The sequence below is a fragment of the Nocardioides alkalitolerans DSM 16699 genome (assembly GCF_000426525.1).
Lineage (GTDB): Bacteria > Actinomycetota > Actinomycetes > Propionibacteriales > Nocardioidaceae > Nocardioides > Nocardioides alkalitolerans.
Window position 1 is genome coordinate 113562 of sequence record NZ_AUFN01000013.1, and the last position, 115343, is coordinate 228904.

The 115343-nt window shown below is 73.7% G+C and carries 106 protein-coding genes and 1 riboswitch (2 of these 107 cut by a window edge); of the genes, 35 read left to right on the forward strand and 71 right to left on the reverse strand.

The window, feature by feature from the left end; translation table 11 throughout:
- The 4 genes from K329_RS0112485 to K329_RS0112500 all read right to left on the reverse strand — a co-directional run.
- Nucleotides 1–744 carry the 5' portion of an NAD(P)/FAD-dependent oxidoreductase gene (locus tag K329_RS0112485; RefSeq protein WP_028473301.1) on the reverse strand. It extends 297 nt beyond the left edge of the window, so the window shows 744 of its 1041 coding nt (coding positions 1–744); it begins with the start codon at nucleotides 742–744; the stop codon falls past the left edge of the window.
- Nucleotides 741–1262 carry an isoprenylcysteine carboxyl methyltransferase family protein gene (locus tag K329_RS0112490; RefSeq protein ID WP_028473302.1) on the reverse strand — a complete coding sequence of 174 codons (522 nt, stop codon included), beginning with the start codon at nucleotides 1260–1262 and terminating at the stop codon, nucleotides 741–743. The genes K329_RS0112485 and K329_RS0112490 overlap by 4 nt, the downstream gene beginning before the upstream one ends.
- Nucleotides 1259–2353 (reverse strand): type III polyketide synthase, encoded by a 1095-nt coding sequence (locus K329_RS0112495; protein ID WP_028473303.1) that lies wholly within the window; start codon nucleotides 2351–2353, stop codon nucleotides 1259–1261. Before K329_RS0112495 ends, K329_RS0112490 begins: the two co-directional genes overlap by 4 nt.
- A gap of 80 nt (nucleotides 2354–2433) precedes the next feature.
- Nucleotides 2434–3273 carry a UbiA family prenyltransferase gene (locus tag K329_RS0112500; protein ID WP_028473304.1) on the reverse strand — a complete coding sequence of 280 codons (840 nt, stop codon included), beginning with the start codon at nucleotides 3271–3273 and terminating at the stop codon, nucleotides 2434–2436.
- A gap of 182 nt (nucleotides 3274–3455) precedes the next feature.
- Between K329_RS0112500 and idi the strand changes: the two genes are divergently transcribed.
- Genes idi through K329_RS0112515 form a run of 3 tightly spaced genes read left to right on the forward strand, consistent with a single transcriptional unit; the run spans nucleotide 3456 to nucleotide 5309 of the window.
- Nucleotides 3456–4001, forward strand: a complete 546-nt coding sequence (gene idi / locus K329_RS0112505) for an isopentenyl-diphosphate Delta-isomerase (protein ID WP_028473305.1) — start codon at nucleotides 3456–3458, stop codon at nucleotides 3999–4001.
- Between the two features lie 46 nt (nucleotides 4002–4047).
- On the forward strand, nucleotides 4048–4227 hold the full coding sequence (locus tag K329_RS0112510) for a hypothetical protein (protein WP_028473306.1): 180 nt from the start codon (nucleotides 4048–4050) through the stop codon (nucleotides 4225–4227).
- Nucleotides 4224–5309, forward strand: coding sequence for an SDR family oxidoreductase (locus tag K329_RS0112515; protein WP_028473307.1), 1086 nt, complete (start codon nucleotides 4224–4226; stop codon nucleotides 5307–5309). Before K329_RS0112510 ends, K329_RS0112515 begins: the two co-directional genes overlap by 4 nt.
- 7 nt (nucleotides 5310–5316) lie before the next feature.
- Here the strand turns inward: K329_RS0112515 and K329_RS0112520 are convergent, their stop codons facing one another.
- The 4 genes from K329_RS0112520 to K329_RS26560 form a co-directional block, all read right to left on the reverse strand.
- Nucleotides 5317–5910: a cysteine hydrolase family protein gene (locus K329_RS0112520; RefSeq protein WP_028473308.1), complete on the reverse strand. Its 594-nt coding sequence runs from the start codon at nucleotides 5908–5910 to the stop codon at nucleotides 5317–5319.
- Nucleotides 5911–5982: 72 nt separating this feature from the next.
- Nucleotides 5983–6486, reverse strand: a complete 504-nt coding sequence (locus K329_RS0112525; RefSeq protein WP_028473309.1) for a 2'-5' RNA ligase family protein — start codon at nucleotides 6484–6486, stop codon at nucleotides 5983–5985.
- Between the two features lie 9 nt (nucleotides 6487–6495).
- Nucleotides 6496–6741, reverse strand: coding sequence for a CDGSH iron-sulfur domain-containing protein (locus tag K329_RS0112530; protein WP_052336827.1), 246 nt, complete (start codon nucleotides 6739–6741; stop codon nucleotides 6496–6498).
- The gene (locus tag K329_RS26560; RefSeq protein WP_052336828.1) at nucleotides 6738–7745 is read right to left on the reverse strand and encodes an iron-containing redox enzyme family protein; all 1008 of its coding nucleotides are present in this window, start codon (nucleotides 7743–7745) and stop codon (nucleotides 6738–6740) included. The genes K329_RS0112530 and K329_RS26560 overlap by 4 nt, the downstream gene beginning before the upstream one ends.
- An 89-nt stretch (nucleotides 7746–7834) precedes the next feature.
- Between K329_RS26560 and K329_RS26565 the strand changes: the two genes are divergently transcribed.
- Entirely contained in the window at nucleotides 7835–8527 is a 693-nt protein-coding gene (locus K329_RS26565) for a methyltransferase (RefSeq protein ID WP_052336829.1), read from the forward strand.
- Here K329_RS26565 and K329_RS26570 read toward each other — a convergent pair whose 3' ends face one another.
- Nucleotides 8528–8800 (reverse strand): hypothetical protein, encoded by a 273-nt coding sequence (locus K329_RS26570; RefSeq protein WP_043643362.1) that lies wholly within the window; start codon nucleotides 8798–8800, stop codon nucleotides 8528–8530. It lies immediately after the preceding gene.
- A gap of 175 nt (nucleotides 8801–8975) precedes the next feature.
- Here K329_RS26570 and K329_RS0112550 point away from each other — a divergent pair, with 175 nt between their 5' ends.
- Both K329_RS0112550 and K329_RS0112555 read left to right on the forward strand, forming a co-directional pair.
- Entirely contained in the window at nucleotides 8976–11252 is a 2277-nt protein-coding gene (locus K329_RS0112550; protein WP_028473311.1) for a catalase, read from the forward strand.
- Between the two features lie 6 nt (nucleotides 11253–11258).
- Nucleotides 11259–12776: an FAD-dependent oxidoreductase gene (locus K329_RS0112555; RefSeq protein ID WP_028473312.1), complete on the forward strand. Its 1518-nt coding sequence runs from the start codon at nucleotides 11259–11261 to the stop codon at nucleotides 12774–12776.
- A gap of 31 nt (nucleotides 12777–12807) precedes the next feature.
- On the opposite strand, the gene K329_RS29600 is transcribed toward K329_RS0112555, so the two are convergent.
- The 6 genes from K329_RS29600 to K329_RS0112585 form a co-directional block, all read right to left on the reverse strand.
- Nucleotides 12808–13536, reverse strand: a complete 729-nt coding sequence (locus tag K329_RS29600) for a GAF domain-containing protein (protein WP_028473313.1) — start codon at nucleotides 13534–13536, stop codon at nucleotides 12808–12810.
- Between the two features lie 40 nt (nucleotides 13537–13576).
- Complete coding sequence (locus K329_RS0112565; RefSeq protein ID WP_028473314.1) at nucleotides 13577–14407, reverse strand: glycosyltransferase family 2 protein; 831 nt, start codon at nucleotides 14405–14407, stop codon at nucleotides 13577–13579.
- Nucleotides 14404–15417, reverse strand: a complete 1014-nt coding sequence (locus K329_RS26580) for a glycosyltransferase (protein WP_043643366.1) — start codon at nucleotides 15415–15417, stop codon at nucleotides 14404–14406. Before K329_RS26580 ends, K329_RS0112565 begins: the two co-directional genes overlap by 4 nt.
- Entirely contained in the window at nucleotides 15414–16487 is a 1074-nt protein-coding gene (locus K329_RS0112575; RefSeq protein WP_028473315.1) for a glycosyltransferase, read from the reverse strand. The genes K329_RS26580 and K329_RS0112575 overlap by 4 nt, the downstream gene beginning before the upstream one ends.
- Before the next feature lie 118 nt (nucleotides 16488–16605).
- Nucleotides 16606–17427: a sigma-70 family RNA polymerase sigma factor gene (locus K329_RS26585; protein WP_052336830.1), complete on the reverse strand. Its 822-nt coding sequence runs from the start codon at nucleotides 17425–17427 to the stop codon at nucleotides 16606–16608.
- 292 nt (nucleotides 17428–17719) lie between these two features.
- Complete coding sequence (locus tag K329_RS0112585; RefSeq protein WP_028473316.1) at nucleotides 17720–18040, reverse strand: hypothetical protein; 321 nt, start codon at nucleotides 18038–18040, stop codon at nucleotides 17720–17722.
- Nucleotides 18041–18170: 130 nt separating this feature from the next.
- Between K329_RS0112585 and K329_RS0112590 the strand changes: the two genes are divergently transcribed.
- From K329_RS0112590 to K329_RS31930, 4 genes are all read left to right on the forward strand, one after another.
- Nucleotides 18171–19352, forward strand: coding sequence for an alcohol dehydrogenase catalytic domain-containing protein (locus K329_RS0112590; RefSeq protein WP_028473317.1), 1182 nt, complete (start codon nucleotides 18171–18173; stop codon nucleotides 19350–19352).
- A 28-nt stretch (nucleotides 19353–19380) separates the two neighbouring features.
- Complete coding sequence (locus K329_RS0112595; RefSeq protein ID WP_028473318.1) at nucleotides 19381–19995, forward strand: alpha/beta hydrolase; 615 nt, start codon at nucleotides 19381–19383, stop codon at nucleotides 19993–19995.
- Nucleotides 19996–20036: 41 nt separating this feature from the next.
- The gene (locus tag K329_RS26590; protein WP_043643380.1) at nucleotides 20037–21497 is read left to right on the forward strand and encodes a cryptochrome/photolyase family protein; all 1461 of its coding nucleotides are present in this window, start codon (nucleotides 20037–20039) and stop codon (nucleotides 21495–21497) included.
- Nucleotides 21498–21586: 89 nt separating this feature from the next.
- Nucleotides 21587–23233: a sigma-54-dependent Fis family transcriptional regulator gene (locus tag K329_RS31930; RefSeq protein ID WP_052336866.1), complete on the forward strand. Its 1647-nt coding sequence runs from the start codon at nucleotides 21587–21589 to the stop codon at nucleotides 23231–23233.
- 91 nt (nucleotides 23234–23324) lie between these two features.
- Here the strand turns inward: K329_RS31930 and K329_RS0112610 are convergent, their stop codons facing one another.
- Both K329_RS0112610 and K329_RS0112615 read right to left on the reverse strand, forming a co-directional pair.
- Nucleotides 23325–24095: an alpha/beta hydrolase family protein gene (locus K329_RS0112610; protein ID WP_028473320.1), complete on the reverse strand. Its 771-nt coding sequence runs from the start codon at nucleotides 24093–24095 to the stop codon at nucleotides 23325–23327.
- A gap of 106 nt (nucleotides 24096–24201) precedes the next feature.
- Entirely contained in the window at nucleotides 24202–25488 is a 1287-nt protein-coding gene (locus tag K329_RS0112615; protein ID WP_043643384.1) for an HNH endonuclease signature motif containing protein, read from the reverse strand.
- Between the two features lie 312 nt (nucleotides 25489–25800).
- On the opposite strand from K329_RS0112615, the gene K329_RS0112620 reads away from it, so the two are divergent.
- A complete protein-coding gene (locus tag K329_RS0112620; RefSeq protein ID WP_028473322.1) occupies nucleotides 25801–27387 on the forward strand; it encodes a class I SAM-dependent methyltransferase in 1587 nt (528 codons plus the stop codon).
- A gap of 20 nt (nucleotides 27388–27407) precedes the next feature.
- Here K329_RS0112620 and K329_RS0112625 read toward each other — a convergent pair whose 3' ends face one another.
- The 9 genes from K329_RS0112625 to K329_RS26615 form a co-directional block, all read right to left on the reverse strand.
- A complete protein-coding gene (locus K329_RS0112625; RefSeq protein ID WP_028473323.1) occupies nucleotides 27408–27719 on the reverse strand; it encodes a hypothetical protein in 312 nt (103 codons plus the stop codon).
- Nucleotides 27720–27777: 58 nt separating this feature from the next.
- Nucleotides 27778–27906 (reverse strand): hypothetical protein, encoded by a 129-nt coding sequence (locus K329_RS31935; protein ID WP_281169814.1) that lies wholly within the window; start codon nucleotides 27904–27906, stop codon nucleotides 27778–27780.
- Between the two features lie 192 nt (nucleotides 27907–28098).
- Entirely contained in the window at nucleotides 28099–28566 is a 468-nt protein-coding gene (locus tag K329_RS26595; RefSeq protein ID WP_084541258.1) for a GtrA family protein, read from the reverse strand.
- Nucleotides 28563–29204: a class F sortase gene (locus K329_RS26600; protein WP_043643387.1), complete on the reverse strand. Its 642-nt coding sequence runs from the start codon at nucleotides 29202–29204 to the stop codon at nucleotides 28563–28565. Before K329_RS26600 ends, K329_RS26595 begins: the two co-directional genes overlap by 4 nt.
- A complete protein-coding gene (locus tag K329_RS26605; RefSeq protein ID WP_052336831.1) occupies nucleotides 29201–30349 on the reverse strand; it encodes a family 8 glycosyl hydrolase in 1149 nt (382 codons plus the stop codon). The genes K329_RS26600 and K329_RS26605 overlap by 4 nt, the downstream gene beginning before the upstream one ends.
- Nucleotides 30349–31290, reverse strand: a complete 942-nt coding sequence (locus tag K329_RS0112650) for a DUF4397 domain-containing protein (protein ID WP_028473324.1) — start codon at nucleotides 31288–31290, stop codon at nucleotides 30349–30351. Before K329_RS0112650 ends, K329_RS26605 begins: the two co-directional genes overlap by 1 nt.
- Nucleotides 31291–31379: 89 nt before the next feature.
- On the reverse strand, nucleotides 31380–33407 hold the full coding sequence (locus tag K329_RS26610; RefSeq protein WP_052336832.1) for a glycosyltransferase family 39 protein: 2028 nt from the start codon (nucleotides 33405–33407) through the stop codon (nucleotides 31380–31382).
- Nucleotides 33404–34987 (reverse strand): glycosyltransferase, encoded by a 1584-nt coding sequence (locus tag K329_RS0112660; RefSeq protein WP_211225845.1) that lies wholly within the window; start codon nucleotides 34985–34987, stop codon nucleotides 33404–33406. The genes K329_RS26610 and K329_RS0112660 overlap by 4 nt, the downstream gene beginning before the upstream one ends.
- 178 nt (nucleotides 34988–35165) lie before the next feature.
- Nucleotides 35166–36041 carry a polyprenol monophosphomannose synthase gene (locus tag K329_RS26615; RefSeq protein WP_084541259.1) on the reverse strand — a complete coding sequence of 292 codons (876 nt, stop codon included), beginning with the start codon at nucleotides 36039–36041 and terminating at the stop codon, nucleotides 35166–35168.
- Nucleotides 36042–36282: 241 nt separating this feature from the next.
- Between K329_RS26615 and K329_RS0112670 the strand changes: the two genes are divergently transcribed.
- Nucleotides 36283–37497: an LLM class flavin-dependent oxidoreductase gene (locus tag K329_RS0112670; RefSeq protein WP_028473326.1), complete on the forward strand. Its 1215-nt coding sequence runs from the start codon at nucleotides 36283–36285 to the stop codon at nucleotides 37495–37497.
- 58 nt (nucleotides 37498–37555) lie between these two features.
- Here the strand turns inward: K329_RS0112670 and K329_RS0112675 are convergent, their stop codons facing one another.
- On the reverse strand, nucleotides 37556–39868 hold the full coding sequence (locus K329_RS0112675; protein WP_028473327.1) for a molybdopterin-dependent oxidoreductase: 2313 nt from the start codon (nucleotides 39866–39868) through the stop codon (nucleotides 37556–37558).
- A 240-nt stretch (nucleotides 39869–40108) separates the two neighbouring features.
- Here K329_RS0112675 and K329_RS0112680 point away from each other — a divergent pair, with 240 nt between their 5' ends.
- Genes K329_RS0112680 through yaaA form a run of 5 tightly spaced genes read left to right on the forward strand, consistent with a single transcriptional unit; the run spans nucleotide 40109 to nucleotide 46109 of the window.
- Nucleotides 40109–41785, forward strand: coding sequence for an ABC transporter substrate-binding protein (locus K329_RS0112680; protein WP_052336833.1), 1677 nt, complete (start codon nucleotides 40109–40111; stop codon nucleotides 41783–41785).
- A 4-nt stretch (nucleotides 41786–41789) separates the two neighbouring features.
- Entirely contained in the window at nucleotides 41790–42800 is a 1011-nt protein-coding gene (locus K329_RS0112685; RefSeq protein WP_028473329.1) for an ABC transporter permease, read from the forward strand.
- Nucleotides 42797–43681, forward strand: a complete 885-nt coding sequence (locus tag K329_RS0112690) for an ABC transporter permease (RefSeq protein WP_028473330.1) — start codon at nucleotides 42797–42799, stop codon at nucleotides 43679–43681. The genes K329_RS0112685 and K329_RS0112690 overlap by 4 nt, the downstream gene beginning before the upstream one ends.
- Nucleotides 43660–45321 carry a dipeptide ABC transporter ATP-binding protein gene (locus tag K329_RS26620; protein WP_043643391.1) on the forward strand — a complete coding sequence of 554 codons (1662 nt, stop codon included), beginning with the start codon at nucleotides 43660–43662 and terminating at the stop codon, nucleotides 45319–45321. Before K329_RS0112690 ends, K329_RS26620 begins: the two co-directional genes overlap by 22 nt.
- Before the next feature lie 11 nt (nucleotides 45322–45332).
- Nucleotides 45333–46109: a peroxide stress protein YaaA gene (gene yaaA, locus K329_RS0112700; protein WP_028473331.1), complete on the forward strand. Its 777-nt coding sequence runs from the start codon at nucleotides 45333–45335 to the stop codon at nucleotides 46107–46109.
- A gap of 23 nt (nucleotides 46110–46132) precedes the next feature.
- Here yaaA and K329_RS0112705 read toward each other — a convergent pair whose 3' ends face one another.
- A complete protein-coding gene (locus K329_RS0112705; protein WP_028473332.1) occupies nucleotides 46133–46720 on the reverse strand; it encodes a DUF1349 domain-containing protein in 588 nt (195 codons plus the stop codon).
- Nucleotides 46721–46823: 103 nt separating this feature from the next.
- Here K329_RS0112705 and K329_RS0112710 point away from each other — a divergent pair, with 103 nt between their 5' ends.
- Nucleotides 46824–48755 (forward strand): FG-GAP repeat domain-containing protein, encoded by a 1932-nt coding sequence (locus tag K329_RS0112710; RefSeq protein WP_028473333.1) that lies wholly within the window; start codon nucleotides 46824–46826, stop codon nucleotides 48753–48755.
- A gap of 27 nt (nucleotides 48756–48782) precedes the next feature.
- On the opposite strand, the gene K329_RS0112715 is transcribed toward K329_RS0112710, so the two are convergent.
- From K329_RS0112715 to K329_RS0112800, 18 genes are all read right to left on the reverse strand, one after another.
- Complete coding sequence (locus K329_RS0112715; protein WP_028473334.1) at nucleotides 48783–50024, reverse strand: bifunctional RNase H/acid phosphatase; 1242 nt, start codon at nucleotides 50022–50024, stop codon at nucleotides 48783–48785.
- Complete coding sequence (locus K329_RS30910; RefSeq protein ID WP_245596546.1) at nucleotides 50021–50767, reverse strand: zinc ribbon domain-containing protein; 747 nt, start codon at nucleotides 50765–50767, stop codon at nucleotides 50021–50023. Before K329_RS30910 ends, K329_RS0112715 begins: the two co-directional genes overlap by 4 nt.
- Nucleotides 50764–51894: a Nif3-like dinuclear metal center hexameric protein gene (locus K329_RS0112725; protein ID WP_028473336.1), complete on the reverse strand. Its 1131-nt coding sequence runs from the start codon at nucleotides 51892–51894 to the stop codon at nucleotides 50764–50766. The genes K329_RS30910 and K329_RS0112725 overlap by 4 nt, the downstream gene beginning before the upstream one ends.
- A gap of 26 nt (nucleotides 51895–51920) precedes the next feature.
- A complete protein-coding gene (locus tag K329_RS0112730) occupies nucleotides 51921–53453 on the reverse strand; it encodes an AMP-binding protein (RefSeq protein WP_028473337.1) in 1533 nt (510 codons plus the stop codon).
- Nucleotides 53454–53538: 85 nt separating this feature from the next.
- Nucleotides 53539–54216 carry a response regulator transcription factor gene (locus K329_RS0112735; RefSeq protein WP_028473338.1) on the reverse strand — a complete coding sequence of 226 codons (678 nt, stop codon included), beginning with the start codon at nucleotides 54214–54216 and terminating at the stop codon, nucleotides 53539–53541.
- A 61-nt stretch (nucleotides 54217–54277) separates the two neighbouring features.
- The gene (locus K329_RS0112740) at nucleotides 54278–55759 is read right to left on the reverse strand and encodes a sensor histidine kinase (RefSeq protein ID WP_028473339.1); all 1482 of its coding nucleotides are present in this window, start codon (nucleotides 55757–55759) and stop codon (nucleotides 54278–54280) included.
- Between the two features lie 59 nt (nucleotides 55760–55818).
- Nucleotides 55819–56178, reverse strand: coding sequence for a hypothetical protein (locus K329_RS26625; protein WP_043643394.1), 360 nt, complete (start codon nucleotides 56176–56178; stop codon nucleotides 55819–55821).
- 89 nt (nucleotides 56179–56267) lie between these two features.
- Nucleotides 56268–57551 (reverse strand): thymidine phosphorylase, encoded by a 1284-nt coding sequence (locus tag K329_RS0112750; RefSeq protein WP_028473340.1) that lies wholly within the window; start codon nucleotides 57549–57551, stop codon nucleotides 56268–56270.
- A 20-nt stretch (nucleotides 57552–57571) separates the two neighbouring features.
- The gene (locus K329_RS0112755; protein ID WP_028473341.1) at nucleotides 57572–58816 is read right to left on the reverse strand and encodes a cytochrome P450; all 1245 of its coding nucleotides are present in this window, start codon (nucleotides 58814–58816) and stop codon (nucleotides 57572–57574) included.
- Complete coding sequence (locus tag K329_RS0112760; protein WP_028473342.1) at nucleotides 58788–59198, reverse strand: cytidine deaminase; 411 nt, start codon at nucleotides 59196–59198, stop codon at nucleotides 58788–58790. Before K329_RS0112760 ends, K329_RS0112755 begins: the two co-directional genes overlap by 29 nt.
- Nucleotides 59195–60463 (reverse strand): ABC transporter permease, encoded by a 1269-nt coding sequence (locus K329_RS0112765; RefSeq protein WP_028473343.1) that lies wholly within the window; start codon nucleotides 60461–60463, stop codon nucleotides 59195–59197. Before K329_RS0112765 ends, K329_RS0112760 begins: the two co-directional genes overlap by 4 nt.
- On the reverse strand, nucleotides 60460–61572 hold the full coding sequence (locus tag K329_RS0112770) for an ABC transporter permease (RefSeq protein WP_028473344.1): 1113 nt from the start codon (nucleotides 61570–61572) through the stop codon (nucleotides 60460–60462). Before K329_RS0112770 ends, K329_RS0112765 begins: the two co-directional genes overlap by 4 nt.
- Nucleotides 61569–63134 (reverse strand): ABC transporter ATP-binding protein, encoded by a 1566-nt coding sequence (locus K329_RS26630; RefSeq protein ID WP_245596547.1) that lies wholly within the window; start codon nucleotides 63132–63134, stop codon nucleotides 61569–61571. Before K329_RS26630 ends, K329_RS0112770 begins: the two co-directional genes overlap by 4 nt.
- A 102-nt stretch (nucleotides 63135–63236) precedes the next feature.
- A complete protein-coding gene (locus tag K329_RS0112780; RefSeq protein ID WP_028473345.1) occupies nucleotides 63237–64301 on the reverse strand; it encodes a BMP family lipoprotein in 1065 nt (354 codons plus the stop codon).
- Between the two features lie 239 nt (nucleotides 64302–64540).
- Complete coding sequence (locus tag K329_RS26635; RefSeq protein WP_043643397.1) at nucleotides 64541–65728, reverse strand: amidohydrolase; 1188 nt, start codon at nucleotides 65726–65728, stop codon at nucleotides 64541–64543.
- 68 nt (nucleotides 65729–65796) lie between these two features.
- Entirely contained in the window at nucleotides 65797–66777 is a 981-nt protein-coding gene (gene meaB / locus K329_RS0112790) for a methylmalonyl Co-A mutase-associated GTPase MeaB (RefSeq protein ID WP_028473346.1), read from the reverse strand.
- Nucleotides 66778–66838: 61 nt separating this feature from the next.
- Nucleotides 66839–69004: a methylmalonyl-CoA mutase gene (scpA, locus tag K329_RS0112795; RefSeq protein ID WP_028473347.1), complete on the reverse strand. Its 2166-nt coding sequence runs from the start codon at nucleotides 69002–69004 to the stop codon at nucleotides 66839–66841.
- The gene (locus K329_RS0112800; RefSeq protein ID WP_052336834.1) at nucleotides 69001–70887 is read right to left on the reverse strand and encodes a methylmalonyl-CoA mutase family protein; all 1887 of its coding nucleotides are present in this window, start codon (nucleotides 70885–70887) and stop codon (nucleotides 69001–69003) included. Before K329_RS0112800 ends, scpA begins: the two co-directional genes overlap by 4 nt.
- 226 nt (nucleotides 70888–71113) lie before the next feature.
- Between K329_RS0112800 and K329_RS0112805 the strand changes: the two genes are divergently transcribed.
- The 6 genes from K329_RS0112805 to K329_RS0112830 all read left to right on the forward strand — a co-directional run bounded on the left by K329_RS0112805 (nucleotide 71114) and on the right by K329_RS0112830 (nucleotide 77648).
- Nucleotides 71114–72340 carry an acetyl-CoA C-acetyltransferase gene (locus K329_RS0112805; RefSeq protein ID WP_028473349.1) on the forward strand — a complete coding sequence of 409 codons (1227 nt, stop codon included), beginning with the start codon at nucleotides 71114–71116 and terminating at the stop codon, nucleotides 72338–72340.
- 88 nt (nucleotides 72341–72428) lie between these two features.
- Nucleotides 72429–73517, forward strand: a complete 1089-nt coding sequence (locus K329_RS26640; protein WP_043643400.1) for a glycosyltransferase — start codon at nucleotides 72429–72431, stop codon at nucleotides 73515–73517.
- A gap of 150 nt (nucleotides 73518–73667) precedes the next feature.
- Nucleotides 73668–74378 (forward strand): succinate dehydrogenase cytochrome b subunit, encoded by a 711-nt coding sequence (locus K329_RS0112815; RefSeq protein WP_028473350.1) that lies wholly within the window; start codon nucleotides 73668–73670, stop codon nucleotides 74376–74378.
- Nucleotides 74379–74397: 19 nt separating this feature from the next.
- Entirely contained in the window at nucleotides 74398–76416 is a 2019-nt protein-coding gene (locus K329_RS0112820; RefSeq protein ID WP_028473351.1) for a fumarate reductase/succinate dehydrogenase flavoprotein subunit, read from the forward strand.
- Nucleotides 76413–77156 carry a succinate dehydrogenase/fumarate reductase iron-sulfur subunit gene (locus tag K329_RS0112825; protein ID WP_028473352.1) on the forward strand — a complete coding sequence of 248 codons (744 nt, stop codon included), beginning with the start codon at nucleotides 76413–76415 and terminating at the stop codon, nucleotides 77154–77156. The genes K329_RS0112820 and K329_RS0112825 overlap by 4 nt, the downstream gene beginning before the upstream one ends.
- 288 nt (nucleotides 77157–77444) lie before the next feature.
- Nucleotides 77445–77648, forward strand: coding sequence for a cold-shock protein (locus tag K329_RS0112830; protein ID WP_028473353.1), 204 nt, complete (start codon nucleotides 77445–77447; stop codon nucleotides 77646–77648).
- Between the two features lie 99 nt (nucleotides 77649–77747).
- Here the strand turns inward: K329_RS0112830 and K329_RS0112835 are convergent, their stop codons facing one another.
- The 8 genes from K329_RS0112835 to K329_RS30915 all read right to left on the reverse strand — a co-directional run bounded on the left by K329_RS0112835 (nucleotide 77748) and on the right by K329_RS30915 (nucleotide 85652).
- Nucleotides 77748–77990, reverse strand: coding sequence for an SCO4848 family membrane protein (locus tag K329_RS0112835; RefSeq protein ID WP_028473354.1), 243 nt, complete (start codon nucleotides 77988–77990; stop codon nucleotides 77748–77750).
- Nucleotides 77991–78000: 10 nt separating this feature from the next.
- On the reverse strand, nucleotides 78001–79053 hold the full coding sequence (locus K329_RS0112840; RefSeq protein ID WP_028473355.1) for a YihY/virulence factor BrkB family protein: 1053 nt from the start codon (nucleotides 79051–79053) through the stop codon (nucleotides 78001–78003).
- A 1-nt stretch (nucleotide 79054) separates the two neighbouring features.
- Complete coding sequence (locus tag K329_RS0112845) at nucleotides 79055–79576, reverse strand: 2'-5' RNA ligase family protein (protein ID WP_028473356.1); 522 nt, start codon at nucleotides 79574–79576, stop codon at nucleotides 79055–79057.
- 10 nt (nucleotides 79577–79586) lie between these two features.
- Nucleotides 79587–80654, reverse strand: coding sequence for a tryptophan--tRNA ligase (trpS, locus tag K329_RS0112850; protein ID WP_084541262.1), 1068 nt, complete (start codon nucleotides 80652–80654; stop codon nucleotides 79587–79589).
- A 13-nt stretch (nucleotides 80655–80667) separates the two neighbouring features.
- A complete protein-coding gene (locus K329_RS0112855) occupies nucleotides 80668–81960 on the reverse strand; it encodes an MFS transporter (protein ID WP_157571714.1) in 1293 nt (430 codons plus the stop codon).
- A 92-nt stretch (nucleotides 81961–82052) separates the two neighbouring features.
- Complete coding sequence (locus K329_RS0112860) at nucleotides 82053–82472, reverse strand: hypothetical protein (protein ID WP_028473359.1); 420 nt, start codon at nucleotides 82470–82472, stop codon at nucleotides 82053–82055.
- A 119-nt stretch (nucleotides 82473–82591) separates the two neighbouring features.
- Complete coding sequence (locus K329_RS0112865; protein ID WP_028473360.1) at nucleotides 82592–84814, reverse strand: NADP-dependent isocitrate dehydrogenase; 2223 nt, start codon at nucleotides 84812–84814, stop codon at nucleotides 82592–82594.
- A gap of 133 nt (nucleotides 84815–84947) precedes the next feature.
- Entirely contained in the window at nucleotides 84948–85652 is a 705-nt protein-coding gene (locus K329_RS30915; RefSeq protein ID WP_028473361.1) for a hypothetical protein, read from the reverse strand.
- A 175-nt stretch (nucleotides 85653–85827) separates the two neighbouring features.
- On the opposite strand from K329_RS30915, the gene K329_RS0112875 reads away from it, so the two are divergent.
- A complete protein-coding gene (locus tag K329_RS0112875; protein ID WP_028473362.1) occupies nucleotides 85828–86814 on the forward strand; it encodes a malate dehydrogenase in 987 nt (328 codons plus the stop codon).
- Between the two features lie 37 nt (nucleotides 86815–86851).
- Here K329_RS0112875 and K329_RS31270 read toward each other — a convergent pair whose 3' ends face one another.
- From K329_RS31270 to K329_RS0112900, 5 genes are all read right to left on the reverse strand, one after another.
- Nucleotides 86852–87184, reverse strand: coding sequence for a DUF3017 domain-containing protein (locus K329_RS31270; protein WP_169721593.1), 333 nt, complete (start codon nucleotides 87182–87184; stop codon nucleotides 86852–86854).
- 5 nt (nucleotides 87185–87189) lie between these two features.
- Nucleotides 87190–88038, reverse strand: coding sequence for a bifunctional methylenetetrahydrofolate dehydrogenase/methenyltetrahydrofolate cyclohydrolase (locus K329_RS0112885; RefSeq protein ID WP_028473363.1), 849 nt, complete (start codon nucleotides 88036–88038; stop codon nucleotides 87190–87192).
- A gap of 26 nt (nucleotides 88039–88064) precedes the next feature.
- On the reverse strand, nucleotides 88065–89651 hold the full coding sequence (purH, locus tag K329_RS0112890; RefSeq protein WP_028473364.1) for a bifunctional phosphoribosylaminoimidazolecarboxamide formyltransferase/IMP cyclohydrolase: 1587 nt from the start codon (nucleotides 89649–89651) through the stop codon (nucleotides 88065–88067).
- Between the two features lie 34 nt (nucleotides 89652–89685).
- Nucleotides 89686–89764: riboswitch (ZMP/ZTP riboswitch) on the reverse strand.
- Nucleotides 89765–89766: 2 nt separating this feature from the next.
- Nucleotides 89767–90399 (reverse strand): phosphoribosylglycinamide formyltransferase, encoded by a 633-nt coding sequence (gene purN / locus K329_RS0112895; RefSeq protein WP_028473365.1) that lies wholly within the window; start codon nucleotides 90397–90399, stop codon nucleotides 89767–89769.
- Between the two features lie 39 nt (nucleotides 90400–90438).
- Complete coding sequence (locus K329_RS0112900; RefSeq protein ID WP_028473366.1) at nucleotides 90439–91671, reverse strand: cell division protein PerM; 1233 nt, start codon at nucleotides 91669–91671, stop codon at nucleotides 90439–90441.
- A 100-nt stretch (nucleotides 91672–91771) separates the two neighbouring features.
- On the opposite strand from K329_RS0112900, the gene K329_RS29605 reads away from it, so the two are divergent.
- On the forward strand, nucleotides 91772–93637 hold the full coding sequence (locus K329_RS29605; protein ID WP_157571716.1) for a SigE family RNA polymerase sigma factor: 1866 nt from the start codon (nucleotides 91772–91774) through the stop codon (nucleotides 93635–93637).
- Nucleotides 93638–93742: 105 nt separating this feature from the next.
- Here the strand turns inward: K329_RS29605 and sucD are convergent, their stop codons facing one another.
- Nucleotides 93743–94639 carry a succinate--CoA ligase subunit alpha gene (gene sucD, locus K329_RS0112910; protein ID WP_028473368.1) on the reverse strand — a complete coding sequence of 299 codons (897 nt, stop codon included), beginning with the start codon at nucleotides 94637–94639 and terminating at the stop codon, nucleotides 93743–93745.
- Nucleotides 94640–94658: 19 nt separating this feature from the next.
- Nucleotides 94659–95819 carry an ADP-forming succinate--CoA ligase subunit beta gene (gene sucC / locus K329_RS0112915; protein WP_028473369.1) on the reverse strand — a complete coding sequence of 387 codons (1161 nt, stop codon included), beginning with the start codon at nucleotides 95817–95819 and terminating at the stop codon, nucleotides 94659–94661.
- Between the two features lie 324 nt (nucleotides 95820–96143).
- Here sucC and K329_RS29610 point away from each other — a divergent pair, with 324 nt between their 5' ends.
- Complete coding sequence (locus K329_RS29610; RefSeq protein WP_052336836.1) at nucleotides 96144–97304, forward strand: M23 family metallopeptidase; 1161 nt, start codon at nucleotides 96144–96146, stop codon at nucleotides 97302–97304.
- 70 nt (nucleotides 97305–97374) lie between these two features.
- On the opposite strand, the gene pcrA is transcribed toward K329_RS29610, so the two are convergent.
- Genes pcrA through K329_RS26665 form a run of 3 tightly spaced genes read right to left on the reverse strand, consistent with a single transcriptional unit; the run spans nucleotide 97375 to nucleotide 101486 of the window.
- Entirely contained in the window at nucleotides 97375–99882 is a 2508-nt protein-coding gene (pcrA, locus tag K329_RS0112925; RefSeq protein ID WP_084541264.1) for a DNA helicase PcrA, read from the reverse strand.
- 41 nt (nucleotides 99883–99923) lie between these two features.
- On the reverse strand, nucleotides 99924–100286 hold the full coding sequence (locus K329_RS0112930; protein WP_028473462.1) for a hypothetical protein: 363 nt from the start codon (nucleotides 100284–100286) through the stop codon (nucleotides 99924–99926).
- 9 nt (nucleotides 100287–100295) lie between these two features.
- Nucleotides 100296–101486 (reverse strand): GAF domain-containing protein, encoded by a 1191-nt coding sequence (locus tag K329_RS26665; RefSeq protein WP_043643409.1) that lies wholly within the window; start codon nucleotides 101484–101486, stop codon nucleotides 100296–100298.
- Nucleotides 101487–101636: 150 nt separating this feature from the next.
- Here K329_RS26665 and K329_RS0112940 point away from each other — a divergent pair, with 150 nt between their 5' ends.
- A complete protein-coding gene (locus K329_RS0112940) occupies nucleotides 101637–103475 on the forward strand; it encodes a flavin-containing monooxygenase (RefSeq protein WP_028473371.1) in 1839 nt (612 codons plus the stop codon).
- Between the two features lie 36 nt (nucleotides 103476–103511).
- On the opposite strand, the gene K329_RS0112945 is transcribed toward K329_RS0112940, so the two are convergent.
- The 4 genes from K329_RS0112945 to K329_RS0112960 all read right to left on the reverse strand — a co-directional run bounded on the left by K329_RS0112945 (nucleotide 103512) and on the right by K329_RS0112960 (nucleotide 107582).
- Entirely contained in the window at nucleotides 103512–103979 is a 468-nt protein-coding gene (locus K329_RS0112945; RefSeq protein ID WP_028473372.1) for a universal stress protein, read from the reverse strand.
- Nucleotides 103980–103981: 2 nt separating this feature from the next.
- On the reverse strand, nucleotides 103982–105454 hold the full coding sequence (locus K329_RS26670; RefSeq protein WP_084541265.1) for an APC family permease: 1473 nt from the start codon (nucleotides 105452–105454) through the stop codon (nucleotides 103982–103984).
- 119 nt (nucleotides 105455–105573) lie between these two features.
- Nucleotides 105574–106260: a response regulator gene (locus K329_RS0112955; protein ID WP_028473373.1), complete on the reverse strand. Its 687-nt coding sequence runs from the start codon at nucleotides 106258–106260 to the stop codon at nucleotides 105574–105576.
- Nucleotides 106257–107582, reverse strand: coding sequence for an ATP-binding protein (locus K329_RS0112960; RefSeq protein ID WP_028473374.1), 1326 nt, complete (start codon nucleotides 107580–107582; stop codon nucleotides 106257–106259). The genes K329_RS0112955 and K329_RS0112960 overlap by 4 nt, the downstream gene beginning before the upstream one ends.
- Before the next feature lie 155 nt (nucleotides 107583–107737).
- Here K329_RS0112960 and K329_RS0112965 point away from each other — a divergent pair, with 155 nt between their 5' ends.
- Together K329_RS0112965 and K329_RS0112970 are read left to right on the forward strand one after the other, a co-directional pair.
- The gene (locus tag K329_RS0112965) at nucleotides 107738–108994 is read left to right on the forward strand and encodes a PspC domain-containing protein (RefSeq protein ID WP_028473375.1); all 1257 of its coding nucleotides are present in this window, start codon (nucleotides 107738–107740) and stop codon (nucleotides 108992–108994) included.
- Nucleotides 108991–109335, forward strand: a complete 345-nt coding sequence (locus K329_RS0112970) for a hypothetical protein (protein ID WP_028473376.1) — start codon at nucleotides 108991–108993, stop codon at nucleotides 109333–109335. Before K329_RS0112965 ends, K329_RS0112970 begins: the two co-directional genes overlap by 4 nt.
- A gap of 9 nt (nucleotides 109336–109344) precedes the next feature.
- Here K329_RS0112970 and K329_RS26675 read toward each other — a convergent pair whose 3' ends face one another.
- From K329_RS26675 to K329_RS0112985, 3 genes are all read right to left on the reverse strand, one after another.
- A complete protein-coding gene (locus tag K329_RS26675) occupies nucleotides 109345–110544 on the reverse strand; it encodes a glycerophosphodiester phosphodiesterase (RefSeq protein ID WP_052336871.1) in 1200 nt (399 codons plus the stop codon).
- Between the two features lie 74 nt (nucleotides 110545–110618).
- Complete coding sequence (locus K329_RS0112980; RefSeq protein WP_028473377.1) at nucleotides 110619–111227, reverse strand: DUF4245 family protein; 609 nt, start codon at nucleotides 111225–111227, stop codon at nucleotides 110619–110621.
- A 173-nt stretch (nucleotides 111228–111400) separates the two neighbouring features.
- Entirely contained in the window at nucleotides 111401–111700 is a 300-nt protein-coding gene (locus tag K329_RS0112985; RefSeq protein ID WP_157571717.1) for a hypothetical protein, read from the reverse strand.
- A gap of 277 nt (nucleotides 111701–111977) precedes the next feature.
- Here K329_RS0112985 and K329_RS0112995 point away from each other — a divergent pair, with 277 nt between their 5' ends.
- The 5 genes in view from K329_RS0112995 to glpX are tightly spaced (at most 42 nt apart) and all read left to right on the forward strand, a layout consistent with a single transcriptional unit that may run on beyond the window.
- Nucleotides 111978–112370, forward strand: coding sequence for a TOBE domain-containing protein (locus K329_RS0112995; RefSeq protein ID WP_028473379.1), 393 nt, complete (start codon nucleotides 111978–111980; stop codon nucleotides 112368–112370).
- 39 nt (nucleotides 112371–112409) lie between these two features.
- A complete protein-coding gene (gene modA, locus K329_RS0113000; protein ID WP_028473380.1) occupies nucleotides 112410–113219 on the forward strand; it encodes a molybdate ABC transporter substrate-binding protein in 810 nt (269 codons plus the stop codon).
- 5 nt (nucleotides 113220–113224) lie between these two features.
- Nucleotides 113225–114037 (forward strand): ABC transporter permease, encoded by an 813-nt coding sequence (locus tag K329_RS0113005; RefSeq protein ID WP_211225847.1) that lies wholly within the window; start codon nucleotides 113225–113227, stop codon nucleotides 114035–114037.
- On the forward strand, nucleotides 114034–115041 hold the full coding sequence (locus K329_RS0113010; RefSeq protein WP_028473382.1) for an ABC transporter ATP-binding protein: 1008 nt from the start codon (nucleotides 114034–114036) through the stop codon (nucleotides 115039–115041). Before K329_RS0113005 ends, K329_RS0113010 begins: the two co-directional genes overlap by 4 nt.
- 42 nt (nucleotides 115042–115083) lie before the next feature.
- Nucleotides 115084–115343: the 5' portion of a class II fructose-bisphosphatase gene (gene glpX, locus K329_RS0113015; protein WP_211225848.1), read on the forward strand. 787 nt of this gene lie beyond the right edge of the window; only the first 260 of its 1047 coding nucleotides appear in the window; it begins with the start codon at nucleotides 115084–115086; its stop codon lies beyond the right edge, outside the window.

The following is a 115343-nucleotide window of genomic DNA, read 5'->3' on the forward strand; positions in this document are numbered from 1 at the left end:
CACGCGGCGCCGTACCCGTTGGTGCAGGGGTCCGGCGCCCCGCACCTCGCTGACGGGCTCCGCGCCCCGCAGCCGGTCGGCCAGCTCGGGCAGCTGCCGCAGCCGCTCGTCGTACCCGCCGCCCGTCGCGGCCAGCACGGCCACGCCGACCACGTCGGGCGCGACCGGGGTGACGTATCCCTCGGCGTGCGCGGCCCAGTGCACCTCGACGAGGTCCGACCACGGGGCCACCCGGAAGTGCTGCCGCAGGCCGAAGCGCGGGCGCGGCGCCGCCGGCAGGTCGAGCCCCGCCGCCCGGCGCACGGAGGAGTGCAGTCCGTCGGCGCCCACCAGGTACGCCGCGCGCACGCCGTCGACGAGCACGCCGGTGTCGTCCTGGGTGAACGCGCCCACGCGCCGGGGCACGATGCGGGCGCCGGCCCCGAGGGCCGCCTCGCGCAGGGCGTCGTGCAGCGTCGTACGACGGATGCCGCGGCCCGGCCCGCGGCGGAAGGCCGCGTCGACCGAGGTGGTGCCGGCGGTGTACCGGATGCCGCGGAGCGCATGGCCCGCCGGGTCGACGCCGAGCCGGTGCAGCTCGGCCAGCGCCCCGGGCATGAGGCCCTCGCCGCAGGCCTTGTCGACGGTGCCCCCGCGGGGCTCCCAGACCTCGACGTCGAGGCCCGCCCGCGCGGCGTGCAGCGCGGTCACGAGACCTGCGGGCCCGCCGCCGGCGACCAGCAGGTCGACGCGACGGGCGCTCACGCGGCCACCGACCGCAGGGCGCGCTCCTCCGTGCGGATCCGTACGGTCAGCAGGGCGGCGTTGGCGACGGTGAACACGACCGCGGTGATCCAGGCGCCGTGGACGAGCGGGAGGGCCGCGCCCTCGACCACCACGACGACGTAGTTCGGGTGGCGCAGGAAGCGGTAGGGACCCCGGGCCACGAGCGGGAGACCGGGCACGACGATGACGCGGGTGTTCCACTGCCGGCCCAGCGCCCCGATGCACCACCAGCGCAGCGCCTGGCTGGCCACGACCAGCGCGAGCATCGACCAGGCCAGCAGCGGGGACACGGCCCGGTCGGACCACCAGGCCTCCACGAGGCAGCCGACGAGCAGGCCGGTGTGGAGCACGACCATCACGGGGTAGTGGCCCCGGCCGGACTCCACGCCGCCGCGCTCGAAGGCCCAGGCGGCGTTGCGCTTCGACACCACCAGCTCGGCCAGGCGCTCGAGGCCGACGGCGAGCACCAGCACGGTGAAGAGGACCTCGCTGCTCATGCCGGCACCTGCAGCAGGACCAGCTCGGAGCAGAAGCCGGGGCCCATCGCCAGCATCAGCCCGTGGGAGCCCGGGGCCGGTGGACGGTCCGCGAGGGTGTCGGCGAGCACGTGCAGCACGGACGCCGAGGAGAGGTTGCCGATCCGCCGCAGCGAGTCCCAGGTGACGGCGAGGGCCTCCCGGTCGACGCCGAGCGCCTCCTGCATGGCCTCGAGCACCTTGGGGCCGCCGGGGTGGGCGACGTACCAGCCGATGTCGTCGGGGCCGAGGCCGTGGTCGGCGAGGAACGCGCGCACGTCGTCGCCGACGTAGCGCAGCACCACGTCGGGCACGGAGGCGTCGAGCACGATCTTGAGGCCGCCGGCGCCGACGTCCCAGCCCATCGTGCGCTCGGAGTCGGGGTAGAGCCGGCTGCGCGCGGCGAGCACGACGGGCTGCGTGCCCGCCCCGGCCTCCGTGCTCCGGCCGGCGAGCGCCTCGGCCCGGCGCGACCCGGCCGCCACGACGGCCGCGGCCCCGTCGCCGAAGAGCCCGCTCGCCACGAGGTTCGCGACCGAGGCGTCGTCGCGCTGCAGCGTGAGCGAGCAGAGCTCGACGCTCATCAGCACGGCGACGGCGTCCGGGTGCCCGACGAGGTAGTCGTGGAGGCGCGCGACGCCCGCGGCGCCGGCCACGCAGCCGAGCCCCACGAGCGGCACCCGCACGACGTCCTGCCGCATGCCGGTCAGCGCCGCCACCCGGGCGTCGAGCGACGGCACCGCGAGGCCGGTGACCGTCGCCGACACGATGAGGTCGACGTCGGCGGGCTCCAGGCCGACGGCGGCGAGCGCCTCGACGACCGCGCGGGCGCCCAGCACGACGCCCTCCCGGATGAAGGCGTCGTTGGAGGCGCCGAAGTCGGCCAGCCCGGCGTACGCGTCGAGGGGAAGCGCGGTGTGGCGGGTCTCGACGCCCGCGTTGCGGTGCAGGCGGTCGACGACGCCGCGGTCGACGGTCCCGCCGCTCAGCATGGAGGTCGCGAACGCCTCGGTGATGTCCTGCTGGCGGTACCTGTGCTCGGGCAGGACGCCCCGCACGCTGAGGATGCGCATCGTCGGCTCGTCTCTGGTCGGGGTCGAGGCGGGAGGTGCCTCGGGGACCGGTACCCGCCGGAGGGGTCGCCGAGAGGCACTCACCGCGTCACCGCCGCGAGCAGCACGACGTCGACCACCGCGATGAGCAGCGCCGCACGGAACGGGGCGCGCCCCCGGCCCACGAGACCGACGACCGCCAGACCGACCACGACCAGGAGCGCGGCCCACGCCCAGGCCGGCGGCGGCCCGGCCGGCCCGAGCACCGCGAGCCCGGAGGCAGCGAGCAGGAGGACGACCGCCAGCGCCCGCGAGCGCGCAGCTCCGAGGCGGTGCGGGAGACCGCGGACGCCGGTGCGCGCGTCGTCGTCGAGGTCGGGCAGGACGTTGAGCAGGTGCGCGGCGACGCCCAGGGTTGCGCCGGCCAGGGTCATCCACCACGGCGCCCACCGGGCGGCGTCCCCGGTCGGACCGGTGTCTGCGAGGAAGGCGACGGACGGGAGCGCGCCGAAGGCCACGGCGTACGGCGCCCATGACGCCGCCGTCGCCTTCACGCCGAGGTTGTAGGCGTGCGCGCTGCCGACCAGGAGCACGAGGTGGACCAGCGCGCTGCGCCACCCCAGCGCCGCGGAGAGCGCGACGCACGCGACCGCGGCCAGCAGCAGGGCGACCCGGGCTACCCGCAGAGGGACCTGCCCGGTGGCCACCGGCTTGTCGGCACGGCCGACCGCCCGGTCGCGCTCGACGTCGAGGAGGTCGTTGGCCCACCCGACCGTGAGCTGCCCGGCGAGCACCGCGAGGACGACGAGGGCCACCACGACGGCGGACCGGTCCGCCGCCGAGGCCAGCACACCGGCGACGACGGTGACCGCCAGCGCCGGCCCCGGATGGGCGGCGTCCACCAGGCCTGCGGCGACCGAGCCACGGGGGCGGTCCGTCATGATCGACCCGCCCTCTCGTCGTCGGTGCGCCGGATCCTCCGGTGCAGCCTCGCCGGTGCGGGCCGCGCCACCCCACCGGTGCCCGCCACCACCCGGTTCAGGCAGGGTGCCCCGGGTACCGACCCCGGCACCACCCCCTGGCTGCACGACCCCCACGTCCGCACGACCCCCGAGAGGACCCGATGACGTCGACGGAGGACCTCGTCGTCCTGCTGCACCCGGACGGCTCCCCGGCCGGCACCGCGCCCCGGGCCACGGTGCACGACGAGCGGACGCCCCTGCACCTCGCGTTCTCCTGCCACCTCCTCGACGCGGACGGGCGGCTGCTCCTGACCCGGCGGGCCCTTGCGAAGCGCACCTGGCCGGGGGTCTGGACGAACTCCTACTGCGGCCACCCGCGGCCCGGCGAGGCGATGGAGGACGCCGTGCGGCGTTACGGCCGCCACGAGCTAGGGGTCGACGTCACCGGCGTCGAGCTGCTGCTCCCCGACTTCCGCTACCGCGCCGTCGACGCCGGCGGTGTCGTCGAGAACGAGCACTGCCCGGTCTTCGTCGCCCGGGTCGACGGGCCCCTGACGCCCCACCCCGACGAGGTGGCCGAGACCGCGTGGACCGCGCCCGCGACCGCGTGGGCGGTCGCCCACCAGGCCCCGTGGGCCCTCAGCCCGTGGTTCGTCGACCAGGTCGCGGCGCTCGGACCGGACTTCGCCTACCCGCACCCGCAGTGAGACCCGCCACGGGACTCGCCGCGGGCGACCCGGGTACCGACCTGTCATGACCCCCGACCCGACACCCGGACCCAACGGACGCGACCCGCTCGGGTCCGACCCCGACCACGACCAGGACTCCGAGCCGACGACCGCCGACGGCGGCGCCGCGGAGACCGGTCAGCTCGACCCCGACTCGGAGCCGGCGAGCGACCCGGACCCCGCGCCCGGTCGGGCGGACGCGTGACGACCCCCGCGACCGACGCACCCCGCCGCGCCCTCGTCGTCGGCGCCACCGGCATCGTCGGCCAGGCCGTCGCGGCCGCGCTCGTCGAGGCCGGTTGGGAGACCTACGGTCTCTCCCGCAGCGGCACGAGCGTCCACCCGGACGTCCGGCCGGTGCAGGCCGACCTCCAGGACGCCGACCAGCTGCGCGAGGCCCTCGCCGACGTCGCTCCCGCGTTCGTCGTCTTCACCGCGTGGACCCGGCGGGAGACCGAGGAGGAGAACATCCGCGTGAACGGGGGCGCCGTGCGCGACCTGCTCGCCGCCCTCTCCCCCGCCGGCTCGGTGCGCCACGTCGCGCTCATGACGGGGCTGAAGCACTACCTCGGCCCCTTCGAGGCCTACGGCACCGGCGAGATGCCCGACACCCCCTTCCACGAGGAGGAGCCGCGCAGCTCGACGCCGAACTTCTACTACGCGCAGGAGGACGAGCTGTTCGCCGCCGCCGAGCGCGACGGCTTCACCTGGAGCGTGCACCGCTCGCACACCGTGCTCGGCTTCGCCACCGGCAACGCGATGAACATGGTGGCGACCCTCTGCGCCTACGCGACGCTGTGCCGCGAGCTCGGGCGCCCCTTCGTCTTCCCGGGCTCCGAGACGCAGTGGAACGGTCTCACCGACGTCACCGACGCGGGACTCCTCGCCGAGCAGATGCTGTGGGCGGCCGAGTCCGAGGCCGGTCACGACGAGCCCTTCAACACCGCCAACGGCGACGTCTTCCGCTGGCGCTGGCTGTGGCCGCAGCTCGCCGCGCACTTCGACCTGCCCTGGGAGGGCTTCGAGGGCGCGCCGCGACCGCTCGAGGAGCAGATGGCCGACGTCGAGCCCGTCTGGGCGCGGGTCGTGGAGCGCCACGGTCTGGTCGAGCCCGACCTCGCTCGCGTGGCCTCGTGGTGGCACACGGACGCCGACCTGGGCCGCGGGATGGAGGTCGTGACGGACATGAACAAGAGCCGCACGGCAGGCTTCAGCGCGACCCGCGACACCCGCGCGACCCTCCTCGACTACGTCGAGCAGTACCGGTCGGCCCGGATCATCCCCTGACCCGGCGTCAGTCCGGCAGGGCCGCCACGTCGGGCACGACGACCCCGAACAGGTCGGAGATGGCGGCCAGGCTGGCCGCCTGGAGCGCGGGGGCCTCGACGCCCCCGCCTCCGGGCAGCCGCCGGGTCGCGGTGGCGCCGGCCACCACGGTCGGCGCGAACCCGAGGCTGAACGCGCCGCGGGCCGTCGAGTTGATGCACATGTGGGTCATGAACCCCGCGAGCACCAGGTTCTCGACGCCCAGGCCACGCAGGCGCTGCTCGAGGTCGGTGCCGACGAACGAGTTCGGGAAGTTCTTCACCACCACGGCCTCGCCGTCGCGGGGCGCGACGCGGTCGACGATCTGGCCGATCTCGGCGTTGACGTCGTACGGCGAGCCGACCCCCGCGTCGTGCATGACGTGGATGACGGGCGTGCCGGCGCTCCGGGCCCGGTCGAGCAGCTCGGCGCCGGCGTCGATCGCCGCCTGCACGCCCTCCAGCTCCATCACGCCGCGCGTGTAGGTGTTCTGCAGGTCCACCATCACCACGGCGGAGCCCCGCAGCGACGGGGGCGCGTCGCTCATGCCCGTCAGCTCCCGCAGCGTCACGTTCTCGGTCATCGCGCTCTCCTTCGTCGGACGGGTGTGGACCGCCAGGGCACCAGACCGCAGGTTGCGCGAGTGTTGCGCGGGTCACAGGTCGCGGACGGTCCGGGCCTCCGGGTCCCAGCGCCGCAGCCGCGTGGCGGCCACGTCGTACGCCGGGCCCAGCAGGCCCAGGGCCTCGGTGAGCGCCGTCGTGGTGAGCCGTCGCGAGAGCGTCACGTGCGGCAGCCACGCGCCGGGCGCCGCCCACGGCGGGCCCCCGGGACCGAGGAGCTCCGCCGCCTCCGCGTGCAGCGCCAGCAGCGCGGCGCTCGGCACGACCGAGCGCGCGAGGAACCACCGGTCGGCGGTGCCCAGCACCACGGGCGGACCGAGGTGGAGCGCCAGCGGCAGCGACGCGACGAGCGTGCCCACCGCGCGCTCGGCCTCGGCCGGCACCTCGTCACGCTCGGCGAGCGTGACGTGGGGGCCGTGGGTGGCGTCCTGGCGGTCGCCCGAGCTGGGCAGCCCGGCCTCGCTCAGCAGCCGCCACTCGGCGCGCACCGCGGCGTCGCCCGACGCGTCCAGCAGGAGGTCGAGGGAGTGACGCACCGGGCCACGCTACGACGTACGACGCGGCTTGACGTAGGCGTGCGTGCCGTCGCACCAGGGCGCACGCCCCGACCGGCCGCAGGCGCAGACCGCGACCACGGGCCGGGTCACGGGGTGGACGGTCCCGTCGGCCGCGACCACCTCGTCGGCGCCCCGCAGCAGCAGCGGGCCGTCCGGGCAGAGCCGAGCACGCACGGGCTCGCGCCGCGCGGGCGACCCGTCGACGGGCACGTCCTCGCCACCACGGCGGGTCATGCCGACCGCACGAGGTCGTCGGCGGAGTCGTGCGCGGCCACGGCCGCCTCGCTCGTCCAGCGGTCCATCAGCGCCGCACCCGCGTCGGCGTCGACGCGCAGGCAGACGGCGGCCCCGAACAGCACGTCGTCGCGCAGGGACGGGTCGGCGTCGACCGCGTTCGCGCAGATGTCGGTGAGCACCACCTGCTCGTGCACCGCGTCCGCCTCGACGTGCTCGTGGAAGTAGGCGGCGGCGGCCTCCGGCAGGCCGACCCGCTCGATCCCGGCGGCGATGCGCCGGCACGGGTCGGTGCTCGTCGTCTCGAAGGCCGCGAGGTGGCCGAGGCTCGCGCCGTGCAGCCGGCGCTGCAGCCCGAGCAGCGACATCACGTTGTTCGACAGCAGCGTCGGGCCCGACGCGTTGGCGACGTGGGCGCCGTACGTCGCGTCGATGCCGCAGGAGCGCAGCGCGTCGGCGTAGAGCAGCGAGTGCAGGCGCTCGGGGCGGCCCCCGCCGTACTCGTCGTAGAGCAGCTCGGCGAGCGCCACCTTGGCGGGGCCGTCGACGCGGGGCAGCACGAAGGCGTGCGGGTCGGACTCCTTGAGGTGGTAGACGCTGCGCTCGGTGAGGAACTCCAGCACCTGGTCGCGGGTGGCGCTCCGCTGGAGGAACCGGGCGAGCGGAGGGCCGTCGACGTGCGCGACGAGGGCGCGCAGCTGTCCGACGAGGTCGTCGGAGGCCTCACGGGCGACGGCGACGTCGTCCGCCGTACGGCGACGCAGCCCGGCCTCGATCGCCGTCTCGACGCCCCGGCGCCAGGCGACCAGCCGGAGGTCCCACTCGGCGTCGTCCGCGGCGTCGTCGAAGCCGCGGTAGGACAGCTCGTAGACGACCCAGAGGGCCAGCTGCGTGTCGGCGCCGTGCAGGTCGTCGCCGTCGTGGGGCGGCACGGTGGCGTCACCGCCCCGGGCGGCGTCGATCACGGCGGCGCTGACGGGTCCGCGCGATGCGGGCAGAAGCATGAGACGTCCTCCTCGTGGTCACTGACGGCGGTCCGGTACCCCGTCCGGTGGGTACCGCCCCGCACAGCCCGACCGAGCCGAGGAGAACCGTGACCCCACCGCCCCTGGACCACCCCGACCCGACTGCCGACCCGACTGCCGGCCCGACTGCCGACCCGACTGCCGGCCCGACCGAGCAGCGCGTCGACTTCGCGGGGGTCGACATCGCGTACGACGACCGCGTGCTCGAGCCGCGGGCCTGGACCGTCGCCCAGTCGACCTGGGTCGCCGAGCTCGGCGCCGACGCCCCTCCCGGCCCGATCCTCGAGCTGTGCAGCGGCGCCGGCCACATGGGGATCGTCGCCGCCCGGGAGAGCGGCCGCGCCCTGCTGCAGGTGGACGCCAACCCGGTCGCCTGCGACTTCGCCCGGCGCAACGCGGCGACCGCGGGCGTGGTCTCCGACGTGCGGTGCGTGGAGATGACCCGCGCGACCATCGCGCCCGGGTCGTTCCCCCTCGTGCTCGCCGACCCGCCGTGGGTCCGTCGGGCCGACGTCGGCCGCTTCCCGGAGGACCCGGTCGAGGCCATCGACGGCGGCGACGACGGCACCGAGCTCGCCGCCCAGTGCCTCACGGTCGCCGCCGACGCGCTGCGCCGCGGCGGCCACCTCGTGCTGCAGGTGGGCGACGAGCGCCAGCTCGCCGCCCTGGAGCGGCACCCCCGGCTCGTGGCGGGCGACCTCCGGCTGGAGGGCACCCGCCGCTTCGAGCGGGGACTGCTCGCCCACTACGTGCGGGGCTGATCAGCCGCCCTGGTGGGGCGCGGCGTCGGGACCCGCGGTGCCCTCGTCGGGCCGGGTGCCCTCGCCGGCCGACCGGGTCACGGCCTCGCCGTCGTCGGTGCTCTGGGGCGAGCCCTCGCCACCCGTGGGGTAGCCGGCGGTGGCGTCCTCGGGGTAGATCGTCGCGTCCGCTCCCGCGTCGCCCATGCTGGCGACCTCCGACACCTGGCCCTCGGACTGCTCCTGCTGCTGGTCGTCCTGCTGGTCGTGCTCGTGCTGGTCCTGGTGGTCCATGACGCCTCCTGCTCGGCGGGTGCTGCTCGGGGGTGCTGACGCCGCCCCGGTACCCGGACCGGGAGGTCCGACCGCCTCGGGTCGGCCCCCGGAGGCAGGGGTACCGACGTCTGCCGCCCTGGCCGTCCCCGGCCGACCGGCACCCCTGCAGGTCCCTCTTCCGGAAGGCACCACCATGGATCCGTCGAAGCCCGCACGCGCCGTCAAGCACGTGATCGAGGAGACCGCGGAGGCGCTCTCGCCGAGCAGCCCCACGATCCCCGGCGCCCCGGCCCCCGTCCCGCCGCCGCTCGAGGAGCCGACGACTCCCCACGCGCCGCTGCCGCCGAAGGACGACCAGTCCGCCCCCGAGCTGCGCAGCGCCACCGGCGCCGAGCTGGAGGGTCCCCCGGCCGCCCGCGGCCAGCAGGGCCCGTACCTGACGACCTCGACCGGCGCGCGCCTGCGCGACACCGACCACTCGCTGAAGGCCGGGCCGCGCGGCCCGACCCTGCTCCAGGACCACCACCTGCGCGAGAAGATCACCCACTTCGACCACGAGCGCATCCCCGAGCGCGTCGTGCACGCCCGCGGCGCGGGCGCGCACGGCTACTTCGAGGGCTACGGCACGGCCACGTCGATCTCGTGCGCCGGCCTGTTCGCCGAGGGCAAGCGCACGCCGACGTTCGTCCGCTTCTCGACGGTGCTCGGCTCGCGCGGCTCGGCCGACACGGTGCGCGACACCCGCGGGTTCGCCACGAAGTTCTACACGGACGAGGGCGTCTGGGACCTGGTGGGCAACAACATCCCGGTGTTCTTCATCCAGGACGGCATCAAGTTCCCCGACGTCATCCACGCGGGCAAGCCCCACCCGGACCGCGAGATCCCCCAGGCGCAGAGCGCCCACGACTCGTTCTGGGACTTCGCCTCGCTCCACACCGAGGCCCAGCACCACGCGATCTGGAACATGTCGGACCGCGGCATCCCGCGCTCCTACCGGATGATGGAGGGCTTCGGCGTCCACACCTTCCGGTGCACCACCGAGACCGGCGAGACCACGCTGGTGAAGTTCCACTGGAAGCCGAAGCTCGGTGTCCACTCCCTCACCTGGGAGGAGGCCCAGCTGCTGGGCGGCCTCGACCCGGACTTCCACCGCCGCGACCTCGCCGACGCGATCGAGTCCGGCGCGTTCCCCGAGTGGGAGCTGGGCGTGCAGGTCTTCCCGGACACCGACGAGGAGATGTTCGAGGGCATCGACCTGCTCGACCCGACCAAGCTCGTGCCCGAGGAGGTCGCTCCGGTCCAGCCGATCGGCCGGCTGGTGCTGGACGCCAACACCACCAACTACTTCGCCGAGACCGAGCAGGTCGCCTTCCACACGGGCCACCTCGTCGCGGGCATCGACGCCACGAACGACCCGCTGCTGCAGGCGCGCAACTTCTCCTACCTCGACACGCAGCTCAGCCGGCTCGGGGGACCGAACTTCAACCAGATCCCGATCAACCGCACCCACGCGCCGGTCAACGACATGCTGCGCGACGGCTACCACCAGCACGCCGTGCACCCGGGCGTCGCGCCGTACCAGCCGAACAGCCTCGACGGGGGCTGCCCGTTCATGGCGGGCGCCGACCTCTCCGACACCGAGACGCGGGCGTTCGTCGACGCGGCGGCGTCCATCGCGGCCAGCCAGAAGGTCCGCGCACAGCCGGCCAGCTTCGACGACCACTTCAGCCAGGCCCGCCTCTTCTGGCTGAGCCTCACCGCCGTCGAGCAGCAGCACGTCATCAGCTCCTACACCTTCGAGCTGAGCAAGTGCTACGAGCAGACGGTCAAGGAGCGGCAGCTGCTGGCCCTGGCCAACATCGACCCCGTGCTCTGCGCCGAGGTCGCGACCGGTCTCGGCCTGCCCGCGCCGGAGCCCACCGAGACGCTCACCGACCCGACGCCCAGCCCGGCCCTCTCGCAGCTCGGGCAGACCTGGCCCACGGACGGCCGCATCGTCGGCATCGTCGTCGGCACCGACACGCCGGCCGACGCGATCGAGCCCGTGCGCACCGCGATCCTCGAGGCGGGTCTGGTGCCGTTCCTCGTGGCGCCCCACGGCGGGACGGTGGCGGGCCTACCCGTCCAGCGCACCTTCGCCAACGTGCGCTCCGTCGAGCTCGACGTCGTGCTCCTGGCCGACGCCCCGCCGCCGGCACCCGACGCGATCGGCGCCCGGGACGAGAAGTCCGGGGCCTCCGCCTCGACCGTCCTCGACCCGCGGGTCGTCCTCCTCCTGGAGGAGGCCTACCGGCACTCCAAGGTGATCGGCGCCTGGGGCCGGGGCGAGCAGGCGCTCGCCGCAGCCGGTCTCACCGCCGGCGACACGGGCGTCGTGCTGGACGACGACGCCGTCGTCACGTGGACCACGGTGGCCGACCTGGCGCGCTCGCACCGCGTCTGGGACCGGTTCCCGGCCCGGGTCGGCTGACCCGGGATGCTCACCTCGCTCTGGGAGGGCCGGCGGGCGCCGGCTGCCGAGCTCCCCTCCCCCCTCGTCCCCGCCGCCACGGCGCACCACCAGGTCGTCGTGGTCGGCGGGGGTCTCACGGGCCTCACCACGGCCCTCCTCCTGGCCCGTGCGGGGCGCTCCGTCATGGTCGTCGAGGCCCGCCACCTGGGCGCGGGCACGACCGGTCGCAGCACGGCGAAGGTGAGCCTGCTGCAGGGCACCCAGCTGTCCCGGATCCGCCGGACGCACGGCACCTCCACCCTGCGGTCCTACGTCGACGCGAACCGTGACGCGCAGGAGTGGATCGCCGCCTTCGCCGAGGAGGCGGGCATCGTCGTGGAGCGTCGCGCCGCGACCACCTACGCGAACGAGGCGTCCGGCACCCGTCTCGTACGGCGCGAGCTCGCCGCCGCCCGCGCCGCCGGCCTCCCGGCCACGTGGGTCGACGACGTCGGACTGCCGTTCCCGACCGCCGGCGCCGTGCGCCTCGACGACCAGCTGCAGCTCGACCCGCTGGCGCTCGTCGAGGAGCTCGCGGAGGCCTGCCGGGTCCTGGGCGTCGTCGTCGTGGAGGGCTGGCACGTGCGTCGTGTGCACGGACACGACCCCGTGCGTCTCGACGTCTCGCCGGACGGGGCGGACGACGCCCGCCACCGCGCGGAGCTCACGGCCGACCGGGTCGTGCTCGCGACCAACACCCCCGTCCTCGACCGCGGCGGGTTCTTCGCCCGCCTCTCCGCGCAGCGGTCCTACAGCATCGCGTTCCACACCCCCGGCCCCGTCGTCGACGGGATGCACCTCTCTGCGGACGCCCCCTCCCGGTCGCTGCGCGACGCCCCCGCCGAGGACGGCGGCCGGGTCCTGCTCGTCGGCGGCGAGGGCCACGCGACGGGACGGTCACGGCCGACGAGCGAGCACCTCGACACGCTGCGCGCCTGGACCGCCGACCACTTCCCGGAGGCCCGTGAGACCCATGCGTGGTCGGCGCAGGACTACTCGCCCCACCACGCGTTGCCGTACGCGGGAGCGCTCGTGCCCGGACGCGACGACCTGCTCGTCGCGGGCGGGTTCTCGAAGTGGGGCATGACCGGTGGCGTCGCAGCGGCCCTCAGCATCGCCGGCACGCTGGCGGGCACCGCGCCGCGCTGGTCGACGGCGATGCGGTCGTGGGGTCCGCGGGAGCTGGCCGGGCTGCCGAAGGCCGCCCTGCTCAACACCGAGGTCGCGGTCGCGCTCGGCAGCGGCTGGGTCCGCCCGCTGCTGCCGGGTCGCTGCTCCGAGCCCGAGGCCACGGTCGCGTACGACGGCACCCGCCCGCCGAGCGCCTCCTGCGGCGTCGGCGGGGTCGAGCAGCGGGTGTCGGCCGTGTGCAGCCACCTCGGTGGGGTCGTGGCGTGGAACGACGCCGAGCGCAGCTGGGACTGCCCGCTGCACGGGTCGCGCTTCCGGCCTGACGGCGAGGTCCTCGACGGGCCCGCCACCCGGCCGCTCGCTCCGCGGTAGGAGCGGGCACCGCGGGTCTCGAGCGAGCGGCTCAGGACCCGCGGTAGGCGGCGCCGAGCGCCTCGGCGAGGGCGGTCGTCGAGATGCCGGCCTGCAGCGCTCCCCGCCGCAGCCGCTCCTCGGCCTCCCCGATGCTGCAGGAGAACGCGGTGGCGAGCAGCCCGGCCGCCACGCCGAGGACCGTCTCCTCCCGGAGGTGGGCCGGCGCGGCCCGTGCCTGTTCGAGGCTGTCGAAGGCGAGGTCCGCGTTCGTGACCGCCCCCGCGGCCCACGCCCCGAGCGCCTGCGCCAGGGCGTCGACGTGGCCGTGGAACGTGGCCGGCTCCGCACCGTACAGGTTGATGCTGCCCACCACCCGGCCGTCCTCGGTCAGGGGGAGCGAGAGCGAGGAGGCGACCCCGCGGGACCCGGCAGTGGCCGCCAGCACCCGCCACCGCTCCTCGGAGAGCAGGTCGTCCTCGTCGGGCACGGCGCCGGCTCCCGAGGCCTCGGCGGGCTCGCCGTCGACGTGCTCCGCCTCCGCGGGCCCACCGGTGATCTCCTCGGTGGCGACCAGCGTGAACGTGACGCCGTGCCTCGGCGCGGAGACGCTCATCCCGATGCAGCCGGGGGCGATCTGCTGCACCCGTGCGCCCTGGGCCTGCAGGTCGACGAGCAGGTCGGAGTCGGTCGAGAACGGGCCGTACTCCTCGATCGCCTCCACGGTCTCGTGGATCGGCAGGAGGCGGTGGGAGGGGGTCGGTCCGTGCTCGGTCGTCACGCTTCCCGGTACCCGTGCCGGAGGCTCCCGAGCACGCCCGTCAGGCCCGGCGCCAGCGCCCGTCGGCGTCCCGGACGGCGAGCCCCCGGCGCTCGAACTCCTCGAGCCAGCCGAGCATCGGCCACTCCCCCCAGTAGCCGTGGAAGACGCCGGCGTTGCGCAGGATCGCGTCGAGGTGCTCGACAGGGGGGCGGCTCACCGGGTGGTGCTGGTGGTAGGCGCGGGCGCTGCCGACCCACCCGAAGTCGAGGCCGGCGCGATCGGCGCGACGGGCGAAGTCGGTGTCCTCCGCGCCGTACCCGACGTAGTCCTCGCAGAAGCCGCCGGAGCGCTCCCACGCCTCGCGCGAGAGCGCGAACGACAGCGACCAGAACAGGCGCGGGTCGGCTCCGTCCTCCTCGACGCCGGGGGCCGGCGCGGGACGGGCGGGGTGGGGGTCGTCGAGCAGCTCGAGGTCGCCGAGCGGGTAGCCGCCGGCGGGCCGGGGGTCGAGGTAGGTGACCGGGCCGGACCAGATCGTGCCCGGACGGCGGGCGACCACGTCGGCGTACGCCGCCACGAGCCGTCGCCCGGCCAGGCAGTCGGCGTCGAGACCGACCACGACCTCGGCACCGGCGTCGAAGGCGGTGCCGATGGCGAGGTTGCGGGCGGCGGCGAGCGGCAGCCCGGCCGCGGCGGAGGCGGCGACGGGGACCACGCGTCGACGGAGGCCCCCCGTGGTGGCCTCGACGAGGCTCGGGTCGTCCATCGACGCCAGCACGTAGTCGTCGGGCCGGCGGGTGCCGTGGCAGACCGAGAGGTGCTGGGCGGCGAGGTGCTCGTGGCGGCCGCGGGCGAGGGTGACGACGGCGGTGGCGGCGGCGGTGCTCACGCGGAGCCGCCCGCGGCGACGTCGCGGACCACGCCGACGAAGCGGTCGACGGCGCCACCGTCGCACCAGTCCCGCCACCGCGAGCCGTCGAGGGCCGCGGCGCGCGCGAGCAGGTCGGGCCAGCCGGTCGTGGGCAGGGTGGGCTCGACCATCACGGGCCAGCCGCCGGCGGCGAGCGCCGCGGCCGTGACGTGCTGCTCGTCGTGCGGTCGCAGCTGCGGTACGACGACCGCGGGCCGCCGGGCGGCGGCGACCTCGGCGACGGCGTTCTGGCCCGTGTGGGTGACGACGACGTCGGCGTCGAGGAGCAGGGGGAACGGGTCGTCGCGCCACTCCCCCGTCGTGCCGCCGATGACGGTCCAGTCCCAGTCCGGGGTGGCCGCCCGGGCCGCGTCGACGTGGGCGGGGTCGAGGTCGTCGCCCCCGGCGCCCATCATGAGGACGACGCGCCGACGTCCGTCGGCGGCGGTCGCCGACGAGGGTGCGGCGTCGCTGACGGCGTACCGCGACAGCCCGCCCACGGGCCGCACCCGGGCCCGCACGTCGGCGGGCAGGCCGGGCAGCAGGGCGTCGGTCGCGCCGTCGGGCCAGAAGCCGACGAGGGTGTGGGCGAGACCGAGCCCGAGGAGGTGGGCCGGGTCGTCGCGCCGACCCGGGCCGACGACGGTGACGACGGGGACGCCGTGGAGGCGGACCAGGGTGGCGACCTCGACCGAGACGTCGACGACGACGGCGTCGGGCTCCAGGTGGCGGATCCACGAGCTGATCTCCGCCATCCGTCCGAGCAGGCCCGGGTCACGCTCGGGCACCCAGTGGAACCGGCCCCCGGCGGTGACGTCGCGCGGCAGCTCGGCCTCGTCGTCCCGGGGCAGCTGCACCCACGGACCCGGCCAGTCGGCGGGCCGCGGCAGGGACGACAGGCCCGTCACGCAGTCGGGCCAGCGCCGGGCGAACGCAGCCGCTCGGTGGCAGTGCCCGTGACCGACGTGGTGGACGTAGTAGCCGATCACGCGGCCACCGACCCGGTTATCTCGACGAAGAGCGCCTCGTACTCGTCGAGCATCCGGTCGATCGAGCACGTGCGGACGGCGTGCGCCCGCACGAGGGACCGGTCGATGCCGGCGGCGGCGCGCACGGCACGGGCCAGGTCGGGCACGGAGCCGGGGGTGGCCAGCACGCCGGCGGGACCGACGACCTCGGGCAGCGCACCGCGGGCGAAGGCCGCGACCGGGGTGCCGCACGCCATCGCCTCGGCGGCGACGAGACCGTACGGCTCGTCCCACTCGGGGGTCACCAGGGCCACGGAGGCGGACCCGACCAGTGCGGCGAGGTCCTCGGCGCCGAGGTGACCGGCGTACGTCACGCCGTCGCCCAGGCGCGGCCAGATCTCCCGCTCGACGTACGCGAGGTCGGAGACGGGCCCGGCCAGCACGAGCGGCACGCCCGCCGCCCGGCAGGCGTCGATCGCCAGGTGCGGGGCCTTCTCGGGCACGACGCGTCCGCTCCAGACCGCGGGACCACCGCCGGGGCCGCGGCGCCAGGCGTCGAGGTCGACGCCGTTGAGGATCGTCCGGCTCGGCGTCACGTGGGCCCACGCCTCGCTGGTGTGCCGGCTGACGGCCACGAAGCGGCCAGGATCGGTGGCGAGCGCGACCGCGGACTCGAGCCAGGGCACGGGCGGGGTGTGCAGCGTGGTCACGACCGGCACCGAGATCGCGGGCGCCATCGCGACGGGCAGGTGGTGGAGGCTGTTGTTGTGCACCACGTCGAAGCGCTCGCCGCCGGTACGGGCGAGGTCGAGCATCAGCGCGAGGTAGGCGTGGTGCTCGCTCATCCAGCGACGCGTCGGGGCGTTCGGGTCGGTCCAGGCGCCGTCGCTGACGGTGAGGTCGGCGACGGGCAGCTCCCGGACGCCGAGGGCCGGGTCGGAGCCGGGCGCCGCGAAGAGCGTCACCTCGTGACCGCGGGCGGACAGCCCGCGGACGAGGGCGTGGGTCATCGACTCCATCCCACCGGCGAAGGGCTGGACCACCGGGAACGTGCTGCTCGCGATGACGCAGACGCGCAGGGACCTGCTCAACGACGCCGTCCGTGGATCACCGTCGGCGAGGGGGGTGTGGTGGGGATGGGGATCGCGGGCACGCGCACGGGTACCCGGTGACGGCCGAGTCGATGCGACGCCGGCAGGGGGACCTCGCTCACGCCGTCGCGGAGCCGGTGCGCTCGTGGAGGTCGCGCAGGATGCGGTCGAGCTGGCGCGACACCTGGGTCTGGCTCATGCCCAGCCGCTGACCGATCTCCCGCTGCGAGAGCTCCTCGAAGAACCGCAGGTGCAGGACGGCCCGGTCGACGTCGGGGAGCGTGCGCACCAGCGGGCCGAGCACGGCACGTGCCTCGGCCGCGTCGAGGTCGGCGGCCGCCTGGCCGCCGGCGAGGTGGTCGGCGCCGGCGCCGGGCAGGTCGAGCGTCATGGGCTGGAAGCAGCCGCTTGCCTGCAGCGCCTCGCGCACCTCGGCCGCCGGGACGCCGAGCGCACGGCCGATCTCGTCGGCCGACGGCTCGCCCCCGGAGTGGGCGGCCAGCGAGTCACGGGTCTGCACGACGCGGGACTGCAGCTCCTGCACCGCCCGCGGCGGGCGCACCATCCAGCCACGGTCGCGGAAGTGGCGCTGGACCGTCCCGCGGATGGTGGGCACGGCGTAGGTGAGGAAGTCGTCGCTGCGGTGGGCGTCGAACCGTCGGATCGCCTGGAGGAGCGCGACGGCGGCGACCTGCTCGAGGTCCTCGACGGGCACGCCGCGGTGGGCGTAGCGGTGCGCGACCGCCTCGGCGACCCGCAGGTTGACCCGCACGAGGCGGTCCTCGATCTGCACGAGCTCGCGGGCGTCGGGCATCCCGTCCAGGGGCGTGCCGACGTCACGGAGCTCGAACAGGTCGGCCGTCATCGTCCGGCGCTGCTCGCGGGTGGCTCCCCGACCGGACGGGTCGGTGGAGAGGACGACGTCGACGGTGTCGAGCACGTCGGCGACATGGTGGGTGGGAGTCGTAACGGTGTCCTCCGTCGAAGCGGGATGAGGGTTCAGGGTCACGGGACCGACCTCCGAGGGCGTCGAGCACGGGACGGGGCCGAGGTCGTCGGCCGACTTGGACGGGGAGCGGCCGAAGCCGCCCCCGCTTTTCGAACGTAGCCCTGCTCGGGGGCCCCGGCTACAGCTGCGAAGCACTGCCACCCCTGCGGGGGAGGCCAGTCCCCCCGAGGGGTGACGGCCCCGTGGCGGCCCCGTGACGGCGGTCTCCGGCGCAGGATCCGGGCTAGCCGGACCACCCGTCGCCGCGCTCCAGCTCGCACCAGGCGCGGGGGTCCCGCACGGCGGCCGGGTCGTCGGTGGCGACCAGGCCGACGGCCTCGGTCGGCCCGCTCGGGGGCGCCAGCACCATCGCGTCGTGGGGCACGTCGTGCGCCGCGTCGTGCTCCTCGCGGCAGCCGCGCAGCACCGTCAGGATCGTGCCGTCCACCGGGTCGCCCCACTCCGCGCACCACAGGTCCAGCAGCGCCTCGAGCGCGTCGGACATCTGCGCGTCACCCGGCGGCCGGGCGACGAGGGCGCTGAGGATCACGACGCGGATGGGCACCTTCCTCGGTCGATCAGATGACGCCGGGAGGTACCCGCCGACCGCGCGTCCGACCCGGACCCGTCCGCCCCTCGATCTCGTCCGACCTGGGTACCGGCGCGCTCCACACCCCCTGATCGAGGAGCTCCACATGAAGGCAGTGACCTGGCACGGCATCAAGGACATGCGCGTCACCGAGGTGCCCGACCCCGTCATCGAGGCCCCGGACGACGTGATCGTCCGCGTGACCTCGACCGGCCTCTGCGGGTCGGACCTCCACCTCTACGAGGCCCTCGGCCCCTTCATGACGCAGGGCGACGTCGTGGGCCACGAGCCGATGGGCGTCGTGGAGCAGGTGGGCCCGGCGGTCTCGAGCCTCGTGGTCGGCGACCGCGTCGTGGTGCCGTTCAACGTCAGCTGCGGCACGTGCTGGACCTGCAGCCGCGGCCTGCACAGCCAGTGCGAGACCACCCAGAACCGTGACCAGGGCACGGGCGCGAGCCTCTTCGGCTACAGCAGCCTCTACGGCAGCGTGCCCGGCGGCCAGGCCGAGCTGCCGCGCGTGCCGTTCGGCGACACCCTGCCGATCAAGGTGCCGAAGGAGGGTCCCGACGACCGGTTCCTCTTCCTCAGCGACGTGCTGCCGACGGCGTGGCAGGCCGTCGAGTACGCCGACGTGCCCGAGGGCGGCACGCTGCTGGTGCTCGGCGCCGGCCCCATCGGCGACATGGCCGCCCGCATCGCGATGCACCGCGGCATCCGCGTCGTGGTCGCCGACCGCGTCCCGGAGCGGCTCGCCCGTGTCAGCGCCCGCGGCGCCGAGACCATCGACATCGACACCTCCCCCGATGTCGCCGACCAGACCCGCGACCGCACCGACGGCCGCGGCGCGGACTCCGTCATCGACGCGGTCGGCATGGAGGCCCACGGCTCGGGGGCGGCCTCCGCGGCCCAGAAGCTGGTCGGCCTGCTGCCCGACGCCGTCGCCAAGCCGCTGATGAAGTCCGCGGGCGTCGACCGACTGGCCGCGCTCTACTCGGCGTTCGAGTCCGTGCGCCGCGGCGGCACGGTCTCCATCTCCGGCGTGTACGGCGGCGCGAAGGACCCGCTGCCGCTGATGCAGATGTTCGACAAGCAGCTGCAGGTGCGGATGGGCCAGGCGAACGTGCGCCGCTGGAGCGACGACATCCTGCCGCTGCTCACCGGCGCCGACGACCCGCTGGGCGTCGACGACTTCGCCACGCACCACCTGCCGCTCGAGGCCGCACCCGACGCCTACGCCTCGTTCCGCGCCAAGGACGACGGCATGGTCAAGGTCGTCTTCCGGCCGTGATCCGGCCCGCCACGGGGTACCGGGCGGCATGCCCGAGCCGAAGCTGATCGACGTCTCCACGCCGCGCGACCCCCGTGCGGTGGTGCTGGTGCTGCACGGCGGGGCGTCCCGGCCCGACAGCACGATGGTGAGCCCGACGCAGCTGTCTGTGCTGCGGATGAAGCCCGTGGCCAGCCGGGTGGCCCGCGCCGGCCGCGGGCGGCTCGCGGTGCTGAGGCTGCTCAACTCGCACCGGGGCTGGGACCCCCGCACGACGCCGGTGGACGACGTCCGGTGGGCGCTGGCGCAGGTCGCCGACCGTTTCGGCGACCTGCCGGTGGGCCTCGTCGGCCACTCCCTCGGTGGACGCGCGGCCCTCCTCGCGGGGGCCGCCCCCGCCGTCCGCAGCGTCGTCGCGCTCAACCCCTGGGTGATGCCCGCCGACGACGCCGCGCTCGGGGGCACCCGCGTGCTCGTGGCCCACGGCGACCACGACCGGATCGCCTCGATCGACCGGGCGCACCTCGTGGCCGAGAAGCTGTCGCGCCGCACCGAGGTCGAGTTCGTCGTCGTGCCCGGGGGCAAGCACGCGATGCTGCGGCACGGCTGGCGCTTCGAGCAGCTCGCGGCGGACTTCACCGTGGCCTCCCTGCTCGACGGCTGACGCACCGCACCCTCCTTCCGCCCCGGTGCCATGCTGGCGGCGTGCACGTCCGCCTCGTCTGCCCCCACCAGCTCTTCGTCGAGCAGCTCACGTCCGACGCCGACCTGGTCGTGCTCGTCGAGCCCGACCTGTTCTTCCGGCAGTACGCCTTCCACACGCACAAGCTGGTCCTGCACCGCGCGTCGATGCGCCGCCTCGAGGCCGAGCTGCGGGAGCGGGGCCACCGCACGACGTACGTCGAGAGCCGCGCCGACACGCCCACGCACGACCAGCTCGTGACCCTGCTCGACGAGGTCGGGGCGACGGAGCTGTCGGCGTACGACGTGGTCGACGACTGGCTGGGGCGCGACCTCCGGCGGGTCGCCGAGGCCGCGGGCGTGCCGCTGACCTGGCACGAGACCCCCGCCTTCCTCACCACCGACGAGCAGGTACGCGCCCAGTTCCGCGGCCGGCAGCCACGGATGGCGAACTTCTACGCCTGGCAGCGACGTCGGCTCGACGTGCTGATGGAGGGCGACCGCCCCGTCGGGGGCCAGTGGTCGTACGACGAGGAGAACCGCCGGCCCTGGCCGCGTCGTGACGCGCCCGAGCTGCCCGAGCTGCCCCGGCTGCGTCGCGACGACCACGTCCGCGACGCCATCGCCTGGGTGGCCGCCGAGTTCCCCGACCACCCCGGCGACCCCGAGGGCTTCCGCTGGCCGACGAGCCGCGGCCAGGCGCAGCGCTGGCTGGAGCGGTTCTGCACCGACCGGCTGGAGCGGTTCGGGCCCTACGAGGACTCCATCGCCACCGACGAGACCTGGCTGTTCCACTCCGCGCTGAGCCCGATGATCAACTGCGGGCTGCTCGAGCCGCGCGACGTGCTGAGCACCGTGCTCGACCACGCGGCGTCGCACGACGTGCCGCTGAACAGCCTCGAGGGCTTCGTGCGGCAGCTGATCGGCTGGCGGGAGTACATGCGCGGCGCGTACGTGACCCGCGGACGGCAGATGCGCACCCGCAACCGCCTCGGGCTGACCCGCGACCTCGACCCGGGGTGGTGGGACGGCACCACCGGTCTGCTGCCCGTCGACACGGTGGTGGCCCGGGTGCTCGAGCACGGCTGGTGCCACCACATCGAGCGGCTGATGGTGCTCGGCAACGCCATGCTGCTGCTGCGCACCGACCCCGACGAGGTCCACGAGTGGTTCAGCGCGCTCTTCGTCGACGCCTACGACTGGGTGATGGTGCCGAACGTCTACGCGATGAGCCAGTTCGCCGTGGCGGAGGAGCTGACGACGAAGCCCTACGTCTCGGGCAGCAACTACCTGCGCAAGATGAGCGACCTCCCGACCGGCGACTGGACGCTCGCCTGGGACTCCCTCTACTGGCAGTTCGTCGACGACCACCGCGACGGCTTCGCCGCCAACCCCCGCACGTCGATGGCGGTGCGCTCCCTCGACCGGCTCGCGGACGACCGCCGGCGCGAGCTGCGCGCCGAGGCGCGGCGCTGGCTGGGCTAGGAGCCGCTCCCGAGGGGGTACGGCGTGCGGGCGGTCCGGGCTAGTGTGACCGAGGACACACCGCCGTGCCGCTGGACGAGAGGAGCGCCGTGAGCTCCCTGCGCGAGCCGATCGCCGCCTCCTGGCACCGCGCGAACCTCGCGGGCCTCGAGCCCTCCTCCGCGGCCGGCAACATCTCGCACGCCGACGTCGACCTCGGCAGCGCCCTGCTCACCGCCGCCCGCCCGGTGCTCGACGACCTCGACGGGCGCCTCCGCGACACCGCCTTCAGCACCCTGCTCGTCGACCGCGAGGGTCGGGTGGCCCACCGCTGGTGCGGCCACGCCCGGCCCCGGCGCGCCATGGACGCGCTGGCCGTCGACATCGGCGCGAGCCTGCTCGAGGACGCGGTCGGCACCAACGCGCTGGGCACCGTGCTCGAGACCCAGGCGCCCATCAACGTCCACGGCGCCGAGCACTTCGCCGTGCCCCTGCGTGGCTTCAGCTGCTACGGGCACCCCGTCAAGCACCCCGTGACGAAGCGGGTCGAGGGCGTGCTCGACATCTCGGCGCTCACCCTCCACGCCAGCCCGCTGCTCGCGCCCCTGGTGGCCCGGGCGGTCGAGGAGATCGAGCAGCGCCTGCTCGACGGCAGCCGGGTCTCGCAGAAGCACCTGCTCGCCGCGTTCCAGGCGTCGGCGTCGCGACGTCGACCGGTGGTCGCGATCGGCGAGGACCTCGTGATGACCAACCGCGCCGCCGCCGACCGCCTGAGCCCGACCGACATCGCACTGCTGCGCATGCTCGCCGTCGACGGCACCGGTCCCGCCGACGGCGTCGTCGACCTCCGCCTCGAGTCCGGGGACGAGGTCTCCGTGCGCAGCAGCCGCCCGGCCGGCGGCAGCGGCGGGTCGCTCTTCCAGCTCGAGCCCGCGCGGGTACGGCGCACCGCTCCCCCGTCGACCGGTCGCGGGGCCGGGGCCGGCACCGGCCGCTCGCCCACGACCGAACCCGTGCTCGTCGTCGGCGAGCCCGGCACGGGTCGCAGCACCCGCGCTCGGGAGATCGCCGCCACGACCGCCACCACGACCGCCGCCCCCGTCACCGTGCTCACTGCTGCCGCGGCCCTCATGGACGGCGTGCCGGCGTGGGCCGCCGACCTCACCTCGCGCCTGCGGGCGGGGCAGGGCTCCGTGGTGGTCGACGGCGTCGACCTGCTCCCCGCACCGCTCGTCGACCTCGTCGCCGCGCACCTCGACAGCGGCCACGAGCCCCGGATCGTGCTCGTCGCCGGCCCCCTCGGCACCCTCACCGGGAGCGCCGCGGCCCTGGCCGCCGCCTGCACCCGCCGCGAGGAGCTGACCCCGCTCGCCGACCGCACCACCGAGATCCCCGACCTCGTCGCCCGCATGCTCCGCGAGGCCGACGCCGACCCCTCGCTCCACCTCGCGCCCGCCACCGTCGTCGCCCTGGCCGCCCAGCGCTGGCCCGGCAACCTCCGCGAGCTGCGCGCCGTGGTCACCCACGTGCTCGGCGTCCGCCGTACCGGCGCGGTCATGCCCGCCGACCTCCCCGAGCAGTACCGCACCTCCGCCGCCCCCCGCAGCCTCGCCGCCATGGAGCGCGCCGAGCGCGACGCCATCGTCGCCGCCCTGCGCGACCACGACGGCAACAAGGTCCGCGCGGCCGCCGAGCTCGGGATCTCCCGCACCACGCTCTACGCCAAGATGCGCACCCTCAAGGTGTCGACGGGCTGAGCCCTCGCGACGTGCGCACGGCCGCGGTCGGTCCGCCTCGGAGCGTGGCGGTCGACGGTGCCCCGCGGCTCCCCGCGGCACCGCCGGTCGCTCAGTCGCTGGCGGGGCCCGTGAGGTAGGGGTCCGCCCAGGCGCTGACGATCCGACCGGCGCGCTGGGCCTGGCCGGGTGCCGTCAGCAGGTGGTCGGCGCCCTCGAGGGAGACGAAGCTGCGCGGGTGGCGGGCCTGGTTGAAGATCTCGCTCGCGTTGGCGATGCCGACGGTGTCGTCGGTCGGCGAGTGCATCACGAGCAGCGGCCGGCCGAGGGCACCGATGCGGCCCTCGAGGTCGGCGGCCCGCACGTCCTCGACGAAGGCACGCTTGAGCGTGAGCGCCCGACCGCCGACCAGCCACTCCGTGTGGCCCTCGGCCATCACGCGGTCGACGAGCGCGTCGTACTGGTGCTCCGCGTGGCTCGGGTCGGCAGGCGCGCCGACACTGGCGACGGCTCGCACCTCGGCGCCGTCCGCGGTCGCGGCGATGGCGGCCGCCCCGCCCCACGAGTGGCCCACGACGAGGTCGGCCGGGGTACCGCGCTCCGCCATGTGCTCGATCGCGCGGCGGGTGTCGGCCACCTTCACGGTGAACGACCCGTCGCCCCAGTCGCCCTCGGAGTCACCCAGCCCGAGCGCGTCGAAGCGGAGCATGCCGATGCCCTCGCTGGCCAGCTGCTTGCAGATCCGCGCGGCGGCCGGACTGTCCTTGCCGAGCGTGAAGCCGTGCACGAACACGCCCCACCCCCGGACCTCGCCCTGGGGCGGATCGATCCGCCCGCCCAGCACGGGTCCGACCGAGCTCGCGAAGCTGACGCGTTCGACCACCGGATGCCTCCTCCCGACGCGGGCGTCCACCACACGTCGAGAGGCTTTCTACGCCATCTCGGGGTGGGAGCGCCTCCTCCGCCACGCGCCACGTGCGTCGGCTCCCTCACGTGCGCCGGTGGAAGGTGACGGCGCCGGCCTCGCTCCAGGTGGTCGCGTACGTCGGGTCGTGGGCGCGGTGGTGGTGATGGGCGCACAGCAGGACGAGGTTGGCCATGTCGGTGGGTCCGCCCGTGTTCCACGGGTTGCGGTGGTGGCGTTCGCACCAGGCGGCGGGGATGTCGCAGCCCTCGGTCTGGCACTCAGGATGCCCGACAGCGTGGGCCCGGGCCTGGTGGTGGCTGAAGAGACGGGCACTGCGGCCGAGGTCGAGCGGGACCGAGGCGCCGCCCATGACGGCCGGAATGAGCGCGTGCTGGCACGCCAGGCGGCGGGCCTGGGCGGCGGAGATCCCACCACCGGTGTCCAGGGTGACCGCACCGAGGCTCTCGGTGAGCTTGTCGAGCTCGACGGTGGCGACCACGGCGACCGGGGAGCCGCCCTGGATCGGGAGCCCGTCGACCGGGAGGTGCTCGACCAGGGCGCAGAACGCCTGACCGCGGCGTACCTCGGCGGGGATCCGCTGCCCGTCACTCGGGTCAGCCGTCGTTGCGGTGTCAGCACTGTGGTGGTCGCGGCGCGGGCTCGTGTACGCCTCCAACGCCCGCGACAGCACCGCCGCGGACAAGTCCGGGATCAGCCCGGTGATCCTCGTGGTGCCGTCGCCCTGGGGTGACAACGTCAACCGGGTCCGGACCCGTGCCCGGGCCTCCTCCGCGTTCAGCACCGCCTCCTCGTGGGCGTCCGCCCGCTCGGGGGCGACCACCCGCAGCAGGTGACGGCCCAGGCGTCGGACCTGCTTCGGGGTGAAGTCCGCGCACTCGACCAGCAGGTGCGCCTCGGCGCGGGCCACCACGTCCGGGGCGAGATCGTCGGGCAGCTCGTCCAACGCATCGAGGACCGCGGCCGCGTGCCCCAACGAGACCTCACCCGACCCCAGAGCCACCCGCGTCACGTCGTACGACTCGAGCCGGCCGGCGAGGCGTTCCTCGAACCGCAACCGCCCTGGGTCCTGCCGGGTCGCGTGCGCCAGCCACGCCCCCGCCGAGCGGGCTCCGTCCGCGGCGGCGACGTCGGACGCACCCGAGAGGACCCGGAGCCGCAGCGCCGCGACCCGTTCCCCGATCCGCGCCAGCTCGACCAGCACAACGCGCTTGGCCGATGTGTCCAGCCAGTCCGGGTCGACCCCCGACCCCGCCAACCGGTCCAATGCTCCCCCGAGCTCGGCCACGCACGCGACCCATGGATGCACACCGACCGTGCCGCTCTGCGCTCCCGCCCGGACCCCCGTCATGACACCAACGCTAGGCGCGACCACCGACAACGCCGGGCGCTCGATCGACCCCCTGTGGACAGCTCCGAGGCGTGGTTTCGAGACACTCGCTGGCGCTCGCTCCTCCACCACCGAGAGGCGTGGTTTCGAGATACTCGCTGGCGCTCGCTCCTCAACCACCGCGGGCCGCAGACGGCCCCCTCAACCACCGAGGCGAGAGCCTGGTCTCCAGACGCTCGCTGGAGCTCGCTCCTCCACCACCGAGAGCCGGGCGCGCGGGCCCCCCTCCACCACCCCGGAACGCACCGCCCCGCGGGGTGACAGAGTTGCCCCGTGACGTTCACCGAGGTGCTGTTCCCGGGCCGCCATCACGCGGTCACCGCGTTCCAGGTCGACTTCCTCCAGCGGCTCCTGGCGGGCACGGTCGTCGACGACGCCGGAGAGCTGGTGCCGGTGGCCGAGGACGCCGTGGTCGTGTGGCCGGTGACGTCCGCCAACCACGCGTGGACCCGACGCAACCCCCTGCCCGGCCACCGGCGCGAGTCGCTCGTCGAGCGGGTCTCGGCGACGGCGCCGCTGCCGAGCCTCGTCGTGCCGGTGCCCGACGTGCCCCAGCACCCCCGGTTCGCCGCGCTCGTCGTGACGACCGTCGCCACCGCGCTCCCCCACCGCCCGGCGCCGGCGCCCGGCCACACGGTGGTCGCGTGCTCGACGCCCGCGGTCGCCGACTCCTACCGCGCCCTCGGCTTCACGGTGGTCGGCGTCGAGGACGCCGTCGACGAGACCCCGGCCGAGCAGCCGGCCCGCCCGTGGGAGGTCGTGCAGCGGCTGGCCGAGGGCGACGAGACCTGGCGTCTGATCGCGCACCCGGAGACGGTCGCGCACTACGAGCGGTACGGCGTGCCCGACCTCGTCACCGAGCTCTTCGCCGATCCCGTCGTCTCCAGCGAGGGCGACCTCACCACCACGCGCGACTACCGCACCTACGCGGCGTCGTTCCAGACGGCGTCGGCCCGCAAGTACGAGCAGGTCGGTCCGCTCCTGGAGCCCGGGCGGGTCGTCGACATCGGCTGCGCCACGGGCGGCCTGCTCGAGTGCGTCGCGGAGGACGCCCGCTTCGCCGAGTCGGACCTCTTCGGCGTCGACATCGCCCGCCCCCTCCTCGACGAGGCGGAGCACAAGAAGGCCACCGGGGTGTTCGCCAACCCGAACATCTGGTTCGTGCGCGCCAACATCCTCAACGGCCCGGTCATGCCGCTGGGCTCGGTCGACTCCACCGTCACGGTCGCGCTCACCCACGAGGTCTACTCGTACGGCGACGGCCGCGCCGACGTCGAGGCGTTCGCCCGCCGCGTGCACGACCACACCCGCGTGGGCGGCGTGTGGGTGAACTCCGACGTGCTGGGTCCGGACGAGCCCGACCGGGAGGTGCTGCTGCGGCTGCGCACCGACGACGGCGCCACCCCGGACGCGGCCCGCGAGGACCTCGACGACCTCACCGCCGACGAGGTGGCGGCGTACGTCGGGAGCCTGTCGACGGCCGGCCGGATGATCCAGTTCGCCCACGACTTCCCGCGCCTGTCGGGCGGGCCGTTCACGGCCGCGCGGCAGGCCGACGAGACCCCGACCTGGCGGCTGCGGCTCGCGGACGCGATGGAGTTCCTGACCACGAAGGACTACGCCGACAACTGGCTCAGCGAGTGCCACGAGCAGTTCTGCGGGCTCTCGATGGCGGACTGGCGCACCGTGCTCACGGACGTCGGCTTCACTCTCGACCCGACCACGACGGCCTGGCGCAACGACTGGCTCGCGGAGCACCGCTTCGGTCCCACCGCCGAGCTGCTCGACGCAGGCACGGGCGAGGCGCTCGACTGGCCGGTCACGCACGTGCTGACGGTCGCGCGCCGCCCGCTCGGCTGACGGGGCTCAGCGAGGCAGGCTCAGCTGTCGTCCCACGACGGCAGGCCGGCGTCGTACACGGTCTCGTCGAGGTGGGTACGCAGCACCTCCACCACGGAGCCCACGTCGGCGCCGCGGCTGTAGGCGATGAGTTGGACGCAGGCGGTCAGCACGTCGAGCGCGCCCCCGAGCACGGGCGCGGCCTCGGCGAACGTGCCGCGCGACAGCCCGGCACCCTCCAGCGCACGGGTCACGGCCGCCTCGTCGACGTCACCACCGCCGTCGGGGTCGGCCGCGACGAGCGCGTCGAGGAGGGCCTGCGCGGCCGTGCGGCGTCGTACGAGCTCGTCCATGGAGGCCACAGTGCCAGCCGGGACCGACACCGGCACCTTCGCGCCCGCCCCGACCGGCTCACCCCCAGCGCAGCGCCGCCGCGAGCAGGGCGAGCGTGACGACGACCATCACCCCCAGCGCGACGTACTGCAGGACCTGACGGCGACGGCGCGCCTCCAGGGAGTCGTGGTGGTGGCTCCTGCTCATCGTCTGCACTCTCCGGGAGGGAAGGCGGGACGGCGGATGGGTCAGCGGACGGTACGGCGGGTGGCGCGAGACGACGGAGCCCTGGGAGGGAGCCCGAGATGACGCCTCGTGACCAGCATCGACCGCCCGCCCGCCGACCGGAAGGACGTCGGCGCGTGACGCACACCATGTCTAGTCCGGTGCCCGAGACCCCTACTCCGGGAACACCCACCGCTGGTAGGCCCAGAACCGGAAGAGGGTGCCGAGCCCGATCCCGACGACGTTGGACGAGATGTTCTCCGCGAGCGGCGAGGTCAGGCCCAGCACGTAGGAGGTGAACCCGAGGCACACCAGCGCGATGACGAGGGCGACGCCGTTCGCCGCGAAGAAGAGCAGGTAGGCCCGGGAGGCGGAACCCCGTTCGCGTTCCCCGAACGTCCACGAGCGGTTGCCGAGGAACGCGAAGGTCGTGGCCACCACGACGGCGAGCGTCTTGGAGGTCAGGGGCCCCAGCTCCACGGCGTGGCGCAGCAGGTTGAAGGTGCCGACGTCGACGACGAAGGCGAGGGCACCGATCACCCCGAAGCGGGCGAGCAGGCGCTGGCCCGTGCGCAGGCCAGTGGTCAGGTCGAGCCGCTGGGCCAGCTCGCGGGGTGCGGAGAGCTCGGTCGTTCCGGTCATGGGGTCACCGCCGTTGCGTAGACGATCAGGTTGTCGGTGTAGCCGCGCTCGGCGTCGTAGGCGCCGTCGCAGGTGATGAGACGCAGCTGGGCGTCCGGGGTGGGTCCGTAGACGCCCTCGGTCGGGAAGTCGTCGCGGGGGAACGACGCGAGCCGGTCGACCCGGAACTCGTGCACGACCCCGTCGGCGTCCTCGACCTCGACGCTGGCGCCCACCTCGATCTCCTCGAGGCCCGTGAACACGGCCGGTCCGGTGGGCGAGTCGACGTGGCCCGCCACGACGGCGGGGCCGACCTCGCCCGGGCGGGGTCCCCCGGCGTACCACCCGGCGACGTCCCACTCGGGCGGCGTCTCCAGGGTGCCGTCGTCGACGACCTCGAGCGGGTCGAGGCCGTCGCTGACGATGTCGAGCGACGGGATGCGCACGGTCGTCGGCTCGGCGACCTCGCGCGACTCGATCTCGAGCAGCTCGCGCTCGCCGGCGGGCTCCCCTCCGGCATCGGCGGTCGACGACCCGGAGGCCGACGGGGAGGCCGGAGCGGCCCCGTCCCCGACGTCGTCGGAGGCCGCGCCGCAGCCGGAGAGCACGGCCACGGCGAGCGCGGCACCGAGGAGCCCGGCGCCGCGCCGGCGCCTCACGCCGCCTCCAGCGGCGGGCAGCCACCGAGCGCGTCGTCGGTGAGCATGAGCGGGCCGAGCACGGCCCACGCGTCGCCGTAGTAGGTCGGGTTCGTGTCGGCCTCGGCCAGGGCCCGGTCGATCGCGGTGCGCGCACCGTCGGCGTCCTCACCGGCCGCCAGCCCGGCGGCCTGGGCCACCGACATCAGCGGGCTGCCGTCCTCCGTCGTCGGGCCGCCGCCGATGTCATACGTCGCGACGGCCTCCCCCGCGCCGAGCAGGACGACCAGGTCGGCCGCCAGCTCGCGGTCGTCCGGTGCGCACGACTCGGCGTGCCGCAGGAGGGTCCGCGCGCCGTCGTACCCGAACTGCACGGGCTCCCCGTTGGGTCCCTCGACGGGGTAGCTGCCGCCGTCCTCGGCGACCTGCGCCCAGTCCGCCGGCAGCAGGCCGTCGGCCACCAGCTGGTCGATCGCGGCCCGGGAGCCGGCGTCCAGCTCGGTCCAGCGGGCGTCGCCGGAGGCCTCGGCCAGGACGGCCGTGGCGGCCGGGGACACGTAGCTGGGGTTGAACGCGTACGGCGACGTGGTCGCCCACTGCCCCGCGACGAGCACCAGCCCGTCGGGGGTGCGGGCCGTGGCGTGGTCGAGGATCGCGTCGCCGAGCGCGACGCCCTGGTCGCGCAGGTCCGGGTCGTCGAACACCTCGGCGGCCACGACGAGCGCCCGGGCGGCGTCGAGGTCCGCGTCGGTCGCGGACGACTCGTCCACGACCGCGCCCTGGTCCCAGCGCCAGCTGAGCAGGCCGTCGTCGCGCAGCAGCTCGTCCTGCGTCCACTGCCACACGCGGTCGAAGCCGTCGCGGTCGCCCGTGGCGGCGGCGATGAGCATGCCGTAGGCCTGGCCCTCGCTCACCGTGTCGCCGCCCTGGTCGGTGCGCACGACGCGGCCGTCGGCCTCGACGTACGTCGCGAAGAACTCCTCCGCCGCCTGCCGGCTGTCGGCGTCGGCGAGGTCGGTCGAGCGGTCGCCCGTGGCCCGGTCGTCTCCCCGGCCGTCGGCACCGCCACCCGCACCGTCACCCAGCAGGCGTACGCCGGCGACCGTGGCCAACGCGGCCAGCAGCACGACGGCGGCGGCAGCGACGACGCGCGTCCTGCCCCTCATCAGATCCGCTCGCGACGCAGGCGCGTCGCACCGAACGCGGCACCCGCGAGCAGGAGCGCACCGCCGGCCAGCACGGCCGGGGTGGTCGAGGTGGCCGGGGCGGAGGAGCCTGCGTCCTCGGCGAGACCACCCGCGCCGGTGTCGACGCCACCGGTCGGCATCATCTCGCTGCCCGCGCTGTCCTGCACCGCGGAGAGCGTGAGGCCGTCGTCGTCGTTGCCGAGCACGAGGAGCGTGTAGACGCCCCCGGCCTCGACCGGCACCATGCTCGCCGGAGCGGCGGCGTCGCCGGCCATGACGTCGATGTCCCAGGTCTGGGCGGCAACCTCGGCGTACCCGGTCGCCGAGCCGGTGGTCACGTCGGCAGCGAGCACCGGTCCGTCGACGACCGAGGCGGTGACGGGCTCGGTCGTGCTGGCCGCGGAGATGAGGCGCACCTTGGCCTCGCCGTCGGCGGGCGGCGTGAGGTCGTCGTTGATGACCTGCACGTCGACCGGGCCCTCCTCGCCGGTCGCGATGACCGTCGAGGCGGTGCCGGGGTCGACCCGGACCGTGGCCGAGACCATCGGCAGCGCCTCGGGCTCGCCCGCCGGGCGGATCGCAAGGGTGTAGATGCCCACGGGCACGCGGGCGTAGTCGGTGATGTCGCTGAACTCGACGCCCTCGATGGTGACGGGGTCGCCACCCGCGAACGGGGTGAGCGTGATGTCGGCCTTGGCGGTCGCCGGCGAGAGGTGGCCGGCACGGACCCAGCCGGTGTCGGCGTCCGCCGGCGCGGCGCTGGGGGCGGTCGCGGCGCCGGAGGCGGTCGCGGCCGGGGCGGCGGTCGCGGCCCCGGCGGTGCCCAGGGCCAGCGCGGCCGTCAGACCGAGGAGGGTCGAGACGGCGGCGGTGCGCCCGAGGGGCGTACGGCGGGTGGTCGGGAGGTGGGACTGGTTCATGGCGGTTCTCCTGGTCGAGGTGGGTCGTGAGGAGGTCTCGTCGGAACGGTCGGAGGGACGTGGGTGGTCGGGGTGCGGCGGACGGCGCGTCACTCCTGCACCGCCGGCAGCAGGTTCTCGGGGCCGGCGACCTCGTAGCGGACGACGAGGCGGTCGCCGTCGAGCTCCGCGGTCTGCGGGGTGTAGACGCCGGTCTGCTCCCGGATGCCCTCGAGCAGCTCGGTGGCGGCGTCGCCCGTGACGGGCTCGCCGTCGACCGACGAGATCTCCAGCGTGCGTCGGGGCAGCTCGCCCGTCTGCTCGCCGTCGACCTGCGGGAACGCGGCGACGCCGATCTCGTGCTCGCCCGACAGCTGGGCGAGCAGCGTGACGACGCGGGCGTCGACCTGGCCGTCGATCAGCTGACCGGCGGTCTCGCCGGCGAAGGAGAGGCTGGCGTTGTCGGTCAGGGCCGCACCGGCGGCACCGCGGGCGAGGCCGTCGCCGTAGTCGCTGGCGTAGAAGGCGTCGGTGCCGTCCGGGAGGACCCGGAGCAGCTCGACGGTCTCGTCGCCCTCGCCGAACGACGCCACCCGCACGCTGTTCTCGCGGGCCTGGTCGACCGTCGGGGCCGTGCCGGCGCCCTGCCGCATGCCCTCGGTGACGAGCACGTAGTCGTAGTCCTGCCACCCGTTGGGCGTGAGGTCGGAGACGTCGGCGTCGGTGTCGGCCTTGTAGTACCAGACCACCTGCTCGCGCGGCAGCCCGCCGGCGACGAGGTCGACCCAGACGGCGTCGTCCACGAGGATCCGGTCGTCGTCGTCGAGGTTGGCGATCGCCCACGACTGGGCGTCGCGCAGCGGCTCGTCGAGGTCCGAGTTCCACAGACCGCGCAGCTGGCCAGGCCACAGGGACGCGATCGCGACGAGCCCGACGAGACCCGCCACGGCGGCGGTGCCGGCGAGGCCGTTGGCGCGGCTGAGCCGTGCGCCCGAGCGGTCGAACCGGCGGAGGCCGGCCTCGAGCACCCCGGCCACCAGCAGGGCGGCGAACGGGAGCATCGCGATGACGAACGGCACGGGCAGGTAACCCGGGCGGAACATGACGGCGAGCATCAGGAGGTACGCCGCGGCGTACGGGCGGAGACGTCGGACGGCCAGGCCCACGACGGCGGCGATCGAGCCGCCGACGAGGAGCGCCGCGTCCAGCGTCAGCCACGTGCTGGCCGTCAGGCCGGCCTGCGTGGAGCCGTCGAACACGCTGCCGCTGGAGTCGCGGGTGAAGAGCTGGAACGCGATGCCCTCCCACAGGCTCACGCGGTCCTCGCCCGGCGTCAGCTCGCCCTTGACGAGCGCGAACACGAGGTAGGCGACGCCCATGAGCGTGAGCAGCGCGGCCGAGACCGACAGCGTGTAGCGCCGCGTGCTCGGGTGGGCCGAGCGCAGCAGCTGCCAGACGAGGAACGGCAGCAGGAGCAGCATCGTCTCCTTGGTCAGCACCGCGATCGCGAAGCAGGTGGCCGCGCCGGCGAAGGCGAGCAGCTGGTTGCGCCGCGTCAGGGCCAGGACGAAGGCCGCCAGCACCCAGGGGGTCGCGACGTTGTCGAGGTAGACCGTCTTCGTGAACTGCACCGCGAGGGGCGAGAGCGCGAAGAGCAGCACGGCGACCGCGGCGGCGGGGCGCCCGAGGCCGAGACGACGGCCGAGCAGCCACAGCAGGCCGGCCGAGACGACGGCGGCGACGACCATGGCCTCGCGACCGGCGAGCACGGCGACCTCGTACCGGTCGAAGCCACCCGTGAGCCAGGTGTAGCCGGCGATCTGGATCCAGCCGAGCGGCGGGTGGTCGTACCAGTAGGTGTAGTGCGCGAGCTCGCCGAAGCGCTCGACCGCGTAGGCCTGGGCGACGTACGTGCCCTCGTCGTCGATGCGCTGCGGCGTGCCGCCGAGGTTGACGAGGCGGGCCGCGGCCGTGATCGCGAGGAGCGGGACGACCCAGAGGATCGACGTGCGGTGGGTGCGCAGCGCGCCGACGAGGCGCGTACGGCGCGAGGGCCGGGCCGGCTGTTCGGTGCCGCCGATCGGGCGGGCGGGCTCGGACTCGTCGCGCGCGGGCGCGCGTTCCAGGACGACCGTCATCGGGTCACCTCCATCTCGCTGGCGGTACGGGTCGGGTCGGCCACCGCGGTCGCGGCGGCGCGGGCCGGGAAGTCGGCGCTCGCGTCGACGCCGGCGGTGCTGGTGCTGGACGGCGCCTCGATGTGGGCGCCCGAGTGCTCGGTCTTCTCCCACGAGCCGTCGCCCCGCAGCTCGCGCCAGGCGGCGCGGACGGCCGCTGCGGCGAGGAACACCTGGTAGGGGAACGTGCCGAGGGCGAGCCGCACGTAGTCGCGGGCGCGGATCTTCACGCCGTACGTGCGGCCGAACTCACCGAGGCCGGCCGCCTCGACGGTGAGGGTGATCAGGGTCGGCACGACGGGCAGGAACGTCACCAGCGCCACGACCACGGGCACCTTCGCGAACAGCACGAGGGCGATCGAGACCGGGATCATCAGGCCGGTGAAGGCCTGCAGGAAGGGCATGGCGAGCGTGTAGCGGGCCAGGGCCCGCTGGCGGAACGTGGGCAGCTGCTTCCAGGCGCCCTTGCGGAGCACCTGCAGGAAGCCCTGGCTCCAGCGCGTGCGCTGCTTGAACAGGGACGTCAGGGTGCCGGGCGTCTCCTCGCGGGTGACGACCTCGGGGTCGTAGGCCACCGCGACGCGCGCGCCCTGGGTGGAGAGGCGGACGCCGAGCTCGCAGTCCTCGGCGAGGCACTCGCCGTCCCAGCCGCCGGCCTCGCGCAGCAGGTCGGTCTGCACGAACACCGTGTTGCCGCCGAGCGGGATGAACCGCGCCTCGGCGTGGAAGTGCAGGCGGCTGCGGAACCAGAAGTAGTACTCGAGGCAGTTGCGCAGCGACCACCAGGTCGTCTGCACGTTCATCAGCTGCACGCCGCCCTGCACGAGGTTGGCGCCGGTCTCGGTGAAGCGCGAGTCGACGAGGCGCAGCAGGTGCGGGTGCACCTCGTCCTCGGCGTCGAAGACACCGACGACGTCGCCGGTGACGTACGGCAGGGCGGTGTTCATGCCCTTCGGCTTGTTCTTCGGCACGCTGTGGTCGATCACGACCTGGATCAGGTCGGGGTGCCGGGCCTCGGCGGCGCGCGCGACGGCCTCGGTGCCGGGGTCGTCGTGCCCGATGATCACGATGATCTCGAAGTCCGGGTGGTCCGAGGACGCGAGCCGGTCGAGCGTGTGGCCGAGCACGAGCTCCTCGTGCCGGGCGGGCACGAGCAGCGAGAACCGGTGCTGCGGCTCGAGCGGGGTGCGCGAGAAGCTCGTCGCGTCGAGCGAGTCGGTGCTGCGCCAGGCGTGCAGCATCCACCAGAGGGTGGTGACGGCCACGACGGTCAGCGCGAGCGAGACCGCCACGAGCCCGCCGATGCCGATGGCCCCCCAGAGGGAGAGGCCGCCGTCGTCGGTGGGCACGGGGGTCGGCACGTCGGGCGCCGGGGTGACCGGCGCCGGTGCCTCCTGGCCGGGCGGGAAGACGGGCTCGTCCTGCGCCGCGGCACTGCCGGCGAGCACGACGGTGGGCACCGCGAGGGCGGCGAGGGTGAGGGACGAGGTGAGGGCGGTGAGCAGGGGACGCCGGAGGACGCCGCGGGCAGGCGGTGGCACAGAGTGCTCCTGGGTGCTGGGCGGTGGTGGAACGGGAGGCACGACGTACGACGACGTCGGTCCGGGCAGGCGCGGCGGTGCGCCGTGGGGGCGCACGCAGGCGCGCCGATGTGGACGTGCAGAAGTGCCCGACGGACGCGGCGGTGCGTCCGAGGACGGTGACGAGGGGTCGAGCGGGCTAGTGGTGCGCGGGCACCTGGACGATCGGGGAGGCCGGCACCAGGACGCGGGCGCGGCCGCGGCGGTGCACGCGGTCGCTGACGCCCCAGGCGGTGACGCGCCAGAGCGCCTCCCGCACGATCGAGCCGGTCATCTTGCTGGCGCCGAGCTCGCGCTCGCGGAAGTCGATCGGCACCTCGCGCACCCGTAGGCCCGCCTGGAGCACGCGGCGCGCGAGGTCCACCTGGAAGCAGTAGCCCTGGGACTCCACGCCGCGCAGGTCGATGGCGCGCAGGGTGGAGGCCCGGAAGAGCCGGAACCCGCCGGTGGCGTCACCGAGGGGCACGCGGAGCGCGCGGCGCACGTAGGCGTTGCCGCCCCGGGAGATGAGGAGGCGGTGCAGCGGCCAGTTCTCGACGCCGCCGCCGGGCACCCAGCGGGAGCCGAGCACGAGGTCGGCCTCGCCGAGCGCCGCCATCAGGCGGGGCAGCTGCTCGGGCTGGTGGGAGCCGTCGGCGTCCATCTCGCCGACCACGTCGTACGCGTGGTCGAGGGCCCAGGCGAAGCCGGCGAGGTACGCCGCGCCGAGGCCCTCCTTGGCGGTGCGGTGGAGCACGTGGACACGGCCACGGTGGAGGTCGGCGAGCTCGTCGGCGAGCCGACCGGTGCCGTCGGGGCTGTCGTCGTCGACGACGAGGACGTGGAGGGAGGGATCGGCCCAGAGGGTGCGCGCGACGATGTCGCCCAGGTTCTCGATCTCGTTGTAGGTGGGGATGACCACCACGGTGCGAGCCGCGGGATCGTGGGTGCTGCGCGTGTCGTTCTCGGTGCTGCGGAGGTGCTGGTCGGGCGGGGTTGCGATCGGGCGTCGAACAGTGTTCTCGGGGCCGCTCATGCAAGGGGTTCGCCACGAGGTGGCACGGCGTTTGGTCTAGACCAGAGAAACTTTCGAATTAACGCCCCGTTCACTCACGGGGGTGAACAGGACCGGTGACCGTCGTCACGAACTGCCCTCCCGACGCATAAGCCCCACCGATCGGTGGGCATCGCGGACTCGTCTTGGACCCCGCCGTCGTCGCGCCCCTAGCGTCGGAGCACCTGGAGGACCAGCCTCCCCCGAGCGCTCGGAGCCCAGATTGAGCACCGTCCCGTCCTTCGACCCCGCCCTGCCCGCCACCGCGGCCCGGAAGGTCGAGTTCATCAGCCTCTCCCACCTCAACCCGTCGACCGAGCTGGAGCCGGTGCCGAGCCGCGGCATCGACCTCGCCTACTTCCGTCGCTACGTGGCCGCGCTCGAGGAGGGCGGCTACGACTACACGCTCCTGCCCTACGGCTCGAGCACCGCCGACTCGTTCGTCGTCGCCTCCGCGGTCGGCCAGCTCACCGAGCACCTCAAGCCGATCGTGGCCCTGCGCCCGAACACGACCTTCCCGCTGGTGGCCGCCCAGAAGCTCGCGACCCTCGACCAGCTGACCGAGGGCCGCGCGGTCGTCCACCTCATCTCCGGGGGCAGCGACGCCGAGCAGGCCCGCCAGGGCGACTACCTGCCGAAGGACCGTCGCTACGCGCGCACGAGCGAGTACGTCGACCTGCTGCGCCGCGCCTGGACCGAGCCGGCGCCGTTCAGCCACGACGGCGAGTTCTTCCGGTTCGACGACTTCGGGCCGGGCTTCGCGCCGTACGGCGACAGCATCCCGATCTCGATCGGCGGCCAGTCCGACGAGGCGTTCGCCGTCGGCGGCGAGAAGGCGGACATCTTCAGCTTCTGGGGCGAGCCGCTCGACGACCTGCGCGGCGAGATCGACCGCGTGCACGCGCTGGCCCGTGCCGCCGGCCGCACGACGCTCCCCCGCATCTGGGTGACCTTCCGGCCGATCGTCGCCGCGACCGACGAGCTGGCCTGGAAGAAGGCCCACCAGTACGTCGGCAAGGTCGCCGCCACCTTCGAGCGCGCGGCGTTCGGCAAGCAGAAGCACCAGCAGGGCACGCCGCAGAACGTCGGCTCCCAGCGCGCGCTGTCGTTCGCCGAGCGGTCGGAGCTCTACGACCGGGCGCTGTGGACGAAGACCGCCGCCGTCACCAACGCCGGCGGGGCCTCCACCGCGCTGGTCGGCTCCCCCGAGACCGTGGCCGCCGCGATCCTCGACTACGTCGACCGCGGTGCCGACCTCGTGTCGATCCGGGGCTACGACACCCTCAACGACGCGGTCGACTACGGCCGCCACGTGCTGCCGCTCGTGCGCCAGGAGCTCGCCCACCGCGAGGCCACCGGGCAGCGCGGCACGCTGCAGGCGGAGCACCTCGGCAACTACGGCGAGGACTACGCGCGCTTCGCCGCCGCCCCCGCCTGAGTCCCCCGACCCGCCCGACCTGTCCGTCCGACCAACCTGGCCGACGAGCCGTCGCCGCTCACCCGAGCGGCGGCGGCTCGTACGCGCGCACGGGCGGCACCGGGCCGTCGTACCGCTCGACGCGCACGAGCACGTGCGCCCCGCTGCTGGCCTGGGTGAGCGTCGACGTCCCGACGTCCCGGGTCAGCACGTTGACGTTGCCGTTGACGCAGTCCGCGACCTCCGGCGCGCTCGGGTCGAACCACGCGCCCGTGTGCATCTGGACGACGCCCGGCAGGAGCGCGTCGCTCACCACGACCCCGGCCAGCAGGCTGCCCTGGGGGCTGCGCACGAGGGCGAGGTCGCCGTCGCGGAGGCCGCGGCGGCGCGCGTCGTCGGGGTGCACGCGCAGGGCCTCGCGGCCGGCCACCTTGGTCGACCGGCTGGCGGCACCCATGTCGTGCTGGCTGTGCAGCCGGTGCGACGGCTGGTTGCACAGCAGGTGCAGGTCGAACTCGGCCGCCAGCGCGGAGCCCCACCACTGCTGCGACTCGCGCCAGGACGCGTGGCCGTCGACGTCGGCGAGGCCGTCGCGACCGAAGCCGGCCAGCACCTCCGAGAAGAGCTCGATCCGCCCGCTGGGCGTCGCCAGCGGGTGGGCATCGGGGTCGGAGCGGAAGGCGGTGAACGCGGGGTCCGCGTACGGCGCCCGCGGCAGGTCGACGCCGCCGTCGGCCCAGAAGGTGGCGTACGGCGGGGCCGGCGGCGACCCCGGGGCCGCGCGCCACTCCTCGTAGATCCGCTCCAGCCACTGCTGCGCGTCGAGCCCCTCGTCGTGGTCGGCGCCCAGGCGCTCCGCGAGCCGGCCGAGGATCCACAGCTCCTCGCGTGCCTCGCCGTACGGCGGGACCGCCCGCGGGGACGCCCGCAGGCGCGTGTCCCCGGCCCCCGCGGCGAGGTCGTCCCGCTCGAGGCTGCTGGCCACCGGCAGCACGATGTCGGCGTGGCGCGCGGTGGGCGTCCAGTGCGTCTCGTGGACGACGAGCGTGTCGAGCGTGGCCAGCGCCCGCCGGAGGCGGCGCAGGTCCTGGTGGTGGTGGAACGGGTTGCCGCCGGCCCAGTAGGCGAGGCGGGTCTCCGGCAGGCGGAGGCGCGTCCCGTCGTACGGGATCTCCTCGCCGGGGTGCAGCAGCAGGTCGCTGATGCGGGCGCACGGGATGAAGTCGCCCACCGGGTTCGTGCCCTGCGGGAACGTCGGCAGCCGCGACCCCGCGACGCCCACGCCGTAGTCGCCCATCGACCCGAACCCGTGGGCGAAGCCACCGCCGGGCAGGCCGACCTGGCCGAGGAACGCGGCCAGCGTCAGGGCGGCGAAGACCGCCTGCTCCCCGCGCTCGCCGCGCTGCACGGCGTAGACGACGTTGACGAGGGTGCGGCCGGCGGCCATCTCGTGGGCCAGGGAGCGGATCCGGCCGGCGGGCACCCGCGAGATCGCGGCAGCCCACTCCGGGGTCTTCGGGACCCCGTCGCTCTCGCCGAGCACGTGGCGGCGCACCTCGTCGGCGCCGACCGCGTAGCGCGCGAGGAAGGCGTCGTCGGCGAGCCCGTCCACCACGAGCACGTGGATCAACGCGAGGATCACGGCGGTGTCGGTGGCCGGCATGACCCCGATCCACTCGGCGTCCTGGAGCCCGTCGTCGCGCTGCGCGGAGAGGCTCACCACCCTCGTCGAGCGGCCCACGGCCCGGGCGAGGCCCGCGCCGACGTGCCGCTCGTGACCGCCGGGCACCACCCAGGTGTTGGAGGCCCGCAGCCCGCCGAACGTGACGAGCAGGTCGGTGTGCTCGGCGATCTGCGTCCACGACACCGGACGGCTGCGCAGGTCGGCCATGCCCGGCGCACCGATGAGGTGCGGCAGCAGCACGAGGCTCGCGCCGCGGCTGTAGTCGTTCACCGACCGCGTGTAGCCGCCGATGCGGTTCAGGAAGCGGTGCAGCTGGCTCTGGGCGTGGTGGAGGCGTCCGGCGCTGCCCCAGCCGTAGGAGCCGCCGAAGATCGCGCTGTTGCCGTACGTCGACCGCACCCGCTCCAGCTCGCCGGCCACCAGGTCGAGCGCCGTCGGCCAGTCGACCTCGACGTACGCCTGGTCCACCTCGCCCCGTCGCGGGTCGGCGCCGGGACCGTCCTCGAGCCACGCCCGGCGCACGCTCGGACGGGCGACCCGGGAGCGGTGCCGGTGGGCGTCGACCACGTTCCCGATGGCCGGTGCGGCGTCGGGGTCGTCGTCGTACGCGCGCGCGGCGACCACCTCCCGGCCGTCGGCGGAGACCTCGACCCGGTAGGTGCCCCAGTGGGCGCTGGTCTCGGTCGAGGCCGGGTGCGAGGAGGGCATGGCCGCCGATGGTAGGTGCCCGCCGGAGCCCGGGAGCCGTTCTGAGACGGCGCGGGCGATCACACTCCTCGATCGTTTCCCATCCCCTGTTGCTCTTGGACCCCCGGCGCCGTGCGCCCCTAGGGTCGGCGGGACGAGGCACCGTCCCGCCTCCATATATGACTAGATCGATCGACTAATCCCACTAGTCGCCGGCTCCACCACGCCGCCCCCGGGCGTCCACCCGAGAAGAGAGAACCGATGACCACCACCCCCACCACCCGTCGACGCACCCGTCGACCGTCGCTCCTGCGACGCGCCCTCGGCGCCACGGCCGGCGTCGTCGCCACGGCCATGGTCGTCAGCGGCTGTGCGGCGGGCGGCGCGTCGGGCTCCGGGTCGGGCACGCCCCAGGAGGGCGGCGACCTCACGTTCGTCATCGACTCCCTGGGCGACACGTGGATCCCGAACAACAGCGCCATCTCCAGCTTCCAGGGGCACGTGTGGGGCCACGTGACCGACAAGCTCGTGTACGTCGACGAGGAGGGCGCCGTCTCGCCCTGGGTCGCGCAGAGCTGGGAGCAGAACGAGACCGCGACCGAGTTCACCCTGCACCTACGCGACGACGTCACCTTCTCCGACGGGTCGCCGCTCGACGCGGAGGCGGTCGTCGCCAACCTCGACATCTGGTCCGCCGGCGACCCCGAGCGGGGCATCAACCCCATCGGGCTCTTCCCGAAGACCTACACGGGTGCCGTGGCCGTCGACGCCACCACGGTGAGCGTCTCCTTCGACGCCCCGACCCTGGGCTTCATCCCGACGCTGGGCTACCACGGCTCGATCCTCCTCTCCCCCGCCACCATCGCGGCGCCGGCCGACGAGCAGGCCGACCTGGCCAACGACATCGGCAGCGGCCCGTACGTCGTGGAGTCGTGGAAGGAGGGCGACAACGTCGTCCTGAAGAAGCGCGACGACTACGACTGGGCGCCCGAGGCGCTCGACCACTCCGGCCCGGCCCGCATCGACACGATCACCTACAAGGTCGTCGCCGAGCCCTCGGTGCGCACCTCGGCGGTGCAGTCGAACCAGGCCGACGTGGCCTACAACCCCTCGCCGCAGGAGCTGCCGGTCTTCGCCGAGCAGGGCTTCACGGTGGCGGCTCCCCGCTACCTGGGCTTCGTCAACGGCTACGCGCTCAACACCCAGGTGCCGCCGTTCGACGACGTGCGGGTGCGCCAGGCCCTCCAGGTCGGCATCGACCGCGAGGAGATCCTCTCCACCGTCTACACCGAGGACTGGCTGCCGGCCGAGTCGTTCATCCAGAGCAACGTGCCGGGCGCGACCGACCACAGCGACCAGCTCGCGTACGACGAGGACGCGGCCAACGCGCTCCTCGACGAGGCCGGCTGGGTGCGCGGCGCCGACGACCTCCGCACGAAGGGCGGCGAGACGCTCAGCCTGACGCTGCACCCGAACCCCTACCTCGCCACCTCGTCGGCGGTCGACGAGCTCGTCGCCCAGCAGCTGCGCCGGCTCGGTGTCGACGTCGACATCCAGGCCTTCGACGTCGTCACGTACGGCGAGCGCGTCGCCTTCGGCAGCCCGTCGGTGCCCGCCTACGAGGTCACCCGCAGCTTCGTCGACGCCGGCACGGTCGGCGGCGTGCTCACCGACGCGGACAACGGCGAGGACTGGTTCAACCTCGGGCAGTCCGACACCCGCCTGGTCGAGCTCGCGACGGCCGTGGCCGGGGCCAGCTCGACCGAGGAGCGCGACCCGCTGCTCGACGAGCTGCAGGGCTACGTGCTCGAGCAGGGCTACTTCGTGCCGCTCACCCAGATCGTGCAGCGCCTCTACGTGCAGTCGCCCCGGGTCCAGGGCGTCTCCTACAACGGCCTGGCCTACGCGAACTTCTACACCGCGTGGATCGAGGAGTGAGCGGATGAGCTCCGACTACGCGCGCTACGCCGTCCGGCGGGTGCTGCAGGCCGCCGTGGTCGTGCTGCTGGCGTACGTGTTCACCTTCGTGGTGATCAGCGTGCTGCCGGGCGACCCGGTGAGCAACACCCTGCGCAACCCGGAGAACGGCTTCACCGAGGACGAGATCACGCGGATCATCGCCTACTACGGCCTCGACCAGCCGGTCTACGTGCAGCTGTGGGAGTCGCTGACCCGCTTCCTCAGCGGTGACCTCGGGGTCTCGCTGCGCTCCAACCTGCCGGTCTCGCAGATGCTCGGCGACGTGCTGCCCTCGACGCTGCGGCTGGCGGGCACGGCCCTGGTCGTCGCGGTCGTGCTGGCCTTCGCCCTCGCGTTCGCGGTCCAGTACCTCCCGCCGCGCCTCGGCCAGGTGCTGCGCTCGTTCCCCTCGCTGTTCCTCTCCGTGCCGAACTTCATCGTCGGGCTGCTGCTCCTGCAGGTCTTCTCGTTCCAGCTCGGCCTGTTCCGGGTGATCGACTCCGAGACGCCGCTGGCCACCTTCGTGGCGGCCGTGGCCCTCGGCATCCCGGTCTCGGCGCAGATCGCCGAGGTGCTGATCGCGAACCTCGACCACGAGTCGCGGCAGGAGTACGCCGCGGTGGCGCGCTCCCGCGGGCTCGGTCGGGTGCGGCTCTTCTGGAAGCACCTGCTCAAGCCCTCCTCGCTGCCGGTGGTGACGGTGATCGCCCTCACCGTGGGCGAGCTGCTCGGCGGCTCGCTGATCACGGAGGCGATCTTCGGCCGGGCTGGCGTCGGCAGCCTCGTGCAGCGCTCCGTCTCGACGCAGGACCTGCCGGTGCTGCAGGCGGTCGTCGCCCTGGCCGCGGTGGTGTTCGTCGTCGTCAACCTGCTCGCCGACCTGCTCTACCCGCTGCTCGACCCGCGCGTGCGGCTCGATGGCGGGCGGCGCACCGGGTCGACGACCCCGACGACCGATCCGGTCCGTCCCCAGCGAGAGGTGGTCGCACCATGACCGTCACCGCCGTCACCGCCGTCACCCGTCCAACCGGGCCCGAACGGGAGCCGACGGCCGACGCCGCCCGCCCGGCCGCGCGGCGTCGTACGACGCGGGTGCCCGTCACCGTGCTGGCCTCGTTCGGCGTCGTCGCCCTCGTCGTCGCCTGGTCGGTCGCCCCCGGGCTCTTCACGACCCACGACCCGGCCGCGGGCGTGCCCGCCGACCTCTTCCAGTCCCCGAGCGCCGCGCACTGGTTCGGCACCGACCACCTGGGGCGCGACCTGTTCTCCCGGGTCGTGCACGGCACCGCCTCGTCGGTGTCGAGCGCGCTCGTCGCGGTGGCGATCGGCGTCGTCGTGGGTGGGCTGATCGGCCTGGTCGGCGGCTTCCTCGGCGGTCTCGTCGACTCCGTGCTGGCCCGGTTCGTCGACGTGCTGCTGGCCATCCCGAGCTTCCTGCTCGCGGTCGTCATCGTCAGCGCCCTGGGGTTCGAGACGATCAACGCCGCCATCGCCACGGGCGTCTCGGCGGTCGCCGTGTTCGCCCGCGTGATGCGCTCCGAGGTGCTGAAGACCCGCAGCGCCGTCTTCGTCGAGGCGTCGCTGCTGCTGGGCGGCTCGCGCTGGCACGTGCTGCTGCGGCACGTGCTGCCGAACGCGTCCCGCTCCGTGCTCCAGCTGGCCGTGCTGCAGTTCGGGCTCTCGATCCTCGTGATCGCCGGGCTCGCGTTCCTCGGGTACGGCGACCCGCCGCCCGCCTCCGACTGGGGCCTGCTGGTCTCGGTCGGCAAGGACTACCCGCTCGCGCCCTGGCTCGTCTGGGCTCCCGCCCTCGTCACGATCGCCACCGTCCTCTCCGTGAACAGGATCAGCCGATGGCTCCGCACGACCGACTGACCACCACCCTGCCCCGCCCGCGCGTCGCCGCACCCCCGCGGACGCTGCTCGAGGTCGAGGACCTCTCCGTCGCGTACGGCGGGCACGAGGTCGTCTCCGGGGTCGGCTTCTCGCTGGCCCGGGGCGAGAGCCTCGCCCTCATCGGCGAGTCCGGGTCCGGCAAGTCGACCATCGCCCGGGCCCTGCTCCGGCTGCTCCCGGCGGGCGTCGGGCGCGCCGCCGGCCGGGTCTCGTTCGACGGTCGCGAGGTGCTCGGCCTGCCGGAGCGGCAGTTCCGTCCGCTCCGTGGGCGCGAGATCGGCTTCGTGCCGCAGGACCCGTCGAGCTCGCTCAACGCCGTGCGCACGATCGGGCGCCAGGCCGAGGAGGCGGCCGCGCTGCTCGACGAGCCCGACGCGCGCGCCCGCACGCGGGCCGTCCTGGACACCTTCGCCCAGGTCGGGCTCGACGACCCGCAACGGGTCTACGACTCCTACCCCCACCAGCTCTCGGGCGGCATGCTCCAGCGCGTGCTCGTGGGGCTCGCCGTGCTCCCCCGGCCCGCTCTGCTGGTCGCCGACGAGCCCACCTCGGCGCTCGACGTGACCATCCAGAAGCGCATCCTCGACCTGCTCACCGAGCTGCGCGGCACCCTCGACATCAGCCTCCTGCTCATCACGCACGACCTCGCCGTCGCCGCCGAGCGCGCCGACTCGCTGCTGGTGCTCAAGGACGGCCGCGTCCAGGAGCAGGGCCGCACGGCGTCCGTCTTCGCCGCGCCGGCGTCGTCGTACACCCGCCGGCTGCGCGCCGACGTGCCCGCCCTCAACCCCGACCGGTACGCCGACCTGCGCGCCGTCGGCGGGGGTCGCCTGGCCGCGGCCACGGGCGGGCCCAAGATCGAGGTCGACGCCGTGAGCAAGACGTTCGGCGACGTGCGCGCCGTCGACGACGTCTCCTTCGGCGTCGAGGCCGGCACGACCCACGCCCTCGTGGGCGAGTCGGGCTCGGGCAAGACCACGGCGATCCGGCTGCTGCTGGGGCTGGACCAGCCCGACGAGGGCCGCATCCTCGTGGCCGGCGACGAGCTGCAGGGCCGCTCCGGCGCCTCGCTGCGCGCCGTGCGGCGCCACCTCCAGCTCGTCTACCAGAACCCGTTCACGTCCCTCGACCCCACGTGGCGGGTGGAGCGCCTGGTGCGGGAGCCGCTCGACCGGTTCAAGGTCGGCGACAAGGCCGAGCGGCGGGAGCGGGTCCGGGAGGCCCTGCGGTCCGTCGGGCTCGCCGAGCACCTCGTGCGACGCAGGCCGGCGGCGCTGTCGGGCGGCCAGCGGCAGCGCGTCGCGATCGCGCGCGCCCTGGTGCTGCGCCCCGACGTGATCGTGCTGGACGAGCCGACCTCGGCGCTCGACGTCACCGTCCAGGCCGACATCGTGGAGGTGCTGCTGCGCCTGCAGGCCGAGCTCGGCCTCACCTACGTGTTCGTCTCCCACGACCTCGCGCTGGTGCGCCAGCTCGCGCACACGGTCTCGGTGATGCAGCGCGGCCGGGTGGTCGAGCAGGGTCCCGTGGCGGAGATCTTCGACGCGCCCCGCGAGGCCTACACGCGCAGCCTGCTCGACTCGCTGCCCACGGGACTCGAGGGGCCGCTCGCCACCTAGGCTTGCTGCCCGTGCTGATCCTCCTGCCGCCGAGCGAGGGCAAGGCCACGCCCACGCGCGGCAAGCCCCTCGACCCGGCGTCGCTCTCCTTCCCGAGCCTCACCACCGCGCGCACCGACGTGCGGGCAGCGCTCGTCGACCTCTGCACGGCCGACCCCGAGAAGGCCGCCGCCGTCCTCGGTCTGGGCCCCACCCAGCTCGACCTCGTCGCCCGCAACGGAGCCCTCGACGGGGCGCCGACCGCCCGGGCCGAACGGATCTACACCGGGGTGCTGTACGACGCCCTCGACGCGGCGACGCTCTCGGCGGCGGCCCGGCGTCGTACGACGCGGGTGGCGGTGACCTCGTCGCTGTTCGGCCTCGTGCGCCTGGCGGACCGCATCCCGTCGTACCGGCTCTCGGGCGACGTGACCCTGCCGGGCCTCGGTCCGGTGGCCGGGGTGTGGCGCGACCACCTCGGGGCGGCGGTCACCGACGCCCTCGGGGCCGGGCTGCTCGTCGACCTGCGGTCGGGCACGTACGCCGCGTTCTGGCGCCCCACCCCCGACCTCGCCGCCCGCGTCGCGACCGTGCGGGTGCTGCACGAGCACGCCGGCGTGCGCAAGGTGGTGAGCCACTTCAACAAGGCGACCAAGGGGCGCATCGTGCGGGCCGTGCTGGAGGACGGCGGCCGCCCCCGCACCCCGACCGCCCTCGCCGACCAGCTGCGCGACCTGGGCTGGACCGTCGAGGTCGGCGCGCCCGGCGCGAAGGGCACCCAGCTCGACGTCGTCGTCACCGAGGTCTGAGCACCCGCGGACCGCGGGGCGGGTCACGGGTCCGGGTGGAGTCCCGCGTCCGCCGGTCCGACCCGCCACGACGTGAAGTGCACCGTCAGGCCGGCCCGTGACGGCGCGCAGCAGAACGGGCCCGCCCAGGCGGTGGCCCCGGCGTCGAGGGGAGCGACCCGCACCAGCTGCCACGGACCGTCGTCGACGCGTGCGCGGATCGTCAGCGCGTCCCCGCTCCGGCTGGCCCGGACGGTGACGAGCCGGCCCGACCACCCCGGCACCGGCGACAGCGACCAGTCGGAGACCCCGCGGGTCACGACGGCGCCGAGGCCCTCGACGCCGTCGCTCAGCTCGACACCGGCCTTGGTCCAGCTGGTCTCGTCGATCCTGACGAAGACACCGGCCTGGTCGAACTGGTCGGAGAGGTCGAGCCGGAACCCGACCTCCACCGCCGTGTCCTGCGCGAACGGGGCGAGCAGGGCGTGCTCCGTGTCGTGCACGAAGCCGTACGACGTGGTGCGCCAGGCGTCGCTGCCCTCGCGAGCGGTGACGCGCATGCCGTCGTCGGCGAGCGTCACGGCGACGGGCTCGTTCGTCCAGGTCCCCGCGGTCCAGTCGATCTCGCTCACCCGTCACGCTCCGTTCGTGGTCGTCGTGCACCGGCGGGCGGCCCTCCCGGCGGCCTTCCCGGTTCTGCCACGCACGCCCGGATGACAAATTACGCTCGCCGCCATGCCGCACCTCTCCTCGGGACCGGTCACCGGACGCGCACGGTCGGCGACCGTGGGCCTGGCGCTGCTCTCCCTCCTCGTGTCCCTCGGGCTCTCCCTCGGCCTGCCGACGGGGGGCGCCTCCGCCGCTTCGTCGGCCTCGTCGGCCGCCGCCACCGGCCGCACCTTCTACGTGAGCACGGGCGGCAACGACCGCAACGCCGGCTCGGCCGCGGCCCCCTGGCGCACGCTGAGCACGTCCATGGAGAAGCTGCGCCCGGGCGACACGCTGCTCGTGGCCAACGGCAGCTACTGGGAGAAGGACGGCATCCGCCCCGACCTCCCCGCCGGTCGGCCCGACGCCCGCATCACGGTCCGTCCGTGGGGCCAGGGCACCGGCGACCGCGTGATCCTCACGATCCGGATGCACCTCGTCGACGCGGCGTACTGGACGTTCGACGGGCTCAACATCGACGCCCGCCCGGCCGGCAACACGAGCGGCAGCCCCGCGGCCCTCGCCCCGTCGAGCGCGCTCCTGCTGCGCGGCGGCATCGGCTGGGAGTTCCGCAACGCCGAGATCTGCTGCTACCCGGCGTACGGCGTGGTGACCATCGACGGACCGGCTCGCAACTGGACCTTCAGCCACAACTTCGTGTGGGGCAACTGGACGTCGGACAACACGGACCGCTTCCACCTGATGTACGTGACCACCAACGCCGGCTCGGGGCCGGGCTACATCGAGCGCAACGTGCTCGCCGGCGCCCTCGACGGCACCAACATCAAGCTCGGGCGGGGCACGTACGACGCGCGCCTCGGCGACCCGACCGGCGTCACCATCCAGCGCAACACGATGGTGGGGGCGAACTGGAACGTCCGCCTCGTGTACGGCACGGCGGGCACCGTGATCGAGCGCAACATCCTCACCGGCGCCGACAAGCCGTGGCCGACGGAGGCGACCGCCATCCAGGCGTACTGCCTCTCCGGCGGCTCGAACTACTCGTCCGCGAACCTCTGGTACGGCCCGCAGACCCGGCGCGTGCTCGACCCCGTCAACCGCGGGCTCAACTGCGCCGCCGGCACCCGGGGCTGGGTGCGCGAGGCGTCCGCCAGCCGCGGCCCCGTCGACCCCCAGCTGGCCGTGACCCCGGCCCAGACCTACCGCGGCACGTTCGGCGGCCTCCGGGTCTCGCAGTTCGTGCCCCGCAACGCCGCGGCCGCCGACTACGGCCGCTTCAGCGGGTTCGACCAGGTGCTCGCCGGCGACTGGAACGGCGACGGCGTGGCGACCCCCGCGGGCGTGCTCCGCAACCGCATCTACCTCACCGACCAGCCGGCCGACCCCGCGTCGTGGCAGTACGGCGAGGCCGAGCAGACGTTCTCCTACGGCCGGGTCGGCGACACGCTCCTCGTCGGCGACTGGAACGGCGACGGCCACGACGAGATCGGCGCCTTCAACCCCGCCACGAGCACGTTCTCGCTGTCGGGCCAGCCCGCCTTCAAGTTCGGCTCGAACAAGGTCCGCTACACCCCGGTCGCGGGCGACTGGGACGGCGACGGCCGCGAAGAGGTCGCCCTCTACGACCTCGCGGCCAAGACGTTCCACCTGCGGCACTCGAGCGCCTCGGTCACCTCGTTCGCGTTCGGCTCCCGGTCCCAGACCTACCGCCCGGTCGCCGGTGACTGGGACGGCGACGGTCGCGACGACGTCGCGATCTGGCAGCCCAGCCTGCGCACGTTCCACGTCCGCCCCTGCGCCGCGGCGACCTGCGCCGAGCCCGTCCGCTCCATCGTCGCCGGCAGCGGCGCGTACGCCACGGCGTACCAGCCCGTCGCCGGCCGGTGGGGCACCTCGCGGGGCGACTCGCTCGGCATCGTGCTGCGCGGCCAGTGGTTCCGCATGCAGCAGCCGGTGGCGGCGTCGCCGTTCCTCTCGGTGCGCTCGTACGACGGCTGACCGGTCACCCGGCGGGCGCGCGGGGCCTCAGGCCTCGAACGCGCTCCCCGTGGGCCGGGCGTTGAAGAGCCGCAGGCTGGCGCCCGGCTCGGTGCCGTCGGGCCCGCCGAGGTAGTGGGTCACGACGGTGACGGACGCCGGCGTGAGCTCCATCTTGAACACCGCGTCGAGCGGGGCGCCCAGCGCGCGGGCGACGAGCGTCTTGATCGGCGTGACGTGCGAGACGACGACGACGGTGCCGCCGGCGTAGGTCGCGAGGGTGCGCTCGAGACCGGCGAGCACGCGGGCCTCGACGGTGCGGAACGACTCCCCCGAGCCGCCGGGCACCGCGTCGAGCGACCCCAGCCAGGCGTCGAGGTCGGCCTGGTGGCGCTCGGCCACCTCGCGGAAGGTCATGCCGTCCCACGCGCCGAACTCCATCTCGGCGAAGCCCGGCTCCTCGACGGGGGCGGGCTTGCCGAGCACCGCGGCCACGATCTCGGCCGACTCGCGCGTCCGGCGCACGGGCGACGCCACGACGGCGTCGATGCTCCCCGCGAGCGGAGCGAGCCACTCGGCGGTGGCGCGCACCTGCGCGCGCCCCTCCTCCGAGAGCGGCGGGTTCGCCGAGGCCAGACCGCCCGAGAACCGCTTGTCGACCGTGTGGGCGGTGACGCCGTGGCGCACCAGCACGATCGTCGTGGTGGTGGTGCCGGGAGCCGCCCAGCCGCGCGCGGGCTTCGCCGCGGCGCCCTCGGCGGCGGCGGCGGTGGTGGTGGCGGCCCCGTCGACCTGCTCCTGCACCTCGGGGGCGTCGGGGGCGTTGGGGGCGTCGTCAGCCGGCCCGGCGACCCGGGTGACGCCCTCGCGGAGTCCGTCGAGGGCCTCGTTGGCGAGCCGGTCGGCGTGGGAGTTCTCGGCGCGGGGCACCCACGTGTACGTGGTGCCGAACGGCGCGAGCCGGTTCGCCTCGGCCGCGAGCGGCTGCATGTCGGGGTGCTTGATCTTCCAGCGGCCCGACATCTGCTCCACGACGAGCTTCGAGTCCATGCGGACCTCGATGTCGGCGTCCGGCGCGAACTCGGCGGCCAGCTTGAGGCCGCCGATCAGCCCGGAGTACTCCGCCACGTTGTTGCTGGCCCGACCGATCGTCGTGCCGTCCTCCGCGATGACCGCGCCGGTCTCCGCGTCCTTGAGCACCGCGCCGTACGCCGCAGGGCCCGGGTTGCCCCGCGACCCGCCGTCGGCCTCGACGACGACGGAGCGGTAGCCGGCGGGGTCCTGCGTCACAGCCCCGACTCGCCGGTGCGCACGAGGATGCGCGAGCACTCCTCGCAGCGGAGCACGGTGTCGACGCCCGCCTTGCGGATCACCGCGAGCTCGGCGTTGTCGATCGAGAGCCGGCAGCCCTGGCACTCGCGGCGGTGGATGGCGGCCGCGCCGACGCCGCCGCGCTGGTCGCGGATCTTGTCGTAGAGGGCGAGGAGGTCGGCCGGCAGGTCGTCGGTGAGCGGCGCCCGCTCGGCCTCGCCCGCGGCGAGCTCGGCGTCGATCTCCGCCCAGCGCGCGTCGCGCTCCGCGGTCAGCGTGGCGACCGTCGCGTCGAGCTCCGCGAGCTCGGCCGTGTGGGCGTCGAGGCGGCCCTGGGCCTCCTCGAGCTTCTCCATGATCTCGAGCTCGGAGTCCTCCAACGAGGCGATCCGGCGCTCGAGGGAGACCATCTCGTGCTGGATGCGCTCGAGGTCCTTGGGGTTGGTGACCTGGCCGGACTCGACGCGCTGCTGGTCGCGGGTGCGCCGGGTCCTCACCTGCTCGACGTCGGCGTCGGCCTTGCGCTGCTCGGTCGAGAGGTCCTCGACCTCGATGCGGGCGTCGCGGGCCCGGTTGTCGACGGTCGTGCGCTCCTCGGCCAGTCGCGCGAGCTCGGCGATCTGGGGCAGGGAGGCCCGCTGGTGGTGGAGCTGGGCCAGGCGGGAGTCCACGGCCTGGACGTCGAGCAGCTTGAGCTGCGCGAAGGGATCGGCTTTGATCACTCGCTCCTATCGGTGCGGAACTGCCAGGGGTCGGTGCGCAGGGTGCTGACGCGAGTGTCCACACTATCCCCGACCTGGGACTTCACGCGTTCCGCGACGACCGGCAGCCAGGTCCACTCGGCGGCCCAGTGGGCCACGTCGACCAGCGCGGGGCCGCCCTCGTCGACGAACTCCGCGGCCCGGTGGTGACGCAGGTCGCTCGTGACGTAGACGTCGACGTCGCTGCCGGCCAGCCGGTCGAGCAGGAAGTCGCCCGCTCCCCCGCACACGGCGATGCGGCGCACCGAGCGCTCGGGGTCGCCCGCGATCCGCACGCCGCCCGCGGTGCCCGGCAGCGCGTCGGCCACGGTCTGCGCGAACGCGGCCAGGGTGGTGCGCTCGACGACGCCCACACGCCCCGTGCCGCTGCCGGTCGACTGCGGGTCGGCGAGCTCGACGACGTCGTACGCCGGCTCCTCGTAGGGGTGGGCCGCGAGCAGCGCGGTGACGACCTGGCGGCGCAGGCGTCGCGGCAGGATCGCCTCGACCCGCTCCTCCTCGACGAGGGCGAGGTCGCCGACGGTGCCGATGGTGGGCTCGGCGCCCTCGAGGGGGCGGAAGCGTCCCTGCCCGGGCACGGAGAAGGTGCAGTGGTCGTAGTTGCCGATGGCGCCCGCGCCCGCGTCGGCGATCGCGGCCCGCAGCGGCGCCGCGGCGTCGGCCGGCACGAGCACGGTCACCTTGTCGTAGGGCTCGCCCTCCGCCGGGATGATCGGCTCGAGCTCGGTCAGCCCCAGCGCGGTCGCCAGGGCCTCCGACACCCCGCCCTCGGCCTGGTCGGCGTTGGTGTGGGCGGTGAGCAGCGCGCAGCCCGCACGGGCGAGGGTCATGAACGCCCGCCCCTTCGGGGTGGTCGCCGCGACGCTGTGCACGGGGGTGAGGAAGAGCGGGTGGTGGGTCACCAGCAGGTCCGCGCCCCACTCCGCCGCCTCCGCGGCGACGGCCTCGTTGACGTCGACGGCGAACATCACCTTGCGCACGGTGGCCGCGGGATCGCCGTGGACGAGGCCCACCGCGTCCCAGCCCTCCGCCGTCCCCGGCGGGTACCAGGCGTGCAGGGTCTCGACCAGCTCTCCCAACGTCGTCATGACCCGTACGGTAGCGGCCGACGAGGTCAGTTCACCTGACGGTCCTGGCCCTCCCAGTACGGCGCGCGCAGCTTGAACTTCTGGAGCTTGCCGGTGGCGGTGCGGGCCAGCTCGTCGCGCACCTCCACCGAGGTCGGGGCCTTGTAGCCCGCGAGCCGCTCCTTGCACCACGCGATCAGGGCCGCCTCGTCGGCGCTCGCCCCGTCGGTCAGCACCACGAGCGCCTTGATCGTCTCGCCCCACTTCTCGCTGGGCACGCCGATGACGGCCACCTCCTCGACGTCGGGGTGGGAGAACAGCGCGTCCTCCACCTCGATCGAGGAGACGTTCTCGCCGCCGGTGATGATCACGTCCTTCTTGCGGTCGCTGATCGTCAGGTAGCCGTCCTCGCCGACCACGCCACCGTCGCCGGTGTGGAACCAGCCGCCGGCCAGCGCCTTCGCCGTCTCCTCCGGCTGCTCCCAGTAGCCCTCGAGCACGACGTTCGAGCGGGCGAGCACCTCGCCGTGCTCGTCGGTGCGCACCCGGACGCCGAGCGCCGGGGCCCCGGCCCGCACGAGGTTCGCCGCCCGCTCCTCGGTGCTGAGGTCGTCCCACTCCGCCCGGGTGCGGTTGACGGTGAGCAGCGGGGAGGTCTCGGTGAGGCCGTAGATCTGGATGAACTCCCAGCCCAGCTCGTCCTCCACCCGCGCCACCGTGCGCGTCGGCGGCGGGGCACCGGCGACGATGATGCGCACCCTGTCGCGCCCGGGGACCTCGCCCTCCCACTTCTGCGCGGCCTCGAGCACGGCCGCCACGACGGCGGGTGCGGCGCACATGACGGTGACGCCGTGCTGCGCGACGCGTCGCAGGATCTCGGCGCCGTCGATCTTGCGGATGACGACCTGCGGGATGCCCAGGCCGGTGGTCGCGAACGGCATCCCCCAGCCGTTGGCGTGGAACATCGGCAGCGTGTGCAGGTAGACGTCGCGGTCGGTGAGGCCCGCGTGCAGCGCGAACGTGGTCGCGTTGACCCAGATGTTGCGGTGGGTGATCTGCACGCCCTTGGGCCGGGCCGTGGTGCCGGAGGTGTAGTTGATGCAGGCCGTCGCGGACTCGTCCGGCTCCCACTCGACGGGCTCGGCGCCCTCGGGGGCGTAGAGGTGCTCGTCCTGGCCCAGCACGTAGCGGTGCTCGCAGGTGACGTCGCCGAGCGCCTCGTCGACCTCGGGGTCGACGTACAGCACCCGCGCCCCGGAGTGCTCGACGATGTAGCGGACCTCGTCGGGCCGCAGCCGGAAGTTGACCGGCACCAGCACGCGACCCGAGCCCGCGACGCCGAAGAACGAGGTGAGGAGCCGGGCGCTGTTGTGCGACACGACGGCGACCCGCTCCCCCACCCCGATGCCGAGCGCGTCGAGGTGCGCCGCCTGGCGGCGGGCGAGGGCGTCGATCTCCCGGTACGTCGGGGAGCCCAGGGAGGGTGCGGGCTGGTCGGGCTCGTCGACGACGCCCACGCGGTCGGCGTACACGGCGCGCGCCCGGTCGATGAAGTCACGGACGGTCAGGGGGACGAACATGGCGCTCCTTCACGGCGACGGCGTGTGACACGGCCCACTCTAGGCAGGCCCGGTTGCGGGCCCGTTGCACGGTGGGCGCCCCGCGTCAGCGGCCCGTGTTGAACCGGTAGCCCATCCCGCGCACGGTGCCGATGGTGCCGGCGCCGAACTTCTTGCGCAGGTAGCCGACGTACACGTCGACGACGTTCGAGGTGGGGTCGAAGTCGAGGCCCCAGACCTTGTCGAGCAGCTGCTCGCGCGAGAGCACCTGGCCGGCGTTGCGCATGAAGATCTCGGCGAGGGTGAACTCGCGGGCCGAGAGCTCCAGGGTGCGGCTGCCCACCGTGGCCTGGCGGGTGCGCAGGTCGAGGCTGACGTCCCCGACCTCGAGCACGGTGCCGACGGGCTCGTCGTGCCCGGGCCGGGACTGCCGCAGGCGCAGCCGGATCCGCGCCTGCAGCTCGGCGAAGCGGAACGGCTTGGGCATGTAGTCGTCCGCGCCGCCGTCGAGCGCGGAGACGGTGTCGGTGGCGGAGTCGCGGGCCGTCAGCACGATGACGGGCATCCGGGAGCCCTGCGAGCGCAGCTGGTCGAGCACGGTGAAGCCGTCCATCCGGGGCAGTCCGATGTCGAGCACCATGAGGTCGAACTCGCCGCTGAGCGCCTGGTCGAGCCCGTCGACGCCGTCGCCGACCACGGTGACGACGTGGCCGTCGGCGCGCAGGCCCTTGGCCAGGAAGGCCGCGATGCGGTCCTCGTCCTCGACGATCAGGATGCTCGGCACGGTGGGGGTCTCCTCGGGCTGGTGGGTCGGGCTGGATCGGACTGGTGGGTCGACTGGCGGGTCAGGACTCGTGGGGCAGGGTGAGCACGAAGACGGCCCCGTGGGGCTCGGCGTCCTCGACGGTGACGGTGCCGCCGTGGGCGGTCGCGATGGCGTGGACGATGGAGAGCCCGAGGCCGAAGCCCTCGTCACCGGCCGGCACGGCGCTGCGGCCGAACCGCTCGAAGATCAGCCGGCGGTCCGCGGCCGGCACCCCGGGGCCGCTGTCGCGGACCCAGAGACGTACGGCGCCGGGCCCTCCCGCGGTGGCGGGCACGGCGTCGTACCCGACCGCAATCTCGTCGCCGGGCCGCGTGTGCTTGACGGCGTTGCCCGCGAGCTGGAGCAGCGCCTGGGTGAGCCGCTGCTCGTCGGCCCGGACCACGGCGCCGCCACCGTCGACGGGGGTGTCGAGCGCCCAGGCCCGGTCGCCCAGCCCCCGGGCCTTCGCGAGCACGGCGACCGCGAGGTCGGCGACGTCGACCGGGCCGCGGGAGAGGAAGTCGGGGCGGTCGCTCTTGGCGAGCAGGAGCAGGTCGCCGACCAGCCGGGCCATCCGGTCGATCTCGTCGAGGAGCAGGTCGCGGGTCTCGGCTGCCTCCGCCGAGTCGACGTCGAGCAGCTCGAGGTGGCCGCGCAGGATCGTCAGCGGCGTCTTCAGCTCGTGCCCGGCGTCGTCGAGGAACTGGCGCTGCCCGACGAACGCGGACTCGAGCCGGGCGAGCATGCCGTTGACGGTGCGGGTGAGCGCCGTGATGTCGTCGTTGCCCGTCTCGGGGATGCGGCGCGACAGGTCGGTCTCCCCGATCTCGTCGGCCGTGCGCCGCAGCACGCGCAGGGGACGCAGCAGCCGCCCGGACTGCAGGGCCGCGACGCCGACCACGAGCAGGAGCGCGACCAGCGCCACGAGCGTGTAGGTGCGCATCGTGTCGGCGAGCTCGGTCTCGGCGTTGTCCATGAACGTGACGACGACCAGGGCGCCCGAGTCGTCGTCGCTGCGGGCCGGCTGGACCGTCACGAAGAGCTTGTCCCCCGCCACCTCGACCTCGGTGGAGCCGCCCTCCGCGACGAGGGGCCGCACGACCTCGGCGAACTCCTCGTCCTCCACCACCCGGGTCGAGCGCGAGTCGGTCGCGTTCAGCCCGCCGCTGCCGCCCTGCTGGAACTGGATGCGGTCGTCCCACCACACGGCGAGGAACTCGTCGTCGGTCGCGACGTTGCTGGCGATGAACCCGTACAGCAGCTCCTCGACCCCGGTGAGCACGACGGGCGTGCCGTCCGAGAGCGGCTCCGGCTGGGCGTACGGGCCACCACGCTCGGCCAGCTGCTGGAACTCGGCGATCTCCTGCTCGATCGAGGCCACGCGCTCCCGGTCGATGCGCCGGTCCTCGACGAGGTAGACGGTGAGGCCCGCGCCGGCCAGCGCGCTGGCGACGAGCACGGCGACGGTGACGGTGATCCGGAGCCGGACGGACAGACCGGTACGGCCGGCGGGGTCGCGCACCGGCTCGCTCCCGTCGTCCGGGGTGGCGGTCCGGCGGCGCGCGCGCCGGAGGACGGCGTTCAGTCGTCGTCCCCGTCGTCGTCCCCGCCGTCGTCGTCCCCGCCGTCGTCGTCCCCGCCGTCGTCGTCATCGTCGTCGTCGCTCGGGGGCACCGGGGCCGGTGCCGGCGGCGGCACGACCGGGCGCGTGTCGGTCGTGGGGGCCGGGGCGGGCGGGACCGTCTCGGACAGCACGGGAGGTGTGGGCGTGGGCGCCGGTGTCTCCGTCGGCGTCGGGGTCGAGCCCTCGCCCGGTCCCTGCACGACCACCGTGGGCCGCACCTCGGGCTCGGGTCCGGCCGACGCGAGGGCGTGCGTCACCACGCCGCCGACGAGCAGACCGGCGACGACACCGAGGAGGACCTTGAGCAGCGTGGACATCGTGGGTCCGATCCTGCCCGACCCGGGGGCCCGATCCCACCACCATGAGAGGTCTCTCATGGCCGGGCGGTCCCGGGCCCGACCGAGGGTCAGCCGATGCGGTCGATGACGAGCGGCGAGACGGGCGCGGGGCCGTCGCCGACGTCGTACCCACCCTCGAGCGACGCCAGCGCGCGGTCGAAGCGCTCCGGCTCGTCGGTGAGCAGCGTGAAGAGCGGCTGGCCCTCGACGACCCGGTCGCCGGGGCGGGCGTGCCAGACGACGCCGGCGCCGGCCTGCACCGGGTCCTCCTTGCGGGCGCGCCCGGCACCGAGGCGCCACGCGGCCAGGCCGACGGCCATGGCGTCGAGGCGGTGCAGCGTGCCGCTCGCGGGGGCCGGTACGACGTGCTGCTCGCGGGCGGTGGGCAGCGGGGCGTCCGGGTCGCCGCCCTGGGCCGCGATCATGGCCCTCCAGGCGTCCATCGCGGAGCCGTCGGCCAGCTTGGCGGCGGGGTCGACGTCGTCGACGCCGGCGGCCAGGAGCATCTCGCGGGCGAGCGCCACGGTCAGCTCGACGACGTCGGCCGGCCCGCCGCCGGCGAGCACCTCGACCGACTCGGCGACCTCGATCGCGTTGCCTGCGGTGAGGCCGAGCGGCGTGCTCATGTCGGTCAGGAGCGCCACGGTGCGCACGCCGGCGTCGGTGCCCAGGGCCACCATCGTCTCGGCGAGCTCGCGGGCCCGCTCGACGGACTTCATGAAGGCGCCCGTGCCGACCTTGACGTCGAGCACGAGCGCGCCCGTGCCCTCCGCGATCTTCTTGCTCATGATCGAGCTGGCGATGAGCGGGATGGCCTCGACGGTGCCGGTGACGTCGCGCAGGGCGTAGAGCTTCTTGTCGGCCGGGGCGAGACCGTCGCCGGCGGCGCAGATGACCGCGCCGACCGACTCGAGCTGCGCCATCATCTCGTCGTTGCTGAGCGCGGCGCGCCAGCCCGGGATGGACTCGAGCTTGTCGAGCGTGCCCCCGGTGTGGCCGAGACCGCGCCCGGAGAGCTGCGGGACGGCGATGCCGCAGGCGGCCACGAGGGGCGCCAGGGGCAGCGTGATCTTGTCGCCGACGCCGCCGGTGGAGTGCTTGTCGGAGGTGCCCCGGCTGAGCGAGGAGAAGTCCATCCGCTCCCCCGACGCGATCATGGCCCCGGTCCAGCGGGCGATCTCGCGGCGGTTCATGCCGTTGAGGAGGATGGCCATGGCCAGGGCCGACATCTGCTCGTCGGCGACGTCGCCGCGCGTGTAGGCGTCGATGACCCAGTCGATCTGGCTGTCGCTCAGCTCTCCTGCGTCCCGCTTGGCGGTGATGACCTCGATGGCGTCGTGTGGGCTGCTCACCGGTGCACCCTACGCAATCCTCAGGCCGTCGCCACGCGGGCGCCGGCGACGCCGACCGGCACCGCCTCGTTGCCCCGCAGCACGAACGTGCCGCGCGAGACCGGCTCCCCGACCAGCTCGAGGTCCGGCAGCCGGGTGAGCAGCAGCGACAGCGACTCCACCAGCTCCATCCGCGCCAACGGCGCGCCCAGGCAGAAGTGCAGGCCGGCGCCGAACGCGACGTGCGGGTTGGGGTCCCGGGAGGGCACGAAGGTGTCGGCGTCGTCGAAGACGGCGGGGTCGCGGTTGGCGGCCCCGAGCAGCGCGGCCACCTTCTGGCCCTCGCGCACGACGACCGTCCCGTCGCCGGCGGGCAGCTCGACGTCGGCGGTGGCGGTGCGCTCGAAGAGGTGCAGCGCCGAGTCGAAGCGGAGCATCTCCTCGACCAGCACCGGCACGCCGTCGAGCTCGCCCCGGCGGGCGGCGGTGCGCACCTCGTCGGCGGCGTCGGAGCGGAGCAGGCCCACGAGCCCGTTGCCGAACACGTTGACCGAGGCCTCGTGGCCGGCGTTGAGCAGCAGCACGGCGGAGGCGACGACCTCGTCCTCGGTGAGCCTCTGGTCGCCCTCGCGGGCGGCGACGAGGTCGCTGAGCAGGTCGTCCTGCGGCGCCCCGGCGCGTTCCCGGGCCAGCTCGCGCACCGCGCCGGCGAACGCGTCGGCCGCGGCGATCGCGGCGGCCTGCGTCGCGGGGCTCGGCGACGGCTCGTACATGCGCACGATGGCCTGCGACCAGTCGCGCAGGTCGGGGGCCAGCTCCGTCGGCACGCCGAGCAGCTCGGCGATCACCAGCACGGGCAGCGGCTCGGCGTACGCGCCGATGACGTCGAACCCGCCGGGCGCGGCCGGGTCGACCTCGTCGAGCAGGCTCGCGGCCAGCTCACGGACGCGGGGGCGCAGCCGCTCCACGTGGCCGCGGGCGAACGCGCCGGCGACGAGGCGCCGCAGCCGCGTGTGGTCGGGCGGCTCGTTCTCCATCATCTGGTTGCGGTGGAGCAGGTTGAACGGCTCGAGGTACGCCGCCGGCTCCCGGTCGCGCCACAGCCGACCGAGGCGACGGTTGCGCAGCACGGCGCTCACCGACGCGTGGTCGAAGGTCAGCCAGACCTCGCGGTCGGGCTGCCAGGCCACCGCGTGCCGCTCGCGCTCGGCGGCCAGCAGCGGGTACGGGTCGGCGACCAGCTCGGGCGAGCCCAGGTCAAGAGAGGTCGTCGGGACCGAAAGCATCGGGAAGCACCTCGTCCATCCGTCGGATCCCCGACACGGTCATCAGCAGCAGGTCGCGCCCGCCGTTCTCGAACAACAGCTGGCGGCAGCGACCGCACGGCATGATCACCGCGTCGTCGCCGTTGACGCACACGAAGTGGGTCAGCCGCCCGCCCCCGCTCAGGTGCAGCTGGGAGACCAGCCCGCACTCCGCGCAGAGGCCCACGCCGTACGACGCGTTCTCGACGTTGCAGCCGACGACCAGGCGGCCGTCGTCGACGAGCGCGGCTGCGCCCACCCGGAACTTCGAGTAGGGCACGTAGGCGTGCGTGGCGGCCTCGACCGCCTCCGCCTTGAGGCGCTCCCAGACCTCCCCGTCGACCTGGGCCTCGGGGCCGGTCACCCGGCTGAGCCCTTGCGATAGACCTCGCCCACCGCCGCGGGCGCCCTCAGTCGTTGGGCGGCCGCGGTGAGCACGAGCAGCGTGATCACGTACGGCGTCATGCGCGTGAAGTCGCCCGGCACGGTGTCGGTGCTGAGGTAGACCGCGAACAGTGCGGCCGCTCCGACGACGAGCGCGCCGGCGGTGACGAAGCCGCCGCGACGCACCTGCCACACGGCCAGGGCGACGCCGACCACCGCGAGGAGCAGCAGCAGCGCGTGCACCGAGGTGCCGCCCTGGCGCAGGCCGAGGGTCTCGGTGTAGCCGAAGAGGCCGGAGCCGGCGAGCAGGCCGCCGGGACGCCAGTTGCCGAAGATCATGGCGGCGAGGCCGATGTAGCCGCGACCACCCGTCTGGCCGTCGCGGTAGTTGCTCGAGGCCACGATCGCGAGGAACCCGCCCGCCAGGCCGGCGAGGCCGCCCGACACGAGCACGGCGATGAACTTGTAGCGCAGCACCGCGACACCGAGGGTCTCGGCCGCCGACGGGCTCTCGCCGCAGGAGCGCAGGCGCAGGCCGAACGAGGTGCGCCACAGCACCCACCAGGTGCCGAGCACGAGCAGCAGACCGATGACGACGAGCCACGAGAGGTTGGTCGTGAGGGCCCGCAGCACGGCGCCGAGCTGGGAGACGAAGAAGAGGTCCGTGTCCTCCATCGAGCCGAAGGCGTCGCTCAGCGGGCCGATGGTGATGGTGGGGATGTCGCCGATCTTCGGGGACTGGGTCTGGCCGCCGCCCTCGAGGCCGACGAACGTGAGCGACGCCAGGTACTGCACCGCGCCGAGCGCGATGATGTTGATCGCGACACCGGAGATGATGTGGTCGACGCCGAAGACGACCGTGGCGACCGCGTGGATGAGGCCGCCGATCATGCCCATCCCGATCGCGCCGAGGATGCCGACCCACGGGCCGTAGTGGTAGCCGAAGAACCCGGCCCCATAGGTGCCGAGGATCATCATGCCCTCGAGGCCGATGTTCACGACGCCGGCCCGCTCCGACCACAGACCGCCGAGACCGGCGAGCAGGATCGGCATGACGGCGATGAACGTGGCCCCGATCGCGCCCGACGACGTGAGGTCGGACGCCCCCGTCACGACCTCGAGCACCGACATGAGCACCAGCACGGCGAGGAAGCCGACGAGCACCCAGCGCCAGCGGCGGGTACGCCCGGACACGGCGCGCTTCTTCTTCGGCGTCTCGGCGGGAGACGTGGTCGTCGCGCTCATCGGGCGACCTCCTCGGTCTGCTTGCTGGTCGTTCGCATGGCCTCAAGCTCGGCGGCGACGCGGCGCTGCTCGAGCTTGACGCCGTAGCGACGGACGATCTCGTAGGACACGACCACGGTGAGCACGATGACGCCCTGGGTGATGGCGACGATGTCGGGCGAGACGCCGACGAGGATCTGCAGCGGGTTGGACTGCTCGTCGAGGTAGGCGAAGAGCAGCGCACCGAGCGCGATCCCGACGGGGTGGTTGCGGCCGAGCAGCGCGATCGCGATGCCCGCGAAGCCGAGGCCCGACTGGAACGTCGAGCCGTAGTTGTAGGCGCTGCCGAACAGGATCGGGAGACCGACGAGGCCCGCGATCGCGCCCGACGCCATCATCGTCAGGATCGTCATGCGCTTGACGCTGACGCCGCTGGCGACCGCGGCGGTGCTCGAGGCACCGGTCGCGCGCAGGTCGAAGCCGAAGCGGGTCTTGTTGAGCACGAACCAGTAGGCCAGCCCGGCGAGCACCGAGAAGACGATGAAGCCGTAGACCTGCGCCGGCGCGTCACCGATGCTGAAGCCGCCGATGCGGGAGCCCTCGGGGATCAGCTTCGTGCCGATGATGTTGCTGCCCTGCTCGCGCACGGCCAGCTTGGCCAGCAGGAACGCGACCAGCGACGTGGCGATGAAGTTGAGCATGATCGTCGCGATGACCTCGCTGACGCCACGGGTGGCCTTCAGCAGGCCCGCGAAGCCGGCCCAGAGGGCGCCGGCCACCATGGCGGCCACGATGGCGAGCGCGGTGTTGAGGTAGCCCGGGAGCCACGCCTCGCCCGCGACGACCGCCGCGGCGAACACCGCGACGCGGTACTGGCCGTCGACACCGATGTTGAAGAGGTTCATCCGGAAGCCGATGGAGACGGCCAGCGCGGAGAAGAACAGCACCATCGCGTTGTTGATGATGTTCACCTGGTTGCGCTGCTCGGGCCACGAGATGAGCGTGGACCACACCTCGCCGACGGGGTCGCCCGCGGCGATCAGCACGAGGCTGGTGATGCCGAAGGCGAGGGCGAGCGCCAGCAGCGGCGCCCCCAGCCCCAGCAGGAACTTGGTCAGCCGTACGTTCACGCGGTCGCCTCCTGAGCGCCGGTCATCGCCGATCCGAGCCGGTCGGGCGTGACGTCGGACGGGTCGAAGCTGCCCACGAGGCGGCCTCGCAGGATCACCTCGATCCGGTCGGACAGCCCGATGAGCTCGTCGAGGTCGGCGGAGATGAGGAGCACCGCGAGGCCGAGCCTCCGGGCGTTCTTGATGTGGTCCCAGATCGCGCCCTGGGCCCCGACGTCCACGCCGCGCGTGGGGTGGGCGGCGATGAGCAGGACCGGGTCGCCGCTCATCTCGCGCCCGACGATGAGCTTCTGCTGGTTGCCGCCCGACAGCGCGCGCGCCAGCACGTCCGGGCCGGGGGTGCGCACGTCGTACGCCTCGATGATGCGCTGGGTGTCCGCGACCGCGGCGCGGCGGCGGATGAGGCCGCGGGCCGCGCTCGGCTTGCGCGTCTGGTGGCCGAGCACCCGGTTCTCCCACAGCGGCGCGTCGAGCAGCAGGCCGTGGCGGTGCCGGTCCTCCGGCACGTAGCCGATGCCCGCCTCGCGGCGGCGGTGGGTGGAGAAACCGGAGATGTCGACGTCGGCGAGCGTGATCGTGCCGGTCGAGCCGGGCCGCATGCCCATGATGGCCTCGACGAGCTCGGCCTGGCCGTTGCCCTCGACGCCCGCGATGCCGAGCACCTCGCCGCGGTGGATGTCGAAGGAGACGTCGGAGAGGAGCGGGCGGCCGCCGGCGGAGTCGGCCAGCCCCATGCCACGCACCGAGAGCAGCACCTGGTCGGTGACCGTGGAGGCCTCCGTGCTCGGCGTGGGCAGCTCGGCGCCGACCATCAGCTCGGCGAGCTGGCGGGAGGTGACGGAGCCGGGGTCGACGGTCGCGACCGTCGTGCCGCGGCGGACGACGGTGATCTCGTCGGCGACGGAGAGCACCTCGTCGAGCTTGTGGGAGATGAAGATGACGCTGAGGCCCTCGCGCTTGAGCTCGCGCAGGTTGCCGAAGAGCTCGTCGACCTCCTGCGGCACGAGCACCGCGGTGGGCTCGTCGAGGATGATCACCTTCGCGCCGCGGTAGAGCACCTTGAGGATCTCGACCCGCTGCCGCGCACCGACGCCCAGGTCCTCGACCCGACGGTCGGGGTCGACCCCGAGGCCGTAGGCGTCGGAGATCGCCCGGATCTCCGTGCGCGCCTTGCCGCCGATGCCGTGCATCTTCTCGGCGCCGAGCACGACGTTCTCGAGCACGGTCAGGTTGTCGGCCAGCATGAAGTGCTGGAACACCATGCCGATGCCCTCGCGGATGGCGTCGGCCGGCGACGACAGCGCGACCTCGGTGCCCCCGACCTCGATGGTGCCCGAGTCCGGCGCCTGCACGCCGTAGAGGATCTTCATCAGCGTCGACTTGCCGGCGCCGTTCTCCCCGACGATCGCGTGGATGCTGCCCCGCGCCACGTCGATGTTGATGTCGTCGTTGGCGATGACGCCGGGGAAGCGCTTGCCGATGCCCCGGAGCCGGACGGCCGGGACGCCCGAGGGCGTGGTCGTCGTCTTCTCCAGGTCCGCGGGCGGGGGGCTGCTCGTCACAGGTTGTGCCTTCCGAACGGGTGGCGGGCCCACGGACGAGGAATCGTCCGCAGGCCCGCCACCGTGCTGGTCGTGCTGTTCACCAAGCTGGATCCGTCACGCTCACGGAGCGTCGGGAACCGTGATCTCGCCGTCGATGATCTGCTGCTTGAACTCGTCGAGCTGCGTCTCGAACTCGCCGATCAGCGCCTCGTTGGCCGTCGAGTAGCCGACGCCGTCGACCGAGAGGTCGTACGTCGTCGTGCCGGGCTCGACCTCGCCGTCGTTCTCCACGAACTCCGTGAGGAACGTGTAGACCGCGACGTCGACGTTCTTCAGCATGGACGTGAAGATGACGTCCTGGACGCTCGGGTCGGCGGTGTTGTACTGGTCGGAGTCGACGCCGATCGCCAGGTTGTCGGACTCGGCAGCGGCCTCGAAGACGCCACCACCGGAGCCACCGGCAGCGTGGTAGACGATGTCGGCGCCGCCGTCGAACATGCCCTGGGCCGCGGTCTTGCCACGGGCCGGGTCGGCGAAGCCGGAGAAGTCCGGGACCTGGGTGAGGTACGTGACGTCGACCTCGATGTCCGGGTTGACCGCCTCGGCGCCCGCGACGTAGCCCGCCTCGAACTTCTGGATGAGCGGGGTCTCGACGCCGCCGACGAAGCCGACGGTGCCGGTCTCCGACTTCAGGGCCGCGGCCGCGCCGACCAGGAACGAGCCCTGCTCCTCGGCGAAGACGAGGTTGGAGACGTTGTCGAGCTCGTTGGCCGAGTCGTCGATGATCGCGAAGTGGACCTCGGGGTACTCCGCCGCCACGACGCCGACGGCGCTCGAGTAGGCGAAGCCGACCGCGACGATCGGGTCGAACCCGGCCTCGGCGAAGGTGCGCAGGCGCTCCTCGCGGGCGGTCTCCGCCTCGCCGTCCTCGGCCTCGGACTCGGACGACTCGACGCCGTACTCCTCGATCGCCTGGTCGAGACCGGCGGCGGCGGAGTCGTTGAACGACTGGTCGCCACGCCCGCCGACGTCGTACGCCAGGCCGACCTTGACGTCGGAGCCGCTGCCGTCGCCGCCGCCACCTCCGCCGTTGCCCGAGTCGCCGTCGTCGCTGTTGCTGCCGCATCCGGTGAGAACCAGGATGCTCGCGGCGGCTGCCGCCGCGAACTTCGTCGTGCGCCCCACGACGCCTCCTCTGAGAATCAGTGCGCCGGCCAGTCGCCCGCGCAACGCGGCTCACCCTAGTACCGGTGAAACCGCCGTCACGACCAAACCGGGGCAGTCATGACCGAACTGTTACTCAGTGTTGACCGGGGACGTGTTCACGGTGGCCTTCTGCCCTGGGCAGGCACGAAACGAGCGGTTCACCGCCCCGTCGGTGGCCGCCGTCGGCCGACCGTCCGGACCCCCGTTCAGCCCCCCGTTCAGGCCGGGCGACGGTCCTCGAGGGCCTCGAGCGCGGCGACGGCGAGCAGGCCCGCGCCGAGCGTCACGGCGCGCTCGTCGACGACGAGGTCGCCCTGGTGCAGGTCGTAGGTGCGGCCGCCCGGGGTGCGGGTGCCGAGCCGGGCCAGCGCGCCGGGCACGTGCTGGAGGTACCAGCCGAAGTCCTCGCCGCCCAGGCTCTGCTGGGTGCCGGTGGCGCCGCTGGGGCCCATGACCGAGACCGCGGCGCGGCGGAGCACGGCGGTGGCGTCGGCGTCGTTGACCACGGGCGGCACGCCGCGCTGGTAGTGGACCTCGGCCTCCACGCCGTACGGCGCGGCCAGCAGCCCGACCGCGCGCCGCACCACGTCCTCGGCCACCGCCCACGCCTCGGCGTCGAGCATGCGCACGGTGCCGGACATGCGGCCGTCGGCGGGGATGACGTTCTGCGCGACCCCGGCCTCGACCTGGCCCCAGACGACGCTGACGCCCGCCCGGGGGTCGATGCGGCGCGACAGCACGGCGGGCAGCTCGGTCAGCAGCTTGCCGAGCGCGAAGGTGAGGTCCTCCGTGAGGTGGGGGCGCGACGTGTGGCCGCCGCGGCCGTGGAGGTGCACGACGAGCGAGTCGGCGGCGCCGGTGACGGGCCCCTCGCGCAGCCCGACCTGGCCGACGTCGAGCGACGGGTCGCAGTGGAGCGCGAAGATCATCTCCACGTCCTTGAGCGCGTCGGTGGTGAGCACCTCGAGCGCTCCGCCGGGCATGACCTCCTCGGCGGGCTGGAAGATCAGGCGCACCCGGCCCGGCAGGGCGCCGCGGCCGGCCAGCTCGTGCAGCGTGAGCGCCGCACCGAGCAGGGCGGTGGCGTGCAGGTCGTGGCCGCAGGCGTGGGCCGCTCCCGGCGTGGTGCTGCACCAGGGCAGCTCGGTGCGGTCGTCCAGCGGCAGGGCGTCGATGTCGCCGCGCAGGGCGACGACCGGGCCGGGCAGGTCGGGGTCGCCGACCTCGGCGACCAGGCCGCTGCGCGTGAGCAGGCGGTAGCGGATGCCCGCGGCGTCGAGCCGCTGGGCGAGGAGCGCCGTCGTGCGGCTCTCGTGCCAGGACAGCTCGGGGTGGGCATGGAGATCGCGACGGACCGCGACCAGCTCGTCCGCCAGGGCGGTGAGGATCTCGGAGGTCGCGTGCACGAGCGGGAACGCTACCGGAGCGGGGTACGGCGCCCGCGGCGGCGTCTCAGCACCGCTCGCTGCACCGCTCACCCCTCGTCGTAGGCGGCGACGATGCGGTCGGCCGCCTCGGGCGCCGCGATGTCGCCCGCGAGCACCGCCCGACGGACCTCGTCGCGCACCCGCGCGACCCCCGGGGAGCGTCGCAGGCGCTGGTCGAGCTCGTCGCGCACGAGGGCCCAGGTGAACTCGTGCTGCTGCACGGCGCGCTTGTGGGCCAGGCCCTCGGTGCCGAGGTGCTCGCCGTGGGCGAGCACGCGGGCCCACACCTCGTCGACCCCGTGGCCGGTGAGCCCGGCGCAGGTGAGCACCGGCGGCGCCCACTCCCCCTTGCCGTGCACGAGCCGCAGCGCACCGGCCAGCTCGCGGGCCGCCCCCTTCGCCTCGACCTCGCGGTCGCCGTCGGCCTTGTTCACGGCGATCACGTCGGCGATCTCGAGGATGCCCTTCTTGATGCCCTGCAGCTGGTCGCCGGTGCGGGCCAGGGTGAGGAACAGGAAGGTGTCGACCATCCCCGCCACCGTCACCTCGGACTGGCCGACGCCGACCGTCTCGACGAGCACCACGTCGTACCCCGCCGCCTCGAGCACGATCATCGCCTGCGTCGTCGCACGGGCGACGCCGCCGAGGGTGCCGGCCGAGGGCGAGGGCCGGATGTACGCCGCGGGGTCGGCCGCCAGCTGCGCCATCCGGGTCTTGTCGCCCAGCACGGAGCCGCCGGTGCGCACCGACGACGGGTCGACGGCGAGCACGCCCACCTGCTGGCCCTGGCCCGTGAGCATCGTGCCGAGCGACTCGATGAAGGTGGACTTGCCGACGCCCGGGACGCCGGAGACGCCCACCCGCACCGCTCCCCCGGCCCGGGGCGTGAGGATCGCCAGCAGCTCGCGGGCGGCGTCGCGGTGGGCGGGCAGCGACGACTCGACGAGCGTGATGGCGCGCGAGACGTCGGCCCGACGGCCGGCGGCGATGCCGTCGACCAGGGCCGCGACGTCGACGGGGCGCGCCATCAGGCGGCCCCGCCCGGACGACGCGGGAGGTGACGCACGGGGTGGTCGGGGACGGCGGCGCTCACGCGTCGAGCTGGGCCCGGAGCTTCGCGAGCAGGTCGAGACCCGCGTCGGCGATGACCGAGCCGGGCGGGAACACGGCCGCGGCACCCATGTCGAGGAGCGTCGGCACGTCGTCGGGCGGGATGACGCCGCCGATGACGATCATGATGTCCTCGCGCCCCTGCTCCGCGAGCGCCGTGCGCAGCGCCGGGAGCAGGGCGAGGTGGCCGGCCGCGAGCGAGCTGACGCCGACGACGTGCACGTCGGCGTCGACCGCCTGCTGGGCGACCTCCTCGGGGGTCGAGAACAGCGGGCCCACGTCGACGTCGAAGCCCATGTCGGCGAAGGCCGTGACGACGACCTTCTGGCCGCGGTCGTGGCCGTCCTGGCCCATCTTGGCGACGAGGATGCGGGGGCGACGGCCCTCGGCCTCCTCGAACGCGGCGGTGGCCTCGAGGACCTCGCCGAGCTTGCCGGCCGAGCCGGCCTCCTCGCGGTACACGCCGGAGATCGTACGGATCGTCGCCTGGTGGCGGCCGTAGACCTTCTCCAGGGCGTCCGAGATCTCCCCGACGGTGGCCTTCGCCCGGGCGGCGTCGACCGCGAGGGCGAGGAGGTTGCCGTCGAGCGACCCCTTGGTGGCCCCGCGGTCGGCCGAGTTCGTCAGGGCCTCGAGCGTGCGCCGTACCTCGTCGTCGTCGCGCTCGGCCCGCAGCCGCTCCAGCTTCGCGAGCTGGCGCTTGTAGACGTCGTCGTTGTCGACGCGCAGGACCTCGAGCGGGTCCTCGTCGGCGAGCCGGTAGGTGTTGACGCCGATCAGCTTCTGGGTGCCGGCGTCGAGGCGCGCCTGCGTGCGGGCCGCGGCCTCCTCGATGCGCATCTTCGGGATGCCCTGCTCGATCGCCTTCGCCATACCGCCCGCGCGCTCGGCCTCCTGGATGTGGCCCCACGCGCGCTCGGCCAGGTCGTGCGTGAGCCGCTCGACGTAGTAGGAGCCGGCCCAGGGGTCGATGATCCCGGTCGTGCCGCTCTCCTGCTGCAGCAGCAGCTGGGTGTTGCGGGCGATGCGGGCCGAGAAGTCGGTCGGCAGCGCGATCGCCTCGTCGAGCGCGTTCGTGTGCAGCGACTGCGTGTGCCCCTGGGTGGAGGCCATGGCCTCGATGCACGTGCGGCCCACGTTGTTGAAGACGTCCTGCGCGGTGAGCGACCAGCCCGAGGTCTGCGAGTGCGTGCGCAGCGAGAGCGACTTCGGGTTCTGCGGGTCGAACTGGCGCACGAGGCGCGACCACAGCGCCCGGGCCGCGCGCATCTTGGCGACCTCCATGAAGAAGTTCATCCCGATGGCCCAGAAGAACGACAGCCGCGGCGCGAACTGGTCGATCGTCATGCCCGTCTCCAGGCCCGCCCGGATGTACTCGACCCCGTCGGCCAGCGTGTAGGCCAGCTCGAGGTCGTTCGTCGCCCCGGCCTCCTGGATGTGGTAGCCGGAGATGGAGATCGAGTTGAAGCGCGGCATCTTCGCGGAGGTGTAGCTGAAGATGTCGGAGATGATCCGCATCGACGGCGCCGGCGGGTAGATGTAGGTGTTGCGGACCATGAACTCCTTGAGGATGTCGTTCTGGATGGTCCCCGCGAGCTGCTCCGGCTTCACCCCCTGCTCCTCGGCCGCCACGATGTAGAGGGCGAGCACCGGCAGCACCGCGCCGTTCATCGTCATCGACACGCTCATCTCGTCGAGCGGGATGCCGTCGAAGAGGGTGCGGGTGTCGTAGATCGAGTCGATCGCCACGCCGGCCATGCCGACGTCGCCGCGCACGCGCGGGTGGTCGGAGTCGTAGCCGCGGTGCGTCGCGAGATCGAACGCGACCGAGAGGCCCTTCTGGCCCGCCTTGAGGTTGCGGCGGTAGAAGGCGTTCGACTCCTCGGCGGTGGAGAACCCGGCGTACTGCCGGATCGTCCACGGCTGGGTCGTGTACATCGTCGGGTAGGGCCCGCGCAGGAACGGGGCGAGGCCCGGCCACGTGTCGAGGCCGTCGAGGCCGGCCAGGTGCTCGGGCCCGTACGCCGGGAGCACGCCGATGCCCTCGGGGGCCGCCCAGGGCCCGCCCGCGTCGCTCACTGTGGTCGGCGGCGGCGTGCCGTCCCCGACGAGCGGCAGTCCCGCGAAGCTCTCCGGAATGCTCATGCCAGCTTCTCCCTCGTCCGCGTCAGGAAGTCCAGGGCGTCCACGCCCATGGCGACCGCGTCGTCGACCCTGAGGTCGCCGGCCTTGCCGGCGACGACCACCCAGGTCGCACCGGCCTCGCGCAGGGCGGCGACCGCGTCGGCGCCCCAGGCGTCGTACGCCTTGTCGTTGCCCGCCAGGCAGACCACCGGCTGCTCGCCGGCCACCGGGCGGTAGGCCGCGACGAGCTCGTCGACGCCGTCGGTCGCGCCGGCCACGTGCGTGTCGATCCCGCCGGCCGCGAGCAGGTTGCCCACGAACGTCGCGCGGGCGGTGTGGGCCGCGATCGGGCCGAGCGTCGCGACGAAGACGGGGCGGGACGCGGGCGCGTCGCGCAGGGCCTCGTACGACGCGCCGTACCGGCGGACCGCGTCGGAGCCGGTCCAGTCGGCCGGGGTCGCCGCGCGCTCGGGGAGGGTCTCCCCCAGGTTCGGGAACTCGCTGACCCCGGTGAGGGGGCGCTTGCGCCGGGCGATCTCCTTCTCGCGGCGGGCCACGACGTCGTCGACGCGGGCCCGGAGCGAACCGTCGGCCAGGGCCGCCTCGACGCCGCCGGCCTCCTCGAGCAGCCCGAGCTCGGCCCACGCCGCGCGGGCCAGGTCGTCGGTGAGCCGCTCGACGGCGTACGAGCCGCCGGCGGGGTCCGCGACCTTCGCGACGTGCGACTCGTGGATGAGCAGCGAGGAGGTGTTGCGGGCGATGCGACGTCCGAGCCCGTCCGGCACGCCCAGCGGCGTGTCGAAGGGGTGCACGGTGACGGCGTCGGCGCCCGCGACGCCGGCGGCGAACGCGGCCACCGTGGTGCGGAGCATGTTCACCCAGGGGTCGTACTTGCTCATCATCGGCTGCGACGTGACGGCGTGCTGACGCTGCGCCGAGGCCTCGGGCGAGGCCCCGCTGAGCTCGGCGAGCCGGGCCCAGGTGCGGCGGGCGGCCCGCAGCTTGGCGATGGACGTGAACTGCTCGTCGGTCACCGCGAGGCGGAACTCCAGCAGGCCGAGCGCCTCGTCGACCGTCAGGCCGGTCGCGACGAGGGCCCGCAGGTAGGTCGCCCCGACCGCGAGCACGTAGCCGAGCTCCTGCGCGTCGGAGGCCCCGAGGTCGTGCAGGGCGGTGCCGTCGACGACGAGACCCAGCGTGCCGACCTCGCGGGCCAGCGGGACGACGGCGGCGACGACCGCGCCGACGTCGACCGCGGAGGCCGGGGCGTCGGCACCCAGCCGGACCCGGGCCCCGACGGGGTCGGCGCCGAGGTTGGTGCCGTCGGCGGGGGTGGTGCCGGCGTCGCGCAGCACGGCCGCGAGCGCCTCGGCCGCACCGACCGGGTCGGTGGGCGACTCGACGACGACGGGGGCGAGGTCGAGCAGCACGCCCGCGAGGGCCGCCGCGAGGTCGTCGCCCGGCAGGGCACCGCCCAGCCGGAACCAGAGCGACGTCGCGCCCGTCTCGAGCTCGGCGAGCACCGACTCGTTGAGCCCGGCGTTGCCGTCGGGACCACCGCTCCACGACGGACGGACGTCCCAGCCGATCTCGGGCCGCACGGCCGTGCGTCCCCGGGTGTACGGCGCGGCGCCCGGGCTGCCGGTGGGGGCCACGTCCTCGAGGTCGGCGGCCGAGCCGATGGGCGGGATCGCGACGCCCTCGAGGCTCGTGCGCGTCAGCTTCTCCCAGACGAGGGCGTCCGCGTCGTCCTCGGTGAGCCGGCGGCTCTTGCGCAGGACGGCCGCCGTGGCGCTCTCCCACTGCTCGCGCGAGTAGCGGTCCGCCTCGTCGACGAGGGCGAGCGACCCCTGCTCGGGCTCCAGCTCGGTCGGCTCGTCGAGCCCGCCTTCCAGATCGGTCATGGTCGGAACCATAGAAGGGAGTGACGCGCGTCTCCACCACCGGTCACGGATTGGTCTCGGCGGAACCGACCGATCGCTCGGTTCTACGCGGAATCCATGATCATGGTGTGACGAACGCCCCACCCTTTCGATCCCTGGCCGGATGACCGGGGAGGTGGCACGGTGGCGTCCGTCGACCCCGCCGGGGCCCCGACGTACGCCCGCACCCGCACCCCAGGAGCCACCGATGCCCGAGGCCGTGATCGTTTCCGTCGCCCGTTCCCCGATCGGCCGCGCCGGCAAGGGCTCCCTGAAGGACCTGCGTCCCGACGACCTCGCCGCCACGATCGTGCGCACCGCGCTCGACAAGATCCCGGCCCTCGACCCCGCGACGGTCGACGACCTCTACCTCGGCTGCGGGCTGCCCGGCGGCGAGTCGGGCTTCAACATGGCGCGGGTCGTCAACGTGATCAACGGGATGGACTCGGTGCCCGGCGCCACGGTCACCCGCTACTGCGCCTCGTCCGTGCAGACCACCCGCATGGCGTTCCACGCCATCAAGGCCGGCGAGGGCGACGTCTTCGTCTCGGCCGGCGTCGAGACGGTCTCGCGCTTCGGCAAGGGCACCTCCGACCACATCCCCCACACGGTCAACCACCTCTTCGACGACGCCCAGTCGCGCACGAAGGCCACCGCCGAGGCCGGCAACGGCGCCGGCGCGTGGCACGACCCGCGCGAGGACGGCCTCCTGCCCGACGCCTACATCGCCATGGGCGAGACCGCCGAGAACGTCGCGACCCTGCGCGGGCTGTCGCGCCAGGAGCTCGACGAGTTCGGCGTGCGGTCGCAGAACCTCGCCGAGCAGGCCATCGCCAACGGCTTCTGGGCCCGCGAGATCACCCCGGTCACGACGCCCGACGGCACGGTGGTCGGCGCCGACGACGGCCCGCGCGCCGGGGTCACGTACGACGGCATCAAGGACCTCAAGCCCGTCTTCCGCGCCGACGGCGTGGTGACGGCCGGCAACTGCTGCGCCCTCAACGACGGCGCCGCGGCCGTCGTCATCATGTCCGACACGAAGGCCGCCGAGCTCGGCCTGACGCCACTGGCCCGCATCGTCTCCACCGGGGTCTCCGGGCTCTCCCCCGAGATCATGGGCCTCGGGCCGGTCGAGGCCACCCGCAACGCGCTGCGGTACGCCGGCATGAGCATCGGCGACATCGACCTCGTCGAGATCAACGAGGCCTTCGCCGCGCAGGTCGTGCCCTCCTACCAGGACCTCGGCATCGACCTCGACCGCCTCAACGTCAACGGCGGCGCCATCGCGGTCGGCCACCCGTTCGGCATGACCGGGGCGCGCCTGCAGAACACGATGATCAACAGCCTCGACTGGCACGACAAGACCACCGGCCTCATCACCATGTGCGTCGGCGGCGGCCAGGGCATGGCGCTCATCCTCGAGCGGCTCGCCTGAGGCAGCGGTCGCGCGGGTGGCGGGGTCGTTCACACCCCCGCCACCTGGGTGCCACCGCGAGGACGTCCGGGCACGCGATGCTGCCCGCATGAGGATCGCGCTGGTCTCCGAGTCCTTCTACCCCGCCACCGACGGCACGACCACCACCGTCCGCAACGTGCTCGACCGCCTGGTCGACCGCGGCCACACCGTCCGGCTGCTCGCCCCCGGGCCCGGCCTCACGTCGTACCGCGGCGTGGAGATCGTGCGGATCCGCCCGCTCGACAAGCCCGGCCGCCAGGTGCACGCCGCCCTCGCCGGGTTCGCGCCCGACCTCGTGCACGTCACCTCCTCGGTCGCGTTCGGACCGACGATCGGGCGCAAGGCCCTCAAGCACGCCCGGCGGCTCGACGTGCCGACGCTCGTCGTGCAGCAGACCCCGGTCAACGAGCTGAGCGCCGCGCTGTGGCAGTCGAAGGTCGCCGACCGCGCCGACCGGGTGCTCGTCACCGCCCGGTGGATGGGCGCCCGCCTGGACGAGCTCGGCGTCGCCACCGAGCTGTGGACCCCGGGCGTGGACACCGCCGCCTTTTCCCCCGCCCTGCGCGACACCTGGCTGCACGACAAGTGGGCCCGCAGCCGCGCGCGCGGCGGGCCGCAGGTGGTGGTCGGCTACGTCGGCGCCCTGGAGAAGGAGCACGGCGTACGACGCCTGCCCGAGGTCGCACAGGTCCCCGGCGTCCGGCTCGTCGTGGTCGGCCAGGGCTCCCAGCACGACTGGCTCGCCCACCGCGTCGGCGGCGCCAAGCTCGCCGGGCCGCTCGCCGCCGGTGACCTCACGACCGCGATGGCCTCCCTCGACGTGCTCGTGCACCCGGGCGAGCACCTCACCTGCGCCCACGCGCTGCGCGAGGCCGCCGCGTCCGGCGTACCGGTCGTCGCCGCCCGCACGGGAGGAGCCCGCGACGTGGTCGCGCACCTCGAGTCGGGCCTGCTGTTCGACCCCGCGCGGCCCGGCGAGCTGGGGCGCGCCGTCACCGCGGTCGCCCGCGACCGCCACCGGGGCCTGCTGGGCGCCCACGGACGGGTCGCGGCGGCCGGACGCTCGTGGCGCGACGCCGTCGACGAGCTGGTCGACGAGCACTACGCCGCCGTCACCGGCAGCCGCCCGGCCCCGGCCCTGGCCACCGCCGTCTGACCACCCTTAGACTGAGGACAGCCTTACCTCACCCTGAGAACGCGATGAGGCCTGCCTGGATCCGTACCGGTCGGTAACCGGGCATTTGTCACATTCGGTGAGGCCCACCTTTGTTACAGGCAGTGACACCGCAGGAGTAACGTCCGGCTCGTGGCAACCCCGACCCTCGTCTCTCCCAGCCGGTCGACACGCTCGACCATTGCCCTGAAGCTGGTGATGGCCGTCAGCGGCCTCCTCTTCATCGCGTTCACGCTGGTGCACATGTACGGCAACCTCAAGGCCTTCTCCGGACAGGAGAAGTTCAACGACTACGCGCACCACCTGCGCGAGTTCGGCGAGCCGATCCTCCCCTACGAGGGATTCCTGTGGATCACGCGCGTCGGCCTCCTGGTCGCGCTCGTCGCCCATGTCACCTCCGCCGTGATCCTCGCGCGCCGCGCCTCCCGGGCCCGGACGACGAAGTACCAGTACAAGAAGAACAAGCACTCGGCCCTCTCCTCGCGCACCATGCGCTGGGGCGGCGCGGCCCTGCTGCTGTTCATCATCTGGCACCTCGTGAACTTCTCGTTCGGCAAGGTGAACCCGCAGACCGGTGAGACCGGCGCCGCGGCAGGTGACCCGTACACCCTCATGGTCGACACGTTCGACGTGTGGTGGATGACGGTCATCTACCTCGTCGCGATGCTCGCCCTCGGCTTCCACCTGCACCACGGCACGTGGAGCGCGACGCAGACCCTCGGCTACACGAACACCGCCACCTCGCGCCAGCGCGCGAAGCAGGCGGGCTGGCTGCTGGCCATCGTGATCGCCGGCGGCTTCTCGCTCGTGCCCCTGTCCGTGATGTTCGGCATCATCGAGTAAGGACTCCACACCGATGGCAATGCACGACGGCACCCAGGCCCTCAACCAGGCCTCGAACCAGCTGTCCGACGACGCGCACGGCTACTACACGCGCGGCGAGAACATCATCGACGCGAAGGCGCCGGTCGGCCCGATCAAGGACCGCTGGACCAACCGCAAGTTCGAGAACCGCCTCGTCAACCCCGCCAACCGCCGCAAGCTCGACGTGATCATCGTCGGCACCGGCCTGGCCGGCGGCGCCGCCGCCGCGACGATGGGCGAGGCCGGCTACAACGTGAAGTCCTTCTGCTACCAGGACTCGCCGCGTCGCGCCCACTCGATCGCCGCCCAGGGCGGCATCAACGCGGCCAAGAACTACAAGGAGGACGGCGACTCCACGTTCCGCCTCTTCTACGACACCGTGAAGGGCGGCGACTACCGCTCCCGCGAGTCGAACGTCTACCGCCTGGCCGAGGTCAGCGCCAACATCATCGACCAGTGCGTCGCCCAGGGCGTGCCCTTCGCCCGTGAGTACGGCGGACTGCTCGACAACCGCTCGTTCGGTGGCGTGCAGGTCTCCCGCACCTTCTACGCGCGCGGCCAGACGGGCCAGCAGCTGCTGCTCGGCGCCTACCAGGCCATGGAGCGCCAGGTCGGGGCCGGCACGGTCCAGGAGTTCACCCGCCACGAGATGCTCGAGGTGATCGTGGTCGACGACCGCGCCCGCGGCATCATCGCGCGCAACATGGTGACGGGCGAGATCGAGACCCACCTCGCCGACGTCGTCGTGCTGGCGACCGGTGGCTACGGCAACGTCTTCTTCCTCTCGACGAACGCCATGGGCTCCAACGTGACCGCCGCGTGGCGCGCGCACCGCAAGGGCGCCTACATGGCCAACCCCTGCTACACGCAGATCCACCCGACCTGCATCCCGGTCTCCGGCGAGCACCAGTCCAAGCTGACGCTGATGAGCGAGTCGCTCCGCAACGACGGCCGCATCTGGGTGCCGAAGAACCGCGAGGACTGCGAGAAGGACCCGCGCGACATCCCCGAGGAGGACCGCGACTACTACCTCGAGCGCATCTACCCGTCCTTCGGCAACCTGGTGCCCCGCGACATCGCGTCGCGCCAGGCGAAGAACATGTGCGACGAGGGTCGCGGCGTCGGCCCGCTCGTGGGCGACTTCCGCCGCGGGGTCTACCTCGACTTCGCGGACGCGATCGCGCGCATGGGCAAGAAGGCCGTCGAGACGAAGTACGGCAACCTCTTCGACATGTACGCCCGCATCACCGGCGAGGACCCGTACGAGTCGCCGATGCGGATCTACCCCGCCGTGCACTACGTGATGGGCGGCCTGTGGGTCGACTACGACCTGCAGTCCAACATCCCGGGGCTCTTCGTGACCGGCGAGGCGAACTTCTCCGACCACGGCGCGAACCGGCTCGGCGCCTCGGCCCTCATGCAGGGCCTGGCCGACGGCTACTTCGTGCTGCCGAACACCATCCGCGACTACCTCGCGGACGGCCCGTTCGAGAAGGTCTCCGAGGACCACCCCGCCGTGGTCGAGGCCCGGACGTCGGTCGAGGAGCGCATCACGCGGTTCCTCTCCATCAACGGCACCCGCTCGGCCGACAGCTACCACAAGGAGCTCGGCCACATCATGTGGGAGTACTGCGGGATGGAGCGGTCGGAGGACGGCCTGCGCAAGGCCATCGACCTCATCCGTGAGCTCAAGGCCGACTTCTGGAGCAACCTCAAGGTGCTCGGCACGGCCGACAGCCTCAACCAGAGCCTCGAGAAGGCCGGCCGCGTGGTCGACTTCATCGAGCTGGGCGAGCTCATGTGCATCGACGCGCTGAACCGTCGCGAGTCCTGCGGCGGCCACTTCCGCGCCGAGTCCCAGACCGAGGACGGCGAGGCACTGCGTCACGACGACGAGTTCGCCTACGTCGCGGCCTGGGAGTGGGGCGGCGACAGCCTGGACGGCGGACAGCCGGTCCTGCACAAGGAAGACCTCATCTACACCGCCATCGAGATGAAGCAGCGGAGTTACAAGTGAAGCTCACCCTGAAGATCTGGCGCCAGGCCACCACCGACGCCACCGGTGCGATGCACACCTACCAGCTCGACGGCGTCTCCGAGGACATGAGCTTCCTCGAGATGCTCGACGTGCTCAACGAGCAGCTGAACGCCTCCGACGAGGAGCCGATCGCCTTCGACTCCGACTGTCGCGAGGGCATCTGCGGCATGTGCGGCCTGATGATCAACGGCCAGGCGCACGGGCCCGAGGTCACCACCACGTGCCAGCTGCACATGCGCTCGTTCAAGGACGGCGACGAGATCACCATCGAGCCGTGGCGCGCCGACGCGTTCCCCGTGCTCAAGGACCTCTGCGTCGACCGCTCGGCGCTCGACCGCATGATCCAGTCCGGCGGCTACATCTCCGCCAACACCGGGTCGGCGCCCGACGCCCACGCGGCGCCGGTGGAGAAGAAGAAGGCCGACCGCGCCTTCGACGTCGCCACCTGCATCGGCTGCGGCGCCTGCGTCGCGGCGTGCCCCAACGGCTCGGCCTCGCTCTTCCTGGGTGCGAAGATCACCCACCTGGGCGAGCTGCCCCAGGGCCAGCCGGAGCGCTGGGACCGGGTCATCGGCATGGTGAGCCAGCACGACCACGACGGCTTCGGCGGGTGCACCAACATCGGCGAGTGCGCCTCGGCGTGCCCGAAGGAGATCCCGCTCGACGTCATCAGCCAGCTCAACAAGGACCTGCGCACCGCCATGGTCAAGGGTCGCTGACCCCGCCCACCAGGTCACGCGCCGGTCACCGACCGGTCACGAGACGGTCACGGCCCGGCTCCCCGCGAGGGAGCCGGGCCGTTCGTCGTCCCGGTGGTGTGCGGCCCGCCCGAACCCTGGTAGTGTCGAACGAGTTGGGGAGGATGCCGTTTCCTCTCGGAACCCGTTGGGGTTCCGATTCATTTGGTTTCTTGGTCTTCGGTTCGCTGGACATCAGGTAGCACGCAGATGTCTTCAGCCGGTGGCGACCATGTTGGTCACCGCCCAGCACGATCGAAGGAGAAACACATGACTCAGGGCACCGTGAAGTGGTTCAACGACGACAAGGGCTTCGGCTTCATCGCGCAGGACGGTGGCGGCGCTGACGTCTTCGTTCACCACACGGCGATCTCCGGCACGGGCTTCAAGTCCCTCGCCGACGACCAGCGCGTCGAGTTCGAGGTCACCCAGGGCCCCAAGGGCCCGCAGGCCGAGAACGTCCGCAAGGTCTGATCTCTCGCAGTCCCCTCGGGGCGTGCACCACGAACGGCCCGGCTCCCGCGAGGGAGCCGGGCCGTTTCGTCGTTCCGGGGCCGGGAGAGCCGGGCCGGGTCAGGCGGCGACGGGGCGGTCGGCCCGCGTGGCCCGGAAGGCCTTGAGGCCGAGCCGGGCCAGGACGGCGGCGATCGCGAAGTTGCCGACGATCAGCAGGACGTGGGCCACCCAGTAGCCGGTGGGCCGCTCCTCCCCCGCCTGGTAGGTCTCCAGCAGGTTCTTCGCGAAGTTGCCGAAGGTGACGACGTTCCAGACGGCGACACCCAGCAGCAGGACGGCGTGCTTGCGCTCGAACCTCACGGGGCTCTCCTCACTTCCGGGCGCTGCGCAGCAGCGCCAGCAGGGCCAGGACGGTGGCCGAACCGAAGGCGAACGACCGGGCGGCGACCTGGTTGGTGGTCAGGTCGACCTCCCCCGGCTTGTCGAGGTCGACCCGCAGGCCGGCGAGCCGGGCCTCCTCGCGCGCGGCCGCGCCCTCGCGGATCAGGCGGGCGGACGTCGACGTGTGGGCCCACGCGGCGGCGTACATGATGACGCGCGAGAAGTAGTTGATCCAGACCACGAGGATCAGCGCGATCCCGAAGGCCTGGAAGGCCGGCTGCCCGCGCGTCGAGCCGAGCAGGAGCCCGGCGACCTGCTTCAGCAGCTCGAAGCCGACGGCGCCGAGCAGGGCGCCCTTCCAGAGGTCGACCCGCGGGATCTCGGGCCGGGCGAGCAGCCGGAAGATCGCGGCGAAGAGCAGCGAGCTGGCAGCGATGCCGACGAGGACGGTGAGGATGCGCAGCACCCACGCCAGCTCGTCGCCGAGCCCTACGAGGTCCAGGACCTCGCCGGAGAAGCCGTTGAGACCGCTGGAGACGGCGACGCTGAACAGGAGGACGCCACCGATGCAGACGAGGGCGGTGAGGTCGCGCAGCTTGCCCTTCACGAAGTTGGGCTGCTCGTCCTGGCCCTCCTCGAACACGACCTGGAGGGACTCGCGGAGGCCGGAGAGCCAGCCCAGGCCGGAGTAGAGCACACCGACGAGGCCGATGAGCCCCGCCGCCGCGGCGGCGTCCTCGAAGTCGGAGAGCGCGATCTGGCCCTCGTCGTCGCCGATCATGCCCGGGAAGACGCTCGTGATGGCGCTGACGAGGTCGCCCTCGGCCTGCGGGTAGAGGCGCGCGACCCAGCCGACCACGAAGAACGCGAGGGCCAGCAGCGGGAAGAACGAGAGGAACCCGAAGTAGGTCACCGCGCCCGCCTGGGTGTTGCCCTTCACGGCGCCGTAGTGCTGCACCATCCGGACCGTGTGGTCGAGCCAGGGCCGCGCCGTGCGCTGCTCCTCGAGCCCGACCTTGAGGCGCTCCACGAGACTCGCCACGTCAGCCTTCCGTCGCCTGGAGCGCGAAGTCGTCCGTACGGCGCCAGCCGTCGGCGGCGTCGTGCACGTAGAGGTGGAACATCGTCACGTCGAAGACCGCCTCGAAGCTCGCCAGCTCCTCGAAGGCCCGCTCCATCGCCGCCTCGTCCAGGTGGTGGGCGACGGTGACGTGCGGGTGGTACGGGAAGTCGAGCGCCTGGTCGAGGGGTCCCTCGCGCAGGTGCTCGGCGAGCTGCTCGGTCTCGCCGATGCCCTCGGCCACGGTCACGAAGACCACGGGCGACACCGGCCGGAACGTGCCCGTGCCCCGCAGGTGCAGCCGGAAGCCCGCGTGCTTGGTCGCCACCCGCTCGAGGTGCTCCCGCACGGCGGTGAGGCCGTCGGCGACCACCTCCGTCGGCGGGACCAGCGTGACGTGCGTGGGGATGAGGTCGGCCGTGGCGTCGCCGAGCGCGCGCCGGTAGTCCTGGAGCTGCGTGCCCCAGGGCTCCGGGATGGCGAGGGCGACACCGATCGTGGGCACGGGCTCGACCCTAACGGAGAGGCGCGACGAAGCCGACGCGCTCGTAGACGTCGGCGAGCGTGCGGTCGGCGACCTCGCGGGCGCGCTCCGCGCCCGAGGCCAGGATCTCGTCGAGGGCGGGACGGTCCTCCAGCAGGGCGAGCGTGCGCTCGCGCAGCGGGGTCACGAACTCGACGACGACGTCGGCCAGGTCGCCCTTGAGGTCGCCGTACCCCCGGCCCTGGTAGTCCGCGGCGATCTCGTCGGGGCCGCGCCCGGTGAGCGCGGCGAAGATCGCCAGCAGGTTCGAGACGCCCGGCTTGTTCTCCGGGTCGAACGCGACGACGGCCTCGGAGTCGGTGACCGCCGAGCGGATCTTCTTCGCGCTCACCTTGGGGTCGTCGAGCAGGTCGATGATGCCCGCCGGCGAGGAGGCCGACTTGCTCATCTTCGCCGTCGGGTTCTGCAGGTCGTAGATCTTCGCCGTCTCGCGCAGGATGTAGGGCTCCGGCAGGCGGAACGTCTTCTTGTAGCGGGTGTTGAACCGGTGGGCCAGGTCGCGGGTCAGCTCCAGGTGCTGGCGCTGGTCCTCCCCCACCGGCACGTACGCCGGGCGGTAGAGCAGGATGTCGGCCGCCTGCAGGATCGGGTAGGTGAAGAGGCCGACGCTCGCCGCGCCCTCGCCGCCCTTGGCGGACTTGTCCTTGAACTGCGTCATGCGCCGGGCCTCGCCGAACGCGGTGATGCTGTTGAGCACCCACGCCAGCTGGGCGTGGGCCGGCACGTGGGACTGCACGAAGAGGGCGGACCGCTCGGGGTCGACGCCCATGGCCACCAGCTGGGCCGCGGAGCGGTAGGTGCGTTCCCGCAGCAGCTTCGCGTCGTGCTCGACCGTGATCGCGTGCAGGTCGACCACCATGTAGAACGGCTGGTGGTCCTCCTGCAGGCTCACCCACTGGCGCAGCGCACCGAGGTAGTTGCCGAAGTGGAACGAGTCCGCCGTGGGCTGGATGCCCGAGAGCACCCGCGGCTTCGCCGCCGTACCGCCCGCCGCACTCGCCGTCACGCCCGTCTCCTGGGTTCCCTGAGCCGCCGACATGCCGGGGATTCTGTCACCCGGTGACGGAGGAGCGGGCACCGGTCTCGGGGCGGGACGACGACGTACGGCGCTCCGCCCGGATCGAGACGACGAACAGCACGAGGCCGGCGAGGGCGAGGCCGGCGCCGACGAGGCTGGGCGCGCGGTAGCCGAGTCCCGCGTCGATGACGACGCCGCCCAGCAGGGCGCCGAGGCCGTTGGCGATGTTGAGCGCCGAGTGGTTGAGGGCCGCGCCGAGCATCTGGGCGTCGCCGGCCGCGTTCATCAACCGGATCTGCAGGTTGATGGCGAGCACCGAGCCGAGCATGCCCATGAGGAAGACGAGCACGACGACCGCCGCGGCCACGCCGGCCAGGGGCACCACCAGGGTCAGCACGACCACGCTGGTCACGAACCCGCCGAGCACCGAACGCTCGATGTTCCAGTCGGCCAGCCGGCCCGCGATCCAGGCGCCGATGACGGAGCCGAGGCCGAACGAGAACAGGAAGAGCGGCACGGTCGCCTTCGCGAGGCCCGTCTCCTCCGTCACCAGGGGCGCGACGTAGCTGTACATCGCGAAGATGCCGCCGAACCCGATCATGCCGGTGGCGAAGGCGTAGAGCACGGCGGGCTTGCGCAGGGCGGAGAGCTCGCGCCGTACGGTCGCCGTCTTGTCGCCGGGCGTGTGGGGCACCGCGAGCATGACCAGCACCGCGGTCACGACCGTCACGCCGAGCACGAACCAGTAGGCGCTGCGCCAGCCCATCGACTGCCCGAGCCACGTGCTCGCGGGCACGCCGCCGACGGTGCCGACCGACAGGCCGAGCATGACGCCGCCGATCGCGCGGCCCTGCTGGTCCGGGCGCACCAGCGACGCGGCGATGAGCGAGGCGACGCCGAAGTAGGCCCCGTGGGGCAGACCGGCGACGAAGCGGGCGATCATCACCTGGGTGTAGCCGTCCGCGACGGCCGTGAGGGCGCTGCCGAGGCCCAGGGCGAGCACCAGGCCGACGGCGAGCTCGCGCCGCGGGAGCTTGGCCGCGAGCGCGACGATCAGCGGCGCACCGACGACGACGCCCAGGGCGTACGCGGTGATGATGTGGCCGGTCGCCGGGATCGAGGCGCCGATGCCGTCGGCGATGTCGGGCAGGAGGCCCATCGTCACGAACTCGGTCGTGCCGATCGCGAACCCGCCCAGCGCGAGGGCGACGATCGCCAGGACGACTCCACGGCCGTCGGGACGCAGGCCCGTCGGCAGCGGCGTCGTGACCTCGCCCGACGGCCCACCCGGCTGGTGGTCGGCGGCGGCGGTCTCGGCGGTGCTCACGGGGCTGGTCACTCCTGGCTTCAAGACGTCGTCGGCACGGGATGTTCCGGATGGGTGGATGAGGTGGGTCACGCGGGCGGGCGGGCGACCCGTCAGCAGACCTGGGTGAGGTCCTCCACCGCGGTGTCGAGGGCGGTCTCGGCCTCCGCGACGGCCTCCTGGTCGACGGCACCCTCGGCGCCGGCCCGGGCCTGCGCGACGAGGGTGTCGAGAGCGGCGCGGGCGTCGGCGACGTGCTGCCGGGTCTCGTCGGACAGCGACCCCTCGGCGGCCGCGAGGCCGTCGCGCAGGGCGGTCAGCTCCCGCTCGGCGGCGGCGGGGTCGGCCCCGATCTCGTCGGCCGCGCGACGCGCCTGCGTGGCGACGCCGTCGACGGCCTCCTGGGCGATCTGGCAGCCGGCGTCGGACGCGGCCTGGCTGACGCGCTCCTCGACCTCGGAGCAGCCCGTCAGCACGAGCAGGGCGCCGCTCAGCGCCAGGGCGGTGTGGGTGGTGGCACGCAGTCGTCTCACGCGTTCCATCATCCGACCCGACCCCGGTGAGCACGAAAATGACGACGGCCCCCTCGACCCGGTGGGGTCGAGGGGGCCGTCGGTGCCGGCGCCTCGGGGACGCAGCGACGTCAGACCGCTCAGATCGCGTCCGAGAGCACGGTCAGCGCGTCGTTCAGCGTGCCCGAGGGCCGCATGACGGCGTCGGCCTTGACCGGGTCCGGACGGAAGTAGCCGCCGATGTCGGCCGGCGAGCCCTGCACGGCGTTGAGCTCGTCGACGATCTTCTGCTCGTTGCCCGCCAGCGTCTCCGCCACCTGCGCGAACGCGGCCGCCAGCTCGGCGTCCTGCGTCTGCTGCGCGAGCTCCTGGGCCCAGTAGAGCGCCAGGTAGAAGTGCGAGCCGCGGTTGTCGATGCCGCCGACACGACGCGTGGGCGACTTGTCCTCGTTGAGGAACGTGCCCGTGGCGCGGTCGAGGGTGTCGGCGAGGATCTGCGCCCTCGCGTTGCCCGTCGTGGTCGCCAGGTGCTCGAAGCTCGCCGCCAGGGCGAAGAACTCGCCCAGGCTGTCCCAGCGCAGGTAGTTCTCCCTGACGAGCTGCTGCACGTGCTTCGGGGCGGAGCCACCGGCTCCGGTCTCGAAGAGGCCGCCGCCGTTCATCAGGGGCACCACCGACAGCATCTTCGCGCTCGTGCCGAGCTCGAGGATCGGGAAGAGGTCGGTGTTGTAGTCGCGCAGCACGTTGCCGGTGACGGAGATCGTGTCCTCGCCCTTACGGATGCGCTCGAGCGAGTACGCCGTGGCCTCCGCCGGCGCCATGATCTCGATGGTGAGGCCCTCGGTGTCATGCTCCGGGAGGTACTCCTTCACCTTCGCGATGAGGTTGGCGTCGTGGGCGCGGTTCTCGTCGAGCCAGAACACGGCCGGGACGCCGGTGGCGCGGGCGCGGGTGACGGCGAGCTTCACCCAGTCGCGGATGGGGGCGTCCTTCGTCTGGCAGGCGCGCCAGATGTCGCCCGGCTGCACGTCGTGGCTGAGCAGCACGTCACCGGCGGCGTTGGTCACCTGGACCGTGCCCGCCGACGGCACCTCGAACGTCTTGTCGTGGGAGCCGTACTCCTCCGCCGCCTTCGCCATGAGGCCCACGTTGGGCACGGAGCCCATCGTCGACGGGTCGAAGGCGCCGTTCGCGCGGCAGTCGTCGAGCACGGTCTGGTAGACGCCGGCGTAGGACGAGTCCGGGATGACGGCCAGGGTGTCGGCCTCCTCGCCGTCCGGGCCCCACATGTGGCCCGACGTGCGGATCATCGCGGGCATCGAGGCGTCGATGATGACGTCGCTCGGCACGTGCAGGTTGGTGATCCCCTTGTCGGAGTCGACCATCGCGAGCTTCGGGCCGTCGGCCAGGCCCTGCTGCACGGCGGCCTTGATGGCCTCGCCGTCGGGGAGCTGCTCGACGGCGCCCAGCAGGGCGCCGAGGCCGTCGTTGGGCGAGATGCCCGCGGCGGCGAGCTGCTCGCCGTACTGCTCGAAGAGCGTCGGGAAGAAGGCCTGCACCACGTGGCCGAAGATGATCGGGTCCGAGACCTTCATCATCGTGGCCTTCAGGTGGGCCGAGAAGAGCACGTCGTCGGCCTTGGCGCGGGCGACCTGCTCCACGAGGAAGCGGCGCAGCGCGGCGACGTCCATGAACGTGCCGTCGACGACCTCGCCCGCGAGCACCGGGATGCCGGACTTGAGGACCGTCTCGGTGCCGTCGGTGCCGACGTGGGTGATGGTCAGCGTGTCGTCGGCGGGCAGGACGACCGACGTCTCGTTCGAGAAGAAATCACCCTGGCCCATCGTGGCGACGTTCGTCTTCGAGTCGGCGGTCCACGCACCCATGCGGTGCGGGTGCGCCTTGGCGTAGTTCTTCACCGACGCCGGCGCGCGGCGGTCGGAGTTGCCCTCGCGCAGGACCGGGTTGACCGCGGAGCCCTTGACCTTGTCGTACTTGGCCCGGACCTCCTTGTCCTCGTCGGTCTGCGGGTTCTCGGGGTAGGCCGGCAGGTCGTAGCCCTGCTCCTGGAGCTCCTTCACCGCGGCCTTGAGCTGCGGGATGGAGGCGGAGATGTTGGGCAGCTTGATGATGTTGGCCTCGGGCTGCGTGGCGAGCTCACCGAGCTCGGCGAGCGCGTCGTCGATGCGCTGCTCGGCGGTCAGCCGCTCCGGGAACTGGGCGATGATGCGGCCCGCGAGCGAGATGTCGCGCGTCTCCACGTCCACTCCGGCGGTCGAGGCGTAGGCCTCGATGATGGGCAGGAAGGAGTACGTCGCGAGCAGCGGCGCCTCGTCGGTGTGGGTGTAGATGATCTTGGCCATGAGGGCGGTCGACTCCTGAACTCTCGAGGTCTGGGGCGTCACAATTGTCTCGACGTCAAGATACCTGACGCGTCGAGCGCGCCGGACGCCGGTGACGACAGCCTCGCAGGTGCACCGCGGGCCCACAACGGCCTCAGGGGGCGACGTAGGTCCACTCGGTGCGACCGTCGGTCCAGCGCACCAGGCCGGTGCCGCGGGCGAGCTCCTGCTCCTCGACGCGGTCGGGCGTGCCCGCGGTGGTGACCTCGAGGGTCACCACCTCGTCGGCCACGCCGTCGACGGTCGCCTCCGCCCCGACCTCGAGCACGCGCACCCGCTGGGAGGCGACGTCCGGCACCTCGACGCGGACGTACCCGTCCCCCACGCGGGGACGGCCCGTCACCACGAGCCCGGCGGGCACGTCGTCGGTGCCCGCCTCCCAGACCGTGCCGTCGGCCCGGGTGGCGCCGACCAGCCACACGTTGCGGCGGCGGTCCTGGCCGTACCACGCGGTGACCGGCGCGGGTGCCGTACCGGCGGGCCAGGTGGAGGCCACCGGAGCGACGGTGACGCCGGTCGCCTGGATGCCGCCCACCTGCCGCGGCTCCGGCAGCACCGTGCGGACCAGCTCGCGCCCCTGGTCGTCGCGGTAGGTCCAGGTGGCGTCGGCGGGCAGAGGCCACCACGCGTTGTCGACGTCGCTGCCGAAGTCGGCCGGGTCGGGCGAGGGGGTCGGCACCACCAGCTCGTCGACGCCGGACGGCGGGGCGGGCGTGGGCTCGGACCCGCAGGCCGTCGCACCGAGGAGGACGAGCACGACGCCCGCCGCCGCGACTGCCGCCCGCCGTCCCTTCGCCATGACCAGAGCATGCCAGGGCAGGTACGACGCTCGCCGTCGAGGTGCGGCGCTGCTAGCGTCGCAGGAGCCGGAAGCTGGTAACGCACGTCACGGTTACCGGTGACCGGCCGGCGGCCGCAGCCGCCGGAGCACCGACACCGTCGTCACGACCCACCTCGTCCCAAGGAGTGTCCCCGTGAGCACGTCTCCCCTCAAGGTCGCCGTCACCGGAGCCGCCGGCCAGATCGGCTACAGCCTGCTGTTCCGCCTCGCCAGCGGAGCGCTGACGGGCGGTCAGCCGATCGAGCTGCGGCTGCTCGAGATCACGCCGGCGCTCAAGGCCCTCGAGGGGGTCGTCATGGAGCTCGACGACTGCGCCTTCCCCGGCCTCGCCGGCGTCGAGATCGGCGACGACGCCGAGAAGATCTTCGACGGCGTGAACCTCGCCCTCCTGGTGGGCGCCCGCCCCCGCGGCCCGGGCATGGAGCGCGGCGACCTGCTCTCGGCCAACGGCGCGATCTTCACCGCGCAGGGCCGCGCGCTCAACAACGCGGCGGCCGACGACGTGCGCATCGGCGTGACGGGCAACCCCGCCAACACCAACGCCCTCATCGCGATGACGAACGCCCCCGACATCCCGCAGGAGCGGTTCTCGGCGCTCACCCGCCTCGACCACAACCGCGCCCTCTCGCAGCTCGCGACGAAGACGGGGGCGCCGGTCACCGACATCAAGAAGATGACGATCTGGGGCAACCACTCCGCGACGCAGTACCCCGACCTCTTCCACGCCGAGGTCGGCGGCCGCAACGCCGCCGAGGTCGTGGGCGACCAGGAGTGGGTGGAGAGCTTCTTCATCCCGACCGTCGCGAAGCGGGGCGCGGCGATCATCGACGCCCGCGGCTCGTCGTCGGCCGCCTCCGCCGCGTCGGCCACCGTCGACGCCGCCCGCGACTGGCTCTACGGCTCCGCCGCGGACGACTGGGTCTCGATGGCGGTGCGCTCCGACGGGTCGTACGGCGTGCCCGAGGGCCTCATCTCGTCGTTCCCCGTCACCACCTCGGGCGGCGACTGGAGCATCGTGCAGGGCCTCGAGATCGACGAGTTCTCGCGCGCCCGCATCGACGCCTCGACCGCCGAGCTCGCCGACGAGCGCACCGCGGTCACGGAGCTCGGCCTGATCTGACGCACCACCGCCGTCCCGGACCCCGGGGCGGCCGGGCTCACATGCCCGGCTGCTCCGGGATGCCGGAGGCGAGCAGGAGGAGGGCCACGCCGACCGCGGCGAGGGCGCCCGCGTCGACGTACCGGTTGCGGACACCGAGCATGCCCGCCTGCCGCTCGGCCAGCACCAGCCGCACGGCGGCGCCGCCCAGCAGCCCGGCGGCCATCCACCGCACGCCGACGCGCCAGTCGCCGGTCGTGACGATCCACAGGCCGACGGCCCCGGCCGCGAGCACCGCGAGGTAGGCGTAGCCGCCGAGGTGGGCGGGCAGCCAGCGACGACGCGGGCTCCCCGCACCCTGGTCGTCGGCGCGCGAACCGGGGACCACCACGGTCGTCAGGCGCCGTTCTCGGCGAGCGTGACGACGTTGGCGAGCAGCATCGCGCGGGTCATGGGCCCGACTCCCCCGGGGTTCGGCGAGACCCAGTCCGCGACCTCCCAGACGTCGTCCGCCACGTCGCCCGCGATCTTGCCGTCGACGCGCGAGACGCCCACGTCGAGCACGGCGGCACCGGGCTTGACCATGTCGGCCGTGATGATGCCGGGCACACCGGCGGCGGCCACCACGATGTCGGCGCCGCGCACGTGCGCCGCCAGGTCGCGCGTGCCGGTGTGGCACAGCGTGACGGTGGCGTTCTCGCTGCGCCGCGTCAGCAGCAGGCCCATCGGGCGGCCGACCGTCACGCCGCGACCGACGACGACGACCTCCGCGCCCGCGATCGGCACGTCGTGGCGGCGCAGCAGCTCGACGATCCCGTACGGCGTGCACGGCAGCGGGGCCTCCTTGCCCAGCACGAGCCAGCCCAGGTTGGTGGGGTGCAGGCCGTCGGCGTCCTTGGCGGGGTCGATGAGGCCCAGCACCCGGTTCTCGTCGATGCCCTTCGGCAGCGGCAGCTGCACGATGTAGCCGGTGCAGGCCGGGTCGTCGTTGAGGCCGCGCACGGCGGCCTCGATCTCGTCCTGGCTGGCGGTGGCCGGGAGGTCCACGCGGATCGAGGCGATGCCGACCTCGGCGCAGTCCTTGTGCTTGCCGTTGACGTACCAGCGGCTGCCCGGGTCGTCGCCGACGAGCACCGTGCCGAGACCGGGCGTCACGCCCCGGGCCGCCAGGGCCTCGACCCGGGCGGTCACCTCGCCCTTGATCGCCTTCGCGGTGGCGCTGCCGTCGAGCTTGTTCGCGGTCATGTCGTCTCCTCGTCGCGTCGGTCGGATCAGTGGGCGAAGTGGCGGGTGCCGGTGAAGTACATCGTCACGCCGGCCGCCTTCGCCGCGGCGACGGTCAGCTCGTCGCGCACCGAGCCGCCGGGCTGCACGATGGCGGCCACGCCGGCGTCGATGAGGATCTGCGGCCCGTCCTCGAACGGGAAGAACGCGTCGGACGCCGCCACGGCGCCACGGGAGCGCTCCCCCGCGCGCTCGACGGCGAGCTTGCACGAGTCGACGCGGTTGACCTGGCCCATGCCGACGCCGACGGACGCGCCGTCCTTCGCCAGCAGGATCGCGTTCGACTTCACGGCCCGCACGGAGCGCCAGGCGAAGGCGAGGTCGGCGAGCACCTCGGCCGACGCGGCCTCGCCCGTCGCGAGCGTCCACGTGGTCGGGTCGTCGCCCTCGGCGTGCAGGCGGTCGGCCTGCTGCACGAGCTGGCCGCCCGAGACGGCGCGCACCTCGAGCGCGGGACGCACCTCGTCGGCGGCGCAGCGCAGGATGCGGATGTTCTTCTTGCGGGCGAGGACCTCGACGGCGCCGGGCTCGTAGTCGGGCGCGACGATCACCTCGGTGAACACCTCCGCGACCTGCTCGGCCATGGCCACGCTCACCGGGCGGTTGGTGGCGATGACGCCGCCGAAGGCCGAGACCGGGTCGCACTCGTGCGCCCGGCGGTGCGCCTCGGCCACGTCCGCGCCGACGGCGATGCCGCAGGGGTTCGCGTGCTTGATGATCGCGACGGCGGGGGCCTCGTGGTCGAACGCCGCGCGGCGGGCCGCGTCGGTGTCGACGTAGTTGTTGTAGGACATCTCCTTGCCGTGCAGCTGCTCGGCCTGCGCGAGCCCGCCGGTGCCGTCGACGTACAGCGCCGCGGACTGGTGCGGGTTCTCGCCGTAGCGCAGCACGGCCTGGCGCGTGAAGGTGGCGCCGCTGAAGGCGGGCCAGCCGACGGCGGCCTCGTCGTCGGTCTCGGCGGTGTAGTCGCCCGCGAACCACTCGGCGACGGCGACGTCGTACGCCGCGGTGTGGGCGAACGCCTGGGCGGCGAGACGCTTGCGCTGGGCCAGGGTGAAGCCACCGGCCGCGACGGCGGCGAGGGCGTCGTCGTACGCCGCGGGCGAGGTCAGCACGGCCACCGACGGGTGGTTCTTGGCCGCCGCGCGCACCATCGACGGTCCGCCGATGTCGATCTGCTCGACGCACTCGTCGGGCGTCGCGCCGGAGGCGACCGTGGCGGTGAACGGGTAGAGGTTGACGACCACGAGGTCGAACGGCTCCACCCCCAGCTCGGCGAGCTGGGCGACGTGGTCGTCGAGGCGGCGGTCGGCCAGGATGCCGGCGTGGACGCGCGGGTGGAGCGTCTTCACGCGCCCGTCGAGGCACTCGGGGAAGCCGGTGAGGTCCTCCACCTTGGTGACGGGCAGGCCGAGGCCGGCGATCAGCTTCGCCGAGCCGCCGGTGGAGACGAGCTCGACGCCGGCGTCGGCCAGGCCGCGCACGAGCTGCTCGAGCCCGGACTTGTCGTAGACGGAGACCAGGGCCCGACGGACGGGGACCTGGTGGGGGGACGTGCTGGCTGCGGTGCTCACGGTTCACTCCTCGCGGGGTGGTGCGGTGGTGTCGTCGGTGCACCCAGGCGTTCGATGCACCGCGTTCTTCACTCCCTGGTGGTTGCCCACCTGCGCCAGTCGTGTGGGCACGAGATTAGTGCACCGGCGCGGCGGGACCGAACCGCGCCCGGCGGCCCTCGACGACCAGGCCCTCCCGCGCGATCCGGCCCACGGCGTCCACCAGCATGGCCCGTTCGGCGGTCTTGATCCGCTCGTGCAGGGCGTCGGTGTCGTCGGTCTCGAGCACGGGCACGGCGGTCTGGGCGACGATCACGCCGGTGTCGACCCCGGCGTCGACCACGAAGAGCGTGGCGCCGGTCAGCTTCACGCCGTACGCGAGCGCGTCGGCCGCCCCGTGCATGCCGGGGAAGCTGGGGCTGAGCGCCGGGTGGGTGTTGACCACCCGGCCGCCGAAGCGGTCCAGGAACTCGTGCCCGACCAGCTTCATGAACCCCGCGAGCACCACCCAGTCGGGGCGGTGGGCGGCGACGGCGTGGGCCAGGGCGGCGTCCCAGGCCGGCCGGTCCGCATGGTCGCCGAGCCGCTCCACGAAGGTCGGCACCCCGGCACGGTCGGCCCGGCGCAGGCCCTCGACCCCGTCGCGGTCGGCGCCCACGGCGACGACCCGGGCGCCGTACGCCGGGTCGGCGGCCGCGTCGAGCAGTGCCTGGAGGTTCGTCCCCGAGCCGGAGACGAGGACGACGAGACGGGCGGGGGTGGCGGGCACGGCGCAGAGTCTAGGGGCGCGGCGACCGCCGGTCCGCGCTCAGTCGTCGAGGTAGGCGCGGCGCTGCGAGACGGTCGCCAGGAGCCCGCCGACCATGCCGCCGGTGGCGAACGCGACGACCGCGTGGACGGTCACGTCGCCGACGAACGGCCCGACGTCGGCCATCCGCCCCGGACCCACGGCACCGCCGGCGAGCCACGCGGCGAGACCCACGACGCCTCCGGCGAGGACGCCCGCCGCCCCGCCGCGGACCAGGCCGACGTCGAAGCGGGTCGTGGGCCGCCCCCGCTGAACCTGGGCCACCACGGCACCGGCGAGCAGGAAGGGGACGACGCCGAGGGCGGCGCTGAGCCATCCGGGCGCGGCCGTGGTGGGCGTGCCCGCGACCACCGGGAAGAGCGGCAGGGGCCCGAGCACCACGAGGGCCGGCGACACGACGGTGCCCGTGCCGAAGACGAACCCCGGGCCCAGCCCGTAGGAGGCAGCGAGGACGACGACGTTCGGCACGAGGAGCAGGCAGAGGGCGATGATGAGGACGGCGGTGCCCGGCCCCGTCTGCAGCTGGGAGAGCACGGAGGCGATCTCGGGGAACGCCACCGCGAGGCCCACCGCCGCCAGCAGGGCGGAGAGGGCCGCCGTCACCAGCACGATCCCCGTGGCCGCGGCGACGGTGTCCCGGACCTCCTCGGGCAGCCGGGCGACCCAGCCGGCCGCGCGGCCCGAGGAGATGGCGATGGCCGTGCCCCCGACACCTCCCGCGAGCGCGAGGCTGCCGAGCACGATCGCGGGCAGCGAGGTGTCGCCGTCCGGGGGCGAGGCGAGCACCCCGACGAGCACGGCGACGACGACGTAGCCCGCGGCGAACAGGCCGACGCCGGCGGGCACGGTCCAGTCGCGCTCGCCGTCGGCGATGCCGGCGGCGTCCGGGCCGTGCGGGGCGAGCGCCTCCCCCACGCGCTGCCCGAGGCGCCAGCAGACGACGGCCTGCACGAGCGTCAGCCCGAGCGGCACCATCGTCACGGCCGTGCCCCGGATCGTGACACCGGACCCGTGGCCGACCAGCCAGCCGAGCGCTCCCACCTCGAGGGCGTCGGACGGCGTGCCGTGGGCGCCCGCGTCGGTGAGGAACCAGCCGACGACCCCGACGGCCAGCGCGACGGTCAGCGTCGCGAGGGCCGCGACCACGCCGCCGACGGAGGCGACGAGCACGAGACCGCGCGACGCACGGTCGTGCGGGCGTGGGGAGAGGAGCGGAGGCAAGAGCGAGGTCATCGCGGACCATCCTCGCGACCGTGCGCCGGGCTTCCGGGGAGCGAGCCCCCGACACGCCGACCCGGACGCCCTGTCGGGGTCGGCTACCGTGGTCGCCGCCATGAAGGATCCCGATGCGTTCGACGCGTTCTACAAGGACGCCCGCAGCCGACTGCTGCTCCAGACGTATCTCCTGACGGGGGACCTGCCGGCCGCGCGGAGCGCCGTGCGCGAGGCCTTCACCGTCGCCTGGCACCACTGGTCGAAGGTCAGCAGCCGCCCCGAGCCCGAGTCCGAGGTGCGTCCCCGCGCCTGGGTGCACGCCCAGCGGCGCCACACCGCCCGCGTCTGGCACCGCGAGAAGGGGCTCGACCCCGAGGTGGCGGCGACGCTCGAGGCCCTCGGCGAGCTCGGCTCGACGCCGCGCAGGCTCCTGATCCTCGCCGAGGTCGGCGGCGTGGGTCTCCACGACTCCGCGCGCGAGATCGGGGTCACCCTCGAGGAGGCGGCGCGCCACCTCGCGATCGGCCGGGCCGAGTACGCCGTGCAGCGCGGGGTCGGCACCCCCGAGGAGGTCGAGGCGACCCTGGTCGCCGTCGGGGCCGGCCTCGGCGACGTCCGCTGGCCGCGGCCCTCCATCCTCCGCCGGGCGGGCACGCGACGCCGCCGGCTCCACACCGTCGGCGGCATCGCCGTGGCGACCGTCGCCGTCGTCGCGTCGGGAGCCGTGGTGCACGACAGCGCCGGCACGCCGACCTCGCTGGAGCGCTCGGTCGACCGCCCGGACACCAGCGTCTCCGGCGAGCCGGACGACAGCGGGTCGCCGTCCGCCCCGCCCACGGGCCTGACGACCGACGACCTGCTGGCCACCACCGCGGTCGAGCAGCTCGCCTCGGACCGCACCTGGACCACCCAGACGAACAACAACACCGACGGCGACGGTCTGGTCCTCCCGTGCCAGCAGTCGCGGTACGCCGACCCCGAGGGCCTCGCCGGCTTCGTGCGCACCTTCTCGTCGTCGGCCGCCGGCGCGCAGCCGATCGTGGCCTACCAGGCCGCCGAGCAGTCCCGCAGCGACGCCGAGGCCGCGACGACGTACGAGACGTGGTCGACGTGGTTCGGCGGCTGCACGCTCCCCCGCGCCCAGCTCGTCGGCACGTACGCCGTCACCGGCGTCGGCGACGCCGCCCGGATCTTCGTGCTCCAGGTGCCCGGCGAGCCGTCCTCCCTGCTGACGGCCGGCATCGCCCGTACCGGCAGCCTCACCAGCACCCTGATGGTCAACGCCGTGGGTGCGGGCGACGACGTGCGCACCCAGGTGTCCGGGCTGCTGGCCGCCGCGGTCGACGGCATGTGCGAGGCCCCCGGCGGCGGCACCTGTGCCGCCGAGCCGGTGGTCGAGCCGACGCTGCCCGTCCTCGTCGGCGACCCCGCCTTCATGCTGTCCGAGGTCGACCTGCCGACCGTTCCGGGCGTCGACGCTCCCTGGGTCGGGACCCGGGCCCAGGCCGCCGAGGCCAACGATGCCGCCACGCTCTGCGACCAGACGAGCTTCGTGGTGCCCGGCGTCGCCGACCCGCTCACGCGCACCTTCCTCGTGCCGGACGCCGGGCTGCCGGACCAGTTCGGGCTCACCCAGACCACCGGCCGGCTCTCGGACGCCCAGGTGGCCGACGGCTTCGTCGGCCAGGTGTCCGACGAGATGGCGGCCTGCGAGGCCGAGGACCTGGCGACGGCCGTCGAGGTCATCGACGGCACCGAGTACGACGACGGCCGCACCGCCGCGTGGAGCGTCACCGTGCGGGTCACCGAGGAGAGCACGGTCGAGTTCGTGATGGGCGTCGCCCGCTCGGGCAACCTCGTCAGCCAGATCGGGTTCGTCCGCTCCGGCGACGCCGACCTCACCACCGAGCAGTTCCTCTCGGTCCTGCAGCGCTCCCGCGACCGCCTGGCCGCGGCCAACGCCGCCGTCGCCGCCGGGGGCTGACCGACCACCGGGCGCAGCCGCTCGGCGCGACCACCCCCGCACGGCGAGCAGGGCCCGTCCCCCCGGGGGGACGGGCCCTGCTGTCGTGCGGGTGGTGCGGTGCGCTCAGAGCGCGTCGAGGATCTCCCGCATCAGGCGAGCGGTCTCGGACGGCGTCTTGCCGACCTTGACGCCGACGGCCTCGAGGGCCTCCTTCTTCGCCTGCGCGGTGCCCGAGGAGCCCGAGACGATGGCGCCGGCGTGGCCCATCGTCTTGCCCTCCGGGGCGGTGAAGCCCGCGACGTAGCCGACGACCGGCTTCGTCACGTTGTCCTTGATGTAGGCCGCGGCCCGCTCCTCGGCGTCGCCGCCGATCTCGCCGATCATGACGATGGCCTTCGTCTCGGGGTCCGCCTCGAACGCCGCGAGGGCGTCGATGTGGGTGGTCCCGACGATCGGGTCGCCGCCGATGCCGATGGCGGTCGAGAAGCCGTAGTCACGGAGCTCGAACATCATCTGGTAGGTCAGCGTGCCGGACTTCGACACGAGACCGACCGGGCCCTTGCCGGCGATGGTGGCGGGCGTGATGCCGGCCAGCGCCTCGCCCGGCGTGATGATGCCGGGGCAGTTCGGGCCGATCATGCGGGTGGACTTGCCGTCCAGGTAGGACCAGACCTCGGCCGTGTCCTGGACCGGCACGCCCTCGGTGATGACGACCAGAAGGCCGATCTCGGCGTCGATGGCCTCGATCGCGGCGTCCTTCGTGAAGGCCGGGGGGACGAAGGCGACCGACACGTCGGCGCCCGTCTCCTTGATGGCCTCGGCGACGGTGCCGAAGACGGGCAGCTCGACGCTGTTGCCGTCCTTGTCGGTGTGGGTCACGGTCGTGCCGGCCTTGCGGGCGTTGACACCACCGACGACGTTCGTCCCGGACTTGAGCATGAGGGCGGTGTGCTTGGTGCCCTCACCGCCCGTGATGCCCTGGACGATGACCTTGGAGTCCTTGTTGAGGTAGATCGACATGTTCTCTCTCCGTCCCGTCTCAGGCGTTCGCCAGCTCGGCGGCCTTGTCGGCCGCGCCGTCCATCGTCGCGACGACCGTCACCAACGGGTGGTTCTTCTCCGCCAGGATGCGGCGGCCCTCCTCGACGTTGTTGCCGTCGAGGCGGACGACGAGCGGCTTGGTGGCCTCGTCGCCCAGGATGTCGAGCGCGCCCACGATGCCGTTGGCGACCGCGTCGCACGACGTGATGCCGCCGAAGACGTTGACGAAGACGCTCTTGACCTGGGGGTCGTTGAGGATCACGTCGAGGCCGTCGGCCATGACCTGCGCCGAGGCGCCGCCGCCGATGTCGAGGAAGTTGGCGGGCTTGACCCCGCCGTGCGCCTCGCCGGCGTACGCGACGACGTCGAGGGTGCTCATGACGAGACCCGCGCCGTTGCCGATGATGCCCACCGCGCCGTCGAGCTTGACGTAGTTGAGGCCCTTCTCCTTCGCCTTCGCCTCGAGGGGGTCGGCCGCGGCCTTGTCCTCGAACTCGGCGTGGTCGGCGTGACGGAACTCGGCGTTCTCGTCGAGCGAGACCTTGCCGTCGAGCGCCTCGAGCACGTCGCCGGTCAGCCGCGCGAGCGGGTTGACCTCGACGAGCGTGGCGTCCTCCTCGACGAAGACCTTCCACAGCGCCAGGATGGTCTGCACGGCCTGGTCGGTGAGCGCCTCGGGGAACTTGGCCTCGGCGACGATGGCCTTCGCCTTCGCCTCGTCGACGCCCGTGCCCGGGTCGATCGCGATCTGGCGCACGGCCTCGGGGTTGGTCTTGGCGACCTCCTCGATCTCCACACCACCCTCGACCGACGCGATCGTGAGGTACTGACGGTTCGCCCGGTCGAGCAGGAAGGAGAAGTAGTACTCCTCCTCGATGCTCGCCGCCGGGGCGATGAGCACCCGGTTGACCGTCAGGCCCTTGATCTCCATGCCGATGATGTTGGTGGCGTGCTCGAAGGCCTCGTCGGGCGTCTTGGCGAGCTTGACGCCGCCCGCCTTGCCACGACCGCCGGCCTTCACCTGCGCCTTGACGACCACGACGCCGAGCTTCTCGGCGGCGGCCTTGGCCTCCTCGGGGGTGGTGGCGACGATTCCTTCGGTCACGGGCACGCCGTGCTTGGCGAAGAGCTGCTTCGCCTGGTACTCCATCAGGTCCACGATCCGACCATTCCTTTGCCGTATGAGGGTGAGAGTCCGGATTCCTCAGCGCACGATAGACCCGTGGTCCGACCCGGGGCACGGCGGTCTCGTACCCCTGGGTACGACGTGACGCGCACCACATCCCGGTGCGTCCGCACGCCCTCGCGCACGTGATGCGGCAAGGTCGACCCGGACGCAAGCGACCGAGGTAGGGGTCGCCTCGTCCACAGGTCTTCCCCCCGGGGGATTTCGAAGGGGCCGGAACGTCCGTTACAGTCTGACGCTGTCTCCGAGCACGAACCTGCAGAACCCTGCACGCACCGAACGAGGAACACGAGGTCTATGGGCAACCACCGAGCAGATCACCGCGGCCAGCGCCGTGGAGGCTCGGACCCCGCGACCCCGGACGTCCCTCGCACCACCCCCGGCAAGCGTGCCGCCCGCCCCGAGCCGCGCCGCCGCGCGAGCGCCCCGGAGGCCGCGGCCCCCGCCGAGGTCCTGACCCGCGAGACCCAGGTCCGCGAGCCCGTCGCCGCGCCGCGCGACCGTGGCCAGGAGATGCGGTTCGAGGACACGACGCAGTCGATCCCCGTCGTCACCGAGCACGACGTGCTCCCCACCACCTACGACGTGCGCGGCTTCGCAGCGGAGGACCGTGCCGCGCGCACGGCCGCCCGCAGTGCCGCCCAGGCCGGTCGCCGCCGTGCGGTCAAGGAGCCCCGCAGCACCCCGACGGCGTCGGGCCTCTTCCGTCCGCTGCTGCCCTCGGCCCCGGTCCTGGCCGGTGTCGCCGTGCTCGCGATCTCGACGGGCGGCGCCGTGACGGCGGCCGGTTCCGGCCCCCTCGCCCCCGAGGTCTCGTCGTCGACGGTCCAGCTCTCGGCGAGCAACGGCATGTCGGGCACGAGCACCTCGTCGCGCAGCGACCTGCTCGCCGACCGCAACCGCGCCATCAGCCGCGACTCTGAGCGCGACGCGCTCGAGGACGCGGCCGACGAGGACGCTGCGATCGTCGAGGCGGAGGCCGCGGCCGAGCGTCGCAGCACCGCGATCGAGACCCTCGGCAACGCCGCCGAGGCCGAGGCCGCCCGCCTCGCGGAGAACCGCTGGGTCCTCCCGGTCGACAGCTACCGCATCACCAACGTCTTCGGCCAGGCCGAGTCCTACTACTCGTCGGGCTACCACACCGGGCTCGACTTCGCCGCTCCGTCGGGCACCACCATCCGCGCGGTCGCGGGCGGCACGGTCACCGAGAGCGGCTACGACGGCAGCTACGGCAACAAGACCGTCATCACCCTCGAGGACGGCACGGAGATGTGGTACGCCCACCAGTCGTCCGTGGCCGTCGAGGTCGGCCAGACGGTCGCCTCCGGCGACGTCATCGGCTACGTCGGCTCCACGGGCAACAGCTCGGGCCCCCACCTCCACCTCGAGGTCCGCCCCGGCGCCGGTGACCCGGTCGACCCGCGCAGCGCGCTGATCAACAACGGCGTCACCCCCTGACGCTCGGCCGTCGCCGCGCCACCCTCCCCGCAGCACTCCCCTGACGCACGCCCGGGCTCCCGGACGTGCGTCAGAGCTTCTCGACGGGCGCGTAGCGCAGCAGCAGCCGCTTGACGCCGTCGGAGCCGAAGTCGATCGAGGCGACCGACTTCTCCGCCGCCCCCTCGACCGTGACGACGGTGCCGAGCCCGAAGGTGTCGTGCTGGACCCGGTCGCCGGGAGCGAGGGACGGGATCGGGCGTGCCGCCTTGGCCTTCTTCGCAGCGTCGGCGCGCGCGGCGGCCGCCGAGAAGTTGCGACGGCCTGCGGGCGTCGGCGCACCGAGCGCCGGCCGCGGGTCGGCCGAGGCCCAGCTGCTGCCCACGTCGGGGCGTGACCACGAGGTCTGGGCGGCCGCCGTACGGCGCCAGTCCACGAGGTCGACGGGCAGCTCGTCGAGGAAGCGGGAGGCCGGGTTGTGCGACGGCGCGCCCCAGGCGGACCGCACGACCGCGCGGGAGATGTAGAGCCGCTCCCGCGCGCGGGTCAGGCCGACGTACGCGAGCCGCCGCTCCTCCTCCAGCTCGGACCGGTCGCCCAGGGCCCGCATGTGCGGGAAGACGCCGTCCTCGAGGCCCGTGAGGAACACGACGGGGAACTCGAGGCCCTTCGCCGTGTGGAGCGTCATGAGGGTGACGACGCCGACGTCCTCGCCGTCGGGGTCGGCGGGGATCTGGTCCGCGTCGGCGACCAGCGCCACCCGCTCCAGGAAGTCGCCGAGCCCGGGACGGACGGTGCCGGCCTCGACGTCGGTCGGGTCGGCGGACGGCCCGGCCTGCGGGTCGTCCGCGAACTCGCGGGCGACCGCCACCAGCTCGGCCAGGTTCTCGAGCCGGGTCTCGTCCTGCGGGTCGTCGGAGGCCTCGAGGTCGGCGAGGTAGCCGGAGCGGTCGAGCGCCGCCTCGAGGATGACGTCGGGCCGCTCGTCGGCCGCCACCATCTGCTGCAGCTCCTCGACCACGTCGACGAACGAGCGGATCGCGTTGACCGACCGGGTCGCGATGCCGTCGGCGCGGTGGGCGACCCGCAGGGCCTCCCAGTACGTCGTGCCCTCGCGCGCCGCGAGCGCGGCGACGCAGGCCTGGGCCCGGTCGCCGATGCCGCGCTTGGGGGTGTTCACGACGCGCCGCAGCGACACCTCGTCGGCCGGGTTGGCGAGCATCCGCAGGTAGCCGAGGGCGTCGCGGACCTCGCGCCGCTCGTAGAAGCGCACACCGCCGACGACCTTGTAGGGCAGCCCGACCCGCACGAAGATCTCCTCGAACACGCGCGACTGCGCGTTCGTGCGGTAGAAGACGGCGACGTCGCCCGGACGCACGCCGTGGTCGTCGGTGAGCTTGTCGACCTCCTCGGCCACGAAGCGGGCCTCGTCGTGCTCGTCGTCGCCGACGTAGCCCACGATGCGCTCCCCGTCGCCCGCGTCGGACCACAGCCGCTTCGGCTTGCGGCCCTCGTTGTTGCCGATGACCGCGTTGGCGGCGGTGAGGATCGTCTGGGTCGAGCGGTAGTTCTGCTCGAGCAGGATCGTCGAGGCGTTCGGGAAGTCCTGCTCGAAGTCGAGGATGTTGCGGATGTTGGCGCCCCGGAACGCGTAGATCGACTGGTCGGCGTCACCGACGACCATCAGCTCGCTCGGACCGACCCGCTCGCCGGCGGAGCCCCCGACGTCGCCCGGCACGGGCGTCGCGGAGTCGCGGGCCGCCTCGGGGTCGTCGGCGCAGAGCTGGTGGATGAGGGCGTACTGCGCGTGGTTGGTGTCCTGGTACTCGTCGACGAGCACGTGGCGGAACCGGCGGCGGTAGACCTCCCGCACCTCCGGGTAGCCCTGCAGCAGGTGCACCGTCGTCATGATGATGTCGTCGAAGTCGAGCGCGTTGGCGTCGCGCAGGCGGCGCTGGTACGACGTGTACGCCGCGGCGTACGTCTCCTCGAGGTGGTTGGAGGCGTCGGCGGTGGCGGCCTCGGGGTCGCGCAGCTCGTTCTTCGCGTTCGACACCCAGTTGAGCACCGCCCGGGGCTGGTAGCGCTTCGGGTCGAGGTCGAGGTCGTTGAGCACCAGCGACATGAGCCGCTGCGAGTCGGCGGAGTCGTAGATCGAGAAGCTCGAGGAGAACCCGACGCGGTCGATCTCCTTGCGCAGGATGCGCACGCACGCCGAGTGGAACGTCGAGACCCACATGATGCGCGCCCGCCGGCCGACGAGCTGCTCGACGCGCTCCTTCATCTCGGCCGCGGCCTTGTTGGTGAAGGTGATCGCGAGGATCGAGCCCGGGTGGGCGCGCCGCTCGGTGACGAGCCAGGCGATGCGGCGGGTGAGCACCCGGGTCTTGCCCGAGCCGGCGCCGGCGACGACGAGCAGGGGGGCACCGGCGTGCACGACGGCGGCGCGCTGGGGGTCGTTGAGGCCGTCGAGGAGCTCGTCGGCGCGGCGCTGGCGGTCGGCCGCGGAGGACGCCTCGGAGGCCTGCTCGGCGCCCCGACGGGCGGTGTCGGGGGCGGAGAGGTGCTCGAGGCCGGGGATCACGGAGGAGGAGGACATCGCACCCGACAGGGTACGTGGCCCCACCGTCAGCGGGACCGTCAGGCGAACGTGTGGGTGGGTGACCAGAACAGGGCCACCGCGACGTTCGCGACGCTCAGCACCAGCAGCCCGAAGAAGAGGCCGTCGGGGATCCGCGGCTTGCGGGCGTTGGCCATCACGAGCACGAGCAGCACCAGCGCGACGGCGAACTTCACCGCGATCTTCGCGTGGTCGAGGCTCGCGTCCTCCGCCTCCAGCACGCCGACGAGGAGGATGCCGGACACGAAGGCCGTGCCGATGCCGTCGCGGACGGTCGCCGTCACCCGCTTCTCGGGGTCGCGCACCTGCGCGAGCAGTCCCCCGACGAGCGCGGCGAAGCCGAGGACGTGCACGAGCAGCAGGACGAGGCGGACGGTCTCCACGGCCGCATCCTAGGGGGCGCGGCGGACGGAGACCTCGACTCCCGGCGCGATCCGGTACGGCGCGGTGACCAGGAGCGCCCCGAGCGCCCGCCGCATCCGCGAGATCTCGGCGCGCACGGTGACCTCGTGCGTCGCGTCGCCGTACAGGGCGCGGCTGAGCGCGGCCGGGGTCAGGCCCTCGGCACCGGCCTCCACGAGGCGCAGGAGGATGTCGGCGTGGCGCCGGCTGAGCGCGAGGCGCCACGGCGCCGTCCCGGAGGTCACCTCCAGCACGGGCTCGAGCCCGGCGACGTCGAGCACCGCGAGGAGGCGTCGCTCGCCGCCCGCCGGTCGCACCAGCCAGCCGCCGTCGAGCCGCTCGGGCACGCAGACCCCGAGCCCGGGCACCGCCAGCGTCATCTCGGGCTGCGGGGCGGCGATGCGGTCGCGGACGGCGATGCCGGACCGGTGGGCGACCCAGCCGTCGTCGTCGACGACGAGCAGCGGCCCCGAGGTCGTGCCGATGACGTGCTCGCTGGCCCGGCGCAGACGCTCGAGCCGCTCCGCGTGCAGCTGGGCGAGGCGCGACTCGGCGAGGCGCACGGCGGTCTCGACCAGGGCCGTGATCGCCGGGTGCAGCGTGAGGGCGGGGCCGCTGACGTCGACGACCCCGAGGAGCTCGCCGGTGCGCGGGTCGTGGAGCGGTGCGGCGGTGCAGTACCAGGGGTGCTGCTGGGCCTCGAAGTGCTCGGCGGAGAAGAGCTGCACGGGCGCCTGCTCGGCGATCGCCGTGCCGATGGCGTTGGTGCCGACCTGGCCCTCCGTCCACAACGCACCCTCGGAGAAGCCCAGCCCGTCGGCGCGGCGGCGTACCGACGAGGCACCCTCGCGCCACAGGATGACGCCGTCCGCGTCGGTGACGACCAGCAGGAACCGGGAGGCGTCGGCGACGCTCGTCAGCGCCCGGCGCAGGTCGTCGATCACCCACGCCAGCGGCGTCGCGCGGCGCCGCTCCACCTCGGTGCGGGCCAGGGGGTCGCGCGCACCGGCGCCGTCCGGGTCGAGGCCGAGCTCGATCATGCGGCGCCAGGAGCGGGCCACGACCGCTCGCGGGCGCCCCGGCGACCGGGCGCCGCCGAGCACCGCGTCGTGGATGCGCCGCAGCTCCCGGGCGTGCACCGAGAGGTCGGTGCCGGGCTCGACCGCGCTGAAGCCGCCCACGAGCCCTCCCTCCGCGCGCCGGCCGTCGTGCGACGACCTCGGCCGAGCATAGGCACGCGCGTGACCCACGTCACGTGCAACGCTGCGCAACCCTTCTCCCCACGCGGGGCCGGGTGTGTGCTCACGGCTATCCGACACCGAGGAGTGAGCATGACGCAGACCGTCGACCGCCCGACCAGCGAGACCGAGCCCGGCGACCCCACCGCCCGCGCCGAGCGCTGGTTCGCCGACCTCGAGGCCGCCCTGCGGGCGCGCGACGTCGCCGCCGCCACCGCCTGCTTCGGCACCGCGAGCTTCTGGCGCGACCTCGTCGCCTTCTCGTGGAACCTGCACACCGTCGAGGGCCGTGAGGGCGTCGCGGGCCTGCTCGAGGCGAACCTCGACCGCACCGACCCCACCGGGTTCGCGCTGGAGGAGCCGGCCACCGAGGACGGCGGCGTGATCACCGCCTGGTTCGTCTTCGAGACCGGGGTGGGCCGCGGGCGCGGGCTGGTGCGCCTGCGCGAGGAGGACGGCGCGCTCGTCGCCTGGACCTTCCTCACCACCCTCTACGAGCTCAAGGGCCACGAGGAGCCCCGCGGCACCCGACGCCCGCCCGGCGCCGAGCACGGAGCGACCAGGAGCCGTCGGACGTGGTCGGAGCAGCGGCAGGCCGAGGCCGAGTCGCTCGGCTCGACGACGCAGCCCTACGTGCTCGTCATCGGCGGCGGCCAGGGCGGCATCGCGCTCGGGGCCCGCCTGCGACAGCTCGGCGTGCCCAGCCTCGTCATCGACAAGCACCCGCGCCCCGGCGACCAGTGGCGCGGTCGCTACAAGTCGCTGTGCCTCCACGACCCGGTCTGGTACGACCACCTGCCCTACCTGAAGTTCCCCGACAACTGGCCGGTGTTCGCCCCGAAGGACAAGGTCGCGGACTGGCTGGAGTTCTACACCTCGGTCATGGAGGTGCCCTACTGGTCGTCGACCACGGCGAGCTCGGCGTCGTACTCGCCCGAGACCGGCACGTGGACGGTCGAGGTCGAGCGCGAGGGGCAGCCCCTGACGCTCACGCCCACCCAGGTCGTGCTCGCCACCGGCATGTCGGGCAAGCCGAACGTGCCCACGCTGCCCGGCCAGGACGTCTTCCGCGGCGACCAGCACCACTCGTCGGCCCACCCGGGACCCGACGCGTACGCCGGCAAGAAGGTCGTCGTCATCGGCTCCAACAACTCGGCCTTCGACATCTGCGGGGCGCTGTGGGAGCACGACGCCGACGTGACCATGGTGCAGCGCAGCTCGACGCACATCGTGAAGTCGGCGTCCCTGATGGAGCACGGCCTGGGCGACCTCTACTCGGAGCGGGCGCTCGCGGCGGGGGTCACCACCGAGAAGGCGGACCTGATCTTCGCCTCGCTCCCCTACCGGATCATGCACGAGTTCCAGATCCCGGCGTACCAGAAGATGGCCGAGGTCGACAAGGACTTCTACGACCGCCTCGAGGCCGCCGGCTTCGACCACGACTGGGGCGACGACGGCTCCGGGCTGTTCATGAAGTACCTGCGGCGCGGCTCGGGCTACTACATCGACGTGGGCTCCGCCGAGCTCGTCGCCGACGGCCAGGTCAAGCTCGCCCACGGCCAGGTCGACCACCTGACCGAGGACTCCGTCGTGCTCGCCGACGGCACCGAGCTGCCCGCCGACCTCGTCGTCTACGCCACCGGCTACGGCTCGATGAACGGGTGGGCTGCCGACCTCATCTCCCCCGAGGTGGCCGACACGGTGGGCAAGGTGTGGGGCCTCGGCTCCGACACCACCAAGGACCCCGGCCCGTGGGAGGGCGAGCAGCGCAACATGTGGAAGCCGACGCAGCAGGAGAACCTCTGGTTCCACGGCGGCAACCTGCACCAGTCGCGCCACTACTCGCTCTACCTGGCGCTCCAGCTCAAGGCGCGCTTCGAGGGCATCCCGACGCCCGTCCACGCCCTCGCACCCGTGCACCACACGAGCTGACGGCTCGGCCCGGGGCGACCCCCGGGGCGCCCGGCCCTACTTCTTGCGACTGGGGGCCGGGCGTACGACGAGCACCGGGCACGGCGCGTACTGCTGCACGCGCTGGGCGGTGCTGCCCAGCATCACCCGGTCGCTCAGGCCGCGCCCGCCGCTGGCGACCACGACGAGACCGGCGTCGAGCTGCTCGGCGGCCTTGATGATCTCGTTGGCGGGCGAGCCGCTGCGGATCTTCTTGTGCACCTTCGGCCCCCAGCCGGCGAAGACGTCGGCGATGACCTCGATCGAGGCCTTGGCCGCGTCACGGAAGCTCGCGACCGACGACGGCGACCCGGCGTCCTTCCTGCGGGGGCCGGAGAGCTCGTCGACGAACGAGACGGCCGCCAGGGGCCGGACCACGGCGAGGACCGTGACGTCGCTGATCGCCTCGGGCGCGGCGAGGGAGCGCAGGTGCTTCGCGGCGGCCAGCGACTGCTTCGACCCGTCGGTCGCGATGACGACGTGCATGCTCACAGCTCCTCCTCCTCGTCACGCGCGGAGCCGGTCGGGGCACGCCCCGGCGGCGGGGTGGTCTCGCCGGTACGGCCGACCAGCTTCTCCACGGTGTACAGCACCAGCCCGAGGGCCAGCAGGCCCGCGCACCAGAAGAGCGACGTCGGGTCGTCGACCACGACGTACACCAGCAGCGCGAGGTTGCCGACGACGCCGATCACGAGCAGCGGGGTCGGGGCGCGGAACGAGTCCGGCGGCCGCTCGTCGCGGCGCAGCACGAACGCCGCCACGATCACCAGCGCGTAGATGAAGAGGGTGAAGACGACGGTGACGGTGGCGAGCCGCTCGACGACCCCGCTGGAGCCGCCGATGCCCGCGGCGTCGAGGGTGTGGCCGACGACGAGCAGCGTGGTGACGACGAGGGCGGAGAAGACCAGCGCGACCCAGGGGCTGCGGCGGGCGGCGTGCACCTTGGCGAAGAACCCGGGCACGACGTCCTCGCGGGCCATCCCGTAGAGGATGCGCGACTGGGTGACAAGGGCGACCAGGGTCGTGTTGGTGATCGCCACCATCGCCACGATGGCGAAGATCGTGGTCATCACGCCGACGGGCACCGGGATGATGTCGGCCTTGATCACCTCGAGCAGCGCCGCGTCCGAGCTGGCGAGCGTGTCGATCGGCACCGTGAGGGCCGCGGTCATCGCGACGATCACGTAGATGATGCCGGCGCCGACCATGCCGCCGATGAGGGCGCGGGGGAAGTTGCGGGCCGGGTCGATGGTCTCCTCGGCGACGTTGGCGGCGTTCTCGAAGCCGGTCATGGCGAAGAACGCGAGCGCGACGCCGGCGACGACCGCGAAGATCGGGCTGCCGTCCGTGTCGAACTCGAGCAGCACCGAGAAGTCCGCCTCGCCGCGGCTGACGTAGACGATGCCGATGAGCACCACGACGGCCAGGCCGGCGACCTCGACGAACGTCATCACCATGTTGGCGATGACCGACTCCGTGATGCCGATGAAGTTCACGACCGCGAGCGCGGCGATGAAGATGACCGAGATGAGCAGCGGGGGCGGCAGCTCCCAGACCTGCGCGAAGTACGACGAGAAGCCCGTCGCCAGCGAGCCGGCGGCCGCGAACGTCGCCGACAGCATGCAGATGGTGACGAGGAACGTGAGGAACGGGTTGCGGAAGGCCTTGCTCACGTAGAGGGCGGCGCCCGCGGCCTGCGGGTGCTTGGTGACGAGCTCGGCGTAGGCGAGGCCGGTGAGGGTCGCCACGGTCACGCCGGCGAGGAACGCCATCCAGAACGCGCCGCCGACGGCGGCCGCGACGGCGCCGATGAGCACGTAGATGCCGGAGCCCAGCACGTCGCCGAGCACGTAGAAGAAGAGCAGCCTGCCGGAGATGGACCGCTGCAGGTTCTCGTCGTCGTCGAGCTCCCTGGCGCGTTCGAGGGCCTTCTCGTGGGCGAGGTCGGGTGCGTCGGTCATGCGCTGCCTTCCGAGAGTCTGCGGGCGGGAAGGTACCCACCGGCGGGCGCAACCACCGTCCGTCGTCCGCAGGGTGCACCACAGAACCCGCCCCCGCGGGGCCTGTCAACCGCGGCGGCTCACAGCAGCCGTCGGTCCGTCGCCCAGCGGGTGAGCTCGTGGCGCGACGAGAGCTGCAGCTTGCGCAGCACGCTCGACATGTGGGTCTCGACCGTCTTCACCGAGATGAAGAGCTCCTTCGCGACCTCCTTGTAGGCGTAGCCGCGGGCGATCAGGCGCATCACCTCGCGCTCGCGCTCGGAGAGCCGGTCGAGGTCGGAGTCGACCGAGGCGACCTGGATGGCGCCGGCGAAGGCGTCGAGCACGAACCCGGCGAGGCGGGGCGAGAAGACGGCGTCCCCCTCCGCGACCCGCGCGACGGCGTCGACGAGGTCGGCGGCGCTGATGGTCTTGGTGACGTAGCCGCGGGCACCGCCGCGGATGGTGCCGATGACGTCCTCCGCCGCGTCGCTGACGCTGAGCGCGAGGTAGCGCGTGGCGGACGAGGGGGCCTGGGCCCGCCGCATCACCTCCACGCCGCCCCCGCCGGGGAGGTGCACGTCGAGCAGCACGACGTCGGGTCGGTGCGCGGCCACGGCCGCGACGGCCTGGTCGACGTCGGCCGCCTCGCCGACGACCTCGACACGCCCGGCGCCGCAGCCGGCCAGCTCGCTGCGCACCCCGGCGCGGAACATCTGGTGGTCGTCGACCACGACGACCCGCACGGGCGGGCCCGGCGCGGTCGCCGGAGTGGTGTCCTGCGTCATCCCTGCTCCTCGTCGTCTGCGTCGCCGGCACCGGCCGGCAGGTGGAGCCGCACCTCGGTGCCGGCCCCCGGTGACGACCGGACGGTCGCCGTCCCGCCGTGGCGGGTCATGCGCTCCACGATGCTGCCGCGCACGCCGTGGCGGTCGGTCGGCAGGTCGTCGGGGTCGAAGCCGCGTCCGCGATCGCGGACGAACAGGTCCGCCGCGCCGCCGAGCACCTCGACGTACACGTCGACCCGGCCGGTGCCGGCGTGCTTCGCCGCGTTCACCACGGCCTCGCGGGCCGCCGCGACCAGAGGGGCGAGCCGCTCGTCGTACGCGAGGTCGCCCACGACCACCACCTCGATCTCGACGCCGTGGTCGTCCTCCACCTCGGCGGCGGCCGCCCGGACCGCGCCGCCGAGGGTGGTGGCGACCGTGCGCTCCTCCTCGAACAGCCACGCGCGCAGGTCGCGCTCCTGGCTGCGGGCCAGCCGGCCCACGGTGGCGGGGTCCTGCGCGTTCTTCTGGATCAGCGCGAGCGTCTGCAGCACCGAGTCGTGCAGGTGGGCGGCCACGTCGGCCCGCTCCTGGCTGCGCACGCGCTCGGCCCGCTCGGCCCCGAGGTCGGCGACCAGGCGGGCGATCCACGGGCCGACGACCAGCGCCAGCCCGGCGATCCCGAGCAGCACGGCGAGCACCGCCTCCCGGGCGACGGCGAGCGAGCCGTCGCGCAGGGCCAGGAGCAGGAGCCCCCCGCCCAGCAGCGAGGCGCCCAGCGCGACGCGGGTGTAGGCCGCCCAGCCGCCGGACCCGAGCACCATGAGCACGGGGTCCAGCCGCTCCGTGCGCGACTGCCAGCGCTCGCGCTGCACCTCGTCCGCCTGGCGCCACAGCAGCGCCACGCCCCCGACGGTGAGGGCGAGCGCCCACACCAGGACGCCACGCCCCACGAGGGCCTCGGTGGTCAGGACGACGCCGAGTGCCAGGGCGCCGACGACGGTGGCGGCCCCGACGTCGCCGAGCCGCCGGGGCCGACCGGGCCGGCGTCCGCCCCGGGTGGCGCTCTCGATCCCCGGGGCCGCCGCCAGGCTCTCGCGGGCCGCCGGCAGCACGAGCCAGTAGGCGGCGTAGAGCACGACGCCGAGCCCGCCGAGCACGGTGGCGACGGCGAAGACGAGGCGCACGGCGAGGAGCGGGACGCCCAGGTGGTCGGCCAGGCCGGCCGCCACTCCCCCGACGATGCCGCGCTCGAGGTCGCGGCTCGCCCTGCGCACGTCCCCGCGCACACCCGCGGGGGCGGCGGCGGTCGCCGGGGAGGGAGGCACGGTGGTCGGTCGCATGGCGCCGTCATCGTCACACGCCCGCGCGCGCCCCCGCATCAGGGACGACCCTGGTCCGACCCCGAGGACGAGGGCGACCCCTGGGACGGGATCCGGGGGATGATCAGGGTCGTCCCCGATGGTGAGGGAGGACGCGCCCGACCAGGCTGGAGACCATGACGACGACACCCGACGAGGCACCGACCTCCTCCTCGACCGCCACGGCCGAGCCACCTCCCGCCGGACCCCACGGCGACCCCCACCACGGGCCCCACGACGGGCCCCGCGTCACCGGCGCCGAGATGCGCGACCTCCGCCGGCTCCGCCGCTCCAGCGAGGACCGGTACGTCGCGGGCGTCGCCGGCGGCCTCGCCCGCCACCTCGACGTCGACCCCGTCGTGGTGCGGGTCGCCCTCGCCGTGCTCACGCTCTTCGCCGGCAGCGGCGCGCTGCTGTACGGCGCCCTCTGGCTCCTCGTGCCCCGTGACGACACGGGCGAGTCCGTGGTCACGCTGGACGACCGGAGCCGCACGCTGGCCCTCGTGGTCGCCGGTGTGCTGGCGACGGTCGCGCTGCTCGGCGACCTCGCCGGCGGGTGGGTCTCCTGGCCGCTCACGGTCGTGCTCGTGGTGGTCGCGCTCCTGGTCGCGAGCCACCACCGCCGCAGCTCCGCCCGGGAGGCGGTGCGGGAGGCGGGCCGTGAGGGAGCGGCGCCGTACGTGCCGCCGGCCACCTCGCCGTACGGCGCGGACCCCTTCACGAAGCAGCCCCCCGCGCCCACCGTCGGCCGGCCCCCGCGCGCCCCGCGCCCGCCGAACCCGCTGCGCCGCGGCCCCCTGCTCTTCTGGTTCACCCTCGCCCTCGCGGCGCTCGCCGTGGGCGTGCTCGGCGTCGTCGACGTCGCCGGGGTCGACGTGCCCGCGTCGGCCTACCCCGCCCTCGCGCTCGGCGTCGTCGGCTCCCTGCTGGTGGTCGGCGCCTTCTACGGCCGCGCCGGTGGCCTGATCCTCGTCGGGCTCGTGCTGGCGGTCGCGACGGCGGGCACCATGGCCGTCGAGCGGCTCACCGATCGCACCCAGGAGGCCACGCCGCTCAGCGCCGCCCAGGTGGACGACCGGTACTGGCTCGGGGCGGGCGAGACGGTGCTCGACCTCGGTGAGGTCGCCGACCCGGCCGAGCTGGCCGGACGCAGCATCCGCGTCGAGGGCGGCGTGGGGCGCATCGAGGTGGTGCTGCCCGAGGGGGTCGACGTGGCCGTCAGCACGCAGGTGGGGCTCGGGTCCGCCACGGTCCTCGACCGGGAGAGCGAGGGCGACGACGTCGCCCTGAACGAGGCGTACGACGCCCCCGGCACCACCCCCGGGTTCGACGACGACGCCCTGGTGCTCGACGTCTCCCTCGGCCTCGGAGAGGTGGAGGTGCGGGCCCGATGAGCGAGCACCCCGGCACCGACCCGACGACGCAGCCGATGACGTCGTACGACACCACCACCGCCCCGGAGGACACCGTGCAGGACGACAACACCCGGTACGACACCCGCTACGAGACCGCCGTGGACGACCCCACGGACGCCGCGGGCGGACGTCACCCCGTCAACGTCGGCCACCTCGTGATGGGCGTCGCGTTCCTCGGCCTGGTGGTCGTGTGGGCGCTCGTCACGGTCCTGGACCTCGCCGGGGGCGACCTCCGGTGGCTCCTCCCCCTGCCGTGGCTCGCCGCGGGTGGCGCGGGACTGGCGGCAGCAGCTCTGACTGCGCGCCGACGGTCCGCCTGAGCGGAGGCCTCAGCGGCCGCCGTGGCCACGACCCGGGCCGCGCCCCGGCCGGTTCTCCCGCACCCAGGCGTCGCGCGCGGCCACCGCGACGTCCGGGTGGTCGGCGAACAGCACGTCGACCCCGGCGTCGAGGAACGCGAGCGACTCGGCGTACAGGTCGCCCGGCGCGTTCGGGTCGGTGCCGACCCGGAAGTTGGTCGCCATGAACTGGTTCTCGGCGCGCAGGGTCCAGATGACGACGGGCAGGCCGGCCCGGTGCGCGTCCTCGACCACGGCGCTCGGCTCGCCGGTGGCGCCGGTGACCGGGTCGCGCGGCAGCACGAGGTTCTTCGCCGGAGCGAGGTAGTCGGCGTACCGGGAGATCTCGCGCAGGCCCTGGCGGGTGACGAGGTCGGCGTAGGTGCGGCCGTCGCCGGCCTCGACGAGGTCGTACGGCGCACCCGCCGCGTCGACGAGCTGGGCGAGCGGCACGCGCGTCATGCGGTCGAGGTCGCGCAGGTTGCCGGTCTCGAAGGACTGGATGACGACGCGGTCCCGGGGGTGGTCGAGACCGCGGCGGTGCAGGGTGCGCACCAGCGGCTCCTCGAGGCTCAGCCCGATCGAGTCGAAGTAGGTGGGGTGCTTGGTCTCGGGGGCCACGCCGATCGTGCGGCCGAGGCGTCGGGACTCGTCGCGCACGAGCGTCAGGACCTCGTCGAGGGTCGGGATCTCGTAGAGCCCGTCGTACGCCGTGTTGCCCGGTCGGACCTGGGGCAGCCGCTCCTTCGCCCGCAGCGTCTTGAGCTCGGTCAGCGTGAAGTCCTCGGTGAACCAGCCCGTGTAGGCCACGCCGTCGATGGTCTTCGTGGTGCGGCGGTCGGCGAACTCCGGGTGGTCGGCGACGTCGGTCGTGCCGCTGATCTCGTTCTCGTGGCGGGCGACGAGCACGCCGTCGCTGGTCGGGACGAGGTCGGGCTCGATCGAGTCGGCGCCCTGGGCGATCGCGAGGCGGTAGGCCTCCAGCGTGTGCTCGGGCCGGTAGCCGGACGCTCCGCGGTGGGCGAAGACCTCGGGCTCGGCGCGCTGGCCGTGGCCGGGTCCGTGACCGGGTCCGTGACCGGGTCCGTGGCGGTCGGTGTCGGTGGCCGCGCCGGCGGCGGGCACGAGGAGGGCGGTGGAGGCGACGGCCGCCGTCAGGGCAGCCGTGATCGTCATGATCCGAGAAGTCATGCCCGTCACCGTGACGCACCTCGGCGACACGGGGGTGTCGTGGACGAGGCCTGGGGATGAACCGGGCGGCGCGCTCAGCGGGCGGGCAGGGGCTCCGTCGTGAGCCCGGCCGCGACGTCGGCGAGGGCGTCCTCGTCGAGCGAGCCGTAGACGACCACGGTGATCCCCTCGGCACCGGTGGCGCCGCCGAGCGACGGCACCCGCAGGGTCAGCGCGGTGTCGACGCCCTGGGTCGCGGTGCCCCACTCCCCCGCGAGCGCGGGGTCCGTGGCGTCGACGGTGACGGGGTCGCCGGTCTCGTACTCCTCCCGGAGCACGTTCTCGAGGGTGTCGTCGACGTCGGCGGTGCGGACCTTGACGCCCACGAAGTCGTCCTCGCCGACCACGATCCCGACGCTCCACTCGGTGCCGTCGACGCCCTCGAACCGGGACGAGGTCGGGGTCCACTCCTCGGGGAGCTCGGGCGGGTAGGCGACCGGGAACCCGCTGTCCTGCGCCAGGCGCACGACCGAGAGGTAGTCGACCGACTGGAGGTCGACCGTGGGCTCGGCCCGGAACACCGCGCGGAACCCGACGAAGGCGAGGACGCCCAGCACGATCACCACCATGGAGGCGATGAGGCCGTTGAACGTGCGGGGGTAGCGCCCGGGCTTCCCGGCGGGCGGCGGCGTCGACGCGGTCACGGGGTCCAGTGTCTCAACCCGCCCCCGGCGGGCCGCCCCGCGGTCGGTCGCCGGGGCCGAGCACCGGCACGGGGAGCGGCGAACCGCCCGCCCACCGGCCTCAGGGGCGGGATCCGGAGCCGTTCGCCGCCATCCGTGCCGGCGGGCCGACTGCCGGTCGGTCGGCGTCGGGCTCAGGCGCCCGGCGGCTCGACCCCGGCCTCGCGAGCGCGTCGCTCGGCCTCCACCCGGAGCCTGTCCTGCTGGCTGCGGGGGAACTGGCGCAGCTGCATCGACAGGACGAGACCGGCACTCTCCTCGTCGATGTCCAGCTGCCGCTGCAGGAGCAGGCTGGCCTCCTCGGGGTCGGCGCAGGCGGCGAGGTCGGCCAGCAGCGTCTCGGTGCGACCGAACGCGGAGACCAGCGCGGCGTACAACCGGGCCTGCCTGCGCAGCTCGGCCGGGCTGGGGCCGTCGGAGGGCGGCGGAGTCATGCTGCGACGGCCCTGTTGCCGTGCATCACGATCGCCACGGCGACCAGGAGGGTGGGCAGCACGGCGAGGGCTCCTTCCGACGGGGCGCGGCTCGGGTCCGCGACCGTCACCCTAGGTCCGCTCGTCCCGTCGGGTCGGGCAGTTCGCGACGTACGACGACCCGACGGCCGCCACCTCGGTCGACGCTCGATCCGCGATCCCGCCCAGAAATGATCCCAGAACACGCAATCGCGGAATCAATCCGCTCCGAACGCCGCACATGAGTGACAATGCTCCGGTGGACACCTACCGGGTCGCCGAGGCGGCCGAGCTGCTCGGCGTCAGCGACGACACCGTCCGACGCTGGATCGACGCGGGACGACTGCCGGCCCGGCGGGAGGGCAGCCGCACCGTCATCGACGGCCCCGACCTCGCGGCGTACGCCGGGGCCGGCGCCGAGGGGCACGCGCCGGACTCCCGTGCGTCCGCGGTCAGCGCCCGCAACCGCCTCCCCGGCATCGTCACGCGCGTCGTGAAGGACACCGTGATGGCGCAGGTCGAGATGGTCTGCGGGCCCTACCGCGTCGTCTCCCTCATGAGCGCCGAGGCCGCCGACGAGCTCGGCCTCGTGCCGGGCGCCCGCGCTGTCGCCTCCGTGAAGTCCACGAACGTCGTCGTCGAACGCCCCTGACCCGCCCCTCCCCCGACCCTCCGCACGAGAAGAGCCGCCATGCACACGCGCCTCCGGGCCCGCCGCGTCACCGTCGCTGCGATCGCCACCCTCGCCCTCCTCCCCCTCGCCGCCTGCGGCGCCGACGACCCCGAGGGCAGCGACGGCGCGGGCACGAGCGCCGGGGCCGACCTCGACGGCTCGATCACCGTCCTCGCCGCGGCGAGCCTCACCGGCACCTTCACCGAGCTGGCCGAGCAGTTCGAGGCCGAGAACGACGGCGTCGAGATCGACCTCGTCTTCGACTCCTCCGGCACGCTCGCCGACAACGCCGCCCAGGGCGCCCCCGGCGACCTGCTCGCCACGGCCGACCTCGGCTCGATGGAGCGCTCCGAGCCCGTCCAGGCGAGCGACCCCGAGGTCTTCGCGACGAACACCCTCGTGCTCGTCACGCCCGCCGAGAACCCCGCCGGCATCACCACGCTCGCCGACCTCGACGACGACGCCGTCACCTACGTCGTCTGCGTCGAGACCGCCCCCTGCGGCACCCTCGCGGCCGAGGTGCTCGACGACGCCGACATCGACAACGAGCCGTCCAGCCTGGAGCGCGACGTCAAGGCCACGCTCGCCCGGGTCGTCGAGGACGAGGCCGACGCCGGCCTCGTCTACCGCACCGACGCCCTCGCCGCGGCGGACGACGTCACCCTGGTCGAGCTCGACGACGACGTCGCCGACGACGCGGTCACCGAGTACCCGATCGTCACCCTCGACCAGAGCGAGAACCCCGACCTGGCGCAGGCGTTCCTCGACTACGTGCTCTCGTCCACCGGACAGGACGTGCTGACGACCGCCGGGTTCGGCACCCCCTGAGCACCGTGACGGGCAGGACGACGAGCACCCTGGGCCGCCCGCCCGCGGTGCTCGTCGTGCCCGCCGCGCTCGCCTCGGTCTTCCTGGTCCTCCCGCTCGTCGCGCTCGTCCTGGCCACGCCGTGGTCGACGTTCCTCGACAACCTGACCTCGCCCGAGGTGCTCGACGCACTGCGCATCACGGCGCTGACGTCGGGCCTGACCGTCGTCACCTGCCTCGTGCTCGGCACGCCGCTGGCCTGGGTGCTGGCCCGCGTCGACTTCCGCGGCCGGGGCCTCCTGCGCGCCCTGGTCACCGTGCCGCTGGTGCTGCCACCGGTCGTGGCGGGTGTCGCGCTCGTCTCGGCACTGGGCCGCAGCGGCCTGGTCGGCGAGCCCCTGCGCGACGCCACGGGGATCACCCTGCCGTTCACGATGACCGCCGTCGTGATCGCCCACACCTTCGTGGCGATGCCCTTCTACGTCATCAGCGTCGAGGGCGCGCTGCGCACGGCCGGGGAGCAGTACGACGAGGTGGCGAGCTGTCTCGGAGCCACCCGCTGGACCACGTTCCGGCGCGTCACCCTCCCGCTGGCCCTGCCCGGCGTGGTCGCCGGCTCGGTCCTCGCCTGGGCGCGCTCGCTGGGCGAGTTCGGCGCCACCGTCACGTTCGCGGGCAACTACCCCGGCGCCACGCAGACGATGCCGTCCCGCATCTACACCGTCCTGGTCAACGACCCCGAGGGTGCGCGGACGCTCAGCATGATCCTGCTGCTCTCCTCCGTCCTCGTGCTCGCCGCGCTCCGCAACCGCTGGCTCACCACAGGGGCGAGCGCGTGAGCGCGGGTGGCGGTCTCGATGCCCGCGTCGAGGTGCCGGGACGTCTGGCGGCCGACCTCCGCGCCGACGCCGGCGACGTGGTCGCCGTGGTCGGGCCCAACGGCGCCGGCAAGACCACGCTGCTGCGGGTGCTGGCCGGCCTGCTCGACCCGGGGCCGGGCGGGCACGTGTCGCTCGGCGGTCGGTCCTGGACCGACCCGCCGGTGCTCCCCCGCGACCGACGGGTCGGGTACGTCGTCCAGGGCCAGGCCCTCTTCCCCCACCTCTCCGCGCGCGAGAACGTCGCGTTCGGCCTGCGCGCCCGCGGCCTCGGCCGGGCGGCGGCGCGGGAGCGGGCGGACGCCGAGCTCGAGCGGCTCGGCGTCGGCGCGTTCGGCGACCGGCGGCCCGGCCAGCTCTCGGGCGGGCAGGCGCAGCGGGTCGCCGTCGCGCGGGCGCTGGCGACCGACCCCGACCTCCTCCTCCTCGACGAGCCCTTCGCCGGGCTCGACGTCGGCGTCGCCGCCTCGCTGCGCGTCGAGCTGGCGCGGCACCTGGCGTCGTACGACGGCGTGGCCCTGCTCGTCACCCACGACGCGGTCGACGCGCTCACCCTCGGCACGCGCGTGCTGGTGCTCGAGGACGGGCGCGTGGCCCAGACCGGCACCCCGGCCGACGTCGCGGCCCACCCCCGCACCGACCACGTGGCCCGCCTCGTCGGGCTGAACGTGCTGCGTGCGCCCGACGCCCCCGGGCGGCTCACCGCCTTCCGGCCCAGCGCCGTCACGCTCTCGGTCGCCGAGCCGACCGGCTCCGCGCGGCTGCGCTGGTCGGGCTCCGTCGAGCAGCTCACGCCGTACGGCGACGGGGTGCGGGTCGCGGTGCGCACGACGCACGAGCGGCCCGTGCTGGCCGACGTCACGGCCGCCGCCGTCGCCGAGCTGGCCCTGCACCCCGGGCTGCGGGTGTGGGCGAGCGTGAAGGAGACGGCCGTGACGCGCTACCCGGCGACGGCCGACGGCTGAGGCACCCGGCCGGGTGGCGCCGGGGACCGCTACGATCCGCCCATGGCGACTGACCCCTCCGTGGTGACCGACCTGCCCACCCAGCTGCGTGTCGAGCCGGAGGCGCCGGACCGCAACCTGGCCCTCGAGCTGGTCCGCGTGACGGAGGCCGCCGCGATGGCGGCCGGCCGCTGGGTCGGCAAGGGCGACAAGAACGGCGCCGACGGGGTCGCGGTGAACGCCATGCGCGTGATGATCTCCAGCGTCGGCATGAACGGCGTCGTCGTCATCGGCGAGGGCGAGAAGGACGACGCGCCGATGCT

Coding starts and splice junctions, on each gene's coding strand:
- meaB (WP_028473346.1), bottom strand. CDS start 66,777: ATGGCGCGCCCCGTCGACGTCGCGGCCCTGGTCGACGGCATCGCCGCC.
- K329_RS0112650 (WP_028473324.1), bottom strand. CDS start 31,290: ATGAACCAGTCCCACCTCCCGACCACCCGCCGTACGCCCCTCGGGCGC.
- K329_RS0112710 (WP_028473333.1), top strand. CDS start 46,824: ATGCCGCACCTCTCCTCGGGACCGGTCACCGGACGCGCACGGTCGGCG.
- K329_RS31935 (WP_281169814.1), bottom strand. CDS start 27,906: ATGAGCAGGAGCCACCACCACGACTCCCTGGAGGCGCGCCGTCGCCGT.
- trpS (WP_084541262.1), bottom strand. CDS start 80,654: ATGTCGGCGGCTCAGGGAACCCAGGAGACGGGCGTGACGGCGAGTGCG.
- K329_RS26610 (WP_052336832.1), bottom strand. CDS start 33,407: ATGACGGTCGTCCTGGAACGCGCGCCCGCGCGCGACGAGTCCGAGCCC.
- K329_RS0112595 (WP_028473318.1), top strand. CDS start 19,381: ATGCCCGAGCCGAAGCTGATCGACGTCTCCACGCCGCGCGACCCCCGT.
- K329_RS0112940 (WP_028473371.1), top strand. CDS start 101,637: ATGACGCAGACCGTCGACCGCCCGACCAGCGAGACCGAGCCCGGCGAC.
- K329_RS0112495 (WP_028473303.1), bottom strand. CDS start 2,353: ATGCGCATCCTCAGCGTGCGGGGCGTCCTGCCCGAGCACAGGTACCGC.
- K329_RS0112725 (WP_028473336.1), bottom strand. CDS start 51,894: ATGACGACGTTGGGAGAGCTGGTCGAGACCCTGCACGCCTGGTACCCG.
- K329_RS0112530 (WP_052336827.1), bottom strand. CDS start 6,741: ATGACCCGCCGTGGTGGCGAGGACGTGCCCGTCGACGGGTCGCCCGCG.
- K329_RS26620 (WP_043643391.1), top strand. CDS start 43,660: ATGGCTCCGCACGACCGACTGACCACCACCCTGCCCCGCCCGCGCGTC.
- K329_RS26605 (WP_052336831.1), bottom strand. CDS start 30,349: ATGAGGGGCAGGACGCGCGTCGTCGCTGCCGCCGCCGTCGTGCTGCTG.
- K329_RS0112805 (WP_028473349.1), top strand. CDS start 71,114: ATGCCCGAGGCCGTGATCGTTTCCGTCGCCCGTTCCCCGATCGGCCGC.
- K329_RS26560 (WP_052336828.1), bottom strand. CDS start 7,745: ATGCTTCTGCCCGCATCGCGCGGACCCGTCAGCGCCGCCGTGATCGAC.
- K329_RS26595 (WP_084541258.1), bottom strand. CDS start 28,566: ATGACCGGAACGACCGAGCTCTCCGCACCCCGCGAGCTGGCCCAGCGG.
- K329_RS0112615 (WP_043643384.1), bottom strand. CDS start 25,488: ATGACGGGGGTCCGGGCGGGAGCGCAGAGCGGCACGGTCGGTGTGCAT.
- K329_RS0112675 (WP_028473327.1), bottom strand. CDS start 39,868: ATGCCCTCCTCGCACCCGGCCTCGACCGAGACCAGCGCCCACTGGGGC.
- K329_RS30915 (WP_028473361.1), bottom strand. CDS start 85,652: ATGGCGAAGGGACGGCGGGCGGCAGTCGCGGCGGCGGGCGTCGTGCTC.
- K329_RS0112970 (WP_028473376.1), top strand. CDS start 108,991: ATGAGCGAGCACCCCGGCACCGACCCGACGACGCAGCCGATGACGTCG.
- idi (WP_028473305.1), top strand. CDS start 3,456: ATGACGTCGACGGAGGACCTCGTCGTCCTGCTGCACCCGGACGGCTCC.
- scpA (WP_028473347.1), bottom strand. CDS start 69,004: ATGAGCATTCCGGAGAGCTTCGCGGGACTGCCGCTCGTCGGGGACGGC.
- modA (WP_028473380.1), top strand. CDS start 112,410: ATGCACACGCGCCTCCGGGCCCGCCGCGTCACCGTCGCTGCGATCGCC.
- K329_RS0112985 (WP_157571717.1), bottom strand. CDS start 111,700: ATGACTCCGCCGCCCTCCGACGGCCCCAGCCCGGCCGAGCTGCGCAGG.
- pcrA (WP_084541264.1), bottom strand. CDS start 99,882: ATGTCCTCCTCCTCCGTGATCCCCGGCCTCGAGCACCTCTCCGCCCCC.
- K329_RS29605 (WP_157571716.1), top strand. CDS start 91,772: ATGAAGGATCCCGATGCGTTCGACGCGTTCTACAAGGACGCCCGCAGC.
- K329_RS26640 (WP_043643400.1), top strand. CDS start 72,429: ATGAGGATCGCGCTGGTCTCCGAGTCCTTCTACCCCGCCACCGACGGC.
- K329_RS0112830 (WP_028473353.1), top strand. CDS start 77,445: ATGACTCAGGGCACCGTGAAGTGGTTCAACGACGACAAGGGCTTCGGC.
- K329_RS26570 (WP_043643362.1), bottom strand. CDS start 8,800: ATGGACCACCAGGACCAGCACGAGCACGACCAGCAGGACGACCAGCAG.
- K329_RS0112955 (WP_028473373.1), bottom strand. CDS start 106,260: ATGACGCAGGACACCACTCCGGCGACCGCGCCGGGCCCGCCCGTGCGG.
- K329_RS0112765 (WP_028473343.1), bottom strand. CDS start 60,463: ATGAGCGCGACGACCACGTCTCCCGCCGAGACGCCGAAGAAGAAGCGC.
- K329_RS0112500 (WP_028473304.1), bottom strand. CDS start 3,273: ATGACGGACCGCCCCCGTGGCTCGGTCGCCGCAGGCCTGGTGGACGCC.
- K329_RS0112690 (WP_028473330.1), top strand. CDS start 42,797: ATGACCGTCACCGCCGTCACCGCCGTCACCCGTCCAACCGGGCCCGAA.
- K329_RS0112490 (WP_028473302.1), bottom strand. CDS start 1,262: ATGAGCAGCGAGGTCCTCTTCACCGTGCTGGTGCTCGCCGTCGGCCTC.
- K329_RS0112520 (WP_028473308.1), bottom strand. CDS start 5,910: ATGACCGAGAACGTGACGCTGCGGGAGCTGACGGGCATGAGCGACGCG.
- K329_RS0112885 (WP_028473363.1), bottom strand. CDS start 88,038: ATGACCGCGAACAAGCTCGACGGCAGCGCCACCGCGAAGGCGATCAAG.
- K329_RS0112555 (WP_028473312.1), top strand. CDS start 11,259: ATGCTCACCTCGCTCTGGGAGGGCCGGCGGGCGCCGGCTGCCGAGCTC.
- K329_RS0112680 (WP_052336833.1), top strand. CDS start 40,109: ATGACCACCACCCCCACCACCCGTCGACGCACCCGTCGACCGTCGCTC.
- K329_RS0112730 (WP_028473337.1), bottom strand. CDS start 53,453: ATGTTCGTCCCCCTGACCGTCCGTGACTTCATCGACCGGGCGCGCGCC.
- K329_RS0112960 (WP_028473374.1), bottom strand. CDS start 107,582: ATGCGACCGACCACCGTGCCTCCCTCCCCGGCGACCGCCGCCGCCCCC.
- K329_RS0112965 (WP_028473375.1), top strand. CDS start 107,738: ATGACGACGACACCCGACGAGGCACCGACCTCCTCCTCGACCGCCACG.
- K329_RS0112945 (WP_028473372.1), bottom strand. CDS start 103,979: ATGCACGTCGTCATCGCGACCGACGGGTCGAAGCAGTCGCTGGCCGCC.
- K329_RS0112550 (WP_028473311.1), top strand. CDS start 8,976: ATGGATCCGTCGAAGCCCGCACGCGCCGTCAAGCACGTGATCGAGGAG.
- K329_RS0112590 (WP_028473317.1), top strand. CDS start 18,171: ATGAAGGCAGTGACCTGGCACGGCATCAAGGACATGCGCGTCACCGAG.
- K329_RS26675 (WP_052336871.1), bottom strand. CDS start 110,544: ATGACTTCTCGGATCATGACGATCACGGCTGCCCTGACGGCGGCCGTC.
- K329_RS0112510 (WP_028473306.1), top strand. CDS start 4,048: ATGACCCCCGACCCGACACCCGGACCCAACGGACGCGACCCGCTCGGG.
- K329_RS0112820 (WP_028473351.1), top strand. CDS start 74,398: ATGCACGACGGCACCCAGGCCCTCAACCAGGCCTCGAACCAGCTGTCC.
- K329_RS29610 (WP_052336836.1), top strand. CDS start 96,144: ATGGGCAACCACCGAGCAGATCACCGCGGCCAGCGCCGTGGAGGCTCG.
- K329_RS0112865 (WP_028473360.1), bottom strand. CDS start 84,814: ATGGCCAAGATCATCTACACCCACACCGACGAGGCGCCGCTGCTCGCG.
- K329_RS0112685 (WP_028473329.1), top strand. CDS start 41,790: ATGAGCTCCGACTACGCGCGCTACGCCGTCCGGCGGGTGCTGCAGGCC.
- K329_RS0112900 (WP_028473366.1), bottom strand. CDS start 91,671: ATGACCTCGCTCTTGCCTCCGCTCCTCTCCCCACGCCCGCACGACCGT.
- K329_RS26625 (WP_043643394.1), bottom strand. CDS start 56,178: ATGTCCACGCTGCTCAAGGTCCTCCTCGGTGTCGTCGCCGGTCTGCTC.
- sucD (WP_028473368.1), bottom strand. CDS start 94,639: ATGTCGATCTACCTCAACAAGGACTCCAAGGTCATCGTCCAGGGCATC.
- K329_RS26615 (WP_084541259.1), bottom strand. CDS start 36,041: ATGAGCGGCCCCGAGAACACTGTTCGACGCCCGATCGCAACCCCGCCC.
- K329_RS0112755 (WP_028473341.1), bottom strand. CDS start 58,816: ATGCTTTCGGTCCCGACGACCTCTCTTGACCTGGGCTCGCCCGAGCTG.
- K329_RS26670 (WP_084541265.1), bottom strand. CDS start 105,454: ATGACCGACGCACCCGACCTCGCCCACGAGAAGGCCCTCGAACGCGCC.
- K329_RS0112625 (WP_028473323.1), bottom strand. CDS start 27,719: ATGGACGAGCTCGTACGACGCCGCACGGCCGCGCAGGCCCTCCTCGAC.
- K329_RS0112800 (WP_052336834.1), bottom strand. CDS start 70,887: ATGACCGATCTGGAAGGCGGGCTCGACGAGCCGACCGAGCTGGAGCCC.